This is a genomic window from Marinobacter sp. 1-3A (assembly GCF_016597775.1).
GTDB lineage: Bacteria > Pseudomonadota > Gammaproteobacteria > Pseudomonadales > Oleiphilaceae > Marinobacter > Marinobacter xiaoshiensis.
Genome location: NZ_VCGZ01000012.1, coordinates 1 through 115,343 on the forward strand (window position 1 = coordinate 1; position 115,343 = coordinate 115,343).

At 52.8% G+C, this 115,343-nt stretch carries 99 protein-coding genes and 4 tRNA genes (1 of these 103 running past the window's edge); 29 read left to right on the top strand and 74 right to left on the bottom strand.

Going from position 1 to position 115,343, the window contains the following annotated elements:
• Positions 1-168 precede the first annotated feature (168 nt).
• The 3 genes from FE848_RS16400 to FE848_RS16410 form a co-directional block, all read right to left on the bottom strand.
• On the bottom strand, positions 169-663 hold the full coding sequence (locus FE848_RS16400; protein WP_200204932.1) for a tyrosine-type recombinase/integrase: 495 nt from the start codon (positions 661-663) through the stop codon (positions 169-171).
• A 173-nt stretch (positions 664-836) separates the two neighbouring features.
• On the bottom strand, positions 837-2,132 hold the full coding sequence (locus FE848_RS16405) for a tyrosine-type recombinase/integrase (RefSeq protein WP_200204933.1): 1,296 nt from the start codon (positions 2,130-2,132) through the stop codon (positions 837-839).
• 95 nt (positions 2,133-2,227) lie between these two features.
• Positions 2,228-2,318, bottom strand: a tRNA-Ser gene (locus FE848_RS16410).
• 211 nt (positions 2,319-2,529) lie between these two features.
• Here FE848_RS16410 and FE848_RS16415 point away from each other — a divergent pair.
• Both FE848_RS16415 and FE848_RS16420 read left to right on the top strand, forming a co-directional pair.
• Entirely contained in the window at positions 2,530-3,060 is a 531-nt protein-coding gene (locus FE848_RS16415; protein WP_200204934.1) for a hydrolase, read from the top strand.
• 26 nt (positions 3,061-3,086) lie between these two features.
• Entirely contained in the window at positions 3,087-3,755 is a 669-nt protein-coding gene (locus FE848_RS16420; protein ID WP_200204935.1) for a cupin domain-containing protein, read from the top strand.
• Here FE848_RS16420 and FE848_RS16425 read toward each other — a convergent pair.
• From FE848_RS16425 to FE848_RS16435, 3 genes are read right to left on the bottom strand one after another with little or no spacing between them, the layout of a single operon-like run.
• The gene (locus FE848_RS16425) at positions 3,703-4,893 is read right to left on the bottom strand and encodes an MFS transporter (protein WP_200204936.1); all 1,191 of its coding nucleotides are present in this window, start codon (positions 4,891-4,893) and stop codon (positions 3,703-3,705) included. The genes FE848_RS16420 and FE848_RS16425 overlap by 53 nt on opposite strands.
• Positions 4,894-4,896: 3 nt before the next feature.
• Entirely contained in the window at positions 4,897-5,724 is an 828-nt protein-coding gene (locus FE848_RS16430; RefSeq protein ID WP_200204937.1) for a CheR family methyltransferase, read from the bottom strand.
• A 39-nt stretch (positions 5,725-5,763) separates the two neighbouring features.
• The gene (locus FE848_RS16435) at positions 5,764-6,693 is read right to left on the bottom strand and encodes a chemotaxis protein CheV (protein WP_200205023.1); all 930 of its coding nucleotides are present in this window, start codon (positions 6,691-6,693) and stop codon (positions 5,764-5,766) included.
• Positions 6,694-6,917: 224 nt separating this feature from the next.
• Here FE848_RS16435 and flgA point away from each other — a divergent pair, with 224 nt between their 5' ends.
• The 3 genes from flgA (at position 6,918) to FE848_RS16450 (ending at position 8,622) form a co-directional block, all read left to right on the top strand.
• Positions 6,918-7,619, top strand: coding sequence for a flagellar basal body P-ring formation chaperone FlgA (gene flgA / locus FE848_RS16440; RefSeq protein ID WP_200204938.1), 702 nt, complete (start codon positions 6,918-6,920; stop codon positions 7,617-7,619).
• 198 nt (positions 7,620-7,817) lie between these two features.
• On the top strand, positions 7,818-8,144 hold the full coding sequence (flgM, locus tag FE848_RS16445; RefSeq protein WP_200204939.1) for a flagellar biosynthesis anti-sigma factor FlgM: 327 nt from the start codon (positions 7,818-7,820) through the stop codon (positions 8,142-8,144).
• 7 nt (positions 8,145-8,151) lie between these two features.
• The gene (locus FE848_RS16450; protein ID WP_200204940.1) at positions 8,152-8,622 is read left to right on the top strand and encodes a flagella synthesis protein FlgN; all 471 of its coding nucleotides are present in this window, start codon (positions 8,152-8,154) and stop codon (positions 8,620-8,622) included.
• On the opposite strand, the gene FE848_RS16455 is transcribed toward FE848_RS16450, so the two are convergent.
• Positions 8,623-9,366: a pilus assembly protein PilB gene (locus FE848_RS16455; RefSeq protein ID WP_200204941.1), complete on the bottom strand. Its 744-nt coding sequence runs from the start codon at positions 9,364-9,366 to the stop codon at positions 8,623-8,625.
• A 216-nt stretch (positions 9,367-9,582) separates the two neighbouring features.
• Here FE848_RS16455 and FE848_RS16460 point away from each other — a divergent pair, with 216 nt between their 5' ends.
• The 3 genes from FE848_RS16460 (at position 9,583) to FE848_RS18925 (ending at position 12,800) form a co-directional block, all read left to right on the top strand.
• A complete protein-coding gene (locus FE848_RS16460; RefSeq protein WP_200204942.1) occupies positions 9,583-10,194 on the top strand; it encodes a peptidylprolyl isomerase in 612 nt (203 codons plus the stop codon).
• Positions 10,195-10,216: 22 nt separating this feature from the next.
• A complete protein-coding gene (mnmC, locus tag FE848_RS16465) occupies positions 10,217-12,091 on the top strand; it encodes an FAD-dependent 5-carboxymethylaminomethyl-2-thiouridine(34) oxidoreductase MnmC (RefSeq protein WP_200204943.1) in 1,875 nt (624 codons plus the stop codon).
• A gap of 76 nt (positions 12,092-12,167) precedes the next feature.
• Positions 12,168-12,800, top strand: a complete 633-nt coding sequence (locus FE848_RS18925) for a CBS domain-containing protein (protein WP_200204944.1) — start codon at positions 12,168-12,170, stop codon at positions 12,798-12,800.
• Between the two features lie 28 nt (positions 12,801-12,828).
• On the opposite strand, the gene FE848_RS16475 is transcribed toward FE848_RS18925, so the two are convergent.
• The 5 genes from FE848_RS16475 to FE848_RS16495 all read right to left on the bottom strand — a co-directional run bounded on the left by FE848_RS16475 (position 12,829) and on the right by FE848_RS16495 (position 23,210).
• The gene (locus FE848_RS16475) at positions 12,829-15,555 is read right to left on the bottom strand and encodes a hypothetical protein (protein WP_200204945.1); all 2,727 of its coding nucleotides are present in this window, start codon (positions 15,553-15,555) and stop codon (positions 12,829-12,831) included.
• Between the two features lie 191 nt (positions 15,556-15,746).
• The gene (ligA, locus tag FE848_RS16480) at positions 15,747-17,777 is read right to left on the bottom strand and encodes an NAD-dependent DNA ligase LigA (RefSeq protein ID WP_200204946.1); all 2,031 of its coding nucleotides are present in this window, start codon (positions 17,775-17,777) and stop codon (positions 15,747-15,749) included.
• 77 nt (positions 17,778-17,854) lie between these two features.
• On the bottom strand, positions 17,855-18,880 hold the full coding sequence (zipA, locus tag FE848_RS16485) for a cell division protein ZipA (RefSeq protein WP_200204947.1): 1,026 nt from the start codon (positions 18,878-18,880) through the stop codon (positions 17,855-17,857).
• Between the two features lie 147 nt (positions 18,881-19,027).
• The gene (smc, locus tag FE848_RS16490) at positions 19,028-22,522 is read right to left on the bottom strand and encodes a chromosome segregation protein SMC (RefSeq protein WP_200204948.1); all 3,495 of its coding nucleotides are present in this window, start codon (positions 22,520-22,522) and stop codon (positions 19,028-19,030) included.
• A gap of 1 nt (position 22,523) precedes the next feature.
• Complete coding sequence (locus FE848_RS16495; protein ID WP_200204949.1) at positions 22,524-23,210, bottom strand: GntR family transcriptional regulator; 687 nt, start codon at positions 23,208-23,210, stop codon at positions 22,524-22,526.
• 290 nt (positions 23,211-23,500) lie between these two features.
• Between FE848_RS16495 and FE848_RS18930 the strand changes: the two genes are divergently transcribed.
• Positions 23,501-24,427, top strand: coding sequence for a GGDEF domain-containing protein (locus tag FE848_RS18930; RefSeq protein ID WP_200204950.1), 927 nt, complete (start codon positions 23,501-23,503; stop codon positions 24,425-24,427).
• Positions 24,428-24,470: 43 nt separating this feature from the next.
• On the opposite strand, the gene rluB is transcribed toward FE848_RS18930, so the two are convergent.
• The 13 genes from rluB to sdhC form a co-directional block, all read right to left on the bottom strand.
• Positions 24,471-25,484: a 23S rRNA pseudouridine(2605) synthase RluB gene (gene rluB, locus FE848_RS16505; protein WP_200204951.1), complete on the bottom strand. Its 1,014-nt coding sequence runs from the start codon at positions 25,482-25,484 to the stop codon at positions 24,471-24,473.
• Between the two features lie 39 nt (positions 25,485-25,523).
• Entirely contained in the window at positions 25,524-26,165 is a 642-nt protein-coding gene (scpB, locus tag FE848_RS16510) for an SMC-Scp complex subunit ScpB (protein WP_200204952.1), read from the bottom strand.
• A 45-nt stretch (positions 26,166-26,210) separates the two neighbouring features.
• Positions 26,211-27,002, bottom strand: a complete 792-nt coding sequence (locus FE848_RS16515) for a segregation and condensation protein A (protein WP_200205024.1) — start codon at positions 27,000-27,002, stop codon at positions 26,211-26,213.
• Positions 26,995-28,209 (bottom strand): tryptophan--tRNA ligase, encoded by a 1,215-nt coding sequence (locus tag FE848_RS16520; RefSeq protein ID WP_200204953.1) that lies wholly within the window; start codon positions 28,207-28,209, stop codon positions 26,995-26,997. Before FE848_RS16520 ends, FE848_RS16515 begins: the two co-directional genes overlap by 8 nt.
• Before the next feature lie 119 nt (positions 28,210-28,328).
• Complete coding sequence (sucD, locus tag FE848_RS16525; protein WP_200204954.1) at positions 28,329-29,201, bottom strand: succinate--CoA ligase subunit alpha; 873 nt, start codon at positions 29,199-29,201, stop codon at positions 28,329-28,331.
• A complete protein-coding gene (sucC, locus tag FE848_RS16530) occupies positions 29,201-30,367 on the bottom strand; it encodes an ADP-forming succinate--CoA ligase subunit beta (RefSeq protein WP_200204955.1) in 1,167 nt (388 codons plus the stop codon). The genes sucD and sucC overlap by 1 nt, the downstream gene beginning before the upstream one ends.
• A 194-nt stretch (positions 30,368-30,561) precedes the next feature.
• Entirely contained in the window at positions 30,562-32,004 is a 1,443-nt protein-coding gene (gene lpdA, locus FE848_RS16535; protein ID WP_200204956.1) for a dihydrolipoyl dehydrogenase, read from the bottom strand.
• 35 nt (positions 32,005-32,039) lie between these two features.
• On the bottom strand, positions 32,040-33,269 hold the full coding sequence (odhB, locus tag FE848_RS16540) for a 2-oxoglutarate dehydrogenase complex dihydrolipoyllysine-residue succinyltransferase (RefSeq protein ID WP_200204957.1): 1,230 nt from the start codon (positions 33,267-33,269) through the stop codon (positions 32,040-32,042).
• A 25-nt stretch (positions 33,270-33,294) separates the two neighbouring features.
• On the bottom strand, positions 33,295-36,132 hold the full coding sequence (locus FE848_RS16545; RefSeq protein WP_200204958.1) for a 2-oxoglutarate dehydrogenase E1 component: 2,838 nt from the start codon (positions 36,130-36,132) through the stop codon (positions 33,295-33,297).
• 314 nt (positions 36,133-36,446) lie between these two features.
• Positions 36,447-37,151 carry a succinate dehydrogenase iron-sulfur subunit gene (locus FE848_RS16550; protein ID WP_200204959.1) on the bottom strand — a complete coding sequence of 235 codons (705 nt, stop codon included), beginning with the start codon at positions 37,149-37,151 and terminating at the stop codon, positions 36,447-36,449.
• Between the two features lie 14 nt (positions 37,152-37,165).
• On the bottom strand, positions 37,166-38,938 hold the full coding sequence (gene sdhA / locus FE848_RS16555) for a succinate dehydrogenase flavoprotein subunit (RefSeq protein ID WP_200204960.1): 1,773 nt from the start codon (positions 38,936-38,938) through the stop codon (positions 37,166-37,168).
• 3 nt (positions 38,939-38,941) lie between these two features.
• The gene (gene sdhD, locus FE848_RS16560) at positions 38,942-39,292 is read right to left on the bottom strand and encodes a succinate dehydrogenase, hydrophobic membrane anchor protein (protein ID WP_227715416.1); all 351 of its coding nucleotides are present in this window, start codon (positions 39,290-39,292) and stop codon (positions 38,942-38,944) included.
• Positions 39,283-39,660 carry a succinate dehydrogenase, cytochrome b556 subunit gene (gene sdhC / locus FE848_RS16565; RefSeq protein ID WP_200204961.1) on the bottom strand — a complete coding sequence of 126 codons (378 nt, stop codon included), beginning with the start codon at positions 39,658-39,660 and terminating at the stop codon, positions 39,283-39,285. Before sdhC ends, sdhD begins: the two co-directional genes overlap by 10 nt.
• A gap of 477 nt (positions 39,661-40,137) precedes the next feature.
• On the opposite strand from sdhC, the gene gltA reads away from it, so the two are divergent.
• Positions 40,138-41,412 carry a citrate synthase gene (gltA, locus tag FE848_RS16570; RefSeq protein WP_200204962.1) on the top strand — a complete coding sequence of 425 codons (1,275 nt, stop codon included), beginning with the start codon at positions 40,138-40,140 and terminating at the stop codon, positions 41,410-41,412.
• A 134-nt stretch (positions 41,413-41,546) separates the two neighbouring features.
• Positions 41,547-42,419, top strand: coding sequence for an NAD(P)-dependent oxidoreductase (locus FE848_RS16575; protein WP_200204963.1), 873 nt, complete (start codon positions 41,547-41,549; stop codon positions 42,417-42,419).
• Between the two features lie 89 nt (positions 42,420-42,508).
• On the opposite strand, the gene topA is transcribed toward FE848_RS16575, so the two are convergent.
• From topA to fadB, 3 genes are all read right to left on the bottom strand, one after another.
• Positions 42,509-45,148, bottom strand: coding sequence for a type I DNA topoisomerase (topA, locus tag FE848_RS16580; RefSeq protein WP_200204964.1), 2,640 nt, complete (start codon positions 45,146-45,148; stop codon positions 42,509-42,511).
• Between the two features lie 271 nt (positions 45,149-45,419).
• Complete coding sequence (gene fadA / locus FE848_RS16585) at positions 45,420-46,595, bottom strand: acetyl-CoA C-acyltransferase FadA (protein WP_200204965.1); 1,176 nt, start codon at positions 46,593-46,595, stop codon at positions 45,420-45,422.
• Between the two features lie 33 nt (positions 46,596-46,628).
• On the bottom strand, positions 46,629-48,776 hold the full coding sequence (gene fadB, locus FE848_RS16590) for a fatty acid oxidation complex subunit alpha FadB (protein ID WP_200204966.1): 2,148 nt from the start codon (positions 48,774-48,776) through the stop codon (positions 46,629-46,631).
• Between the two features lie 427 nt (positions 48,777-49,203).
• Here fadB and FE848_RS16595 point away from each other — a divergent pair, with 427 nt between their 5' ends.
• Together FE848_RS16595 and FE848_RS16600 are read left to right on the top strand one after the other, a co-directional pair.
• A complete protein-coding gene (locus FE848_RS16595; protein ID WP_200204967.1) occupies positions 49,204-50,022 on the top strand; it encodes a hypothetical protein in 819 nt (272 codons plus the stop codon).
• 74 nt (positions 50,023-50,096) lie between these two features.
• The gene (locus tag FE848_RS16600; protein WP_200204968.1) at positions 50,097-50,528 is read left to right on the top strand and encodes a universal stress protein; all 432 of its coding nucleotides are present in this window, start codon (positions 50,097-50,099) and stop codon (positions 50,526-50,528) included.
• 76 nt (positions 50,529-50,604) lie between these two features.
• Here FE848_RS16600 and FE848_RS16605 read toward each other — a convergent pair whose 3' ends face one another.
• From FE848_RS16605 to FE848_RS16620, 4 genes are all read right to left on the bottom strand, one after another.
• Positions 50,605-52,575 carry an ATP-binding cassette domain-containing protein gene (locus FE848_RS16605; protein WP_200204969.1) on the bottom strand — a complete coding sequence of 657 codons (1,971 nt, stop codon included), beginning with the start codon at positions 52,573-52,575 and terminating at the stop codon, positions 50,605-50,607.
• A gap of 8 nt (positions 52,576-52,583) precedes the next feature.
• Entirely contained in the window at positions 52,584-53,378 is a 795-nt protein-coding gene (locus FE848_RS16610; RefSeq protein WP_200204970.1) for an MOSC domain-containing protein, read from the bottom strand.
• Between the two features lie 95 nt (positions 53,379-53,473).
• Positions 53,474-53,549 (bottom strand) — tRNA-Gly (locus FE848_RS16615).
• A gap of 79 nt (positions 53,550-53,628) precedes the next feature.
• Positions 53,629-54,231 carry a DUF924 family protein gene (locus tag FE848_RS16620; protein ID WP_200204971.1) on the bottom strand — a complete coding sequence of 201 codons (603 nt, stop codon included), beginning with the start codon at positions 54,229-54,231 and terminating at the stop codon, positions 53,629-53,631.
• A gap of 101 nt (positions 54,232-54,332) precedes the next feature.
• Between FE848_RS16620 and FE848_RS16625 the strand changes: the two genes are divergently transcribed.
• The 3 genes from FE848_RS16625 to FE848_RS16635 all read left to right on the top strand — a co-directional run bounded on the left by FE848_RS16625 (position 54,333) and on the right by FE848_RS16635 (position 55,795).
• The gene (locus FE848_RS16625; protein ID WP_200204972.1) at positions 54,333-54,710 is read left to right on the top strand and encodes a sirohydrochlorin chelatase; all 378 of its coding nucleotides are present in this window, start codon (positions 54,333-54,335) and stop codon (positions 54,708-54,710) included.
• Between the two features lie 11 nt (positions 54,711-54,721).
• Positions 54,722-55,624: a TIGR01777 family oxidoreductase gene (locus FE848_RS16630; protein WP_200204973.1), complete on the top strand. Its 903-nt coding sequence runs from the start codon at positions 54,722-54,724 to the stop codon at positions 55,622-55,624.
• Positions 55,625-55,719: 95 nt separating this feature from the next.
• A tRNA-Glu gene (locus tag FE848_RS16635) sits at positions 55,720-55,795 on the top strand.
• Between the two features lie 65 nt (positions 55,796-55,860).
• Here the strand turns inward: FE848_RS16635 and ccoM are convergent.
• Positions 55,861-56,016 carry a cytochrome c oxidase subunit CcoM gene (gene ccoM / locus FE848_RS19060; RefSeq protein WP_200204974.1) on the bottom strand — a complete coding sequence of 52 codons (156 nt, stop codon included), beginning with the start codon at positions 56,014-56,016 and terminating at the stop codon, positions 55,861-55,863.
• A 243-nt stretch (positions 56,017-56,259) separates the two neighbouring features.
• Here ccoM and FE848_RS16645 point away from each other — a divergent pair, with 243 nt between their 5' ends.
• The 3 genes from FE848_RS16645 (at position 56,260) to pta (ending at position 62,125) form a co-directional block, all read left to right on the top strand.
• Positions 56,260-58,677 carry an EAL domain-containing protein gene (locus tag FE848_RS16645; RefSeq protein WP_200204975.1) on the top strand — a complete coding sequence of 806 codons (2,418 nt, stop codon included), beginning with the start codon at positions 56,260-56,262 and terminating at the stop codon, positions 58,675-58,677.
• A gap of 21 nt (positions 58,678-58,698) precedes the next feature.
• Positions 58,699-59,889, top strand: coding sequence for an acetate kinase (locus tag FE848_RS16650; protein WP_200204976.1), 1,191 nt, complete (start codon positions 58,699-58,701; stop codon positions 59,887-59,889).
• Positions 59,890-59,968: 79 nt separating this feature from the next.
• The gene (gene pta, locus FE848_RS16655) at positions 59,969-62,125 is read left to right on the top strand and encodes a phosphate acetyltransferase (RefSeq protein WP_200204977.1); all 2,157 of its coding nucleotides are present in this window, start codon (positions 59,969-59,971) and stop codon (positions 62,123-62,125) included.
• Between the two features lie 26 nt (positions 62,126-62,151).
• On the opposite strand, the gene der is transcribed toward pta, so the two are convergent.
• From der to trmJ, 13 genes are all read right to left on the bottom strand, one after another.
• Positions 62,152-63,573: a ribosome biogenesis GTPase Der gene (gene der / locus FE848_RS16660; protein WP_200204978.1), complete on the bottom strand. Its 1,422-nt coding sequence runs from the start codon at positions 63,571-63,573 to the stop codon at positions 62,152-62,154.
• A 17-nt stretch (positions 63,574-63,590) separates the two neighbouring features.
• Entirely contained in the window at positions 63,591-64,808 is a 1,218-nt protein-coding gene (gene bamB / locus FE848_RS16665) for an outer membrane protein assembly factor BamB (RefSeq protein ID WP_200204979.1), read from the bottom strand.
• Complete coding sequence (locus FE848_RS16670; protein ID WP_200204980.1) at positions 64,808-65,473, bottom strand: YfgM family protein; 666 nt, start codon at positions 65,471-65,473, stop codon at positions 64,808-64,810. The genes bamB and FE848_RS16670 overlap by 1 nt, the downstream gene beginning before the upstream one ends.
• A gap of 43 nt (positions 65,474-65,516) precedes the next feature.
• Positions 65,517-66,797, bottom strand: coding sequence for a histidine--tRNA ligase (gene hisS / locus FE848_RS16675; protein ID WP_200204981.1), 1,281 nt, complete (start codon positions 66,795-66,797; stop codon positions 65,517-65,519).
• A 41-nt stretch (positions 66,798-66,838) separates the two neighbouring features.
• Complete coding sequence (gene ispG, locus FE848_RS16680) at positions 66,839-67,957, bottom strand: flavodoxin-dependent (E)-4-hydroxy-3-methylbut-2-enyl-diphosphate synthase (protein WP_200204982.1); 1,119 nt, start codon at positions 67,955-67,957, stop codon at positions 66,839-66,841.
• Between the two features lie 37 nt (positions 67,958-67,994).
• Entirely contained in the window at positions 67,995-68,966 is a 972-nt protein-coding gene (locus FE848_RS16685) for a RodZ domain-containing protein (protein ID WP_200204983.1), read from the bottom strand.
• Positions 68,959-69,759 carry a type IV pilus biogenesis/stability protein PilW gene (gene pilW, locus FE848_RS16690; protein ID WP_200204984.1) on the bottom strand — a complete coding sequence of 267 codons (801 nt, stop codon included), beginning with the start codon at positions 69,757-69,759 and terminating at the stop codon, positions 68,959-68,961. The genes FE848_RS16685 and pilW overlap by 8 nt, the downstream gene beginning before the upstream one ends.
• 40 nt (positions 69,760-69,799) lie before the next feature.
• A complete protein-coding gene (gene rlmN / locus FE848_RS16695) occupies positions 69,800-70,912 on the bottom strand; it encodes a 23S rRNA (adenine(2503)-C(2))-methyltransferase RlmN (protein ID WP_200204985.1) in 1,113 nt (370 codons plus the stop codon).
• Positions 70,913-70,974: 62 nt separating this feature from the next.
• Positions 70,975-71,403, bottom strand: coding sequence for a nucleoside-diphosphate kinase (gene ndk / locus FE848_RS16700; protein WP_200204986.1), 429 nt, complete (start codon positions 71,401-71,403; stop codon positions 70,975-70,977).
• A gap of 81 nt (positions 71,404-71,484) precedes the next feature.
• Entirely contained in the window at positions 71,485-72,633 is a 1,149-nt protein-coding gene (locus FE848_RS16705; protein ID WP_200204987.1) for an IscS subfamily cysteine desulfurase, read from the bottom strand.
• 18 nt (positions 72,634-72,651) lie between these two features.
• Complete coding sequence (locus FE848_RS16710; RefSeq protein ID WP_200204988.1) at positions 72,652-73,149, bottom strand: Rrf2 family transcriptional regulator; 498 nt, start codon at positions 73,147-73,149, stop codon at positions 72,652-72,654.
• 77 nt (positions 73,150-73,226) lie between these two features.
• Positions 73,227-74,000: a serine O-acetyltransferase gene (gene cysE, locus FE848_RS16715; protein ID WP_200204989.1), complete on the bottom strand. Its 774-nt coding sequence runs from the start codon at positions 73,998-74,000 to the stop codon at positions 73,227-73,229.
• Positions 73,993-74,856, bottom strand: coding sequence for a tRNA (cytosine(32)/uridine(32)-2'-O)-methyltransferase TrmJ (gene trmJ / locus FE848_RS16720; RefSeq protein WP_200204990.1), 864 nt, complete (start codon positions 74,854-74,856; stop codon positions 73,993-73,995). The genes cysE and trmJ overlap by 8 nt, the downstream gene beginning before the upstream one ends.
• 183 nt (positions 74,857-75,039) lie before the next feature.
• On the opposite strand from trmJ, the gene FE848_RS16725 reads away from it, so the two are divergent.
• Positions 75,040-75,840, top strand: a complete 801-nt coding sequence (locus FE848_RS16725) for an inositol monophosphatase family protein (RefSeq protein ID WP_200204991.1) — start codon at positions 75,040-75,042, stop codon at positions 75,838-75,840.
• Positions 75,841-75,952: 112 nt separating this feature from the next.
• Here FE848_RS16725 and secF read toward each other — a convergent pair whose 3' ends face one another.
• The 19 genes from secF to FE848_RS16820 form a co-directional block, all read right to left on the bottom strand.
• Positions 75,953-76,906, bottom strand: coding sequence for a protein translocase subunit SecF (gene secF / locus FE848_RS16730; protein ID WP_200204992.1), 954 nt, complete (start codon positions 76,904-76,906; stop codon positions 75,953-75,955).
• Positions 76,899-78,773 (bottom strand): protein translocase subunit SecD, encoded by a 1,875-nt coding sequence (gene secD, locus FE848_RS16735; RefSeq protein WP_200204993.1) that lies wholly within the window; start codon positions 78,771-78,773, stop codon positions 76,899-76,901. Before secD ends, secF begins: the two co-directional genes overlap by 8 nt.
• A gap of 94 nt (positions 78,774-78,867) precedes the next feature.
• Positions 78,868-79,200 carry a preprotein translocase subunit YajC gene (gene yajC / locus FE848_RS16740; RefSeq protein ID WP_200205026.1) on the bottom strand — a complete coding sequence of 111 codons (333 nt, stop codon included), beginning with the start codon at positions 79,198-79,200 and terminating at the stop codon, positions 78,868-78,870.
• Between the two features lie 63 nt (positions 79,201-79,263).
• Positions 79,264-80,385, bottom strand: a complete 1,122-nt coding sequence (tgt, locus tag FE848_RS16745) for a tRNA guanosine(34) transglycosylase Tgt (RefSeq protein ID WP_200205027.1) — start codon at positions 80,383-80,385, stop codon at positions 79,264-79,266.
• A 14-nt stretch (positions 80,386-80,399) separates the two neighbouring features.
• A complete protein-coding gene (gene queA / locus FE848_RS16750; RefSeq protein WP_200204994.1) occupies positions 80,400-81,506 on the bottom strand; it encodes a tRNA preQ1(34) S-adenosylmethionine ribosyltransferase-isomerase QueA in 1,107 nt (368 codons plus the stop codon).
• A gap of 223 nt (positions 81,507-81,729) precedes the next feature.
• Complete coding sequence (locus tag FE848_RS16755) at positions 81,730-82,377, bottom strand: hypothetical protein (protein ID WP_200204995.1); 648 nt, start codon at positions 82,375-82,377, stop codon at positions 81,730-81,732.
• Between the two features lie 263 nt (positions 82,378-82,640).
• Positions 82,641-82,727: transfer RNA gene (locus FE848_RS16760), tRNA-Leu, on the bottom strand.
• Positions 82,728-82,808: 81 nt separating this feature from the next.
• Positions 82,809-84,050 carry a flagellar hook-associated protein FlgL gene (flgL, locus tag FE848_RS16765; protein ID WP_200204996.1) on the bottom strand — a complete coding sequence of 414 codons (1,242 nt, stop codon included), beginning with the start codon at positions 84,048-84,050 and terminating at the stop codon, positions 82,809-82,811.
• An 18-nt stretch (positions 84,051-84,068) separates the two neighbouring features.
• Positions 84,069-86,123, bottom strand: coding sequence for a flagellar hook-associated protein FlgK (gene flgK / locus FE848_RS16770; protein ID WP_200204997.1), 2,055 nt, complete (start codon positions 86,121-86,123; stop codon positions 84,069-84,071).
• A 3-nt stretch (positions 86,124-86,126) separates the two neighbouring features.
• Positions 86,127-87,110: a flagellar assembly peptidoglycan hydrolase FlgJ gene (gene flgJ / locus FE848_RS16775; protein WP_200204998.1), complete on the bottom strand. Its 984-nt coding sequence runs from the start codon at positions 87,108-87,110 to the stop codon at positions 86,127-86,129.
• Between the two features lie 8 nt (positions 87,111-87,118).
• On the bottom strand, positions 87,119-88,216 hold the full coding sequence (locus tag FE848_RS16780; RefSeq protein WP_200204999.1) for a flagellar basal body P-ring protein FlgI: 1,098 nt from the start codon (positions 88,214-88,216) through the stop codon (positions 87,119-87,121).
• Positions 88,213-88,914, bottom strand: a complete 702-nt coding sequence (flgH, locus tag FE848_RS16785; protein ID WP_200205000.1) for a flagellar basal body L-ring protein FlgH — start codon at positions 88,912-88,914, stop codon at positions 88,213-88,215. Before flgH ends, FE848_RS16780 begins: the two co-directional genes overlap by 4 nt.
• 28 nt (positions 88,915-88,942) lie before the next feature.
• Complete coding sequence (flgG, locus tag FE848_RS16790) at positions 88,943-89,731, bottom strand: flagellar basal-body rod protein FlgG (RefSeq protein WP_200205001.1); 789 nt, start codon at positions 89,729-89,731, stop codon at positions 88,943-88,945.
• Positions 89,732-89,812: 81 nt separating this feature from the next.
• Positions 89,813-90,565 carry a flagellar basal body rod protein FlgF gene (locus FE848_RS16795; RefSeq protein WP_200205002.1) on the bottom strand — a complete coding sequence of 251 codons (753 nt, stop codon included), beginning with the start codon at positions 90,563-90,565 and terminating at the stop codon, positions 89,813-89,815.
• Between the two features lie 88 nt (positions 90,566-90,653).
• Positions 90,654-92,582 carry a flagellar hook protein FlgE gene (locus tag FE848_RS16800; protein WP_200205003.1) on the bottom strand — a complete coding sequence of 643 codons (1,929 nt, stop codon included), beginning with the start codon at positions 92,580-92,582 and terminating at the stop codon, positions 90,654-90,656.
• 26 nt (positions 92,583-92,608) lie between these two features.
• Positions 92,609-93,286 carry a flagellar hook assembly protein FlgD gene (locus tag FE848_RS16805; RefSeq protein ID WP_200205004.1) on the bottom strand — a complete coding sequence of 226 codons (678 nt, stop codon included), beginning with the start codon at positions 93,284-93,286 and terminating at the stop codon, positions 92,609-92,611.
• A gap of 18 nt (positions 93,287-93,304) precedes the next feature.
• Positions 93,305-93,754, bottom strand: coding sequence for a flagellar basal body rod protein FlgC (gene flgC, locus FE848_RS16810; protein ID WP_200205005.1), 450 nt, complete (start codon positions 93,752-93,754; stop codon positions 93,305-93,307).
• 34 nt (positions 93,755-93,788) lie between these two features.
• Positions 93,789-94,187 carry a flagellar basal body rod protein FlgB gene (flgB, locus tag FE848_RS16815; RefSeq protein ID WP_200205006.1) on the bottom strand — a complete coding sequence of 133 codons (399 nt, stop codon included), beginning with the start codon at positions 94,185-94,187 and terminating at the stop codon, positions 93,789-93,791.
• Between the two features lie 227 nt (positions 94,188-94,414).
• A complete protein-coding gene (locus FE848_RS16820; protein ID WP_200205007.1) occupies positions 94,415-94,978 on the bottom strand; it encodes a nitroreductase in 564 nt (187 codons plus the stop codon).
• 178 nt (positions 94,979-95,156) lie between these two features.
• Between FE848_RS16820 and FE848_RS16825 the strand changes: the two genes are divergently transcribed.
• Positions 95,157-96,602, top strand: coding sequence for an adenylate/guanylate cyclase domain-containing protein (locus FE848_RS16825; protein ID WP_200205008.1), 1,446 nt, complete (start codon positions 95,157-95,159; stop codon positions 96,600-96,602).
• Here FE848_RS16825 and queF read toward each other — a convergent pair whose 3' ends face one another.
• The 3 genes from queF to FE848_RS16840 are packed head-to-tail and all read right to left on the bottom strand — an operon-like array spanning position 96,603 to position 99,184.
• A complete protein-coding gene (gene queF / locus FE848_RS16830; protein ID WP_200205009.1) occupies positions 96,603-97,421 on the bottom strand; it encodes an NADPH-dependent 7-cyano-7-deazaguanine reductase QueF in 819 nt (272 codons plus the stop codon).
• Between the two features lie 42 nt (positions 97,422-97,463).
• A complete protein-coding gene (locus tag FE848_RS16835) occupies positions 97,464-98,237 on the bottom strand; it encodes an ABC transporter permease (RefSeq protein ID WP_200205010.1) in 774 nt (257 codons plus the stop codon).
• Positions 98,234-99,184: an ABC transporter ATP-binding protein gene (locus FE848_RS16840; RefSeq protein ID WP_200205011.1), complete on the bottom strand. Its 951-nt coding sequence runs from the start codon at positions 99,182-99,184 to the stop codon at positions 98,234-98,236. The genes FE848_RS16835 and FE848_RS16840 overlap by 4 nt, the downstream gene beginning before the upstream one ends.
• A gap of 233 nt (positions 99,185-99,417) precedes the next feature.
• Here FE848_RS16840 and FE848_RS16845 point away from each other — a divergent pair, with 233 nt between their 5' ends.
• Positions 99,418-100,566, top strand: coding sequence for a hypothetical protein (locus FE848_RS16845; protein ID WP_227715417.1), 1,149 nt, complete (start codon positions 99,418-99,420; stop codon positions 100,564-100,566).
• 6 nt (positions 100,567-100,572) lie between these two features.
• Here the strand turns inward: FE848_RS16845 and FE848_RS16850 are convergent, their stop codons facing one another.
• The 3 genes from FE848_RS16850 to FE848_RS16860 all read right to left on the bottom strand — a co-directional run bounded on the left by FE848_RS16850 (position 100,573) and on the right by FE848_RS16860 (position 103,026).
• The gene (locus FE848_RS16850; protein ID WP_200205012.1) at positions 100,573-101,883 is read right to left on the bottom strand and encodes an HD-GYP domain-containing protein; all 1,311 of its coding nucleotides are present in this window, start codon (positions 101,881-101,883) and stop codon (positions 100,573-100,575) included.
• Positions 101,884-102,078: 195 nt separating this feature from the next.
• The gene (locus FE848_RS16855; protein WP_227715419.1) at positions 102,079-102,693 is read right to left on the bottom strand and encodes a hypothetical protein; all 615 of its coding nucleotides are present in this window, start codon (positions 102,691-102,693) and stop codon (positions 102,079-102,081) included.
• 54 nt (positions 102,694-102,747) lie between these two features.
• The gene (locus tag FE848_RS16860) at positions 102,748-103,026 is read right to left on the bottom strand and encodes a PilZ domain-containing protein (protein WP_200205013.1); all 279 of its coding nucleotides are present in this window, start codon (positions 103,024-103,026) and stop codon (positions 102,748-102,750) included.
• Positions 103,027-103,250: 224 nt separating this feature from the next.
• Between FE848_RS16860 and FE848_RS16865 the strand changes: the two genes are divergently transcribed.
• Together FE848_RS16865 and FE848_RS16870 are read left to right on the top strand one after the other, a co-directional pair.
• On the top strand, positions 103,251-104,267 hold the full coding sequence (locus FE848_RS16865; RefSeq protein WP_200205014.1) for a Fe(3+) ABC transporter substrate-binding protein: 1,017 nt from the start codon (positions 103,251-103,253) through the stop codon (positions 104,265-104,267).
• 159 nt (positions 104,268-104,426) lie between these two features.
• Positions 104,427-106,115 (top strand): ABC transporter permease, encoded by a 1,689-nt coding sequence (locus FE848_RS16870; protein ID WP_200205015.1) that lies wholly within the window; start codon positions 104,427-104,429, stop codon positions 106,113-106,115.
• 6 nt (positions 106,116-106,121) lie between these two features.
• Here the strand turns inward: FE848_RS16870 and FE848_RS16875 are convergent, their stop codons facing one another.
• Complete coding sequence (locus tag FE848_RS16875; RefSeq protein WP_200205016.1) at positions 106,122-106,613, bottom strand: thioesterase domain-containing protein; 492 nt, start codon at positions 106,611-106,613, stop codon at positions 106,122-106,124.
• Positions 106,614-106,741: 128 nt separating this feature from the next.
• Complete coding sequence (locus FE848_RS16880; protein WP_200205017.1) at positions 106,742-108,409, bottom strand: AMP-binding protein; 1,668 nt, start codon at positions 108,407-108,409, stop codon at positions 106,742-106,744.
• Between the two features lie 240 nt (positions 108,410-108,649).
• Here FE848_RS16880 and FE848_RS16885 point away from each other — a divergent pair, with 240 nt between their 5' ends.
• The 3 genes from FE848_RS16885 (at position 108,650) to FE848_RS16895 (ending at position 111,400) form a co-directional block, all read left to right on the top strand.
• Entirely contained in the window at positions 108,650-109,624 is a 975-nt protein-coding gene (locus FE848_RS16885; RefSeq protein ID WP_200205018.1) for an ABC transporter substrate-binding protein, read from the top strand.
• A 69-nt stretch (positions 109,625-109,693) separates the two neighbouring features.
• Complete coding sequence (locus FE848_RS16890) at positions 109,694-110,596, top strand: ABC transporter permease (protein ID WP_200205019.1); 903 nt, start codon at positions 109,694-109,696, stop codon at positions 110,594-110,596.
• A 9-nt stretch (positions 110,597-110,605) separates the two neighbouring features.
• Entirely contained in the window at positions 110,606-111,400 is a 795-nt protein-coding gene (locus tag FE848_RS16895; protein WP_200205020.1) for an ABC transporter ATP-binding protein, read from the top strand.
• A gap of 50 nt (positions 111,401-111,450) precedes the next feature.
• On the opposite strand, the gene FE848_RS16900 is transcribed toward FE848_RS16895, so the two are convergent.
• Complete coding sequence (locus FE848_RS16900) at positions 111,451-112,269, bottom strand: DUF6160 family protein (protein WP_200205021.1); 819 nt, start codon at positions 112,267-112,269, stop codon at positions 111,451-111,453.
• A 608-nt stretch (positions 112,270-112,877) separates the two neighbouring features.
• On the opposite strand from FE848_RS16900, the gene FE848_RS16905 reads away from it, so the two are divergent.
• Together FE848_RS16905 and FE848_RS16910 are read left to right on the top strand one after the other, a co-directional pair.
• Positions 112,878-115,022, top strand: a complete 2,145-nt coding sequence (locus FE848_RS16905; protein ID WP_227715420.1) for an adenosylcobalamin-dependent ribonucleoside-diphosphate reductase — start codon at positions 112,878-112,880, stop codon at positions 115,020-115,022.
• 29 nt (positions 115,023-115,051) lie between these two features.
• On the top strand, positions 115,052-115,343 hold the 5' portion of the coding sequence (locus FE848_RS16910; protein ID WP_200205022.1) for an NrdJb. Its footprint extends 404 nt past the window's final position; only the first 292 of its 696 coding nucleotides appear in the window; its start codon is at positions 115,052-115,054; the stop codon falls past the right edge of the window.

Here is a 115,343-nt window from a genome sequence, read left to right on the forward strand (position 1 = left end):
GCCTGAAATCTGAGTGGGTACCGGCCCTGGGATATCGGAATCTGCCTGAGGCCAAAAAAGATGTTGGTGGCTATCTGATGGACTACTACAACCGGCAAAGACCTCATACGTTCAACGGTGGCATTTCTCCCGTTGCAGCAGAGGAAAACCTTAAAATACTGTCCGGGATTAGTTGACCACTACACTGATACGAAGACCAGTAAACAGCCCTAGCTTAACAAGCGCCATTTCAGAGTCTGTAGCGTCATGAACAGAAAAGATCTTGAGCATTTCCGCTTGAGTATAAGGGTCCGGTTCACTTGAAGCAGTTCGATAGTTTTTAAACTTTCGAGTCGGATCCTGCTCGATCACTTCATACTCTAAGAGACGCCCACAAACACCCCTCAAAACGATGAGATACTCATTCACCGATTTGTTGCTGTATCCGCGACGGATCAGTTTCTCAAGAAACTCTCTCACGAACCTAGGCTTCAGGGCCGTGAGACCTTTTGTTTTAAAATGCTTATCGATCAACTTTGCCTTCGAGCGATACCCTCTCATCGTTGTAACCGAAAGTTCGAGGGATTTGCTCGCCAGCCACTCGTTGATGACCCGACCTAGCTCTGTGTCAGAAATGGCGTCACCACGCTTGAAATGTTGAAGACGTTTTGTCGTATGTTTCACTGAAATATCCTTTGGTTTCAGCAACCATCATAACGCTAGAGGCCGACTCGTCAACTTTTTTCTTTGTAAATCAAGGGCTTGTCAACTCTTTAGTTGACAAGCAGGAGCAAGGGGGATAGATAGCTTATTGATTTTTCGTTAACTATCTCTTCCCAAGAAATTTAAACCATGACTTAAAATAATTTCACGGAATTGATTACAGCAGCTTTTTTCTTGAGGCCAGAGGGCTTTCCGTATCGGCCGAATGTGATTGAGGTTTGGGAGTGACCGACGATTTCAGCAACGATATGCTCTGGAACATCTTTCTGTTTTAGTGCATCCACGAAAGTATGCCTTAGGCTATACGATCCAGGTCGATTGCCTGCCGCATATCCAAGCTTATTTAACAAGAAACGGTTGAAGCGATGAGTGAAATTGCGTGACCAATCTTCTTCTTTGCCAGTTGGGGAGCAATTGAACAACTGCACTCTTCTCGATTTTGTTCGACCCGCAACGTAGTTGAGAAAACCTCTTTCCAAAAGCTCTCGGTGCAGAGGCACCTGGCGTCTTGCGTTGGGCGTTTTTATTCTCTGCTTCCAGCCGTCGTCGCTCACATTGAAGTACCAGATTCCTGTCTTTTCGCATTTGCGCACGTCTTCGACGCGCAATTGACAGGCTTCGCTTGGACGAAGACCCGAATGCAACAAGATGAGCGGAACCCACATGTCATCGGCGCTACCTCTGTCTGAAAATCTTTTATGCGCAAACAAGTCCTGGAGCTGTGCTTTGGTCCAAATCTGTCGCTGTTCGTGCGCTGCTTTGCTTTCTGGAAGGATGACTTTCACGCCCACGAATGGGTTGCGTTTTAAGTACTCCATTTGGACGCACCACGCACAGAGTTGTCTGGCGACACTTAGGTATTCCTTTACTGTCTTCGGGCTCCAGCCATTACCGAGAAGATCATGCTGGTAATTGAGGCCATCGGTGAGCTTTAAGCTCCTCGGATTTCGATCGTTGAAGAAACCGATCAACGGTCTCAGACGTCCTTCGACTTGTTTCAAGTACTTGGGACTGACGCGAGTTCGGGACTTGTACTTGATGTACGAGCGAATCAGCCAAGCGAAGTCCCGGAAGGACCCTTCCTTTTTCACTTTTGAGGCAGAGGCTGTCGAGGAGCTCGAAAACAATAGGTTTTCAGGTGAGTTTGCATTGATTGGCAGGCTGGGAAGGGTTTCTTCAAAAAAACCGTGTAGACCGTTTCTTAGAGCCTCTGTGTCACGATCAAATACTTCTCTTGAACAGAACGTGGTTTCTCGGTCCAAAAATTCGAGCATCTGGCCGCAGACCAAAGCGTTCCGCTTGACCGCAGTTTTCCGGCACTTAGTTAAAAGCGAGATTCGAATCGAATGGGGAAACCCGTTTTCACGAGCAAATTTTGGGAGGGAAATTCGGGTGTAATAGACACCGAAACTGCTGCGCTGAATGTACATATTGTTCCACCTGATTGTTACACCAGACGGACATAAACTTCAGCTAACCTTTCTTCTCGGGAAGCCTTGCGCTGCAAGGCTTCCCGGAGAAAATATGGCGGAGAGAGAGGGATTCGAACCCTCGATACGCTATTAACGTATACACACTTTCCAGGCGTGCGCCTTCAGCCACTCGGCCACCTCTCCAATAACCTGTTTCAAATCAGCAATATCGTCGCTCATTTGAGGGCGCAAACTTTAATGGTTTTAGGGGCGCTTGGCAACTCCCTTGGGATAAATCCCGGCAAAATTTCCGGTTTGCACCAATAATAGGCAGTAAGGTGCTCGCTACTCGCGTTGGGAGTATCATGGCATTTCCAATCTGTTCAGTATGTTATCCAAGCCTGGGGGGCTATCCATGCTAATGAAACCCGACCAATCGATTCTTTTGCTGATAGACGTTCAGGAAAAGCTGATGCCAGCCATTGCCTATGGCCAGGACGTAGTCAGCCGATGCATAACCCTCGCAACAATTGCAGGACTTTTGGATATCCCCGTTGTGGCAACCGAGCAGCTGCCAGAAAAACTGGGGCCAAATGTAGAGGCGGTGAAGGAGCTTTGCCACCACACGCTTGCAAAGTACCACTTTGATGCCTGCCCCGACGGATTGGTGGAAAGCCTACCCGAAGGTCGGCAGCATATTATTATTGCCGGCTGCGAAACCCATGTTTGCATGATGCAAACGGCCCTCAGCCTGATTGATGCGGGTTACAAGGTATGGGTTGTTGCCGATGCTACAGGGTCCCGGAACGAGTTCGATCGGGATGTCGCCCTTGATCGGCTCAGCGCGAGCGGCGCCCGTATTGTCACAGTCGAAATGGCTGCCTTTGAATGGATGGGGCACTGCAAGCACCCCGCCTTCCGTGATATTCAGATGTTAATCAAGTAACTCGATAGTTCTCGAAGAGGCACATAATGCTGAACATGGATTTTGACCGCAGGGTGGTCATCCACACAAACGAACAGGAATGGCTTGCCAGCCCTGCCAGCGGCGTTGTCAGAAAGCCGTTAGCAAGGGAGGAAGCCGAGCGAGGCCATGCTACCAGCATTGTTCGCTATGAGCCTGGCGCCTCATTCAGCCGGCATGAACACCCTCTCGGCGAAGAAATCCTGGTGTTGGAAGGTGTATTTTCGGACGAAAATGGTGATTACCCTGCCGGCACCTACTTGAGAAACCCGCCCGGAAGCGGGCACGCCCCGTTCAGCAAGCCTGGCTGTACTTTACTGGTAAAGCTGCACCAGTTTGATGAACGAGACCTCAGCACCGTGCGAGTCGACACCAGCAATACCGACTGGTTACCCGGGATCGGTGGCCTTGAAGTAATGCCGCTGCATGAATTTGAGCACGAGCATGTAGCGCTGGTGAAATGGCCCGCCAATGAAATATTTCAGCCTCACCGACACTTCGGAGGCGAAGAAATATTCGTTCTTTCAGGTGAGTTTTGTGACGAGTACGGGCGCTATCCTGAAGGTACATGGATAAGGAGCCCGCACTTGAGCCAGCACCACCCGTTTGTGGAGCAAGAGACGGTTATCTGGGTAAAGACCGGCCACCTGCCCCTCGAGTTAACCAGAACACCATAAGCAGCCCGTGGATGACCAGGAAGGGTACAGCGACCATGACGAGCGCAGACCAGCCAACCCATGACAGTATTACCCCGGCCGACAAGGCCGCTGTGGCCTGGGAGCCGAACACGAACACATCGTTGAGGCCCTGAACCCTGAACCGTTCCGCATCTGTATAGCCACGCGGCAACAATGTGGTGCCGCCCACAAACAGAAAGTTCCAGCCAATACCCAGCAACACCAGCGCCGAAAGATAATGGTGAAATTCGATACCGCTGGCAGCCAGAACAATGCACCCAAGATAAGCAAGAAGCCCGGCCACCATCATAAGGGGTATACCGACAACCCGTGTAAGCCAGCCACTGATGAGCGATGGCAAATACATGGCCATGATGTGCAGCTGGATAACACGCTTGGCATCATCCAGATCATGCCCCGCCATTTCCGTCATGCTGAGTGGCGTTGCCGTCATGATAAAGCTCATCACGGCATAGCCGATCGCAGCGCCGCTGATGGCCACCCAGATCAGCGGGTTGGCGAGAATTTTTTTCATTGGCCGGCCGCCGCCGCTCGCGTGAGCAGCCCTTACCAACTCACTCTTCGCCCGATAACCCAGCCCCAGTATTACAAGCGCTGCAAACTGGACAGCCGCCAGCGCAAGCCAGCTTGTGAGAAACGGATGATCTGTTCCCGCCCCACTGCCTAGTGCCGCAATCTCAGGCCCAAGCCAGGCAGCAATGAGACCGCCAAGCAACACTCGCGAAGCAGCTGACCCAGCCATGCTGGGAGGCACTGATTCCATCGCAGCAAAGCGATACTGATGCACCACTGCCAGCCCGGTTCCACCAACCACTGCCGCCAGACAAAGCAATGGGAACAGGGCCAACCACGAAGCCAGGGCGCCAAGAATGCCCGCCAGCATCCCCATAGAGGTTCCAAACAGCATTACCTGCTTGCGCCCCAGCCGCTCCATCAACCAGGTAGCAGGCTTGATTGCAAGTACAGTGCCCACCACCACCAATCCGACAGGCAGCGTTGCGTATTCCGCGGCCGGCGCCAACAGACGCCCCTGGATGCTTCCTATAAACACAATAAAAGGCGCTGTGCACATGGCCAGCGCCTGGGCAGCTACCAGCACCCATACGTTGAAAGGCATTGCTTATTTTTTCCTGTAAATGATTCCGGGGTGACACTGAACCATTTCGTAAAGGTCCGGCAAGCCATTAAGCGACTCTGATGCGCCCAAAATCAGATAGCCTCCGGGATTGAGGGTGGCGTGGATACGGGTGAGAATATCCTTCTTGTGGGCTGCAGAGAAATAGATCAACACGTTGCGGCACATGACAATGTCGAACTTGCCCAGCATATAGCGCTCGAGGAGGTTAAGCTCCTTGAACTCCACCATGCTTTTGATTTCGGGCCGAATCTGCCAGCCGCCATTTGCAGAAGGTGTAAAAAATTCTCTCTGACGTTCAGGTGACAAGCCCCTGCCAATAGCGATCATCTCGTACTCACCTCGGCGGGCGACTTCAAGCACGCTTTTGGATATATCCGTCGCAGTTACCTTAACATTGCGTAGTTTGCCGGGCTTCTGGCGCCGAAACTCATCCACAATCATACCAACCGAGTATGGCTCCTGACCCGTCGAACAGGCAGCTGACCAAATTCGCAATGGGGTCGCAGGCGAGCGCTCGGCAAACTCAGGGAGCAGTTTTTCCTGGAGAATACGGAAAGGATGATTATCACGGAACCACAGGGTTTCGTTGGTGGTCATTGCATCGATCACCACCTCTCTGAGGCTTGCCCTGCCAGATTTTTTCAAAAGCCCAAGCAGATCACCCAGAGAATTCAGATCGTTTTCTTCCAATATCCGCCGCAAACGGCTTTTCACTAGGTACTGCTTGTTTTCGCCCAGCAAAATACCACACGCATCCTGCAGGAACGATTTGAAGGCTTCATATTCCTGTGGGGTAATTTCTGCTTTCATTGGATCTCAGTTCTGTATGAATTTCCTGCCGAAAAAGCGTCAGCTCTGGTCTAACACTTCCATGATCCGTTCAGCCAGCTCATCCGGACTGAACTTTGCCATAAAATCATCAGCACCGACTTTCTTCACCATCGCCTTGTTAAACACACCGCTCAGTGAAGTATGGAGCATAACAAACAGCCCACTGAGTGCGGGATCACTCTTGATTCGCGTGACCAGTGTATACCCGTCCATTTCGGGCATTTCCACATCCGAGATAATCAATGAAAAATGATCGGTTGCCTTTGAGCCATCCGCCGTCACTTCCTTGAGGTATTCGAGCGCCTGTTTCCCATCGTTCCGCAATATTACTTCCATGCCAATGGCTGTAAGACAGCGCTCTATTTGCCGGCGTGCAACCGAAGAGTCATCCACCACCAGAACTGGCAGATGCCCCGTCACTCTTTCCGCACTTTTACTCCGAACTGCTTCAGTCACATCATCGCTAATCGGAGAAACTTCGGAAAGAATCTTCTCTACATCTATGATTTCCGCCAACTTGTCATCAATTTTAGTGACAGCTGTAAGATAGATATCCTTACCCGCCCCCTTAGGAGGAGGAAGAATGTCTTCCCAATTCATATTCAGGATCCGATCGACGCCCGTAACCAAAAAACCCTGGGTCTTTCGGTTGTACTCAGTGATGATCACAAAACTATTGGGCAACTCCTCCTGAGGAATACCCGGCAGGCCAATAGCCATACTCAGATCAATAACCGGAATGGTTTCACCCCGAGTATGTGCCACACCACGAACCACCGCACGGCTGTTAGGCATGGAATACAGCTTGGGGCACTGCAGCACTTCCTTCACCTTAAAGACATTGATGCCGTATATCTGACGCCCACGTAAACGGAAAAGCAGGAGCTCAAGACGGTTTTGTCCGACCAGCTGCGTGCGCTGATTTACACTATCCAATACCCCTGCCATCGCAGTCTCCCCTGGCCAGTAATTAGCACCGGCATACATTTTGCTTTCTATCCAGTAATTAGCACCGGCATACATTTTGCTTTCTATTACGTTAAGTTGTCAGGACGACGCGATAACGTCGCCTGAAAGCGGTCAGGCCTGTTTAACGGCCAGAACGCCGCAATCCTTAGGTATTTTCAGTAGCATTTGCCGTATTACTGACAGCATAGGACAAACCAGCAGATATGCGCACCCAGCTTTTAGTATGGATCATGCTCGCAGCGACATTCGCCAACCAAGTGCAGGCAAGAACAACCGCCGACGAGATTCGCGAAGCAACAGCAGCATTCCTTGAGACCTTTGCCGCAACCCAGACCGAAAGAGGCTACAAAGTTGCCTTTGAGACCGGCAACATTGACAACAGGCTTGCATTAGCCGCCTGCTCTGACGATCTGGATATAGAGTTCACAGGTGATCCATGGAAAAGTGAACACCCGTCAGTTCAGATAGCTTGCGCCGGCGATCGCCCGTGGCGAATGTTTGTAACGACCACGGTATCCATCAGTGGCCCTGCCCTGGTCGCTGCCCGCCCGCTCGGAAGAGGTGAACGCGTAACAGGCAACATGCTTGAAACCCGCGATGTTGTGCTTAACGCCAGCCGACGGGGAATAATAACTGATTCACAGATGATTGAGGGCATGATTATACGCCGGCCCGTAAACGCCGGCTCGGTACTCACTCCTGATCTTCTGGACGCACCAATCGCTGTCAGCCGCGGCGATCATGTTATTATTACCGCCCGCCGGGGGCCCTTTTCAGTGCGCTCCCGCGGTAAGGCTCTGGCCAGTGCGTCGGTGGGTGAGCAAGTACTTGTGGAAAACCTTGGCTCAGCCCGCACGGTAAAGGCGAATGTAACCGCTCCCGGGCATGTTGAAGTGCCGATGTGACATGCTCACGGCAACCCCCTTCCGGCGGCAAAAACATGCCGGCGGAGCACCCCGCCCAAGGCGGGATCAGGTTTGTGACAAAATGTTAACAAGATTTGATAATTTGCCCCTAAAGTATGCCAGCCACTAGCCGTTAAGTGGATATAAACCAGAGTCAGCCCACAACATGTGTGGCGTCACCGTAAAGCAGGTATTGATATGTCAGTTGACTTAAATGGAATTGGCCAAGGCCAGGTCAACACCCAGAGAACCACGGCCGACAAGTCCGCTAATGCTCAGAGCGCCAAGCAAGCAGCCCCCGAGCAGGCAAATGCCAAGGCTCAGAGTGCCCGCGGCGAAAACGTAAACCTGAGCAGCCAGGCCCGAAACCTCAAGCAGCTGGAGCAAAAGCTGGGGGATTATCCTGAAATGGATGACGAGCGAATCGAGCAAATTCGTTCAGCCTTGGAAAACGGCACCTATAAAATTGATGCAGAAAAACTGGCCCAAAAAATGCTTGATATGGATGAAAGCATTTTTGGGTGAGTAAATCATGGCTGCAATTGATGATCTGAAGAATCTCCTTTCGCTGGATATCCGTCAGCTTGAAACCTTGGCGGATATCCTGAAGAACGAAAAAACTTGCCTGTCCGGCTCTGATACAAAAGCACTCGATACTCTGACGCGAGAAAAAAACGCGGTCTTGGGGGAAATTCGAGAACGTGCCAAGCAAAAAATCCGCACGCTTGTGGCAATGGGGTTTCGACCAGACTCTGGCGACCCCTCCCGCTTTATTCGCAGTGCCGGACTTGATGAGCTTTACGCCCTTTGGCAAGAAGCCGATTCAAAGCTTCGGGAATGCCATGTTCTCAATGAGAATAACGGGCGTATCATAAACCATCTTCAAAAACGCCTTACCCGGCTTACAGACATATTCCGGGGCGCCTCAGGCCAGCAAAAACTATATGGTGCAAAGGGCCAGCAAACAACCGTATCAAGCCGAACTGTGCTTGCCAGCGCCTGATTATCTCGTATAGATAGTCATTCTGGAATCGGGGTGAAAGCTGATGTCCTGAATACTGACGTTGCCCATGGATGGGCTACCCCCACCCCTGACCCGAATGTTGTCCATGCGGATCTCCTCAATTCGCTCAGGGAATGCCATGGATACCCGGCCATTCTCTGCCACCGTGTAACGTGGCTCCCCTTCACGATAATGAACTCCGGTGATCGTAAGGTCTGAATCCAGAACATTAAGTACCGGGAAAAACACATTGGCTGTGAGCTTCATGCCTTCTATGACATCCGGCTCCACTTGGCCGGCACCCTCGTCGGAACCAGAGCCGCCAGCCATACTGCTGACAATATCAACCCGATCAAACAAAGAGCTGTTGCCTTGTCCCGCAACTGCCGACAGCTCATCCTCTGTCAGCGGCGACATTCCAGCCGCATCAAATAGCTGACCGGCTTCTGCCACCTGAGCGGCATTGGCGTTATTACTCGCTGCAAATGTAACCAAAGGCTGAAATGGTAGTGTTGCCATGGTGACCATTGCGGCAGCGCTACGATAACGGGACTGGTGCTTCAACACACGGCCGAGTTCTTTCTCGGTTATCCAGCCTGCCGTGATGAACACCTCACCCAGCCGTATACCGCTCTCACGCTGTAGTCTGAGCCCCTCCTCAACCTGGCTCTCTGACAAATAACCACGATTAACCAGCAACCGCCCGAGTCGTGACTTTTCCTCAAACCCTTTATGGAATCTCACTAAGCCTCTCCCATTTCCCGCAGTGATTACCGTACAACCCGGCCCGGTGAGTAAGTTACTACTTAATTAGTACCAAAATATTAGCTGATAACCGCACATTCTGCTCAGACGTGTATCCCGTAAAATCAAACATATCTGTTAAGATCAGAGCACTGATTAACTTCCCTGATTATTACAGGAAATTCACTCACGACTACACTAAGCGAGATCCCGGTAATGACAAATTTGGTAAAACCCTTGAGCATTGTGATCCAGGTCGTACTTATGTTTCTTGGCCTGTCGCTGGTTACACTTAATGCAAGCGCCCAGACCAATGCAGATAGTGCAAACCAGGAATTGCCAAAAGTGCGCATCCTGACCAACCAGGGTGCTATCGAATTGCAACTTCGCCCAGACGTAGCTCCGGAAACCGTAGAAAATTTTCTGCAGTATGCCCGTGAAGGTTTTTTTGACGGCACAATTTTCCACCGGGTTATACCGGGATTCATGATTCAGGGCGGCGGGTTTACAAAAGACATGACCCGTAAGGACACCCATTCACCCATCAGAAACGAAGCCTCCCCAACACTGCCTAATCTACGTGGCACTGTTGCTATGGCAAGGACGAATGCTCCCGATTCTGCCACTTCCCAGTTTTTCGTTAACGTCGCAAACAACGATTTTCTGAATGCGGGTGTTCGGGGAGCCGGCTACGCAGTTTTTGGAAAGGTAACAGCCGGAATGGGCGTGGTAGACAATATTGCCGGAGTGAAAACTGCACGTGTGCGTGGAATGGCCGATGTGCCCGTAACCCCTGTAATCATTGAAAGCGTTACTCTGGTTGAGTAACGCAACACGGCCCGGCACCGCCATGAACCGCTCACCTGTTCCGCCCGCTATAACGCCAGGGGAAATGAGCTGGTTCGATGGCATGTCAGAATCCAGTCAGGCATACATCGAGCTCAATCAACTGCCCGCACGTTTTTCTGGGGTTCCGGAGGCAGGTCATTTTGTGGTTGCCGAAAACTGTTTCGGCTCGGGCCTTAATTTTCTTGCCACATGGCAGGCTTGGCAAGCTTTTGGTCCATCGCATTCAGCCACTCTGCATTTTGTCTCCGCTGTACCGTTTCCGCTAAGCCGTGAAGATCTTGAAAAAGTGCTTTCCCGGTGGCCAGAGCTGAACAACGTCTCAGCTGAACTGATTGCCAACTACCCGGCACTGATTCGTGGCACCCACCGCTTGGTATTGGCTGGTGGCAGTGTGCGCCTGACCCTTATATTCGGTGATACGCACAAAGCTTACGACACTCCATCTTTTATGGTCGACGCCTGGTTTCTTGACGACTGCTCGCACGCCGCAAGCGGGGAAGTAGACCCAAACAAGACCATCAAACACGTCTGCAAGCACAGCAAGCCCGGCACCACACTCGCTGCCGTAAAAGCTAACAAGGCATTCCAGTTCGCGCTCGAAGAAGCAGGATTTCACAAAATCTCCTGCGATAAACCCGACGTTCAGCCTGGTAGTTTCAGCGGAGTCTTTCAGCCCGAAGATCAGCCTTCTCTGACACACGGCAAGCCTGTGGAATCAGGCTTTTCTGTTGCAGTAATTGGCGCCGGCATTGCAGGCTGCCTGCTTGCAAACAACCTTGCGCAACGAGGCTATTCCGTCACGCTCGTTGACTCCGCAAACGACGCTGGTTCCGCCGCCTCCGGAAACCTGCAAGGAGCGATGTACGTCAAGCTAGGCGTGGAATTTAATCACCAGACCCAACTCGCACTCTCTGCGCTGACGTTCAGTCAGCGCTATTACAGGGTTCATGGAGGGCCATTTTGGCATCCTACTGGCCTGCTTCAACTAGCCTGGAATGACAACGAGCAGGATCGTCAGCGCCGGTTTATCGAGCGCAACCAATACCCGCAAGATGTCCTGCAACAAGTATCCCGGGAAAAAGCAGAAGTACTGACTGGCGCAACACTGGAGAGCGGTGGATTGTGGTTTCCGGGCAACGGGTGGCTTGAGCCAAGCAATCTCTGCAAGGCACTTACCGTGCACCCTCGCATACAAAAACTGTTTGGTTGCTCCATAAGGCAAATGGCTGCCTCCGGTGATGAATGGCTTCTGTTCACACCAAACACTGACAGCCCGAACATCACAGCGAACAGAGTTGTTATTTGTGCCGGGCACCTGAGCCCGCAACTGATTCCAGGCTCAGGTACGTTTCGCTTCAAGGCCATTCGGGGGCAGGTCACTCATCTACCTGAACCCCTTGCCACCCGCCACCGAGCAGTTATCTGTGGAGCTCGGTACCTCAACCCTGCCCACGGTCTTGAAGGTCAGCAGCAGGCGGTGATTGGCGCCACCTTTGATCTTCACAGCCATGAACTATATCCCACAACCGAAAGCCACCGTGAGAATATCCGGGCCCTTTCTGCCATGGCTCCGCAAATGATGCCACCCCACATGGCAAGCGAGGATCTGCCAGAGCAACTTGGTGGCCGTGTTGGGTTTCGGTGCACAACCCATGATTATCAACCGGTTGCAGGCCCCTTCTATGACGAAGACGGAGTCGTTGCGGCGGGGCTTTACCTTTTTACGGGCCTGGGTAGCAAGGGTCTTACCTATGCGCCCCTGCTTGCAGAATTTGTTGCAGATCAGGTTACCGGGCAACCAACTGCTCTGCCCGAGTCCCTGGCCAAAAAACTGGCTACTGGCCGTATGCACAGGCCAAATGTGGCGTCTTCGTAATCAATTTTAGCTAATGCTCCGCGCCAAGGCGCCGATACACATAACAGATAGGTCTGTTCTCCAGAGGGTAAGACAGGTGTCCATTTTTGTTAGCGAACCAGGTCGTCCAGTAGGGACAAGGTTGCCGGAAGTATTTCGGGGGCGACGCGTGGGTGATGTCAGCGAGCTGACAGAGAGCCAGGCCATCAATCCTGAGCGTGGCGAAGCTACGGATGCCGAGTTTCAGCTTGCTGCACGGTCGGGTCGACATCGTGCACTGGAAGAGTATGGCGCTGCCGCTTCAGGAGAGCGCAAAGACCAACGGCCCTATCTGCCGGTATCGTCCATCTGCTCACCTGTACTCTACTCATTACCCGCCTCTGCGACGGTAGCCGAAGCGATCACCATGCTGGACGAGCAAGGCGCCAATCATCTGGTGGTAACGGCAGATACGCACATTGCGGGGCTGGTAGCCCAGCAATGGCTTCTGGCATGGCTCCACGAACACCAAGCCGATGCAATGAATCAAAGCCTGACTCAAATAGAGTTGCCAGCATTCCTTACGGCCTCTCCTGAAACAGATGCTCACCAGCTAGCAAGACTGATGCTGGCACACCAACTTAATGCCGCCCTTGTGATTGATGCCAAAGGCGAACCCATGGGTGTTGTTACCAGCACTGACTACCTTCGCCTGTACGCCAGCGTGGGCGGACAGCAGGGTAGTGTTTGAATATCAAGAGCAGCAAACATTCTGCAGACTAGGGTGTCAGCAGCGCACCTTCAGGACTTAGCAGCAATATCGTCCAGTCCGCCCCAATACGTGCCAGAGCCACCACTTCGTCATCCCGGTAATTAGCCAGCCTTGTAACTTCCGAATTCACAGTATTCATCTGAAAGCGCCACTCGTTACGGTATGCCGGAGCTTCTGCACCCGGTTCGTCTTCGGGTACCAGAGACACCCGGGTAACGATCCCGGTTTGTGAGCCGCTGGTTAATGCTGAGCCGGTGAAATCACCATCAGTAACGCCTCCGGCAATCAAGTCTCCGAAAAAGCTGGTTAGTGCCGCAAACTGCTCGCCAGAAACGTCGCTTTCATCATTCATGTTAAAGGACCGAACAATCTCGCCGTCGATTGTATAGCCCAGTATGAAGCCACTCGGGCTGGAGCCTGATTGACTTGTCAGACTCAAATTGTCTTCGCCGTCCTGTACTACGGTGTATTGGTGGTCGCTGTTTCCTAGCAACCACAAAGTGGTTCCTTCTGCTACGCCATCAGTAACATGCTCATTTGCATCTGTGCCCCGCTGGCGCACGTTAAGTTCACCTTCTTTCGATACCGCACTGTAAAAATAGGCATCTTCGCCGCCCAACGAGGGCTCACCATTGACCATACCCGTGGCAGAGCCAAACAATATCGGACTTAGCCCCGAAGCCCTTGCGCCAGCAACACGGTCGTCTCCAATGGACCCCGCTTGGCGAGTCCAGGCTAATGTCGGAGCAAAGGTGTTCCCGTCAGGCAATGAATCTATACGCTGCAGGAAGCTGTCAAAACCGCCAGCAGATGTTTGATTCGGCCATACACCCTCGGTTTCGCCAGCCAGCACGACAAAACCGCTTGCAGGATTGATACCCGCCCAACGAACTATGTCGTCGGAATCTGTACCAGTGCGAGTTGTCCAGATTTCCACGTACTCACCAGCATTAGTTGCCTCGTCATACCAATACAACGAGGAAACAACATCCTTCCCGCCGATCCCGGTCGTACCACTGGCCGGGCCCTCCGCAGTGTATGCCACTACAAGTTCATAACGGATCGTACGGATATTATTTTGAACCACCTCACGTCTTGCCACGCCAACTACCGGATCCGGTGCTGCCAATTGGTCGCCGGGCTCCGAGACTGGAAGCTGCTGCAGCAAATCCCCTTTCTGGTCGTATATCTTCACGAATACACGGCCACTATCGCTGCTATCGTACCCACCTACGAACATTTTGCCCCCATGCCCTACCGCAACATCTGTTGCAACAAAGCCAGCGCTGGAGCCAACGGTCAATGGCCATCTCAGCTCATTAATGCTGACGCGAAGCATGTCTTCGCTTTCAGCTCGGGCGTAGCTCTCTCGGCCGAGCTGATAGAGCGTATCCAAACCAAGCAGTATAAAACGATCATCGGGACCGGCATTGAAGTAGGAAGCCGGGTTCTCAACAGTCACTGTGAAGCTAACTTCATCCGTGCCCTCGGGGAAAACCAACTCGTCGTTCAGAAGATTGGTTCTAAATTCGGTATTCAAGCGCGCTGACGAATCTTCCGTATGACCCAGCTTCGCACGAACCTCCCCATTCCGTTCACCGGTCAGGCGCGCCATATAGGTACGGGAATCGCCCACATTCAGCGCATCCCGTGCTCCACCTTTGGCCGTCTCAAGAGTTACCTTTGGTTCGTTGTCATCAATGACAAGGTTGGTGCGCGCACCCTCATTGGTCGGTCCAACCGCAGCAAGGCCAGAGCGCACTTCTGTCAGGTGTAACTGCGCAACTTCTGTAGGCTCGGCAAAACTATCATCCACAACTTCCAGTCGAATGTAGCATTCGGTAATGCCGGGTTCGAAGGTGATTACGCCACCTGTATATACACCGGGATAAGTCCCTGATGTGTCAGTTTCATATGTGAGGTAGGGGATGTTTTCGAGCAGAGCTCCACTACCACTGCCCAAGGCTACAATATCGGTACCGGGGATAGCATCGCCAGTGTTGGCACGGCTATGATCACAACGTTGATGCGGCGCGGAATAGTTCGGATCGCAATTTTGTGGGTCGTAGTCCGATTTCAACTCGAAAGCGACAGCCACGCGAGTTACTGATGGACGATCCAGCAGTACTTTTACGAAAACCGGCCGGGTGGGCAACGTAAGATCAAGGGGAGTTGCAGTAACTGCACCATTAGGATCATAGGTATTAACGGTAAAACTGTGTTCACCAGGAGTTTCCAGATCGGGCAACTCGCAGCGCTCCCGATTACTGTCTGGAATTGAGGGCGATTCACCTTCTGTAAACGTCTCGGCTTCGAGCGAAAGCACGTTGTATTTTACTTCAATATCGAAAGGCATTGAGCCTGCCATTCGCCCATCAGTGCTAACCAGATTGATATTCTTCAGCTTACCCAGATCTGCATCACCTCGGGCACCACCACTCAAGCCGGGCACACCACGCATGATAATGCCTTGTCGCGCTTTGTTACTGGTGTCTTCCAAAGCCAGCCAGGAAGGCGCATTGGTCAGCGAGTAATCAAGTATGTCCTCACCGCCATAAGCACCAAAGTTGTAATAATACTCAACGCCCAAGTAGGCAACCGCTGGTGGAATACCCAGAATAGTTGGTTGGTCAGGGTCCTTCTCGGTTTTACAGCCCGCAGCAATGAGCGTAAGCGACAGAACAATACTCACCTGCAAAGCGGTGACAGGGCGGGGAAACAACTCGGCGCGCATGGAAAAATCCGTTTCAGAACGTTGTTGTTATAGCAGTGCGTATACCCTGGCAGAAACCACCGATTTACACACAGTTACATAGTGACTCCATGTTAGCCAGTTTCGGAAACGGGGTATCTGCGCGAGTTCTCAGATTCACCGGCCAGCCAAACTTCGTTGCGGCAGTTGCCCAAAAACTGTGAAGCCAGTGCTTATAACAGCTGGTGTTCCTTAAGCATATCCACCAAAGCCGCTTCATCCATAACCTGAACGCCAAGTTGTTCGGCTTTTGTGAGTTTGGAGCCCGCGGCCTCGCCTGCCACCACACAGGAGGTTTTTTTCGACACGCTGCCAGCCACCTTCGCACCGAGGGATTCCAGCTTTGCCCGGGCCTCATCGCGAGTCAACCCGGATAAGGTGCCAGTCAGCACCCAGGTTTGCCCCTGGAGGGGCCTCTCGCCGGTGGTAATGTGTTCTTCCTGCCATTCCACACCCGCAGCGCGAAGAGCCTGGAGAGTTTCACGGTTATGTGGCTGTGCGAAAAAGCTCTTGATGTGGCCAGCGACAATTGGCCCAACATCGGGTACTGCAATGAGCGCATCTTCGCCTGCTTCTGCTATGGCTTCCAGAGTGCCGAAATGCGATGCAAGGGACTTTGCCGTTGCTTCACCCACCTCCCGAATCCCCAGCGCGTAAAGAAAGCGCCAGAGCACTGGCCGCCGGGAGCGATCAATGGCTTCAATCAGATTAGCCGCCGACTTTTCACCCATTCGCTCCAGGCGGGTCAAGTCTTTGGTAGTTAAAAGGTAGATATCTGCAACGGTCTTGACCATGTTCTGGTCAACCAGAATATCGATCCACTTATCGCCAAGCCCCTCGATATCCAGGGCTTTTCTGGAGGCAAAGTGGCGGATAGCTTCTTTTCTTTGGGCAGGACAAAACAGGCCACCAGAACAACGTGCGATTGCTTCGCCTTCAATCTGGATAACATCTGAGTCACAGACCGGACATTGTTTGGGTAGCTCAACCGACGGTGCGTGTGCCGGGCGCTTTTCCAGAACAACCTTCACAACTTTTGGAATAACGTCACCAGCTCTGCGGATAAATACCGTGTCGCCAATATGAACATCCAGACGGCGTATTTCATCCATGTTGTGGAGAGTGGCATTGCTCACCGTCACCCCCCCCACAAACACCGGTTTCAAGCGCGCAACCGGTGTAACAGCACCAGTGCGCCCTACCTGAAACTCAACATCTTCCACAACCGTCAACTCTTCCTGAGCGGGGAATTTCTGGGCAATAGCCCAGCGAGGTGCACGGGAAACAAACCCCAGGGCTTGCTGGTACTCCAAGCGGTTTACCTTGAATACGATGCCGTCTATTTCATAGGGCAGCTCACCGCGTTTTTGCAGTAGTTCTTCGTAAGCCTCCAGGCATTCCGCTGCGCCCACAGCCTTACGCATTTCAGGATTAATCCGGAATCCCCATCGCCGAACCTGCTGCAAACCCTCCCACTGTGTGTCCGGCAACAAGCTCTCATCTGTAACCGCAACACTGTATGCGCACATTTCCAGTGGCCGTCGTGCAGTGACCGTTGATTTCTTCTGCCGCAAGCTTCCGGCCGCTGCATTGCGAGGGTTTACAAAAGCTTTTTCGCCCTGGTTTTCCAGCCTCGAATTCAGCGCCTCAAAACCGGCAAGAGGCATGTAAACCTCACCTCTTACCTCCACAAGATCCGGAACATCACTGCCTCTGAGCCGCAATGGCACCGATGGGATAGTGCGAATATTAGCGGTGATATCTTCGCCGGCATAACCATCACCCCGGGTTGCCGCCCGCGTGAGGGAACCGTGTTCGTAATGCAGACTGACCGCCAGGCCATCCAGCTTGGGCTCACAAACATATTCAACGTCTTTATCTGTCCCCAACCTCTCCCGGACCCGACGGTCAAAGTCACGGAGTTCGTCTTCATTGAAAGCATTGTCGAGCGACAGCATGGGCAAGCGATGAACAACTTCCTCAAAGCTGGTTTCCGCACTGCTTCCTACCCGCTGAGTAGGCGAGTCCGCAGATTCCAGTTCCGGGTGCTCTGCCTCGAGGGCCTGAAGTTCCCGGAACAGGCGGTCATACTCTGCGTCCGGGATGCCGGGATCATCCAGCACGTAATACCGGTAATTGTGTTCATCAAGGGCAGAACGCAATTCCTCTACCCGTTTGATAGTTTCCGGTAACGGCTTGTTCATAGCTTGGTGCTCTTGGCTGTCAAAAAAATGCCCGGACAAGCCCGGGCATCGTTATTTCAATTCTGTTCCAGGCCGGCTCAGTGGCGTGGCGTTTGCTGCTTGCGCTCAAACTCACGTATGCGCTGCCGGCAATGCTCTATGGTTTGGGCTGTCATCACGCTGCGCCGCTCATCTTTAAGTTCACCACCAAGATTACGAACCACACACTGGGCGGTTTCATGCATAAAATCAAAGGCCTGAAGCGCATTGGTTGGCCCAGGCATACTCATAAAAAAGCTGATGCCGGGCGTTGTCATGGCCGCCACGTCATTCGGTTTGAACGTGCCCGGCTCTACGGCGTTTGCGACGCTGAATTGAACGGGGCTGGTGGTATCTTCTGCCTCATGCCGATGATAAATTTCCATATCTCCGTGAGCCAGGCCGCATGCTTCAAACAATTTCTGCAAAGCGCTTCCGCTGAATTCTTCCCCCTGACGAGCAAGCACGTTAATAACGATAACCTCACGGGCTTCCGGGCGATTGGCTCCTGCCAAAGGCTGATCTGTACCGGTTGTTTTCTGCGGTTCTCGACGGGCGGTATCTTCTTCAACATCAATAACCGGACTATCAGCAGGCTCGGAAACAGGCAAATCTTCCTCTGATGCCCCCCAACCGGTATCAGCAGTTACATCATCCAGTTCAGCAGACGACAACCTGACTTCATCGTGGCTTTCATCTGTGTTTTCCAGTTCCCAGTCATCTACATTATCTTCGAGGGACTTATGCTCCCATGAAGTGTCATCAGATGAAAACTCAGTTTCCGCAAAAGTTTCCCGAACAGGTCGTGTTGGCTTCTGTTGCTTTGTCTGAAAGCGCGATGGTTTTTCACGTCGCACGTAGCCACGTTCTTCCAAAGTATCTTTTGAAATCGCCCTCGCCCCACCGTTGGGAAGCTCAGGATTATGGAAGTCATCCAGCGGTGACTCTTTCAGGTCATCAACACCCATACCGGATGAAATCGCAATAGATTCTTTGCGGGCTCGACGCATTCGCCTTAATCCGTCGATAACAATGGCGATGATAACCAAGGTGCCGATGGCAATTAACCATTCCCTAAGTGACATAGTGCTGCTGTCCTGTTTGCAGATCAGATCCGGGGGCGAATAAAGGGCCCCGGTTGATACTCTAAAAAAAGCCTGTAATGAATACAACGCAAAGCCGCATCACATGGCCTTTTTGTCATTCTTGGCGGTTTTCTGGTCAACACGTTTTCAGGCTTCAGCCAGTGCGGCCGCCTCTTCCACATCTACAGTAACCAGGCGAGAACAGCCGGGTTCATGCATGGTAACCCCCATCAGCTGGTCCGCCATTTCCATAGCAATCTTGTTATGGGTTATGTATATAAATTGTACCTGTTTTGACATTTCCTTGACCAGGTTCGCATAACGCCCAACGTTTGCATCATCCAGGGGGGCGTCAACTTCATCCAACATACAGAATGGCGCCGGGTTAAGCTGAAAAATCGAGAATACCAACGCAATGGCCGTGAGCGCCTTCTCTCCACCTGAAAGCAAGTGGATGGTGCTGTTTTTCTTGCCTGGCGGGCGCGCCATGATCGCCACTCCCGTTTCCAGGAGGTCTTCACCTGTCAGTTCCAGATAAGCGTTGCCACCACCAAATACCTTCGGGAACAATGCCTGGAGGCCTGCATTCACTTGATCAAACGTTTCCTTGAAGCGCTGACGGGTTTCCCGATCGATTTTGCGAATCGCAGTATCGAGAATATCCAGTGCTTCGGTCAGATCGTCATGCTGGCTGTCGAGGTAGGTCTTACGCTCGCTCTGCACCTGATACTCATCAATCGCCGCAAGGTTAATGGCACCAAGCCGCTGAATACGATTACCAATTTTTTCCAGCTCTTCTGCCCATTCATCCTGGGTGGCGCCTTCCGGCAGTTGCGGCAATATTTCCTGCAACTTCACATCCAGCTCTTCAAGCTGCTCTATGTGATTACCCGCCCGGATCTCGAGAGCCTGAGATTCCATTTTCAGCTTTTCCAACCTGCTACGAACGTCCTGCACCCGGTGATCGGTGCCACTTCTGCCCTGCTCTTTTACCCGTACTTCGCGATCGATTTCTTCCAAGGCATCACGGGCCGCTCCAAGCTTTTCCTCTTCCGCAAGCCGTCGATCCAGCAGCCCTTCAAGCTGCATTTGCAGATCTTCCACGGGTTCTTCCGCGCTTTCCCGGGACTCTCTGAGCATTTCAAGCCGTTCTTCCAACCGTTCTTTCTGCAGCTGCATGCGGTCTATCGTCTGGCTCAATCCATCCCGCTGGCTGCTCAGGGTTTGCAGTTGTAATTGCAACTGATGGGCATGATCACGATCATGACGGGCTTCCTGGCGCAGTCCATCAAGCTTTTCTCTGAGCAAGTCGCGCTGCTCGAGAAGGCGTTCTTTTTCGTCATCACCGTCTTCGGCCTGCTCTAGCGCCTGCTGCCATTCTTCACGGGCAATGCCGAGATTTTCCTGCTGGCCTTCGAGGTTCAGCGCCACATCCGACGCATCCTCCTGAATTCGTGCAAGCCGAGCATCAATCTGCTCCGCACGGGCACGAAGACCACTGATTCTGGACACGACCAGGCTGAGCTCACGATCAGTTTCGCTTAGCTGCGCCTGAGCATCGTCTCTTGCAGCTTCTGCCCGCTCTGTCCGCTCCTGTAGCGCTTCATATCGAGCAAGCACCTCTTCCAAGGAGTGCTCTGCCTGAGCCAGTTGCTCCGTCAGCTCGTCAACTTTCTTTTGCCGCTCGATAACGCCAATCTGACTGACATCAGAATCAGGCATCAACACCCAATCCTTCGCCACCCACACACCTTCACGGGTAATGATGCTGCGCCCTTCAGCCAGCTCCAACCTCTGCGACAAGGCCTCCTCAAGAGTGTCGGCAACGTGGATGTCCGCCAGCATGACGGTTACCGCAGAGACCCCTTTCGCTTTAGCTGCAAGGCTATAAACGGGTGCATTGCCCCCAGTACCTGCCTCGATTAAAGCAAGGCCTTTTGGCGCACTCTGCAAGGCCGTTGAAACAGGCTTGATCTCTGGTACCAAAAGCCCCTGACTCAGGCGACCAATGGCCTGCTCTACCGCAAACTCCCAGCCATCATCTATTCGCAGCTCGGCCGCAACACGTGGCAGATCACTAAGCCTGTGCTCTGCCAGCCACGCCTGCAGCGTATCATTCTGCCCGCCCATTTGCTCATCCAGGAGCGACTGCTGGGATTCAAGTGCAGCCTGCAAACTTTGAACCCGCTGCCGGACTTCTGTCAGGCTTTGCTCAGTATCGCGCTGAGCCTGCCGGGCATGCTGCAACTCATCCTGTTCCGCCTCAATGCGCTCTGTCATTTCCTCCCGCTGCAGCGCCAGTGCTTCCTGCTGCTCCTGGAATTCCTGGAGTTCATCCCGATCAATCTGGCCGTCCAGCTGCGCCTGCTCTTCCTGAAGTTTGCGCTGACGGGCAAGAAGTTGATCTATAGCTTCCTCAAGGGATTTGATGCGTGACTGGGCAAGCTCTGCCTCACGGCGAGCATCGGCAGACCGTGAGCTGAACTCCTCCCATCGCTGCTGCCATTCGCTCATGGCATCTTCCGCCAGTTGAAGCTTCTCTCCCGATTCCTCCGAACGGATAGCGAGGGCTTCCTGCTCAGGCTCAATCATTTCCAGCTCTTCGCGGATAGCAGACAGTTTGTCTTCGTCCTGGCTCAGCTCGCGAGTGAGCTCACGCTGGTTGGCCATGGCCTGATCCAGTTCCATTGCTGTCTGCCGGCTGCGCTCCCGCTGATGTTCAAGGCTCTGCTCAATGCGGGCAATATCGGCGCCAGCCTCGTAATAGCGAGCCTGAGCACGATTAAAATGCTCTGTGCGCTCGTGGTGGCTGTCACGAAGGGACTCAAGGGACGTTTCAAGGTTGATGCGTTCAGTAAGCTGCTTTTCAAGCTCCAGCTCTGTGTCGCGGATTTTGCTACGCCAGGATTGAAGATCATTATCGAGGGCTTGCCAGCGCAGAACCGTAAGTTCGGCTTTTTTCTGGCGCTCCTCCTGCTTGTAGACTTTGTATTTTTCTGCAGCGGCAGCTTGTCGCTCAAGGTGCTGTAACTGCCGGCCCAGCTCTTCACGAAGATCGGTGAGGCGCTCAAGGTTTTCCTGGGTGCGCCGCATTCTGTTTTCCGTTTCGCGGCGCCGCTCCTTGTATTTTGAAATGCCTGCAGCTTCCTCGATATAAACTCGAAGCTCTTCCGGCTTGGCTTCAATCAGCCGTGAAATCATACCTTGTTCAATGATGGCATAGCTTCGAGGACCAAGGCCGGTGCCAAGGAACAGATCAGTAATATCGCGGCGTCGACATTTCGTGCCGTTCAGGAAATACTCAGACTGGCCTTCCCGGGACACTCTGCGCCGAACGGAAATCTCGTTAAAGCGCGCAAATTCGCCAGGTGCAGAGCCATCTGTGTTATCGAATACCAGTTCGATAGACGCCTGCCCAACCGGTTTACGGGAGCTGGAGCCATTAAAGATAACGTCAGTCATGGATTCGCCACGGAGGTACTTGGCGGAGCTCTCCCCCATTACCCACCGAACGGCGTCAATAATATTGGATTTACCACAGCCATTAGGCCCGACTACTGCAGTCAGGTTGGTAGGGAAAGGTACGGTAGTGGGATCAACGAATGACTTGAATCCCGCAAGCTTGATGGACTTCAGGCGCATGTCACGCGCTCTCCTCCTCCATGAGAATACTCAGGACCTGTTGGCGCTGGTGCTCGCCAAATGCCTGTATTGCAGACTCTAAACGGTCTGCATCACCACTCAGCGCGGCCTCGCCAAGCTGTTGAAAAAAGACGGCGGTTTGCCCTATCCCGCCCCGAAAGTTCTCAAGTGCAACAAAATAGGTGCGACTGATTGCCGGCCGAAAGTTCTCCAGAGTTTCTTCCAGAAACGGATTCTCTACCAGTCTGTAGGCATAAAGCATGACCTCAAAGCCCGCTTCAATCACCTTTTCCGCGGCATCTGGTCCTGTCGAGTTAACAGCTCGCGCTATGGCCTCAACCTCTCGCACCCGCCCCAGAATGCCACCCAACTCAGCGTTACCTGTCCAGCGTTCAACAAGTTTGCGCCCGAGCATGCAGAGCAGGTTAATGTAAATATCATAAAGGTTGTTGACACTGGACACTGTCAGGCTGGAGACGACTGCACCACGGCGTGGAAATATCTCAACCAGGTGCCTTCGCTCAAGAATCAACAAGGCTTCGCGCACAGACCCCCTACTGACGCTAAGATCGCTGGCAACCTTCAGCTCCTGAATGCGGCTACCAGGCTTCAGATCCCGTGTAACAATCCGTTGCCCTAAATGCTGGGCGATCTGTTCGGAAAGACTCTCTGGGGCCTGAAACGTCATACGAAATGGTGCTCACTTCTGAAAATGGGGCGTTCTTAAGCACGTGAGTTTACCACAGGGATTCTACATCCCCACCCCTCTTGAACAGGCATTTTATTCAGGCATGCGCTAGTGCAGGAAGAGGCTTGCCGTATTTTTGACGCTTCGCTATACCTCCACAAACCCAGCAACCAAACTGGCTTAAAGTTATCTCTTACGCCATTGTTTATAATGTATAAAAAACACTTGGGCACGAACAGTGCTTTAACCACCCCAAAGCATTGATACTCTTTGCCAGCGAGTGAGCCCAAGTGAAATACACACCGTCGATAAAACGAACCACCACGCAGCCCATAGACCTGGCTGCAATCAGGCAGGCGTTCCAGGGATGGTCAAACAGCCCCGATCCGCTCACAAAGCTGACGCGCCGTCTCTCTACCACTCTATCCCTGGAGACTCAGTTGGCAATTCTGGCCGAGGAGCTGGACAGTGTTATCCCGTTCGACGCCCTGAGCTATCGCCATAAAATCGCTCACCGTGACTTTGTGTTTGCCACTGGTATGGGTGGCCCGCACAGGTGCGAATATCGCCTTAATCTGGAAGGTGTATTTTATGGCACTCTGACGTTGAACCGCCGTAAGAAATTTTCAGATGATGAGCTTCAAGCCATCGAGATGATAATCAGTGCCGCTATATTTCCGCTTCGCAATGCCTGCCAATATATTGCAATCGAGCAAGCAGCCCTGACAGATGCACTCACATCAATTCCCAACAAGCGCGCGCTTGACGAACACCTTCAGCGTGCAAGCTTGCTATCCGACCGACATGGCGAAGAATACACGCTGATTCTTTGCGATCTGGATCATTTCAAAGCTGTAAACGACCAGCATGGCCACGTAGTTGGCGATCATCTGTTGAAACTGACTGCAGAAGCAATTGAAAACGCCATCAGAAACTCAGACAGCGTTTACCGGTTTGGTGGTGAAGAGTTTGCGATTTTGTTACCACACACAGGTGAGCAGGAAGCGCGAGATGTTGCCGACCGTGTACGAACGGCTGTCGCCAACATCACGATAGATTGTGGCGGCACAGATCTATCCGTAACCATCAGCTGCGGTGTAGCAAGACACCTGGCCGAAGAAGGCGCAAGCCAGTGGATAGCCCGCGCGGATGAAGCGCTTTACAGGGCGAAAGCCCAGGGCCGGAACTGTACCAGAGTGTTTGCAACCATTGGCTGAATAGTCTGGGCCGTGAGGCAACCAGACTATTCGACTTCAGGTCTTATTTGTCGGAATGGGATTTACGAGGTCTGCCAGTCCCTCTTTGCGGCTTTCCGGCACCGCCACGGGCCTTATCAGAGCCACCGCTGCGCGCAGGCTTGGTATCACTGACATCCCAGCGCCGAGTTCCGGGCTTCTTGCCACCGCCCCCAGGGCTTTTTCTTCTCTGCCGCTCATGCGCTGCCTGCTCATCCGGAGTTTTCTGAGGTATATCGACCGAGGCAAGCCCAACTGTCTTACTAAGGGTATCAACTGCCTTCTGGTCCAGCTCCTCCCACTTTCCGAGCGTTAGTCGGCTAGGCAGGAAAACAGGGCCATAGCGCACCCGCTTAAGCCGGCTTACCCGCACCCCCTGGGACTCCCATAAACGACGAACCTCACGGTTGCGACCTTCAAGAAGTGTAACGTGGAACCAGCGGTTTATCCCGCTTCCACCTGCCTGGCTGATATCGCTGAACTTTGCCATACCATCTTCGAGCAAAACGCCCGCCATCAGGCGCGCTATCATGTCGTCATCAACCTCACCGAACACCCTGACAGCGTATTCCCGATCAATCTGGCTAGAGGGGTGCATAAGGCGATTGGCCAACTCACCATCTGTGGTGAACAGCACCAGACCTGTGGTGTTGATATCCAAACGACCAATAGATATCCAGCGGTTATCCTTCAGCCTTGGCAGACGGTCAAAAACCGTTGGCCGCCCCTCAGGGTCCTTGCGGGTAGTTACCTCGCCCTCAGGCTTGTTATAAATAAGAACCCGGCGCACCGTAACAGCCGCTGCTGCAACATCCAGTCGTTTTCCATCCAGCTCAAAGCTATCACTTACTGTAGCTTTCTGGCCCGGCACTGCAGGCTCGCCATTCACAATAAGCCGCCCGGATTCCATCCAGCCTTCTATTTCGCGGCGTGAGCCCACACCAGCTCGAGCCAGCAGCTTTTGAATCCGCTCTGGCTCTTCATTAATAGCCGTATCTGCGGCCGGTTTTGCTTTTCTTCCGGGGCGTTCTGACGCCATGAACTTAATCCTTAATCGCTGACTGATACCCGAATGGTATCAGTGAAATGTCTGGTCTGGCGGGTTATCGCCAGCGGGCTGGGTTGATGTTGCATCAAACTCGATCTCAGCCTGTATATTCTTTTCAATTTCCCGTCCGATTTCTTCCAGATCCCGGATTTCAGACAAAGGTGGCAATTCACCCAGGCCGGAAAGATTGAAATAGTCGAGAAATTGACGGGTTGTCGCATACATGGCCGGTCGACCAGGAACATCCCGATGCCCAACAATACGGACCCACTCTCGCTCAAGTAAGGTACGAATGATATTGCTGCTTACCGCAACACCGCGGATATCTTCAATCTCACCGCGAGTTATTGGCTGGCGATAGGCAATCAGGGCGAGAGTTTCCAATAACGCACGGGAGTAGCGCTGGGGTTTCTCCTCAAAAAGGCGACTGACCCAAGGCGCGAATTCCTCACGAATCTGCAGGCGATAGCCGCTGGCGACCTTGCGCAGTTCGAAACCGCGGCCTTCACAGGCATTGCCCAAGAGCATCATAACGTGCTCCATAACCTGCCGGGCCGGACGCTCATCCTCTGCGAACAGCTCTCGTAGCTGGTCCAGAGTCAGAGGTTTGCCCGCGGCAAGCAACGCTGCCTCGGCTATCGCCTGAATTCTAGCGAGGTTTTCTTCATTCATGATGGCTATCCGTCTTCTCTGTACCGCTTTCCACTACGATACCTTCTAGCGTGCCGCTCGCGCCCGCACGTGAATCTGGCCCAGCACTTCTGCCTGAACCACTTCAATCAATTGCTCCTTCACCAGCTCCAGGGTTGCCAGAAATGTCACTACCACGCCTAACCGCCCTTCTTCGATGGTAAACAGGCTCTGGAAGGTAACAAACTGATCATCCCGCAACACCGACAAGATAGCCGACATTCGCTCGCGGGTGGACAGCCTTTCCCGTTCAACATGGTGACTGGTAAAAAGATCGGCCCGATTCAGCACTCCCTGCAAGGCAAGAAGCAGATCTCGCATATCAACATCCGGATGCGCCTGACTTGAGGGAAGCTTCGGCAAGGAGGCAGACACAGGAAACGTGTCGCGCTCCATGCGAGGCAAAGTATCAATATCTTCAGCCGCTTTTTTGAAACGCTCGTATTGTTGCAGTCGGCGAATGAGCTCCGCTCGGGGATCCAGTTCGTCGTCTTCCTCGGCCTCGTGCCGTGGTAACAGCATGCGGGACTTGATCTCCGCAAGCGTTGCCGCCATCACAAGATACTCTGCCGCCAGCTCGAAGCGCATGGCGTCAACGGCGCCAATATATTCCATGTACTGCCGGGTTATCTCGCTTACGTCTATGTCCAGAATGTCCATATTCTGGCGCCGTATGAGATAGAGCAATAGATCAAGAGGGCCTTCAAAAGCCTCAAGAAATACCGCAAGGGCATCCGGCGGGATATACAGATCACTGGGAAGGTCAACAACCTCCTTCCCCGATACCCGCGCTAATGGAGCCTGATCTGGCTTAGCGATAGCTCAATCCCATAGCTGCCCGGACTTCGTCCAGCGTGTCTCTTGCAGCGTCGCGCGCGTGCTCACGCCCTTCCTGCAAAATGGAGTGCACAAGATCAGGGCTGCTTTCGTATTCAAGGGCTCGCTCGCGTATGGGGCGCTGCTCTTCGACAATCGCATCAATCAGTGGCTTTTTGCAGTCCAGGCACCCTATGCCGGCACTGCGACAGCCCGTTTGAACCCACTCTTTGGTGGCTTCATCGGAATACACTTTGTGCAGGCCCCAAACCGGGCATTTTTCAGGTTCGCCCGGGTCAGTGCGACGCACTCGCTGGGGGTCGGTCTGCATGGTACGGATTTTCTGTGCCACGGTATCCGGATCTTCCCGCAGCCCAATGTAGTTGTTATAGGATTTGGACATTTTTTGGCCGTCGAGCCCCGGCATTTTCGAATCCGGTGTTAAAAGCGGCTGCGGCTCAGGCAATATGATCTTTCCGCCACCTTCGATAAAACCGTAAAGGCGCTCACGATCACCAAGGGAGATATTCTGCTGCTCCATGAGTAATGCACGGGCAGTTTCGAGAGCCTCCATGTCGCCCTCTTCCTGATACCGTTTCTTGAGGGTTCGGTAGAGCTTGGCGTTTTTCTTACCCATCTTCACGATGGCCGACTCGGCCTGGTCTTCAAAACCGGGTTCGCGGCCATAAAGATGATTAAACCGACGTGCAACTTCGCGGGTGATTTCCACATGGGACACCTGATCTGCACCTACAGGCACCTTGCCTGCGCGGTACATCAGAATGTCGGCGGTCTGCAGCAGCGGGTATCCCAGGAAACCATAGGTTGCCAGGTCTTTTTCCCGCAGCTTTTCCTGCTGATCCTTGTAGGTGGGAATACGCTCCAACCAGCCCAGCGGGGTAATCATGGACAACAGCAGGTGCAGTTCTGCGTGTTCAGGCACCTGAGACTGGATGAACATGGTGGATGAGCCGGGGTTTACCCCTGCCGCTAACCAGTCAACCACCATATCCCACACGCTTTGCTCTATGCCGGATGGATCATCGTATTGCGTTGTCAGGGCGTGCCAGTCGGCGATAAAGAAGAAGCACTCAAATTCGTGCTGGAGTTTCACCCAGTTTTTCAGAACACCATGGTAATGACCTAGATGAAGCTTGCCGGTCGGACGCATACCGGACAAAACCCGTTGCTGGGACTCTACTGAACTCAAAGCACAAACTCCTTCTTTTGAATGGGATTCGCCCATACTAGATCAGACGACCCGGCATTATAAATAAAAAACCCCCGCTCTGCAGAACAGAAACGGGGGTTTTCATGAAAGAAACCAACTTACCAGCCAGTTACTTCCTTCAGAGCCTTACCAATATCGGCCAAACTGCGCACAGTTTTCACACCGGCATCGTTCAAAGCCGCGAATTTCTCGTCTGCTGTGCCCTTACCACCAGAGATGATGGCACCGGCGTGGCCCATACGCTTGCCCGGAGGTGCTGTAACACCGGCAATGTAGGCAACCACTGGCTTAGTGACGTTTTCCTTGATGAAGGCAGCCGCTTCTTCTTCAGCAGTACCGCCAATTTCACCAATCATCACAATCGCTTCAGTCTGCGGGTCATTCTGCAGCAGTGCGAGGATATCGATGAAGTTGGAGCCTGGAATCGGGTCGCCACCAATGCCTACGCAGGTAGACTGGCCGTAGCCGAAGTCTGTGGTCTGCTTGACCGCTTCGTAAGTCAGGGTGCCGGAACGGGATACAATACCCACCTTGCCTGGCTTGTGAATATGGCCTGGCATAATACCGATCTTGCACTCACCCGGGGTGATAACACCTGGGCAGTTAGGACCGATCATGCGAACGCCTTTACGATCAACGTATTCTTTGGCGTAGAGCATGTCGATGGTCGGAATGCCTTCTGTGATGCAAACAATCAGCTCAATACCGGCATCTGCCGCTTCAATGATCGCATCCTTACAGAACGGAGCAGGAACGTAGATCACGGTAGCTTCGGCTCCGGTTTTTTCTACTGCTTCGCGAACAGTATTGAATACTGGCAAGCCCAAGTGCTCAGTACCGCCCTTACCCGGGCTAACGCCACCAACCATTTTGGTGCCGTACTCGATAGCCTGTTCAGAGTGAAAGGTACCCTGTGCGCCAGTAAAGCCCTGGCAGATAACCTTGGTGTCTTTATTGATCAGGATGCTCATTATTTACCCCCTGCGGCTTTAACAACTTGCTCTGCAGCATCCGCCAGACTGGTGGCGGCGATAATGTTCAGGCCACTTTCGGCAAGTACCTTGGTGCCTTTTTCAGCGTTGTTGCCTTCAAGGCGCACAACCACAGGAACCTTGACGCCCACTTCCTTGACCGCACCAATAATGCCTTCAGCGATCATGTCACAACGGACAATACCACCGAAAATGTTTACCAGAACGGCTTGTACTGCGTCGTCAGACAAGATGATCTTGAACGCTTCGGTAACGCGCTCTTTGGTTGCACCGCCGCCAACGTCAAGGAAGTTTGCCGGCTCACCACCAGACAATTTGATGATATCCATGGTGCCCATCGCCAGGCCCGCACCGTTAACCATGCAGCCGATGTTTCCATCCAGTGCTACATAGTTGAGCTCCCACTTAGCTGCTTCGGCTTCACGGGGATCTTCCTGGGAAGGATCGTGCATTTCCTGAATCTTTTTCTGGCGGTACAGTGCGTTGCCGTCAACACCAATCTTGGCATCCAGACAGTGCAAGTCACCGGCTGGAGTGATAACCAGCGGGTTGATTTCCAGAAGAGCCAGGTCACGGTCTTCAAACAATTTCGCCAGACCCATGAAAATCTTGGTGAACTGACCGATTTGCTTGCCTTCAAGCCCAAGTTTGAATGCCAACTCGCGGCCCTGGAATGGCTGTGCTCCAACCAGTGGATCGATCTCAGCTCTCAGGATTTTTTCCGGCGTTTCCTCTGCAACCGTCTCAATCTCGACTCCACCTTCAGTGGACGCCATGAACACAATACGACGGGATGCGCGATCGACAACCGCGCCCAGATAAAGCTCCTGATCAATATCAGTCAGGGATTCAACCAGAATTTTGCTGACTGGCTGGCCGTTTTCGTCTGTCTGGTAGGTTACCAGGTTCTTACCCAGCCACTTTTCAGCAAACTCGCGAATTTCGTCTTTGCTCTTGACCAGCTTTACGCCGCCAGCCTTACCACGGCCACCCGCGTGAACCTGGGCTTTGACCACCCACGCATTGCCGCCAATTTCATCTGCGGCTGCAACCGCATCTTTCGGAGTATCACAGGCAATGCCTTGGGATACGGGCAGGCCATATTCAGCGAAAAGCTGCTTGCCCTGATATTCATGCAAATTCATAGTTAGTGTCCCGCTTTTTGATGGAGGATAACCACGTACGGAAGTGAACTCGCCACTCCCCACAGGAGGAGCCTTAAACGCGAATTCTGTTCGATGAGCAGGGGATCACCTCAGCTCACCACGATCGCAAACGGAAATCTGTCTTTTTATAATAAAGGGGCGCCATTACGGACGCCCCTCCTTCCTGTTTTGCGTTACTTCTTTTTGCGACGGTTCGCGATGTGAATCGCACCACCGTTGACTGCCAGAGCTGCCTCATGCACAGACTCGGAAAGAGTCGGATGTGCAAAACAGGTCAGCGCCAGATCTTCTGCACTGGAACCGAATTCCATGGCGATAACGCCCTGGGCAACAATTTCAGATGCCTGTGGCCCCACAACGTGGAAACCAAGAATTCGATCAGTTTTCTCGTCGGCGATAATCTTCACCATACCAGAGGCGGCGTTTGCAGCCATTGCACGACCGTTCGCTGCAAATGGGAAAGTACCAACCTTGTAGGCTTCACCTTCAGTCTTGAGCTGCTCTTCCGTTTTACCAACCCAGGCCACTTCCGGCGAGGTGTAGATAACGTTAGGAATGCAGTCGTAATTTACCTGGGGCTTTTGACCAGCGATGCGCTCCGCAACCATTACACCCTCTTCCGAGGCTTTGTGTGCCAGCATCGGGCCGCGCACTACATCACCTACAGCCCAAACACCCGGCGCTTCGGTTTTGCACTTTTCATCAACAAAGATGAAGCCGCGCTCATCCATGTTTACGCCGGAATCTGCTGCCAGCAGATTGTCTGTAAAGGGTCGACGGCCAACGGCAACAATCAACTTGTCAACCTTCAGTTCCTGCTTACCCTTGCTGTCTTCGTAGCTCACGTTAACCAGCTTGCGCTTGACCTCGGCGCCGGTTACACGGCCACCCATGACGATATTCAGGCCCTGCTTGCGGAACTGTTTCAGCGCATCTTTTGCAATCTGCTGATCAACCGCTGGCAGGAAGGTGTCTTGAGCTTCCAGAACAGTGACTTCGGAGCCCAGACGTGCCCAAACGCTGCCCAACTCAAGCCCGATAACGCCAGCACCGATAATGCCCAAACGTTTTGGAACTTCATCGAACTCCAGGGCACCTTCAGAATCCACGATATACCCTTCCGTCATTGGAGCCGGTGGTATCTCGATGGGCTTGGAGCCGGTAGCAATAATAACGTTCTCAGCTTCGTAGGTTTTTGTCTTGCCGTCGCTATCCGTGACTTCGACCTGACGATTGGCCAGAAGCTTGCCGTGACCATGGATAGAGGTCACTCCGTTAGCCTTGAACAGCCCGGCGATACCGCCTGTTAGCTGCTTAACAATGCCGCTCTTGCGCTCCATCATCTTGGTGACGTCAATTTTGACATCTTTAGCGATGATGCCCTGCATTTCGTAGTCGTGGCTCGCTTCCTCAAACTTGTGAGAAATCTCAAGCAATGCCTTGGATGGAATACAACCTACGTTAAGGCAGGTTCCACCAAGCACCTGGCTCTTGCCATCACTGGAACTCCACGACTCTACACATGCGGTTTTGAGGCCTAGCTGAGCCGCTTTAATGGCAGCAACATAGCCACCAGGGCCCGCGCCAATAACAATTACGTCGTACTTATCAGACATAGTTAATCCTGTTTTCCGATTCGTTAGGTGTCAGCTCACACATCCAGCAGAATACGCGCCGGGTCCTCAAGCATGTCCTTGATCGCTACAAGGAACTGCACCGCTTCCTTGCCATCCACCATGCGGTGGTCGTAGGACAGCGCAAGGTACATCATCGGGCGGATTTTCACCTTGCCATTGACCGCCATCGGGCGCTCCTGAATTTTGTGCATACCCAAAATAGCGGTTTGGGGCGGGTTCAGGATCGGCGTAGACAACAGCGAGCCGAAGATGCCGCCGTTGGTGATGGTAAAGGTGCCACCGGTCATATCTTCAATTGCAAGCTTGCCATCTTTGGCCTTGGTGCCGTACTCGACGATTTTTTTCTCGATATCAGCCAGACCCAGCGCATCAACATCGCGAACAACAGGAACAACCAATCCACGCTCGGTAGATACAGCCACGCCAATATCCTGGTAGCCGTGGTAAACCATGTCGTTGCCGTCGATCGATGCGTTAACAGCGGGGAAACGCTTCAACGCTTCTGTGGCGGCCTTGGCGAAGAAGGACATAAAACCCAGCTTGATGTCATGACGCTTAACAAAGCTGTCCTGGTACGCCTTGCGCAGCTCCATGATCGGGCCCATATCGACCTCGTTGAAGGTCGTAAGCATAGCTGCTGTTTGCTGAGCATTAACCAGGCGCTTGGCAATACTGGCACGCAGGCGCGTCATCGGCACGCGCTTTTCAGGACGCTCACCAGCGGCCACGTTTACCTCAGGCACTGCAGACGGTGCAGCTGCTTTTGCAGAACCGCCAGAGGCCTTGGAAGTATCCACATGGTTCTGAACGTCTTCTTTCGTAACACGCCCGTCTTTTCCAGTTCCCTTTACGGTAGCCGGATCAACATTATTTTCGTCAGCCAACTTACGCGCGGCAGGGCTCAGAATCGCGTCACCTGAATCCTGACTTTGCTCAGTTTTGGCTTCATCTTTTTCAGAAGCGGCGCTGCTGGCTTTGCTATCCGACGAGCCAGAGTCACCCACAGCGCCCGCTTTGAATTTACCAATAACTTCACCGCTCTCGACGGTGTCGCCTTCACCTTTAAGAATTTCCTCGATTACGCCGTCTGCAGGTGCGACAACTTCGAGAACCACTTTGTCGGTTTCAATATCGACAATCAGGTCGTCACGCGAACAGGCTTCGCCAGGCTGTTTGTGCCAGGTCGCGACGGTACCCTCTGCGACCGACTCCGGGAATACGGGGGCTTTAATCTCAGTAGACATTACAGTTCCTTAGTTCGGTAGCTCGTCAGATTTCAAACGCGTCGTTAACAAGTTTTTTCTGTTCTTCAATATGCACAGACATGTGCCCTGCCGCCGGAGCAGCGGAAGCCTGTCGGCCGGCATACTGAAGGTACAGCTTCGGGTTCAGACGTTGCAGCGCATTTCGCATATGGTGCTGACTGCAATACCAGGCACCCTGGTTCATTGGCTCTTCCTGGCACCAGACAACATGCTTGAGCTTGGGATACTGCGCCAAAGTTTCATCCAGGTCTTCACCGGGGAACGGATAAAGCTGCTCAATGCGTACGAGGGCAACGTCGTCTCGCTCTTCGGTTTTCTTCTTCTCCAGCAAGTCATAATAGACCTTGCCACTGCAAAGAATAACTCGAGTAACCTTTTTTGCTTCAGGCAAATCTTTCTCAGGAAGTACCGTCTGGAAGGTTCCTGAGGTCAGATCTTCCAGATCCGAGGTGGCTTCCTTGTGGCGCAACAGGCTCTTGGGCGTGATTGCGATCAAGGGCTTGCGCAGCGGGCGCTTAACCTGACGGCGCAGCATGTGGAAGACCTGCGAAGGCGTTGTAGGCACGCATACCTGAATGTTGTGCTCTGCGGAAAGCTGGAGGAATCGCTCAAGGCGGGCAGAGCTATGCTCTGGCCCCTGCCCCTCATAGCCGTGAGGCAGCAACAGGGTTAGCCCGCACAGGCGACCCCACTTGTGCTCACCACTGGTAAGGAATTGGTCAATGACCACTTGTGCACCATTGGCGAAGTCACCAAACTGGGCTTCCCAGATCACCAGCGCATTAGGCGCAGTCGTCGCGTAGCCATATTCGAACGCCATCACTGCTTCTTCAGAAAGCAGGGAGTCATAAATTTCGAACTTGGGCTGGTCTTCAGAAAGCTGAGCCAGCGCAATATGCCGCGAGCCGTCTTTCTGGTTATGCAACACTGCATGGCGGTGCGAGAAGGTTCCACGGCCAACATCCTGTCCGGTCAAGCGGATTGGATGCCCTTCATTCAGCAAAGTCGCATAGGCCATGATCTCTGCATAACCCCAGTTCATGGGCAGGGCACCGGCCGTCATTTTGTCACGGTCAGTAACAATCTTGGATACCTGACGCTGAACGCTGAACCCTTCCGGTACTTGGGTTAATTTCTTACCCAGCTTCTGGATGGTTTTCAATGGCACACTGGATTTGCATTTGGCAGTCCATGCGTGGCCAAGATACGGAGCCCAATCAACATAGAGGTCTTTATTGGGTTCTTTTACCAGAGACTTGACCACGTGCTCGCCGTTATCCAGCGCATCACGGTACTCATTCTCCATCTGCTTGACTTCATCTTCTGTCACCACACCGGCAGCAACCAGCTTTTCTGCATAAATAGTGCGTGTGGTTTTCAGTTTGCGAATCTTTTGGTACATCATCGGCTGGGTTGCAGCAGGCTCATCCGCCTCGTTGTGCCCGCGGCGACGATAACAAACCAGATCGATAACCACGTCACCCTTGAACTCGTTACGATAGTCCATCGCCATTTGAGTCACAAAAACAACCGCGTCAGGATCATCGGCGTTCACATGCAGTATCGGCGCCTGAACCATCTTCGCGATGTCGGTGCAATACTCAGTAGAACGTGCGTCTTCCTGTTTGCTGGTGGTAAAGCCAACTTGGTTATTGATAACTATATGGATGGTGCCGCCCACCCCGAAACCACGGGTCTGGGACATCTGGAAGGTTTCCATTACCACGCCCTGGCCGGCAAACGCCGCATCACCGTGCATGATAACCGGAACAACCTGATTGCCTTCGGTATCGGAACGACGTGTCTGGCGGGCACGAACCGACCCCTCAACCACTGGAGATACTATTTCCAGGTGAGATGGGTTGAAGGCCATAGCCAGGTGCACTTCTCCACCTTCGGTCATAACGTTGGACGAAAAGCCCTGGTGATACTTAACATCGCCAGAACCGGAATCGGCCAGCCTTTTGCCTTCAAATTCGTCAAACAGCTCTTTGGGGTTTTTGCCCAAGGTGTTGACCAGAATGTTCAGCCGGCCACGGTGAGCCATACCCAGAACAATTTCCTTGGCACCGTAATGGCCGGCACGCTGGATAAGTTCGTCCATGCAGGGAATGAGGCTTTCACCACCCTCAAGACCAAAACGCTTAACGCCGGGATAGCGGGAGCCGAGATATTTCTCCAGGCCTTCAGCCGCTGTCAGGCGCTCAAGAATGTGGGTACGGGTAGCGGCTTCGAAACCGGGTTCAGAACGAACCGGCTCCATACGCTGCTGAAACCAGCGCTTGATGCGGGTATCAACAACATGCATGTATTCAGCGCCGATGCTTCCGCAGTATGTCTTGCGGAGACCATCGTAAATATCGCCAAGTTTCATGGTGTCAGAACCGAAGCTCAGGGAACCAGTCTGGAACTCCAGATCAAGGTCTGACTCGGACAAATCATGAAACGAAAGATCAAGATCTTCTACCTTGGGACGATTCCAAACGCCAAGCGGATCAAGCTTTGCTTCCTGGTGACCACGGAAACGGTATGCGTTGATTAGCTGAAGAACACGAATCTGCTTTTTATCAGCATCAGACGTAACGCCTGCTGGCACGCTGTTAGTCGTGAGGAAACGCTGATTGCGGGAGATGTGTTCAAACTGTTCCCGGATCGAAGAGTGAATAACGTCGCGGCCATGATTGCCATCAACGCTTGGAAGCTTGTCAAAATAGCTACGCCACTCTTCAGGAACGGCATTAGGGTCTGTCAGGTAGGTTTCAAAAAGCTGTTCAACATAGGCCAGATTTCCACCTTGCAAGTGGGACGTCTGCCATAACTGCTCCATCATGCTTTCTTGCATTTTGAATAGCTCACCTTGGGCTGGTGCGGGGGAGCCAAGTATGGTCGGCCAGGGGTAACTGTCAGTCAATACGGGTTTTTACGGGATCGACTGTGGCCACCACACCCAACATGGATGTTTTCCGTTCCCCAATGATTTTTATACTCTGCAACGCCGCAAGAAAACCTGGTGAGTTCCCGCCACGGCTTGCGTAGTGTGCACCCGGGTAAGACCTTTGACTATAAGCCTTTGGTTGAAGGCCCCGCAAAAATGCGAGGCCTTCCGGGGTTCCAACCTGTTCAGACCAGTATAGCGCCTGTCTGAAATCTTGCCGCTTATGTAGCTCTATGCAGCAAAAGATTCCGGATGTGGCCGATTGCCCTTGTGGGGTTGAGGCCTTTCGGACATACGCTGACACAGTTCATGATGCCCCTGCAACGGAACACGCTGAACGGGTCATCAAGGTCAGCAAGACGTTCAGCTTGCGCTGTGTCGCGGCTATCCGCCAGGAAGCGGTATGCCTGCAACAGCCCCGCCGGCCCAATAAACTTGTCCGGGTTCCACCAGAACGAAGGGCAGGATGTGGAACAGCATGCACAGAGAATACACTCGTACAAACCATCCAGCTTTTCCCGATCTTCTGGTGTCTGGAGACGCTCAATGGCAGGCACAGGCGTATCGTTCACAAGGTACGGCATTACTTTTTCGTACTGCTTGTAGAACAGGCTCATGTCTACAACCAGATCGCGGATAACCGGCAAGCCTGGCAGTGGGCGCAATACCAACTTGCCATTCTTTACGACCTGCGACATCGGGGTAATACATGCCAGGCCGTTCTTGCCGTTCATGTTCATGCCATCCGAGCCACACACACCTTCACGGCATGAGCGGCGATAGGCCATGGACGAATCCTTTTCCTTGATGAGATTAAGAACATCAAGAACCATCAGATCCTTTCCTGCCGGAAGCTCGACTTCGACGTCCTGCATGTAGGGGGCGTTATCAGTTTCCGGGTTATAACGGTAAAGGCTTACCAACATAGTGTACGTTCCCCTTAGTAAGTCCGGACTTTCGGCTGGAAAGACTCGACAGTTTTAGGCGCGAAGTTAACAGCGCGCTTGCCAATACGCTTGTCCAGCGGGAAGTAGAGAGAATGCGCCAACCAGTTCTCGTCATCACGCTCGGTGAAATCGTTACGAGCATGAGCGCCCCGACTTTCTTTACGCTCGTTTGCAGCGATTGCAGTCGCCAGGGCCACTTCGAAGAGGTTGTCCAGCTCAAGTGCTTCAATGCGCGCAGTGTTGAACGCATTACTGGTGTCCGTAAGCTTGGTGTTGCGAACACGCTCACCAATGGCCTCAAGCTTCTTCAAGCCTTCTTCCATGCTCTTGCCATCGCGGAATACACCAAAGTAGAGCTGCATACAATTCTGAAGATCCTTACGAACTTCAGCAACGCTCTCACCTTCAGAAGCACTGTTCAGGCGATCCAGACGGGCCATCGCACGCTTGATATCTTCATCAGTTGCGCCATCAGTTTCAAAACCACCGCGCAACTGCTCTTCGATATGCAGGCCTGCCGCACGACCGAAAACTACCAGATCCAGAAGCGAGTTACCGCCCAGGCGGTTTGCACCGTGAACGGAAACACAAGCAGCTTCACCACAGGCAAACAGACCTGGAATGGGCTGATCATTACCATTCTCGTCTTGAGTCAGCGCTTGGCCGCCTACGTTTGTAGGAACACCGCCCATCATATAGTGACAGGTAGGAACAACCGGAACTGGCTCTTTAACAGGGTCTACGTGAGCAAATGTGCGAGACAACTCACAGATACCCGGTAGTCGCAGGTTCAGTGTTTCTTCGCCCAGATGATCCAGCTTCAGCAACACGTGATCCTTCTCGGGGCCACAGCCGCGACCCTCAAGGATTTCGATAACCATGGAGCGCGCAACAACATCACGGCCCGCAAGGTCTTTCGCGTTCGGAGCGTAGCGCTCCATAAACCGCTCGCCTTCAGAGTTGATCAGGTAGCCACCCTCACCCCGGCAACCTTCCGTTACCAGCGTACCAGCACCGTATATTCCGGTTGGGTGGAACTGCCACATTTCCATGTCCTGCATCGGGAATCCCGCGCGCAGCGCCATGCCAATACCATCGCCCGTATTAATCAGCGCGTTGGTGGTCGAAGCGTAGATACGACCAGCGCCGCCAGTTGCCAGAACCGTTGCCTTGGACTTGATGTAAGCCACTTCGCCGGTTTCAATTTCAATGGCAACAACACCAACAACTTCGTTCTTGCTGTTTTTGACCAGATCAACGGCGTACCACTCGTTCAGGAAGGTAGTGCCGCCCTTCAGGTTTGCCTGATAAAGCGTGTGCAGCAGAGCATGGCCGGTGCGGTCAGCGGCTGCGCAAGTACGTGCTGCCTGAGTCGGGTTGTCCGGACCTTTGGACTGTCCACCAAATGGACGCTGATAAATGCGCCCCTGCTCAGTACGGGAGAAAGGCAGGCCCATATGCTCAAGCTCGAAAACAGCCTGAGGCCCAACAGAGCACATGTACTCAACTGCATCCTGGTCGGCAATGTAGTCAGACCCCTTAACAGTGTCATACATGTGCCAGCGCCAGTCGTCATTGGGGTCAGCGCTTGCGATCGCACAAGTAATACCGCCCTGGGCAGATACCGTGTGCGAACGAGTTGGAAATACTTTGGTAATACACGCGGTTTTAACGCCCGACTCAGTCAACTGCAGGGCCGCTCGCATGCCGGCACCGCCGCCGCCGATTACAATTGCGTCGTAAGAGATGGTCTTAATGTTAGACATCGATCAAAGCCCCCAAATAATCTGGATTCCCCAGACCACATACACAAAACTAACCAGAATGAATGCTGCTTGAAACAGAAAGCGCTGCATTGCTGACTTGATGTAGTCGGTAGACACGGTCCAAAGCCCGACCCACGCGTGAGCGCCGATTGAAAGCAAGGCCAACAATGAAAAGATCTTGAACCACGTCTGACTGAACAAAGCCGACCAGGTTTGGTAGTCCAGTTCAGTATTTATGGCAAAAAAACCAATCAAAAACAGCGTATAAAAAGCCAGAACGTATGCAGAAACCCGCTGGATAATCCAATCCTGGATACCGTTACGGCCAATGTTGGTCACACTATTCATGCCCATACGAAAACTCCCGCCAGAACGATGAGGATAACGGAGACTGCAATTGTGATTTTTGCAGCGGCTCGCCCGCTTTCCAGCTCTTCACCAATACCCATATCCATAAGCAGATGCTTGATACCCGCAACCAGGTGATAAAGCAGAGCAGACAGAATGCCCCAGGTAATCAGCTTGGCAAGGAAGCTGTTCAGCAGTTCACTGACCTGACTGAAGCCTTCTTCCCCTGAAAGGGAAAGCTGGAGTCCGTAGAGCATGAACGCAACACCAACAAAAATGATGATGCCGCTGATGCGGTGCAATATGGACGTAATGGCTGGCAGCGGAAAATGAAACGTGCCGAGATCGAGATTTACTGGTCGTTTGCTATTCACAGCGCTCTCACACTCTCTTTTGGTGCCGCAGAACCGGCAAGCCGGCGGCGGTTAGTTGGTATGTAACGATCGAATGTTGAATACGATATCGACAGACGATTGGTTCAGGAGGGTGAGCACCAACAAGGTAGCTTGCTACGCACAAGCATCCGTGAAGATGGATCCCCAATTCCGGGCTAGGGATTATAAGGAGACGCCCGTATAATTACAAACGCGCAACACACGCCTAAGCCGCGTGAGCACTGTAGCAGAGCAAGCTATTAAGCGTATTGACAAATGCTTTTTTCCATCCGAGGCCGCATTATTCGTGATATCCCTGATTTACAGCAAAGGGATGATCGTAATGTTTCCTTACTCTTTCATTGACAAAAAAAGCCAACGCCCTATATTTTGCCGCCAGTTTTGCGATAATACGCGCCTTCTCGCGCAACTATAAAGACAGCTAGCACTGTCAAAGCTGATAAACAGGAGAGCACTATGACCGACAGGAAAGCCACGCTCTCGGTGGGGAATGAGTCCATTGAGCTACCGATTTATTCCGGCACCGTTGGACCTGACGTTATCGACGTTAGAGGCCTAGTCCAGAATGGCGTTTTCACTTACGACCCGGGCTTTGTCTCTACGGCCGCCTGTGAGTCTGCTATCACTTACATCGATGGCGACGAAGGTGTTCTACTGCACCGGGGCTATCCAATCGAGCAGCTCGCAGAGCATTCAGATTACCTTGAGGTCTGCTACCTGCTGCTGAAAGGCGAACTGCCAACTGCCGAAGATAACAAGCAGTTCCACGAAACAATCAAAAAGCACACCATGCTGCATGACCAGATGCGCAATTTCTTCCATGGCTTCCGCCGTGATGCGCACCCTATGGCCATTATGTGTGGTGTAGTCGGCGCCCTGTCTGCGTTCTACCATGACCAGATGGATGTCACCGACCCAAAACAAAGGGAAATCACAGCCCATCGCCTGATTGCCAAGATGCCAACAATTGCGGCTTGGTGTTACAAATATTCCAAGGGCGAACCGTTCATGTATCCGCGCAATGACCTGTCATATGCAGAGAACTTTCTGCAGATGATGTTCGGCACGCCGTGCGAAGAATACAAGCCGAACCCGGTTCTTGGGAAAGCGATGGACAAGATATTCATTCTTCACGCTGACCATGAACAGAATGCCTCCACATCAACTGTGCGACTGGCAGGCTCTTCCGGCGCCAACCCTTACGCCTGTATCGCTTCAGGCATTGCGGCTCTCTGGGGCCCCGCGCACGGCGGCGCTAACGAGGCTGTTCTGGATATGCTTGCGGAAATTGGCGACGTATCCAACATCGATGCGTTTATTGCCAGAGCTAAAGACAAAGATGATCCTTTCCGACTGATGGGCTTTGGGCACAGGGTTTATAAAAACTTCGACCCGCGCGCCAAGGTTATGGCCGAAACTGCGCACGAAGTCTTGAGCGAGCTCGGGCTGGAAAACGACCCTCTTCTGAAGATCGCCCAGCGTCTTGAGCAAATCGCCCTGGAAGATGAATACTTCGTCAAGCGCAAGCTTTACCCGAACGTAGATTTCTATTCAGGCATCATTCTGAAGGCAATCGGGATCCCGACATCCATGTTTACGGTAATCTTTGCCATGGCGCGGACAATCGGCTGGTTCTCCCACTGGAACGAAATGGTCAGCGGTGACTATCGCATTGGCCGCCCACGCCAGCTGTACACTGGCTCTCCAGCACGGGACTACCCAAAAAAATAAGTCCTGCCTGTCGTAATGCCCAAAAGGCCGCTGATTCAGCGGCCTTTTTTATTCCTTTAATTAACGTGTCTTATCGCCTGCAATCTGTTGACGCTGTGCTAAGTTAAGCTCCAGAACTCTACAAGGAGAAACCAATGACAACCGCAACCTTTATCGGTCTTGGCGTTATGGGCTATCCCATGGCAGGCCATCTGGCCGAAGCCGGCATTACCGTTCGGGTATGGAATCGCTCAACGGACAAATCGGTTCAGTGGGCCAGGGATTACCCGGGAACCGCCTGTCAGACCATAGAAGAAGCCGTCAAAGACGCTGATTTTGTAATGACCTGTGTTGGTGCCGACAAGGACCTGATTACGGTTTATGAAGGCGAGAGTGGCATTCTGGCGCACGCAAAGCACGGTGCCGTGCTTGTGGACCACACCACTGCTTCTGCCGGCGTAGCTGAGACGCTTGCCGCGGCTGCAGGCAGGGTTGGTATGGGCTTTATCGACGCACCAGTGTCAGGAGGTCAACAGGGTGCCCAGAAGGGACAGCTTACCATTATGTGCGGCGGCTCAGATGAAGACTACTCGAAAGCTCAGCCGCTACTGCAGCACTACGCCAGAGCCCTGAATCTTATGGGCCCTGCAGGAAGCGGCCAAAAAACGAAAATGGTCAACCAGATTGCCATTGCCGGTTTGGTACAAGGACTATCGGAAGCTCTTCATTTTGCCGAACAGGCAAATCTGGATGTTAAAAAAGTCGTTGACGTCATTTCCAAGGGCGCCGCACAGTCCTGGCAAATGGAAAACCGCTCAGGAACCATGATTGACGGTGAATTTGATCATGGATTTGCAGTTGACTGGATGCGAAAAGATCTCGGCATATGCCTCGATGAAGCACGCAAGGTGAACGCCTCGCTACCGGTTACAGCCCTGGTAGACCAGTTTTATGGCGACGTTCAGGAGATGGGCGGTAAACGCTGGGATACGTCGTCACTTATTCAAAGATTGCGGAAATTCAGATAAGCCTAAAAAGAACTCAGCCAAATCAAAAAAGGCCAGAGCTTGCGCTCTGACCTTTTTTCTTATTGGCCTGACCAGCCTTGATTATCTTTTTACTTTTCCCGGGGCTGCCATTTTCCGTTCACATACCATGCAGACCAGCCCGTAGCCTTACCGTCTTTTTCCGTCATCACATACTGCTCTTTGGTTTTGCGACTATAACGGATGACAGTCGGATTGCCCTCAGGATCACGCTCTGGCGCCTCCATCAGATAATCGTGTTTCGGATCTATTTCCTCACGATGCGGCTTAATCTCCATAACCAGAGGTGGCCGAGTCTCACGGTTTTTCGGGAACTTGCTAGCCGCCAAAAACATTCCTGATGCGCCATCACGCAGCACATAGGTATCATCGACTTTCTGACACTTCAGCTCTGGCATTGGTACCGGGTCCATTTTGGGTGGCGCCGGCTCCCCACTCTTTAACAGTTTGCGGGTATTCTTACAGGTGTCGCTCATGCACCCGAAATACTTACCAAAGCGCCCGGTTTTGAGCTGCATCTCAGAACCGCACTTGTCACACTCAAGCGTGGGGCCGTCGTAGCCCTTAATCCGGAAAGTGCCCTCTTCCACTTCATACCCGGCACAGTCGGGATTATTACCGCAAACGTGGAGCTTACGGGTTTCATCCACCAGATAACTGTCCATGGCCGTTGCACAAATAGGGCAACGTCGTTTTTTACGCAGCAGCCGGGTCTCGCCCTCGCCCTCAACATCATCATCAGCACTAACAACTTCATCACCTGACACCAGGTTGATGGTTGTTTTACAGCGTTCTTTCGGCGGCAACGAATATCCGGAACAGCCCAGAAACACACCCGTACTTGCAACACGAATCTGCATATTACGCGCACAGGTTGGGCAGGGAATATTGGTTTCGGTCGGGTCGTTCGGGCGCATACCGCCTTCACCATCAGCCGTTTCAGCAGACTCCAGCTGCTGACGGAAGTTGGCATAGAAGTCGTTAAGAACCTTTTTCCATTCCACATCGCCTAAAGCAATGCGGTCAAGATCACCTTCCATCTTGGCGGTAAAATCGAAGTCCATGAGGTTGGAAAACGACTCGCACAGGCGATCCGTGACTATCTCACCCATTTTTTCAGCGTAGAAGCGACGGTTTTGCAGACGCACGTAGCCACGATCCTGAATGGTCGAGATGATCGATGCGTATGTGGATGGCCGACCAATACCCTGCTTTTCAAGCTCTTTAACCAGGCTTGCTTCCGTATAGCGAGGCGCTGGCTTGGTAAAGTGCTGGCTTGGCTCGAGCTTTTCGAGACTCAGAGACTCACCTACCTTGATGTCTGGCAGGGCAACGTCTTCTTCTTTCTTGGCCGACTGAGGGGCCACCTTCAGAAAACCTTCAAACTTGATAATGCGACCACGGGTACGCAGTTCGTAATCGCCGTTAGCCACTACGATAGAGGTGCTAAGGAATTCGGCCTCAGACATCTGGCAGGCAACAAACTGACGCCAGATGAGGTCATAGAGCTTCTCAGCGTCTTTTTCCAAGCCACTGATTGCCGCGGCCTTGCGAGACACCTCTGTAGGACGAATGGCCTCGTGCGCTTCCTGAGCCCCTTCTTTGCTGCCATAAACTTTGGGCTTCTCAGGCAAATAACGATTACCAAACTGATCCTTGATGAACTCCCGGCAGCTATTAATCGCGTCCTGACTCAAGTTGGTAGAGTCGGTACGCATATAGGTGATGTAACCTGCCTCATACAGCCGCTGTGCCAGCATCATGGTTTTCTTGACACTGAACCCAAGGCGGTTACTTGCAGCCTGCTGTAGCGTTGAGGTAATAAAAGGTGCGCCCGGGCGAGACCTGGTTGGTTTGTCTTCCCGCTTGGCCACCTCAAAGGCGCCAGCCTTCAGGCGCTCTACGTGCTCATTGCTTTGCTGCTCGTTAACCGGACGATAAGGCTTGCCGTCGTAGCGGGTAACCTCAAACCGAACCGGCTGCGCAGCGGCCTTGGCACCAAGCCCGGCAAACAACTGCCAATATTCCTCCGGTACAAACACCCGGATATCCCGCTCCCGCTCCGCAATCAAACGTACAGCCACTGACTGAACACGGCCTGCAGACAGCCCGCGGGCGAGTTTGGCCCACAATAGCGGCGACACCATGTAACCAACAACCCGGTCGAGAAAGCGACGAGCCTGCTGAGCGTTCACCTGATTCGTATCGAGACTTCCCGGGTTTTCAAATGCTTCCTGAATGGCACGCTTGGTGATCTCGTTAAACACCACACGGCGGTATTTTTCAGGCTCGCCACCAATGGCTTGCTTCAGGTGCCAGGCAATAGCCTCCCCTTCGCGGTCAAGATCCGTTGCGAGGTAAATGTGGTCGGCATTTTTTGCGAGACGCTTGAGCTCACTAACAACCTTTTCCTTGCCAGGAAGGACTTCGTATCGGGCACTCCAGTCATTGTCTGGATCAACCCCCATACGAGCAACCAATTGCTCCCGTGCCTTGCGCTTTTTATGCACAATCTTGTCTTCAGGGCTGAGCTTGCGCGTAAGCGCCGCCTGCCTGGCACGTTCTTTCGGATCAGACTGGGACCCACTGCCACTAACTGGCAGATCACGAATGTGCCCAACGCTGGACTTTACGATGAAGTCAGAACCCAGGTACTTGTTAATGGTCTTCGCTTTCGCTGGTGACTCGACAATTACGAGACTTTTACCCATATCGGAGATCTGTATCCTTGGCGATAAATCGGTCGACATACAAGCAGACCGTAAACTCGCTGTAAAATCAATCGGCTGGAAAAACTATAGAAGCCGCCATTATGTATAGGCTCACTGTTTTACAGTGTCAGGAATAGCAAGACAACCCATTCTTTGTTTCAGTCATGCATTTTTCAAGTTTTAGAGAAGCACTCTGCACCCACCCTGAAACAAGAAAGGCCCGGCGAATGCCGGGCCTCCCATGAAAGCGTTACTGAACCCGCTTAACGGATTACAGGCGCTCCCAGACCGTCGCAATACCCTGGCCTAGGCCGATACACATGGTGGATACACCAAGCTTACCGCCTTTAGCCTGCATTACGTTCAGCAGAGTGGTAGAGATACGGGCACCAGAGCAGCCCAGCGGATGCCCAAGAGCAATCGCGCCGCCGTTCAGGTTAACCTTCTCTTCCATCACACCCAGCAGTTTCAGGTCTTTCAACACTGGCAAAGACTGACCAGCAAAGGCTTCGTTCAGTTCCCAGAAGTCGATATCTTCAACTTTCAGGCCTGCACGCTTAAGTGCCTTTTTGGTTGCCGGTACAGGGCCATAGCCCATGATTGCGGGATCACATCCAGCAACGGCCATGCTGCGAATCTTCGCCATCGGCTTCAGACCCAGTGCTTCTGCACGCTCTGCAGACATCAGGACCATAGCAGAGGCACCGTCTGTCAGCTGAGAAGAAGTACCCGCCGTTACCGTACCGTTCTTTGGATCAAAAGCCGGTCTAAGCTGGCCCAGTGACTCCACGGTGGTGTCGGGACGAATAGTCTCGTCATGCTCAATCAGCACCTTAAAGCCATTCTCGTCGTGACCTTCAACAGGCACGATTTCGTTCTTGAAACGGCCTTCGAGGGTCGCTTCATGGGCTAGACGATGTGAGCGAGCACCAAACTCATCCTGCTGTTGGCGGGTAATGCCGTGCATTTTTGCCAGCATCTCTGCTGTCAGGCCCATCATGTTCGAGGCTTTAGCAGTGTATTTGGAAGCAGCCGGGTTATGGTCGAAACCTTCCGTCATGGGTACGTGGCCCATGTGCTCCACGCCACCAACCACAAACACATCACCGTTGCCGGTCATGATGGCTTGGGCTGCTGTATGGATTGCACTCATGGCAGAACCACACAGACGGTTAACAGTCTGGGCTGCAGACTCATGAGGGATACGGGTCAGCACAGAAATCTGCCGCGCCACGTTAAAGCCCTGCTCCTTGGTCTGGTTTACACAGCCCCAAATCACATCTTCAACTTCTTTCGGGTCGAGCTTCGGGTTACGCTCGAAAAGAGCATCGATCAGCGTAGCCGACAGGGTTTCCGCACGCACATGGCGGAAACAACCATTTTTGGCACGACCCATCGGAGTCCGCACGCAATCGACGACGACAACGTCTCTCGGATTAAGGCTCATAGATCTTTCTCCGTTCGGAAATCTCGTTCAGGGTTAACCAAAGAACTTTTTGCCAGTCTTGGCCATTTCACGCAGCTTATCGGTCGGATGGTACAAAGGACCAAGATCTGCATACTTGTCTGCCAGTTCAACGAACTTGTCGACACCCATGTCGTCGATATAACGCAGGGCGCCTCCACGGAACGGCGGGAAGCCGATACCGAAGATCAGACCCATATCGGCATCAGCCGGGTCTTCAACAATGCCATCTTCCAGGCAGCGAACGGTTTCAAGGCACAATGGAATCATCATGCGAGCAATGATGTCTTCATCGCTGAACTCGTTCTTACCCTGAACAACCGGCTCAAGCAGCTTGTAGGTCTCTTCATCGACAACCTTCTTCTGCTTGCCCTTGCGGTCCAGTTCGTACTTGTAGAAACCAACATCATTCTTCTGACCGTAACGGTTGTTTTCAAACATTACGTCAATTGCAGTGGTTTCTGCATGCTTCATACGATCCGGGAAGCCGTCAGCCATTACTTCACCAGCGTGCTTGCCGGTATCCATGCCAACAACGTCCAGCAGATATGCCGGGCCCATCGGCCAGCCGAACTTTTCCATAACCTTATCGACTTTCTGGAAGTCGGCGCCGTCGCGTACCAGACCAACAAAACCGCCAAAGTAAGGGAACAGAACGCGGTTAACCAGGAAGCCCGGGCAATCGTTTACAACGATTGGAGTCTTACCCATTGCCTTGGCGTAAGCCACAGTGGTTGCGATAGCGCGATCACTGGTCTTCTTACCACGGATAACCTCAACCAGCGGCATCATGTGTACCGGGTTGAAGAAGTGCATACCGCAGAAGTTTTCCGGACGCTTCAGGTTCTTGGCTAGTAGGTCGATGGAAATGGTCGAGGTGTTAGACGTCAGGATGGCGTCTTCACGAACCGCATCTTCTACTTCACGCAGAACTGCATCTTTAACTTTCGGATTTTCAACAACGGCTTCAACAACCAGATCTACGTTTTTGAAATCGCCGTAGTTAAGAGTTGGAGTGATGCTGTTGAGAACGTCAGCCATCTGACCTGCGTTCATGCGGCCTTTATCGACACGCTTGGTCAGCAGTTTCTTGGCTTCATTCAGACCCAGGGTAATACCGTCCTGGTTAATGTCCTTCATGATGATCGGCGTGCCTTTCAGTGCTGACTGATAAGCTACACCACCACCCATGATACCAGCGCCCAAAACAGCAGCCAGTTTCACATCAGACGCTTCTTTTTCCCACGCCTTGGCTTTCTTCTTCAGTTCCTGATCGTTCAGGAACAAGCCTACCAGGCAAGCTGCAACGTTGGTCTTCGCCATTTTGGCAAAGCCTTTCGCTTCAACTTCAATCGCCTTATCGCGAGTCATGCCGGCGTGCTTCTGCATCACCTTGATAGCTTCTACTGGTGCAGGGTAGTTTTTACCCGCTTTGCCACCAACAAACGCCTTGGAGATCTCAAATGCCATCATGCTTTCCATGGCATTCAACTTGATCTTGCCTTTTTTCTCTTCGCGACGCGCTTCGTGGTCAAGCTTGCCTTCGTTGCACTGGTTAATAATGGCAACAGCAGCCTCAACGAGCTTTTCTGGCTCAACGACGGCGTCAACAGCGCCTGTCTTCAAAGCCACGTCGGCACGGTTTTCTGCACCGCCACAAATCCACTCTACGGCGTTATCCACACCCACAAGGCGGGACAGGCGAACAGTACCGCCAAAGCCAGGGAAAATACCCAGCTTAACTTCTGGCAGGCCTACTTTTGCCTTGGGAGCCATAACCCGGAAGTCTGTAGCCAGGCACATTTCAAAACCGCCACCCAGCGCAATGCCGTTAATAGCTGTTACGGTCGGGAACGGCAGATCTTCTACCGCACTGAAAATGGCATTAGCCTTCAGGTTGTTGGCAACCAGATCCTCTTCGGAACCGGCAAACAGATCAGTAAACTCTGTAATGTCGGCACCAACAATGAAACTGTCTTTGGAACTGGTTACTACCAGGCCCTTGAGTTTCTTCTGTGCTTTAAGTGCATCAGTCGCGGCGTGGAGCTCTTCAATGGTAAGACGGTTGAACTTGTTTACCGACTCGCCTTGCAAGTCGAAGTCCAACTGAGCGATCCCGCCTTCGATCTCTTTAACCGTGATGGCTTTACCTTCGTAAATCATCAACTGATCTCCAGTCTGTGTTTGGAACTGCCTCCAACTCTGAACGGCCTCGCTTGAGGAGTCGTCAGAGCTGTTTGATGCAGCGAGATTTCTGTCACTGCCCGATCAAACGACTAAAAATTCATACAGTCGTTTGAATCGTGAGGGCACACGATGTGAAAAAACAGCACGTTTGTCAATTTGTTTCTTTGTGATCAGACGCAACATGCGGAAATAACACCTACATTACGAGCCAGTATGCTTATCTATCAAGGCTTTACAAGCCAGTACAGAGAATGCACCTGAACTTCGCGATGCAAATTTCAAAGATATTTACATTTCCCGAATCCCGGGCCCGCAAAACTGCTTGATTGGCCGGGAAACTTACTTTACCTTCGATCTACGACTTTCGTACACAATAATAAACGCTTTACGGAGAATCCGTCCGATGAAATCCACCTACCTGGGCGCTCGCGCCTCTATGGTTGCCTCACTGTTTCTGTTTTTGCTCACATCCATGAACGTAAAGGCACAGGAGTCTGACGACTTCCTCGCCCAGCTACATAACTTCCGCGTAAGCAATTATGTCGCGCTTGACGCCTACTACCGTTTTATCGGATCCGGCAGCACCAATACCTTGAACGAGATTGTGGCGGGTATCAACTCAGCCAACGACGCCATGAACCTCGTTACGAGCAACACAGGTGGCGGACTATCCAATGAGCAACTTGAAGAGCTCAACAGCCAGTTCGATAAATTCAAAAACCTGATGCGCGACAACATAAACGATGTCCGGACAACTGGTTATCCGGACTTGCGGCTAGTTTCAGACATGGCCAACCAGGCGCTGGAAATGAACAGCAAGGCATCCGAACTCTACCAGATTGCCCAGGAAACCTCGAAGACACAAACAAGTCCACGGGTAGAAGCAGCCCGGATGGGAGCAGTCGTCATCGCCCAGATGATGGCCAAGTACTCGGTTCGCACCAACTCTTCGGTTGCTCAAATATTTCAAGGCTCTGCCCTCGAAACGTCACTTGATGATCAGGCTAAAGAATTCGACATGCTGCTTGAAACAATGAGTACAGGCGAAAGCAAAGAAGAGCTGAGTGAACTTTTGAGCGATGTAAATGCAAAATGGCAGTTCATCCGGGGCTCTTATATCAACTACAACGAAAACAACGTGGGTTTTGTAATCGACCGGTATTCCAAACGCATTCTCGAAAGCCTGTCTTCCGTTATCTCTTTGCTCCAGCAAAACGCCTGAGCAGCACCGGAGCCCTTCCCCCGGTCGGGCTCGCGTATTATGCTGTAGGAAAGCCGATACAAAAGGAGTTAGGGATGTCTGCATACAAAAAGATGCTGGTTGCTATCGATCTTACCGAAGAAGCACCTCAGGTTCTGGAAAAAGCAAAGATCATGAGCGAAGCTCACGGTGCCAGCCTTGTTCTGGTGCACGTTGTGGAGCCAGTGGGGTATGCCTATGGCGGAGATATTCCAATGGACCTTACCGAGCTTCAAACTCAGCTCGATAAGGCCGCCCGGGAACAGCTTGCTGCATACGGTGCTCAGTATGGCGTTGATAAAACCAACCAGATTGTAACTGTGGGCCGGCCGGAATCGGAGATACACCGCTTGGTCAAAGAACAGGCTGCAGACCTGGTGATTGTGGGAAGCCACGGACGGAAGGGTTTCCAGCTGCTACTGGGCTCCACTGCAAATGGCGTTTTGCATGGCACAGAGTGCGACGTTTTAGCGATCAGAATTCGCTAAGTCGCCCTGCAACATCCAGCTTTAAAGAAAAGCCCGGGGCAATTCCTTGCCACCGGGCTTTTTGTATCTGAAATCCTTAACCAAGTGCCTGCTCTTCCAGCTCCATCCACCTCTCGATCACCTTCTCGAGCTTGAGCTCTTTCTGCTCCAGCTCTTCCAGAACCTCTGCAACCTCTTCAGCCGCCCCTGAATAGAAGTCAGCAGAAGAAATTCGTGCCTGAATGTTCGCAATATCCTGTTCCAAGGCCTCTATTTGCCCCGGCAACTGTTCAAGTTCGAGCTTTAACTTATAACTCAACTTGACTGGCTTGGGCTTACTGGTATCGCCATCTTGCGACCCCGCTGCGACCTGAACATCCTTCGCAACAGAATTAATATTGCCCTTGCCACTATTTTGCTTCCCTGACTTTGCCGCTTTGTCGTGCCGATCGGGTCGCGCGCCCGTTGCCTCAGCCGGGAAACGCCCCCCCTGTCGACGCCAGTCGCTGTATCCACCTACGTATTCCCGCACATGGCCAGAACCGTCCAGGAAAACCGTTTCCGTTACAACGTTATCGAGGAATTCACGGTCGTGGCTGATAACAATCACGGTACCGGCAAACTCGGAAAGCTGCTCTTCCAGCAACTCAAGGGTTTCCACGTCCAGATCGTTGGTTGGCTCATCGAGCACCAGAATGTTTGCCGGCTTACTGAACAGCTTGGCCAGCAACAGCCTTGCACGCTCACCCCCGGAGAATACCCGAACAGGGGATCTCGCCCGCTCAGGAGTAAAAAGAAACTCCTGCAAATAGCCGAGCACATGCTTGCTTTGGCCGTTGATATCAATAAATTCCCGACCTTCCGACAAGTTGTCGAGAGCATTCAGACTGAGGTCGAGTTCACCACGAAGCTGGTCAAAATAGGCAACCTCGAGATTTGTTCCCAGGCGGATGGTGCCCTGTGTTGGCTCAAGACTACCCAGTAACAAGCGTACCAGTGTTGTTTTACCAGTTCCGTTCTCCCCCACAAGGCCAATTTTGTCGCCCCGAAGCACAGTGAGGTTCATATCCCGAATAATGGCTGCCCCATCCGGGTACGCAAAGCCGGCACCCACTGCCTCAACCACCAGCTTGCCTGAGCGTGCCGCATCCTCCACTGCGAAGGTTGCTGTGCCACCCCTGACCCGACGCTGCCGATGCTCTTCCCGCATCGCTTTCAGCGCCCTGACCCGACCCATATTGCGAGTGCGACGAGCTTTAATGCCCTGGCGTATCCAGGCTTCTTCCTGTTTCAGCCTCTTGTCGAAAAGGGCATTTTCCCGTTCTTCCTCTTCAAGGGCCTTTTCTTTCAGATCAAGATATCGGTCATAAGAAGCTGCAAAACTAACCAGCTTGCCGCGATCCAGCTCCACAACCCGGGTAGCCATCCGCCTGATAAAAGCACGATCGTGGCTCACGAAAAGCATGGCGCCACGAAACGCACCAAGAGCCTCCTCAAGCCATGCAATGGCTGGCACATCAAGATGGTTGGTTGGCTCATCCAGCAAAAGAATATCGGGCTCTCCAACGAGTGCTTTTGCCAACAGAACACGGCGCTGCCATCCACCGGAAAGCGTATTAAGCCGCTGATCCGGATCAATACCATATTGCGCCAGAATGGCCGTAACCTTTTGATCAAGCCGCCACCCGTCAAGCGCTTCGATACGCTCCTGAACCTTCATCATACGATCAAGACTGGACTCGTCTGCGCTTTGTGTAAGCGTATGAAACTCTGCAAGAAGCTGACCCGCTTCAGGGAAGGCTCCCGACACAACTTCGTATGCCGTCCTGGTGTCGTCAGACGGCAGGTTCTGGGGCAAAACCGCCAACACCGCGCCATCGTCAAGGCGCACCTTGCCACCATCCGGAACAACCTCGCCGCTCACGATTTTCAGAAGAGTCGACTTACCCTCGCCATTCCTTCCTAACAGGCACACCCGCTCACCAGCTTCAATATTCAGTGAAGCCTGATCAAGCAGCGGGTGCATTCCGAAAGCCAGGGAAATCGAGTCCAGCGTTAACAGTGGCACGTTGTTTTCTACTCCGATTCGATAACAGTGACGGAATCATCCACATGGATCACTCCGGGGGATTCATGAATAGCATTCTGGCCGAAGATTACGCCATCTGGCGTTCTGCGGTAACCTGAGAGCGCCCTCAAGGGCTGCAGACCGGGATCTTTTAGGCCCGTATCCGGGTCAACGGTGGTCAGAACACAGCGGGAACTTGGCTTCACGATACTGAAGCGCTGCTCTCCCACCGAAATCTTACGCCAGTGGTCTTCCTGCCAGGGAGCCGGGCCCTCGATAACAATGTTGGGCCTAAACCTGCGCATATCTACGGGCGCGTCAAGACGCCCATTCAGCTCATCCAATGAAGCCAGATTGGTGATCAAAAAAGGAAAGCCATCAGCAAAGCCTACACGGCGATACTCACTTACATGCCCGGCATCGACCCGCCGAAACGAGGAATCGGGCATATAGACAAGACGCAGAGTCTTGCCGCAAAAGCGGCTCAGCGCTTCACTGGCAAACGACTCGCCCTCAAGAGCTTTAACCCAGTCGCGCCAGACCAGCACTCGTAGTTCCTGACCTGTCTGCTGCAATGTGAAATCGCCCTCACCCGGTATTCGGATACTGACACCCTCTGCAGACAGAGAGGCTGTTACCCTGGCCAACACCGGAAGCTCCCTCTGGGTAACAAAGCGGCGTTCCTCATCGACTATCATCCATCGCCGGTCGCCTTTAGGGCCGAAGTCATCCATTTCAAAACAGGAAACCTCAATACCAGCGAGGGACTTTACTGGGTAAACATGGAGTGAGTGAACTTTCAAGGCGCGTCTCCAGAGCCAAAATCAAGTGTGGGGAGGCGGCAAGTATAACCAAAAACAAAAAACCCGGCCTCTTTCGAGGCCGGGTTTCCGGAATCTGGAGCGGGAAACGAGATTCGAACTCGCGACCCCGACCTTGGCAAGGTCGTGCTCTACCAACTGAGCTATTCCCGCAATATTGACCAGCTTGCGCTGACAACGGATGTGTATTCTACGCATCCCGCCCCTTTCGTCAACCTCCTTTCCAAACTTTTTATTGCCCAAATCGATTAGCGGTACCCAAATAGTCCCTTTCCGCCTCACTAGAGGGTCTTCTGAGCGCCTGGTTTCGATGAGGAAACCGGCCAAAACGCTCAATGATTTCATGGTGGTCCTGCGCGGATCGTAGAAAGCTTTTCAAAAAATCCTGCAGCATCCCCGTAGTGGATGCGACCAATTGCTCATAACACTCAACCGACAGAGCCTGGTCATCGAGTCGCTCCGAGTGTTGCAACGGCATATACATAAATGCGCGCTGAATCGGCGGGAGCGCAACATCACACCCCTTACGCATAGACTCTTTACAAAGCTCCTTCGCCTGCTTGTCCTGCTCGAACGCAAGTGCGCCGCCCCGGAAAATATTTCTGGAAAACTGGTCGAGCAGGATAATCTCAGCTAACCGACCACCTGGTGTCTTACGCCAGTGATCTAGCCCTTGTTCCGACGCAAACAGAACCATGGAAAGAAACCGGCGACGTATCTCCTGGTCGAACTTCCGGCTTGAGCGAAACCAACGATTGCGGTGTTCGCTATCAGGCAATCCATTTTCATCAAATTCTCCGAACCAGAAATCCAGAATCTCTTTCCAATCGAACATTAAAGAACACCCTGTTATCTTGATTGACGGGACCAACAGAGAATACCGGCCCGCAACCAGATTTACGACAGACACCTTTGACAGATCATAGAGGAGCGCTGATGAGCAGTCGTCGCGTCATTTTGTTAGCCCACGGCAGCAGCGACAAACGCTGGTGCAACACATTCGAAACTCTCGCCGAGCCGACGCTAAAGGCTGTAACCAACTCCAGAATTGCCTATATGGAGCTGGCTGAACCATCCCTGGAGGCTGTCGTGCATGAAGGCGTGTCAGCCGGGAGCCTGGAATTCACCGTTGTTCCACTCTTTCTCGCCGCCGGACGTCACCTGCGCAAAGATGTGCCAGCCATGATCGAAGCTCTTGAAAATTCTACAGGGGCAAGCATTACGCTATCCCCTCCTATTGGAGAGAACCCCTTGCTGGGACAGGCAATCAAGGATGTAGTGACACAGCAGCTCGCCCATAACACCGACGATTAGGGAGCAACATCATGAACAAGTGCGTACTTATAACCGGTGGTACTGGCTTTATTGGCGGAGAACTTTGCAGAAAACTGCTTGATCGTGGCTACAAGCTTTCTGTTTTAAGCCGGCAGCCTGCCGATGTGGTACGCATGTTGTGTGGCCCGGTGGAGGTGATCCATAACCTTGAAAGCCTCCGCGGCCACCAGGGTTACGATGCCGTGATCAATCTTGCAGGGGAAGGCATCGCCGACAAGCGCTGGAGTGACAAGCGACTACAAGCACTTTCCGATAGTCGTATTGGCTTGACCAACACCCTGACAAAGGTCATTCAGAGCTGGGAACAAAAACCCAAGGCCATGGTTTCTGGCTCAGCCGTTGGCTTTTATGGTGATCAGGGTGACGCACGAGTAACCGAAGGTACTGCGCCTCACGATGAGTTTACTCACCAGATGTGCAGGGATTGGGAAAATGCAGCACTCAAGCTGCAGCCCCTTGGGGTACGCATATGCCTCTCCAGAACCGGCATTGTGGCAGGTCCTGAGGGAGGTTTTTTAAAACGCATGGTTTTACCGTTTAAACTTGGACTCGGCGGGCGACTCGGTTCCGGGCATCAATACATGCCCTGGATTCATCGTGAGGATGCAGTAGCGGCTCTTATCTGGATGCTGGAGTCGCCACAGGCCTCCGGAGCCTACAATGTAGTGAGTCCCAACCCTGTCACCAACCGTGAGTTTACGAGCTGCCTCGCTCACACTCTCAAGCGACCCGCCATTTTCCCGGTTCCGGCACAAGTGCTTAAGCTGGCGCTGGGAGACATGTCACGGCTCTTGTTAACAGGTCAAAAGGCGATTCCAGAAAGACTGATCGACGCCGGATTCGAGTTTCGCTATCCGATGCTCGCAGAAGCGCTCGAAGATGCCACCAAATAACTTATTCGTTTTTTTTACATCAAAAACGTTGACAGGGGTGAAAGGCTTACCTAATATACGCGCCACCTCGACGAGGCAAAGGTTTAAAGCGTTGCGTCCCCTTCGTCTAGTGGCCTAGGACTCCGCCCTTTCACGGCGGCAACAGGGGTTCGAACCCCCTAGGGGACGCCATTTTTACCTCTCAAAATACCCGAGAAGAAAAATGCGCTTATCTGCCGAAGTCAAGGCTCGCCCTTTCAGGCGGCCTTTCTATCCAGCTTGATATCCTTCTTTATTAGATTGGCAGCGTGAGATTTTTGGTCTCGCATCACGAATATGCCTACGCCAACAAAAAAAGCCACCATAAGTAATACAGTCGCAATTCCAGCGAAAACCACCACGTCCATATACATAATTCTTCTCCTGCCCTTATTCAAACTTGATTAAGCTCAGATTACGTCACTCCAGAATACAGATATTGATCTACATCAATGGCAGCATCACTGCTGTAACTCAAAAACACGCGAATACAAAAGTGAACATAATTCTCCCACGTTTTCGCGGATTTGCAGGGAATTTGGATAACAGGACTGTTATAGTCAGCCAATAATGGACTATCCGCTTATATCAACCGGACTGGGTGGCTGACGTACAAGATGCCGAAACTGCCGACACGCTTACAACGTTTTCGCTCGGGCTCTCCCCTGTCCTTCAGGCTGCTTGCTTGGATACTTCTATTCAGCTCGGTTTTCACGCTGATTGCATCGGCTATTCAAATCTATTCTGATTACCGCAAAGACCTTTCGCAGATTGACAGCCGCATGCATGTGGTTGAATCCGGATACGCATCCAGTCTGGCCCGAAGCCTTTGGGCCCTTGACCAAAAACTGCTCCAGACCCAAATGGAAGGGATTCTCAGCCTGCCAGACATTGTTCATCTGAGGCTGGGCATTGAGCCCGACTCTGAACTGGTTATGGGGGAGATCCCCCGAGGTTCCGATACCAAATCGCACCAATTTGACCTGGTTCACGAGGGCGAAGGGACATTCAAGCTGGGTGAACTCACGGTAACAGCCAATCTGGATCGTGTTTATGAGGACCTGAAAGTTAAGGTAGGCATTATTCTCGCCACTCAATTCCTTAAGACTTTTTTTGTATCGATACTAATCATCTGGGTTTTTCAGCATTTTGTTACCCGCCATCTGACAACTATGGCCAACTACGCCAAAGACATCTCCCTGAAGAACCTCGGCACCCCTCTAACTCTTGACCGTCCAGACACGCCGTCGCACCGCAACGATGAAATTGGTCGGGTAAGCGATGCAATAAATCAGATGCGCGAGCGTCTGAATGACGACATGGTGCGCCAGGAAAAAGATGCCGCCGAAATCCATAAATTTTCCATGGCAATTGAGCAAAGCCCTTCCTCCGTTGTTATTTGCGACCGTCAGTGGCGGGTCGAGTTTGCAAACCACAAGTTCACACAGCTTACGGGTTATAACGCAAAAGCGATTGTCGGCCGACACCCTGGCGCATTAAGCGACAACAGCATGGAAATCCGTGAAAACCGCCAACTATGGCAATCCATCCGCCTGCAGGTTCAGCGCGTTGGTGTGTGGCAGGGTGAAGTGAACAGTGCACGGCGCAATGGCGAGCGCTTTTGGGAGCAGTTGATCGTAACACCCATAAAGGACGGCACCGGTGAAGCAACGGGCTACCTTATTCTTGGTGAAGACATTAGCATCCGAAAACGCTACGAGCAGCAGTTATTGCGCCAGGCAAACTACGACATACTGACGGGTTTGCCTAACCGCATGCTCGCGCTGGACCGGCTCAAACTGGCACTGGCTCAAGCTCGCCGCGAGGGCTCCATGGTTGGGGTCATGTTTTTGGATCTTGATAACTTCAAGCACATCAACGACACCCTGGGCCACGATGCCGGCGATAATCTGCTGATTGAAGCTGCGAGGCGAATATCCAGCTGTCTGCGGGGAACAAGCACCGTTGCAAGACTTGGCGGCGACGAATTCCTTGTGATACTGCCAGGGCTAAATGGCTCTGAATCCGCGGCACAGGTAGCTGAGCGCATTCTTTCAAACTTTACTCCGGCCTATACCCTGAATGGCCAGGAAGTTTTTGTTACGACCAGCATCGGTATTGCAATTTTCCCGACCGATTCCGACAACAGCGGCACCCTTCTACAGCACGCGGATGCTGCCATGTATCAGGCAAAGCGTCAGGGCAAAAGCTCATACGCACACTTCACCCCCGAAATGTCTGAGGTATCCCATGAGCGGCTACAAATGGAATCCCGCATGCGGAGAGCATTGGAGCTGAACGAGTTCGAACTTTATTTTCAGCCAATTGTTAAGACCGCTACCGGCGAAGTGCACGCTGTAGAAGCGCTACTGCGATGGAACAACCCTGCTATGGGCATGATAATGCCGGATCGCTTTATTCCGCTGGCCGAGGAGACAGGTCTTATCATTGCCATTGGCGAATGGGTGCTTGAGCAAGCCTGCCTTGCAGCCACCGGTTGGAGGGCAATCACTGGCCGGGACATTGGAATTTCAGTCAACGTGTCACCAAGACAGTTCAGGGACTCCGGGTTTATCAACGCAGTGATGCGCGCGCTATCAAACAACGACCTGGCTCCGCAGTTGCTGGAACTGGAAATTACCGAACGCCTGCTGCTAGACAACTCAATCGAAACTGCCGAAATTCTCAGGGAACTGGATAGGGCTGGCATTCGCCTCTCCGTCGATGATTTCGGTACGGGTTACTCAGCTCTCAGTTACCTCAAGAGCTACCCGTTCGACACCCTGAAAATCGACCGCACCTTCATCAACGATGTGACCAAAACCCAAGGGGGAGGCTCCCTTGTGCGTGCGATAATCAACATGGCACACAGCCTGGGCCTGACTATCATAGCGGAAGGCGTTGAAGAGGAAGCACAGACCCTTTTCCTGAAGCAGGAAGGCTGTGATATGTCTCAAGGCTATTTCTACAGCCGCCCACTCCCTGCCGGGGAGTTCAATGAATGGCTCAATACCAATCACCAGACACAAACGTGACACTCAGGGAACCAGGGAAACATGACACAATCCATTCTTGTCGTTAACTGCGGCAGTTCGTCTCTGAAACTTGCGCTATTCGATGAAAATGAAAACAAATTGGCCTCTGCGATAGCAGAGAGACTGAACGGATCAGACGCATTTGCGCGAATCGATGGTGATGACCGCACTGTACCTCTGCCGCGCAATGCCAACCACAAACAGGCTTTGACGGCTTTGGTATTGGCGTTTCGCGAGCGTAAGTTAATGCCGGCAGCCCCCACGTCTGTAGGGCACCGCGTGGTGCACGGGGGCGAAACCTTCCGCGAAGCTGTTCTGATCAACGATGATGTGGTTGAAGCCATCAACGACTGCGCAGGCCTGGCTCCGCTTCATAACCCGGTCAATCTTGCCGGGATTGAAGCCACCCGGGAGCAATTTCCCGAAACACCGCAAGTCGCCGTGTTTGATACCGCTTACCACCAGACTCTTGCACCCCATGCATACCTATATGCACTGCCCGAATCCTTCTATCGGGACTGGAGCGTAAGGCGTTATGGATTCCACGGAACCAGCCATTTCTTCATGGCCAACGAAGCCGCTCGCCTACTCGACAAAACCCTTGCAACCACCTCGATCATTTCCGCCCACCTGGGCAATGGTTGCAGTATTACGGCAATCAAAGATGGTTTCAGTGTCGACACCAGCATGGGGCTGACACCGCTGGAAGGGCTGGTAATGGGAACCCGCTGCGGTGACATTGACCCAGGGCTCTTTGATTACCTGAGTTCCCGGGGTATGCAGTTAGCCGACGTTCATAAGGAGCTTAACAAGAACAGCGGGCTCCTTGGAATCTCTGGCAAAACCAACGATATGCGCACCCTGTGTGAATTGGCTGATCAAGGACACGAGCCTTCAGCTCTTGCCATCGACATATTCTGTTTCCGCTTGGCAAAGTACGTTGGCGCCATGATGGCATCACTGGACCACCTTGATGCACTGGTTTTCACTGGCGGTATTGGCGAAAACAGCAGTCGGGTCAGGCAAAAAACACTAGGGCATCTGAAGTTGCTCGGGTTTGAGCTGGATGCAGACAGGAATGAGCACAACGGTCGTCAAAGCGGTGGCAGAATAGAAAGTGCCGGTTCGCGATTCCCGGTCCTGGTCGTCCCGACTAATGAAGAGCTTGTAATCGCACGCGAGGCTTCGCGCCTGGCTGCCAGTTTTAGATAGATCTGCCGGGCTGTCTGCTTACTCTATCGCCAGAACCTGCCACCAGAACTTATTACCTGAACTACCGGAACCTCTTTCTATGGCTAAAAGTCTGTTTATTGCACCTACTTCAATGGATTCTGGGCTCACATCTGTTTGTCTGGGCTTGTTGCGCGCCATGGAGCGCGTTGGCATCAGCGTTGGATTCTACAAGCCTTTTTACCAGTCAGTAAACCAGGCCGAGTCGCGGCATAACGATGGTAAGGATTCATCCGTGACCTTTGTCCGTTCGCGGAGCCATCTGCAGCCCCCTGAACCGATTCCCCTGAAGAAGGCTCAGCACCTGCTTAACCGTGGCAAATCCGATCTGCTCATGGAGACAGTAGTAGGCGAATACCAGAAAGTCGCCAAAGATGTCGATGTTGTGATTATTGAAGGCCTTGTTCCCGACCGTCGCGAAGCCTACATAGCCCGTCTTAACGTGGAAGTGGCGCGTAATCTGGGTTCAGACGTGGTGTTGGTCAGCACACCGGGCAAGAGCAGCCCTCTCGAACTCGATGAGGAGCTGGATTTCGCTGCACGCCTGTTTTCCGATGTCTCGGCTCAGGATGTAATTGCCGTTATCCTCAACAAGCTTGGTGAACCCGAGCGCTCAGGAATGGAACCCTACAGCAATATCAGCCAGACCGAAGGTGAAACTCCAGACTACCGCAATAGCTGCAAGGTGTTCCGGGATGGGCGCTTCCGCTTGCTGGGCCAGATCCCGTGGCAGTCTGACTTATTAGCACCGCGTGTGTCTGATATTGCCCGGGAGCTAAATGTGCCGGTGCTGTATGAAGGCCAGATGCACACTCGCCGGGTGCAAAGGGTATCTGTCTGCGCACGCTCCATCCGCAATATGACGGAAACTCTGGGTCCAGGCACCCTGATGGTGACCCCCGGCGATCGCGAAGACATTATTGTGACAACGGCCGTTGCGGCGTTAAATGGCGTTCCCCTGGCGGGCCTCATGCTGACCGGCGGGCTTATGCCTGATCAACGGGTGATTGACCTGTGTTCGCGGGCCCTGCATACAGGCTTACCAGTACTGAGCTCACCTGCCAATACCTACGAAACCGCCCACATGCTGGCGAACCTCTCCAACGCGATTCCCACTGACGATCCCGACCGCGTTGAGAAAGCAATGGAAGCAGTAGCAACCAAGATTGATACAGACTGGCTGCAGGAACACCTGCGCGTTGAAGTTCAGAGCCGGCTGTCCCCTCCGGCATTCCGCTATCAGCTATCTGAGCGGGCGCGGGCAGCAAACAAGCGCATCGTACTGCCAGAAGGCAGCGAACCGCGCACGGTTCAGGCAGCAATCATTTGCCACCAACGCAAACTTGCACGCTGCGCCCTGATTGGCAACGAAGCAGAAATTCGAGATGTAGCAGCGTCGCAAGGCTTTGAGCTGCCCGAGGATATTGAAATCATTGATCCGATTGAGGTGCGAAAAAACTATATCGCTCCCATGGTCGAACTGCGCAAACACAAAGGGCTCGCGCCGGATATGGCCGAGGCGATGCTTGAAGACAACGTGGTTCTGGGCACCATGATGGTCGCTCTGGATGAGGCCGACGGACTTGTTTCCGGCGCTATCCACACCACCGCAAACACCGTGCGCCCTGCCCTGCAGCTAATCAAGACCCATGACCATGCAAAAGTAGTGTCTTCGGTTTTCTTCATGCTGCTTCCACAACAGGTATTGGTGTACGGTGACTGCGCCATCAACCCCGACCCCAATGCAGAGGATCTGGCCGATATCGCAATCCAGAGCGCTGAATCTGCAGAAGCGTTTGGTGTGGAGCCCGTCGTTGCCATGATCAGCTACAGCACTGGCGAGTCAGGCAGTGGGCACGATGTGGAGAAGGTGCGAGAAGCAACCAGAATAGCCCGTGAACGCAGGCCAGACCTGCTTATTGATGGCCCGCTGCAATACGACGCTGCAGCCATCGAAAGCGTAGCGCGGAGCAAAGCGCCGAATAGCAAGGTTGCGGGTAAGGCGACGGTGTTCATCTTCCCGGATCTCAACACCGGGAACACCACCTATAAGGCGGTTCAGCGTAGCGCTAATGTGGTGAGTATTGGCCCAATGCTTCAGGGCCTGAGGAAACCGGTTAACGATCTCTCGAGGGGGGCGTTAGTAGAGGATATTGTGTTTACCATTGCACTGACAGCGGTGCAGGCAAAACAGGTTGAGGATGCGGGGCTGGCCTGAGCCGCCCCGCTCAACAAACAGGCCTGTCAGCGTTTGGTGCTTTTCTGACGGGTCTTTTTCACATGACGACCTGCCTTCAGATCATTGTCCTGCTTAACCTTCTGGCGAGGCGTCTTCCGATCAACCTTGTTGGCGAACGGGTTCTCGGCGGAACGGAACTCAAAGCGGATTGGTGAACCAGTCACATTCAGCACTTTGCGAAACGTGTTTTCGAGATAGCGCTTGTATGAGCCAGGTAAGGCATCTGTCTGATTGCCATGGACAACAACTACCGGCGGGTTAGATCCCCCCTGATGTGCATAGCGCAACTTGATTCTGCGCCCGCGAACCATAGGCGGCTGATGCTGAGCAATAGCATCCTCCAGAATGGCTGTCAGTCGGTTGGTCTGCCATTTAGCCATAGCCGACTCATAACAGGCTTCCACTGACTCGTACAGAACCCCCACGCCAGAGCCATGGAGCGCAGAGATATAGTGCTTGTCGGCATAATCGAGAAAGTCCAGGCGGCGCTTCACCTGCTCCTTCACTTGAGCGCGGGCTTCAGGATCCATGCCATCCCACTTGTTGACCGCAATGACCAATGATCGGCCCGCATCAAGGACAAACCCGATCAGGTGCAAATCCTGATCAACAAGCCCTTCACGGGCATCAATAACCAGTATCACAACATGGGCGTCGTCGATGGCCTTTAATGTTTTGATAATGGAAAACTTCTCCACCGCTTCATTCACATTCTTGCGGCGACGAATACCTGCGGTATCGATAAGAGTATATTGTTTTTCGTGGCGCTCATAAGGGATATAAACACTATCCCGGGTCGTGCCAGGCATGTCATAAACGACCACCCGCTCCTCGCCCAGCATGCGGTTCACCAGTGTGGATTTACCCACGTTGGGACGACCAACAATGCCAATGCGAATACCCGGATAACGATCCGCCCGATCGGCTGCTTCACGCTCTTCTGCAGAAGGCAGGAGCATCTCGAGCATAGATCGTATGCCGCGGTTGTGGGATGCGGCAACCATAAACGTTGATGCAAACCCGAGGCTATAAAATTCAGCCGCAGCTACATCGGGATCCTGTCCGTCGGTCTTGTTAACCACAAGATGAGCCTGCTTGCCCGACCGACGCAGATGATCCGCTATCATTTCGTCCCCGGCAGTCAGGCCTGCACGTCCATCAACCAGGAAAAGAACTATGTCTGCCTCGTCTACGGCCTGCATGGACTGCCGGGCCATTTCGATATCCAGCCCCTCTTCTGTTCCTGTCAGGCCACCGGTATCAATAACGATAAAGCGCTGCTCTTCGTAAGTGCCCTCACCGTACTTGCGATCCCGGGTCAGGCCGGGAAAATCCGCCACCAGAGCATCGCGGGAACGCGTCATCTGGTTGAATAATGTCGACTTGCCAACATTTGGCCGGCCAACAAGGGCAATTACTGGGGTCATAATGGTTCGCTATACAGTTAATTTAGGCCCGGCCTTTGGCCAGAGCGTTGAGGAAGCGCAGATCCGTTCCGATCCCTCAGTGTGAATACAGACAATTTACCGCTGTTTCCGAGAACCATCAGATTACCATTGGCCAGGCGCTGCAATGGAACCCGGAGGCCATCACTATCATAGCGCGTCTGACCAACAAGGCGTCCATCATCTGCAGACAGTACATGCAGATAACCCTCGTAATCGCCAACAACCAGATAGTTGTCGTAAACAGCCGGCTGAGTCAGCTGGCGCCAGGACAATCCTTCCTGAAGCCATACCTCTCTGCGATCAGAGCCACGGTAGGCAACAACATCGCCGTTAGCAGATGACATATATATATTGCCACCGCCAATCATTGGGGCTTGCAAGCTGGATGCCTTACGGCTCCATATTTCCTGACCGGTACGTATATCGACCAGAGCAAGTTTTCCCTGGTATCCAGAGACCATTATCGCACTATCAAGCACCAACGGCTGACCCGCAATATCTACCAGCCGTTCCAGCTCCGTGCGTCCCTGAGGCTGCCCAACTTCGTACTGCCACAAAGGCTGGCCCGATTCGGCAGCCAAGGCCATGAGCTTTCCGTTGGAGAACGACGCAATCACCACATCGCCGCCTACCAATGGCGCGGCAGCGGCCCTCAGCGACAGAGCTGGCACCACCCCATCGTACTGCCAGACTATTTCGCCATCAGTTGTATTAAAGGCCAGAACCCTGCCATCCGTTGTCTGGGTTACCACGAGAGATCCGTTTGATTGAGGTGCTGCCAAAGCTTCTGTGGGCAAGGCCTTGCGCCACAGTTCGCGCCCGTCTTCACGGGAGACCGCAATCAGATCTGCTTCACGAGTGACCAGATAGAGTTGGTCCAGATCCCCGCCAACACCCGCAAATATGCGATCTTCAAGCTCCCGCTTCCACAGCAACTTCCCGGTTTCCGAATTCACAGCAACCAGCGCACCGTCAGCGGAGGCTGCATACACAACCTCTCCAGCGTTCAATGGTGCCAGATACAGAAAATCGTCATCATGCCCGTCGCCGACCGACATTTTCCAGACAGTTTTAAACGTAACGGTAGTGTCCACTTCAGGAACCGGCACCGGTTGTTCAAAGGTATCGGTTGTGCTGCACCCCGCCAGACCCAGCCCTGCTATAAGGACAGAAAAAACACCCGCCCGAAACAGCCTGCTGCCAGCAAACCTCATCAGGCCTCCTCTCCAACGCCAAGATCAGAAAGCTTGAGCTCCAAAATACCGCTGCGGCCTTGCTGGCTTTGTTCACGGGCCGCCAGATAAGCGTCAAGCGCACCTTTCTTGTCACCCTTTGCCAAAAGAATATCTCCACGCAATTCAGAGAAAATTGCAGCAAAAGCATCGGCACTTTCCGCATTCCCTGCGCCATCAATGGTCGCCAGCGCATCATCATAACGCTCGGCAGAGAACTGAGCGCGAGCCAGGCGATTGCGAACCACAAGCGCCAGTGCTTTATGGTCACCGGCTTTTTCCAGAGCCCACTCAAGAGACGCAACGGCTGCTTCTGCATCCTGGTCTTCAACCAGTTGCTGACGAGCCAGAATCAGGTTGCCATATACGGCATACGCGCTTCCGGCATGATCTTCGCGCAATGTGTTAGCCACAAACGCAACGGTTTCACTGGCAGTCTCATCCGCCTGATTACCGAACGCGTTCAACAGTGTGGCGAACTGGTTGGCAGCTTCGGCTCGCTGTTGTTCCTGATGGTTCTGCCAAGCCTGCCAGCCGAACACAATCGCAAGGGCGGCACCGATACCAATGAGCAGAGAACTGCCATTTTTCTTCCACCAGTCCTTGATCGCCTGAACCTGTTCTTCTTCGGTGCGCAATTCCGCCATGATGACTCCTGTAATGGTTTATTACTTTTATATTGGTACGAATTCAGTTCGCCAAGGCTTTCGCCAGCACCGCTGCAAGATCACTCTGTGCCACACTGCTTTGTTCTTCATCGGAACGCAGCGGCTTGAGACCTGCCGTTGCATTCTCAATTTCATTGTCGCCCAGAATCACTGCATACCGAGCGCCACTTTTGTCTGCTTTTTTCATCTGGCTTTTGAAGCTGCCACCGCCACAATGACTGATTACAACCCGGCCATCGAGTTGATTGCGCAGGGTTTCTGCCAGCGCCATCGCAGGTGCTATTGCTGCATCACCCATAGCAGTTACATACACATCTGCATTGCTGTTTGCCTCTTCGGGTACAAGCCCCAGGGTATCCAGCAGCAGAATGAGACGTTCCAGCCCCATGGCGAAACCGACAGCAGTCGTCGGCTTGCCGCCAAGCTGCTCTACCAGGCCATCGTACCGACCGCCTGCACAGATAGTTCCCTGGGCACCAAGGCTCTCGGTAACCCACTCAAAAACAGTTTTCCCGTAATAATCGAGCCCACGAACCAGGGCTGGATTAACGGTGTAGGCGATGTCAGCAGCATCCAATAGCTCTTTTAGCCGCCCGAAATGCTCACGTGATTCTGCATCAAGGTAGTCTTCCAGACGCGGTGCATCGGCAAGCAACTTGCGGGTGCCCGGGTCTTTGGTGTCCAGAATGCGCAGCGGATTTGTATCGAGCCGTCGCTGGCTGTCCTCATCAAGCTCTGATTTGTATTGCGTGAGGTACTCAACCAATGCCCCACGAAACTCTTTGCGAGCAGCAGATGACCCGATTGAGTTAATTTCCAGACGAGCATGATCTGTAAGACCCAGTTCCTGCCAGAGCCTGGCAGTAAGAATCAACAGTTCTGCATCAATGTCCGGCCCCTGAATACCGAAGCACTCAACGCCAATCTGATGGAACTGGCGATAGCGTCCTTTTTGTGGCCGCTCATGCCGGAACATCGGCCCGGTATACCACAACCGGCGGGTCTGGTTGAACAACAGACCGTGCTCTTCAGCAGCGCGAACACACCCAGCTGTTCCTTCAGGTCGAAGCGTCAGGCTATCGCCGTTACGGTCCTCAAAGGTGTACATCTCCTTTTCGACGATATCGGTCACTTCGCCAATGGAGCGTTTAAACAGATCTGTCTGCTCGACAATGGGCATCCGGATTTCCTGATACCCATATTGCCGGAGCACTTTGCGCGCGGTGGACTCAACGAACTGCCAGATGGGTGTCTGTTCTGGCAGGATATCATTCATCCCGCGTATTGCCTGAATCTTAGCCAATGTAAACCCTTAATTCCTGCTGGAAAATCGTGCCCGCTCGATCACTTGCCCGTGCGCGCAATAATGGCATCTTCCTGTTCCTTCTTCCGGGCGATTTCTTCACGAATCAGCCGTTCAAGATCGTCAGTAAGATTGGCATTATCAAGCTTCTGGTTTGGCTTTCCCGCCCTATAAAACAGGTTTTTGGGGCTACCTCCCGTCAAACCGATATCCGCCACTTTGGCTTCACCGGGGCCGTTAACAATGCAGCCGATGATGGCGACATCCAGGGATTCATTTACGTCTTCGAGGCGTACTTCGAGATCGTTCATGGTCTGAATAACGTCGAAGTTCTGGCGGGAGCAGCTTGGGCATGCAATAAAGTTAATGCCCCGGCTACGCAAGCGAAGACTTTTGAGAATATCGAAACCGACTTTGATTTCCTGGACCGGGTCTGCGGCCAGCGACACCCTGATAGTATCGCCTATGCCATCCATCAACAGCATGCCAAGGCCGATAGATGATTTAACCGTGCCAGACCGGAGCCCACCTGCCTCGGTGATGCCGAGGTGAAGCGGCTGATCGATCTGGGTCGCGATCTTGCGGTAGGCTTCCACCGTCATGAACACTTCCGAGGCTTTCAGGCTCACTTTGAAGTTCTGGAAATCATGCCGGTCAAGAATATCGATATGGCGCATGGCCGACTCAACCAAGGCGTCCGCCGTGGGTTCGCCGTATTTGCGCTGAAGTTCTTTTTCAAGTGACCCGGCATTAACGCCGATACGCATAGGTATGTTGCGATCACGGCAGGCACTGATGACAGCACTCACCCGGTCGTCACGACCAATATTGCCAGGATTGATACGCAAGCAATCCACACCAAGCTCGGCAACCCGCAGCGCTATTTTATGATCAAAATGGATATCTGCAACCAACGGCAGGGACACCCGCTCGCGAATCTTTCCGAAGGCATCGGCAGCCTCCATTGAGGGCACAGATACCCGGACAATGTCGGCACCTGCATCCTGCAGCGCAGTAATCTGACCCACCGTTGCGTCAACATCGCAGGTATTGGTGTTGGTCATGCTCTGGACGGCTATGGGTGCATCGCCACCAACGGGTACGTCCCCAACCATGATTTGGCGGGATTTGCGTCTTTTGATCGGGGATTCGTGTTTCATGTGCTTACGACCGATATAGATAAGTGCAAAAAGATGTTCAGATAGTCAGCGTGAACTCAGAACGGTTGTTCACTACTGGAAAGTCCCTTATGTCTACAGTCTCTCCCTGGAAGCGAATGCTATCGACGGTGCTGACAGCGCCAATAACAACCTTCAAAGGGGCTTTGCCAGACACCTGCAGTGTATCGCCCGCTCGCTGAAGGGAACTCGCCAAACGGTTTCCACTGGCATCACGTACCTGCACCCAGCAATCACCCGTGAACGCAATTTCCAGCATCCCCGACACAGGACCAGTTTCATCGCTGACCGGCACCTGTACCAGAGCAGGTTCTATGGTTTGAGCCACAGCGGGTATCTGGCCCGTCACTTCAGGCTCGACAACCTGCTCAGCCTGACTATCGAAGACCTCCGGTCCTTCCGCATTGGCTTCGTCGAGATAGCCAGAATCCGTCACGCCTTCTCCACTGCCAGCATCATCACCGCTGGGCTCGACAGGCAGGCTGACCTCATCTTCCGGCACCGCGTCATCAGGCTGGGCCATAATATCAGTTGAAGCAGGAAGCTCCGCGTCTGCTTGGCCAGCAGTAAACTTCGGCACAACAAATGTAACGATCAGGGCACCCATTGCCACGATTGCCACAATCAGCAAGAAAAGCTTGGCGATGCGGCGCTTTCTCCGCCTCCGGCGCTCAATATCAATTAACGGGTTGGCTTCCATTTCCCGTGCCTTTTGGATTCGTGCCGGCTCAAGCTCAACATTGAGGTCTGCAATAATGGCGTCAGCGTCCAGGCCCACCTGCTTCGCATAGGCCCGAACATAACCCTTAAGGAACAACTCACTGTCGATTTGCGCATAGTCGCCGTTCTCAATAGCCTGAACAACGCCATTCCTCAAATGCTGGGCGTCGGCAATTTGGGCAATGCTCAGCCCCTGCTTTTCCCGAGCCCGCTTCAGTTGCTGGCCAACGGCTTCTTTCGCTGCATTTTGTTGGGAGTCATCACTAGTCATTTGCAATCAATGCCTTGTATTGTTGGTACTCTACCGACTCCGGGTATTTGTTCTTTAACTGCAAAGCCAGGCTGGCTTCCTGATTACGATCCCCGGAATAACGCGCAATACGAATACCCGTAAAAAGACTCTCGGGCGAATGCTGCAAATTCAGGTTGCGCTGCATGATCAACAAAAGGCGGTCGTAATAGCGCTTGGCCCCGGCCACATCGCCCGATTCAACCATCACCCGGGAGAGCGAAAGCAACGAGCGGGCGTCGCCACGGGTAAGCTCCGACGCGCGACGATAGGAAACGATTGCATCGTCCTGCTCTCCAAGGCGCTCCTGTGTCATGCCCAGGTTGTAAAAAACAGACCCACGATCTTTGTAACTCGTATCTCTGGACGCTGCACTAAACTGATCGCGCGCCTCAGCAAACCGCTGCTTGGAGTACAGAAAGGCGCCATAATACACTCTTGCGCGCGTGTACCCTGAGTCCTTGGAGATTGCTTTTTTGAAGTTCTCTTCGGCCAACTCTGACTCGCCATCAGCATTATAAATCAATCCTAGAGCGGCAAGGGCCTGAGGGCTATTCGGTTCTATTTCGAGAGCACGATCCAGGTGATGTCGCGCACGCTCGATATTACCTTGGCCAATATAGGCTGAAGCAAGCTCAACATAATTATCAACAGCTTTTTGACGATCCGCTTCTCGGGAAAAACGGTTATCGGTTGTGGTGACACATCCGGTGACTAACAGAGCAACCAACAAGGCTGCTACAGAACAACGTCCATTTAGCAATTTTTTAGCCATAGAATGCGTTCCTCGCGGGTTAAGCACTGCAAGCGTCCTTTCAGGAATTCACCTGCTGAACATTGATGTATCGTTGGCTTCTACGGGTACGATCTTCTACCTGCCCGACAAGCTGACCACATGCAGCATCAATATCATCGCCGCGAGTTGTTCTGATGGTTGCGATGTAGCCTGCCTCGTTAAGAACAGCCTGAAAACGCCGGGTAGCGTTCATGCTAGGCCGACGGAAGTCGCTTTCCGGGAACGGGTTAAAGGGAATAAGGTTGATCTTACAGGGAATATCCCGCAGCAACTCCGCCAGTTCGTGAGCATGCTCTGGCTTATCATTCATGCCTTCAATAACCGTGTATTCAATGGTGGCTTTGCGCTTGTCAGGAAGACGGCTGAAATACCTTTTAGTGGCCGCCAGAAGTTCCGCAATCGGGTACTTCTTGTTAAGCGGGACCAGTTTATTTCTCAGTTCATCATTGGGCGCATGCAGGGAAATGGCCAGTGAAACATCGGTAACTTCCGCCAGTTTATCAATGCCCGGAACCACACCAGAAGTACTCAGGGTAACCCGACGCTTGGAGATTCCATAAGCGAGATCCTCCATCATCAGATTCATTGCATCCACCACGTTGTCGAAATTCATCAGGGGCTCCCCCATCCCCATCATGACAACGTTGGTAATTGGCCGATCCGGACCTGGCTCAAACGGCATGAAAGCTTTGCGCGCCACCCACACCTGCCCGATAATCTCGGCAGCCGTCAGGTTTCTGTTAAAACCCCGCTTGCCCGTTGAGCAAAAGGTGCAATCAAGGGTGCAGCCGATTTGCGAAGACACACACAAGGTGCCTCTTTCGCCGTCGGGTATGAGAACAGTTTCTACACTGTTGCCGTTATCCATACGCATGACCCACTTGCGGGTGCCGTCTTTCGACGTTTCGTCGTAGACAACTTCCGGGCCGCGAATCACAGCTATTTCCTTGAGCTTTTCCCGCAGGGATTTGCTCACATTGGTCATTTGATCGAAGTCATCCACACCCCGCTGATGCATCCACTGGAGCATTTGAGTAGCGCGAAAACGCTTCTCCCCCAGGGATTCAAAGAAAGCTTCAAGCTTGGCTTTCGGCATTCCCAGCAAATTGGTCTTTTCAGCAGCAGCTGTCATTCTATAACCTCGATCAGATAATCAATGCGGGGGCCACCAATGGCAGCCCCCGACCAACAAAATCAGCCGCGCGGGCAGATTTCGTTGTCACTGAAGAAGTAAGCGATTTCACGCTCTGCAGAAGCTGCAGAATCGGAACCGTGAACCGCATTCGCATCAATAGATGTAGCGAAGTCAGCGCGGATCGTACCGGCGTCGGCTTCTTTAGGGTTAGTTGCACCCATCAGGTCGCGGTTCTTCAGGATGGCGCCTTCGCCTTCCAGAGCCTGAACCACAACAGGACCAGAAGTCATGAACGCAACCAGATCATTGAAGAAAGGACGCTCTTTGTGCTCAGCGTAAAAGCCTTCAGCCTGCTCCTGGGTAAGGTGCATCATGCGTGACGCTACGATGCTCAGGCCGGCTTTTTCAAAACGGCTGTAGATTTCACCGATCACATTTTTTGCAACTGCATCGGGCTTGATGATGGAAAGCGTGCGCTCATTAGCCATGGTACTTCTCCTATAGGGATTGGGTTATGGAATACGGGTGAATTTCAGGCCTGCGATTATACGCAGTCAGAGGCCCACTGCCTACCGCACTGCGCGCAAGCGGGTAACAACATCAACAATTTGTGCGCTGGCAAAGGCAATTTCCTCTGACGTGGTAAAGCGCCCGATGGAAAACCTTAGTGCGCGATGGGCCAACTCTTCACTCAACCCTATACCGCGAAGCACATAAGAAGGCTCGATGGTGGCAGACGCGCACGCCGATCCGGATGAAACAGCCAGTTGCCTAAGGCCGAGCATCAGAGACTCTGCATCTACGCCTTCAAAAGAAAGATTCATTATTCCCGGCACACGGCACGTCTCTGAGCCATTGAGCGACACCCCCGACAAGCCTTCAAGACCACCAAGAAACTCAGCACGCAAGGCTTCCAGCTTGCGGATCTCATCCACAAGACCCAACTCAGAGATTGCAAATGCTTTGCCCATGCCCACAACCTGGTGCGTTGGCAAGGTTCCCGAACGCATACCCCGCTCATGGCCACCACCATGAATCTGAGCCTCAATGCGAACATCCGGCGAGCGCCTCACATAAAGTGCGCCCACACCTTTGGGGCCGTATACCTTGTGCCCCGAGAGAGACATAAGATCGACAGGCATAGTGGCAACATCAACAGCGATCTTACCAGCAGCTTGGGCCGCGTCGACGTGAAACAGAACACCGCGGGCTCGCAGCTCGGCCCCAATCGTGCTGATATCTGTTACACACCCCAGTTCATTGTTCACAAGCATCAGGCTAACCAGAATGGTTTCTGGCTTAAGCGCATCAAACACTTGCTGTGGCTGAATCACACCGTCACTTCCTGGTTCCAGCCAGGTAACTTCAACACCACGGGCTTCAAGCCACTTACAGGTATCAACAACGGCCTTGTGCTCAATCACAGATGTAATAATGTGCGCTTTGTCGCGGCCCGCTACCGCACCTTTAATTGCAAGGTTGTCCGATTCAGTTGCTCCGGAAGTCCAGACAATTTCGCGAGGGTCAGCATGAATCAGGCTAGCCACCTGACCTCGGGCAGTCTCAACGGCCGCCTCAGCCTGCCAGCCAAAACCGTGGGAACGGGAAGCCGGGTTACCAAAAAAACCATCCGGCGTCAGGTATTTGATCATTTCTTCCGCAACAGCGGGATCAACGGGCGTTGTTGCCGCGTAGTCGAGGTAAACAGGCTTTTTCATAAAATACAGAGGCTTGATTCAGGCGGGCGCCTGATCTATCAGACGCTCGGTATTAATTGTGTCGGAATCGCCTTCGGCTTGACGGCGATTCTGCCGGTCCGCTACCTGGCGGATTTCATGTCGTTGCATCAGATCCCCGAGACTGATCCCGCTAAGAAACTGATGAATCTGATCACTCAAGTCAGACCACAGATGGTGCGTCAGGCATTTTTCACCATTCTGACAGTCGCCCTTATTACCACAACGGGTCGTATCCAGGGACTCACTGACCGCATCAACTACTTCGGCAATGTAAATACTGGCCGCCCCGCGGCTAAGGTGATAGCCACCGCCGGGCCCACGTATACTCACCACCAGTTCCCGGCGGCGAAGACGTGAGAACAGCTGCTCCAGATAGGAAAGCGATATTTCCTGACGGGCTGAAATATCCGCTAGAGTTACCGGCCCCTGCCCCCCGTGGAGAGCAAGATCCAGCATTGCCGTAACGGCGTAGCGGCCTTTAGTAGTCAACTTCATGGCATCAGCCCCATGATGGGAATGAATCTCAGTTTGCGAGACTGAGTATGAATTGACCAAGTAATTCAGTCAAGTATTCAGCCGCGCTCCTCGCTTTCATCACGCACGCAATCAAAGTCACCCTCATCAAGTACCGGAAGCTCTCCGTTCTGGTACTCGCTGTTCACTTTGCGCAGCGCCTTGCACATGATCTCAATGCGATCATCCACTGCATGCATGTGATCCAATAGAGCTCGCATGGAGCGAGCCACCGGGTCCGGCATCTCCTCGGTTACGCCATAGGCATCGAACCCCATGCGCTCTTCCATAACCTTACGGCGAGCATCGTCTTCCGTTTTTTGCTTCACGATAATTCGCCCGGGAATTCCAACAACAGTCGCACCAGCCGGAACTGCCTTGGTGACCACCGAGTTAGACCCAACCTTGGCGCCCTCGCCTACTTCAAAGGGCCCCAGTATCTTGGCTCCTGCACCAACAACCACACCATTGCCAATTGTGGGATGCCGCTTACCCTTATTCCAGCTTGTTCCGCCGAGAGTAACCCCTTGGTACAGAGTTACATCGTCGCCAATAATTGTTGTTTCTCCTATTACCACACCCATGCCATGGTCAATGAAGAAGCGCCGGCCAATGGTTGCGCCGGGATGTATCTCTATACCCGTAAACCATCGAGCCAAGGTCGATATTGTACGAGCCAGCCATTTTAGCCCGGCATTCCACAACCAATGAGAGAACCGGTGAATTAGCAGAGCATGAAGCCCCGGGTAATTAGTGAGCACCTCAAAGGTGTTCCTGGCGGCAGGATCCCGATGAAAAACACTGTTTATATCTTCTCGCAAATGCCTAAACATGGCCATTATCCTGCCCGGTCAGCTCTGTACTGGCCTTGGTTGAATTGGAATTTCCGGATACGCCTGCCGCTTTTTGAACGGCACTCAAAATGCCCCGGAGAATGTTGATTTCCATCTGATCGAGTTTTGCCCGCTGGAACAATCGGCGCAAGCGAGACATCAATTGCCGGGGATTGTCGCGACGATGGAAATCCACATCATGCAACGTCTGCTCAAGATGACCAAAAAAACCTTCCACATCACCCACCTTGGCAGGCGGCACATCCCACCCAGCATCGCCTGGCGCCAACATCGGCTTTAAGTATGGGCTGTCTTTGCCATCTTCAAGATTACGCAAGAAAAGCATACGCAATTCGTAGCACATAATCTGAACCGCCATAGACAGGTTCAACGAGCTGTAATCCGGGTTTGTAGGAATATGAATATGGTAATGACACAGGTGGAGCTCATCGTTGCTCAGTCCATGGTTCTCACGCCCAAACACCAGCGCCACGGGGCCTGACAAGCTTTTCTCTGCAGCAATCTCAGCGGCTTCTGGTGGCGGCAATACTGGCCAGGGAATTTTCCGACCCCTGGCGCTGGTACCCATCACAACAATGCAGTCTTCAAGTGCTTTGTCCAGGGTTGGCACCACCTGGGCTCTGTCGAGTATGTCAGACGCACCGGCCGCTCGAGCGTATGAGGCTTCATCAGGAAAAGAGTTGGGATTAACCAGCCAAAGATTGGCCAACCCCATGTTTTTCATGGCCCGCGCGACGGCCCCGATGTTCCCGGAATGAGAGGTCTCGACCAGGACAATTCGGATTTTATCCTGAAACGCGTCTGGCCCTTCCAGAGGCGGAGATGGCTTATGCATTGGTGACTAGCCCGAGGTTAAAATTTAAGGGCGGCAATGATAGCAGAAACCAGATACCTTCTGCGCTCCGGATATTCCCTGACAAAGCAGCATCCGTGCTTTTCCTGAGTCAAAAAACATACAACGAAGGGGATCTTTTGCTATCATACCCGGCCTTCACACTCCCGGATAACGATCACACAGATGCAACCAGCTATTAAAATGGCCCTGCGCGTCGCGCGTCAAGGGTCGGATTACCTGAAAGCCCACTTCGAGCGCCAGGAGCCTACCGGAAAAGACGACGATGAGCGTCGCTTCCAGTTGGACCGGGTTGAGCAATCCATTTATGACAACTTTGCAGAGCAACTCGAAAAGGCCTACAAAGATCACACCATTGCGCCTCTGAATGAATCAGATGCCGGAACCAGCGAGCGAAGCTGGCATATTTTCCCGGTTTTGGGACGCGAAAACTTCCTTCGTGGCATCCCTGAGTTCGCTCTGGCATTGGCCCAAAAGAAGAACAACCGTACGGAAAACCTTCTTTTGGTTAATCCTGTCACCGGCGAAGAATACTCTGCCAGCCGTGGCCGAGGCGCCGCACTGAACAGCCGCCGAGTTCGGGTATCTGACGTCAAGCATGCTGAAAAAGCTGCGCTTGCAACCAACCTGCTTGACCAGGCGCGCAATAGCGAGAACCCGCTGTTGTGGGGCGAGATGGCCGCAGTATTGGCCCAGAATTCCTCTATGTTCCGCACGTCTGGCTGCGTTGTTCTTGATATAGCGCGGGTTTCGGCCGGCCTTCTTGATGCTGCCGTTATCTTCCGCCCTGATGCAGCAGATCTCGACCTTGGCGTAGCCTTGGCAATGGAGTCCGGTGCTCTTACCGCAGATTTTTCAGGCAACCCCTCAACAGACAAGGCGCGACAACTCGTAGTTGCCAACCCGAAGCTGTTCCGGGAGGTTCTCAAGGTATTGCACCCGTTCCGTGGTCGCCTACCCGCCTGAGCTGAATACGCTTAACCCCTGAACTAAGCCAAACCCAGGTTCAGGGCACAAAAAAACCGCCAACTAATTGTGGCGGTTTTTTTGTGCCCGGGTTATTAACCCGGAACCTGAACTACATACGGTCGAGCCACTCCGGTGGCTGCTCCTCTTCTTCACCCTCTCCCGTGCCCTCTTTTGCAGGCACCATGAGGTCTTCGCGAGAAACACCCATCACCATCAGCAAGTTGGCAGAGACATAGATAGATGAATAGGTACCCACCACCACACCTATAATCAATGCCAAAGCGAATTTGTTAATGGCTTCGCCTCCGAAGAAATACAGGGCCAGAAGAACCACCAACGTGGTGCCAGAGGTGTTTATGGTACGAGCAATAGTCTGATGGATAGACTCATTGATAATGTCCCAGGATTCACCCACCCGCATTTTCCGGAAATTCTCACGGATACGGTCTGCCACAACAATAGTGTCGTTCAGCGAGTAACCGATAATCGCAAGCAGAGCTGCAAGAACTGTGAGGTCAAACGTCCACTGGAACAGCGCGAAGATGCCAAGAACGATAATAACGTCGTGGGCCAAAGGCACCACCGACGCAATACCAAACTTGAACTGGAAGCGCATACCCACATAGATGAGTACCACCGCAAGCGCTATGAGAAGCGCAAGACCGCTGTTCTCCTTGAGTTCGTCGCCCACTTGCGACCCCACAAATTCGGAGCCTATCAGCTTCAGATCGCCACCATTTTGAGTCAAAACGCTGACGATCTCCTGAGCTAACTGATCATTACCGGATTCGTTAAGGCGCACAAGAACGATGGTATCAGCGCCGAAGTTCTGCACGACAAACTGCTCGTAACCAGCTTCGGTAAGCGTTGACCGAACCTCATCCAGTTGCGGTGCCTGCGCATATTCCAGCTCTACCGACGTACCACCGGTAAAATCCATGCCAAAGTTAAGGCCACGGATTCCAAGCAGCACAATAGACGCAACCACCAAGATAATGGAGATTACGGAAGCAAACTTCCGAAACCCCATAAAATCAAATTTTTGCTTCTGATCATCAGACATTGGCGTTTTTTCCTCCGATCGACAGTTTCTCGACCCTGCGGCCGCCATAAACCATATTGACGATACTGCGGCTGACCATCAGCCCTGAGAACATGGACGTCATAATCCCGATACACAGCGTCACTGCGAAACCTTTTACCGGGCCCGAGCCCATTGCGAAGAGGATAACTGCAACTAGCAATGTGGTTATGTTGGCATCGAAAATAGACACAAACGCACGTGAATAGCCGGCGTTAATGGAAAGTTGCGGCGACACCCCTGACCTCAACTCTTCCTTTATGCGCTCAAATATCAATACGTTAGCATCTACTGCCATACCCACTGTCAAAACGATACCGGCAATACCAGGCAGCGTTAGCGTAGCGGAGAGAATGGACATGCAAGCTATCAGAAGCATCAGGTTAATGGTCAGAGCGATATTTGCTACAACCCCAAACCCACGGTAATAGACCAGCATATACAGCAGCACAAGAATGAAACCCAGAGCTACCGACATCATACCCGCGTCAATATTCTTCTGCCCCAAGCTAGGCCCAATGGTACGCTCCTGTACAAAGTACATAGGCGCCGCCAACGCACCTGCGCGCAGAAGCAGCGCAAGCTCGGATGCTTCAGGTATGGAATCCAACCCGGTGATACGGAAACTGCTACCCAGAGCAGACTGAACGGTCGCGAGGCTGATAATTCCTTTCTCTACGATACGCTTGTCGACTTCAACAGGTTCGCCATCCACCATTCTGGTTTCAGTTTCGGTGCGGAATTCGATGAACAACACTGCCATGCGCCGCCCTATGGCATTCCGCGTAGCGCGATTCATTAAATCGCCACCGATAGAATCCATAGTGATGCTTACCTGAGGCTGGCCATTTTCATCAAAAGCCTGCTGGGCGTTTGCCACATTATTGCCAGTAGCAATCGTGTCCCGCTCCAGGCGGGCAGTGCGTTGGCGCTCATTGCGGAAACTGAACTGCTCTGTTTCGCCAGCGGGAGCATCCGGGCGGGCTTCCATGCGGAATTCCAGGTTTGCCGTAGCACCGAGAACCCGTTTGGCCTGAGCAGTATCCTGCACACCTGGGAGCTCAACAATAATCCTGTCAGCGCCCTGTTGCTGAACCAAAGGCTCGGCAACACCCAACTCGTTCACCCGGTTGCGAATGGTAGTCAGGTTTTGCTCAAGGGCATACTTTCGAATTGCGTTTACTTCGCTTTCAGAAAGCGTAAGAACAATCTGGAACTCATCACCAACGGTTTTCTCATCTAACAAAAACTCGTTGTACTGACGCTTGATCAGGTTAAAGGCTTCGGTGCGCGACGCTTCGTCACGGAAGCTCAAAACGATATCACGGGTACCTTTAACATCCCCCCCGCGGTAGCGTATGCGCTCTTCGCGAAGCTCTCGCTTGATCTGCCCTGAAACCGCCTCCAATCTCTGACCAACAGCGGTATCCATATCAACTTCAAGCAAAAAGTGGACGCCGCCACGCAGATCAAGGCCAAGTTTCATCGGCCCTGCACCCAGACTTTTCAGCCAGGCTGGCGTGGACGGTGCCATATTCAACGCGACGAGATAGTCTCTGCCAAGAGCGGCCTGAACGGCAGGGCGAGCACGCAACTGGTCATCGGAACTGGTTAACCGTATAAGGGCATCCCGATCCTCAAGCGTGCTGCTTTTAACCTCAATGCCATCCGATTCCAGTGCTTTTACGGCTCTTTCCAGAACAGCGGAGTTTACTTCGGTGCTACTGCGAGCACCCGTGATCTGTACAGCGTAATCATCGGGAAACAGGTTAGGTAAAGCGTAGATAAACCCGATCACGATCGCGACCAGGATAATCAGGTTTTTCCAAAGCGGGTACTTGTTCAGCATGGGATCCCTTGTAGCCGGCCTAAAAGCCGGCCTTGGTGTTTCAGCCAGGAAGGTTCAGGCCGGCAGGTATCAGGGCCGACCAGAGAGTCCTTGCTCAGATGTCTTTGAGCGTACCTTTAGGCAGTGCGGCGGCTACAGCCACTTTCTGTACCTTTACTTCAACATTGTCGGCAATCTCAACAACGATGAAGTCGTCAGCAACTTTGGTGATCTTTCCGGCAATGCCGCCAGAGGTAATCACTTCATCACCCTTGTTCAAGCCGGACATAAGTGACTTGTGCTCTTTCGCACGCTTGGACTGTGGGCGCCAGATCAGGAAATAGAAAATAAGAATAAAGCCGGCAAAAAAGATAACCTGACCCATAACACCCATGCCACCTGGAGCAGGGGCCGCCTGGGCCATTGCCAATGCTGGCATCATTGCCATAAGGCCGGCCAAAAACAACTTGACTGATTTCATCAAAATTCTCCGTTGATTAAGCAAAAGGATTTACTCATTACCCATGGCAGGCACTGTCTCGCCGCGCAGAGCATAGAAGTCATTTATAAAGCTCGACAATGTACCTGCTTCAATGGCCCCGCGCAATCCGGCCATAAGGTTCTGGTAGTAGCGCAGATTGTGGATTGTATTCAGCTGCGAACCGAGCATTTCTCCACATTTATCCAGATGATGCAGATAGCTTCTCGAAAAATTCTTGCAGGTATAGCAATCACACCGCTCATCCAAAGGACCAGTATCATGGCGATGTCTGGCATTTCGGATTTTTACGATTCCAGTGGATGTGAACAAGTAGCCGTTGCGGGCATTTCTTGTAGGCATGACACAATCAAACATGTCGACGCCACGGCGTACTGCCTCCACCAGATCCTCTGGCCGACCAACACCCATAAGATACCGTGGTTTGTCCGCCGGCATCCTGGTTGGCAAATGGTCGAGTATTCGGATCATGTCCTCTTTGGGCTCTCCAACAGAAAGCCCCCCAATGGCGTAGCCATCGAATCCTATATCTGTAAGGCCTTCAAGGGAACGATCGCGCAGGGATTCATACATCCCGCCCTGAACAATACCGAACAGCGCAGAAGGACTGTCTCCATGGGCGTCCTTGCTGCGCTTTGCCCAGCGTAGCGAAAGCTCCATGGACTCCTTTGCCTGCTTCTCTGTTGCAGGATAAGGCGTACACTCGTCAAAAATCATGACGATATCAGAGCCCAGATCGCGCTGTACCTGAATCGCGATTTCTGGTGACAACTCCACCGGCGATCCATCTACCGGCGAACGAAACGTCACCTTTTCTTCCGTGATCTTTCGCATCTCACCCAGACTGAACACCTGAAAGCCGCCGGAATCTGTAAGAATCGGCCCTTTCCACTGCGTAAAATCATGGAGGTCACCATGAGCCTTGATCACTTCCGTGCCAGGGCGCAACATCAGGTGAAATGTATTACCGAGAATAATTTCTGCGCCGGTTTCGTGGATATCCCGGGGCAACATTCCCTTTACCGTGCCGTAGGTACCTACCGGCATAAACGCTGGCGTTTCGACAGTTCCACGGGGGAATGTCAGCCTGCCACGCCGGGCCAGGCCATCTTCCCCCAGTTTTTCAAAGGTCATAAAACAGGACTGGCTCACGACTTATCTCCGGTATTGAATGTTGATGGGCTAGCCGCAGGCTCATCGTGCGCGCCAAGCAGCATACCCCTGCTCGGCTCCTGCCCGGTAATAAACATGGCATCGCCGTAGCTGAAAAAGCGGTACTTTTCGCTAATCGCTTCATGGTACGCCCGCATTACATGCGCATACCCCGCAAATGCGCTGACGAGCATGATGAGCGTGGATTCTGGCAAATGAAAGTTAGTCACCAGTGCGTCTACGGTCTGGAACCGATAGCCGGGGTAGATAAATATATCGGTTTCGCCCTGAAAGGGTTCAAGGCGACCGCTCCGACTGGCAGACTCCAGCGATCGCACAGACGTTGTACCAACAGCAATTACTCGCCCACCCCGGGCTCGGGTTCGCTTGACCGCATCCACCGCATCTTGAGACACATGCACTATTTCACTGTGCATAATATGTTCATCTACATTCTCTACCCGCACAGGCTGAAAAGTACCCGCCCCCACATGAAGGGTAACAAACGTACTTTCAATACCCCGGACCTTCAAAACATCCAAAATTTCCGAATCAAAGTGCAAGCCTGCTGTCGGCGCAGCAACCGCACCGGATTCTTTCGCGTAAACGGTTTGATACCGCTCGCGATCGGTTGATTCATCAGGACGATCAACATACGGCGGCAGCGGCATGTGCCCAATCCGCTCCAGCAGATCCAGCACCGGCTCACTTGCCTCACTTTCAAGATGGAACAAGGCATCGTTTCGCCCCGTCATACGCAGCGCGCTGCCATCTTCAAGGATTACCCTCTGCCCTTCCTTTAATGCTTTCGAGGCACGAACATGCGCAACAAGACTATGTTCTCCGGTAACTCGCTCAACCAATACTTCAACCTGGCCACCGGTTTCTTTTTTGCCGAACAGCCGGGCCGGTATAACACGTGTGTTATTAAAAACGAGCAGGTCGCCTGATTGGAGTAAATCCGGTAGATCGGTAAAAGCCCGGTGTGCGGTGTCGCCGGTACTGCCATCAAGACATAGCATACGGGAAGCACTGCGTTCCCTGAGGGGGTACCGGGCGATGAGCTCATCCGGGAGATCAAAATGAAAATCGGAGACGTTCATGGACCAGACTATTCAAGGCGCCGCATTACTGCGACTTGATTGGGGTAGCTGCAGATGCCAGTTCCGGATCGCTGCTGGTTAATTTCCGTAAGTGACTGATTTAGCAGGATTCACCCACTTACGGAGGCGGCATAGTATCGCACGCCCACCAGCCTGGTTACAACCGCGCAGCGCTAGTAACCCACGCTGCAGCACAGTGTAACCGACCAGGGCCTGAACACCCTTATTTGCCCTTCTTTACGTGGGGCAAGGTTTTTTCAAGCGCTTTAACAATAACCGCTCCAAAGTCTTTGGCAGCAGAATCTATGGATGTTGGATCAACGGTGCTGGAATAAAGTTGCCAAACGGGCTTGGCGGAGTCGGTATCAAACAACGTCGATTTCAACGCGTAGGTCGTTGTTTCTTCGTAATCAGCTGGCGCTACCGTTGTCTGCATGTAAGTAGATGCAGCGAGAGGCCCAAAGGATGTAACGATTGGCTGGTAGTTCACTTGCTCCGGCACATACCGTGATTCGCGCTGCTTGCTCACAAGCGAAACCACCAGAACACCATCGTAATTTCCGGCTCTGGCATCTTCTGCAACGAGGTTCTGCAGCCTGGTAGGATCGCCCCAGGGGATGTCAGAATTCGACATTGCAAATCGACTGGCCTTGAAGTCACTCTTGTTCAATTCAGCTACAAGCTCGGCTTCAATCGCTGAGCGGTTGTGCTCTTTTTCCGTTACCGCAAACACCATTACGCGCTTATAGTCTTTATCAACCTCTGAAACCGCATCAATTCGCTCAACCTTCGTACCGGAGCTAGCGCACCCGGCCAAAAGTGCAACAATAAAAAACCAGACATATTTCATCATCGCCGTAGATCCTTTCATACTCTCCCTCTTGATCCTCTGGGCCCCATGATCGGACCTTTTCTTATTTTTCAGCTCGATACTTCGATTCGGTTCGCAAGCATTATAGTTCAGCAGCTCCCGGGCAACCTATCAATCGCCCGCAAAAATTCTCAAATTAGTGAACTGCGTACGCATGCTCCCCCGCCTTTCCCGAAAACCTGAAAAACAAGCAGGCACAAAAAAACCAGCCTTGAAGCTGGTTCTTTGTTTCTCTTCGGTGTTAAAAACCTTCGCAAGTTTTTTGGTAGCGGCGGGCGGACTCGAACCGCCACACTATTTCTAGCAACGGATTTTGAATCCGTCGTGTCTACCAATTCCACCACGCCGCCAACGAAGAGAGGGGGAATTATACTGAGCCTGCCCGTGAAATCAATACACAGAGACAGGAGTTTTCCCGCTGGCCCGAATATTTATAAACGATCGAACAGCGATAGCTGCGAAACCCTGGCAAACGACTGCTGTGCGGCCTGCAGTACAAAACTCTGGAAACTCAAGTTACTGATTGCTTCTGCATAATCAACATCCTGCAGCTGCGAGCGGATTTCATTGGTATACACCGAAGAATCTGCCAAAAAGCTTTTAGTGGATTCAACCGCGTTCATGCGCCCGCCGAGCTCTGTTTGCTTGAGGATAAAACTCTCCTGAGCGTTATCGAGATTCACCAGAGATTGCGCGATCAAGTCGTCATATTCAGCCAGGCCTTCCGGAGTGCCTTTATTGATTGAGTCCAGGCCGGCAATCAGGTTCTCGATGGTGCCGAAGACAGATTGCTTCTCACCCACCTTCAACGTGAACGTATCCGTCGTGGCTACGGTCACGCCGGTAATGCTTGCCTCGATCCCGGCAACAACAAACACACCTCCATCCTCGTAATCCGGCGGGGTAACAGTCAACGTCCGCGGTGGAGTGCTGTTATTATCAGTGGCCAACACCTGGGGGGTAGGCCCGCTGTAATCTACCTCAAGCGTTATGTCGTTGGGGAAGCCGCCCGGAAACGCACCAGCCAAATCAGCCTCGTTAACCACCTTAACGCCTGAAATAGACTCTCCGACAGGGGTTGTACCATCAAACTGCCCTGTCACCGCTGCAGGCACATTCACAAAAATGCCCTTGCCATTATCACTGATCGGCACGGTTACGCCGTCATCAATCTCCAGAACGCGCTGGCCTTCATCGCCATTATATTCGTACTTGCCTTGGTCATTTACCTGAAAGGCCTGCACCGACCCCTGGAACCCGCTAAAAATGTACTCACCTGACGCATCCCGGGTGTTCCCGATATTCGCCAGTTGCCCTAACCGCTCTTTCATTTCAGAAGAGATCGACTTGCGGTCGTTCGGTGACAAAGCCCCGTTGCCCGCCTGCACAGTTAACTCGCGGATGCGCTGAATAACGTCCACCGCGCTGGTTAGCGCACTTTCTTCCTGCTTGAGCCGGTTATCCGCTAAATCCACATTGCGCTCGTAGGTCTTGACCCGTGAAAGCTCCTGATCCAGCTTGAGAATACGGGCCGCAGCCACCGGATCGTCCGACGGCTTATTCACCCGCTTACCCGTGGATATCTGTTGTTGCGTGTTGTTCAGGTTACTGTTCAACTCCTGCAACCGGTTAATACCGCTTGAGAACACCTGTTGTGATGAAATTCTGATCATGTCACATCACCTCGTCTGCTACCGGAACGTCTGCAACAGCGTATTGAATAGATCCTGGGCCACTGAAATCACCTGTGCCGAGGCGTTATAAGCGGCCTGGTACTGAATCAGCCTGCCGGCTTCCTCATCAAGGTTTACCCCTGAAACAGACTCCCGCTGGGCCGTGGATTGCTCCAGCAGTGTTTTTCCTGCAGAAAGATCAAACTGGCTCTGGCGTGTTTTTACACCAATATCTTCAACCAAACCGGCGTAGCCTTCAGTGAAGCTCTGGCTTTTGCCGTTCAGTGTATTAGCGGTGCCCAATGCAGCCAGTAGCTCAGCGTTGCGGTTGTCTGACACGCCGTTGCTGTTGTAGTTAATCTCGAAGGTATCACCTACCGCTGGCTGCCCTGTCAGCTTGAACTGAAAGCCCTGATAATCCGCTCCCGCAGCAGGGTCGCTGCTAAAGACCAGATTGATATTGCCGCCAGTGTATTCCCTTGGAGAGCCGATAGTAGGTGCACTCGAAGGATCACCAGGCACAGCCTCCGGACCCTTTACAACGTACCTTATGCCCGTAGAGCCACCCGCCTCAAACATGATCGTTAAAGGCCCATTCGCCAACTCACCGGCAGTCTGAAAACCCGGCAACAACGAACCCGTAAATGGGCTGCGCACGTCCAGCATGGTGCCCTGGTCAATCTTGCCGGTGCCTACGTTCTGCTCACCGGTAGTGGCCCTTATCGGGCTGGCAAATGCCAGGTCTTCTTCCCGGTTTACTTGCAAGCCCATGGACTGCGCAGCGTTTCGGCTGGGCTGAATCAGGTACTTGTCACCCGCATTGAACGTGCCGCCCTCAATACGAATATTAAATCCGGGCATGGAAATTTCAGACTGCACAGGGTTCGGCAGTCGGCCCTGATTAACAACCTTCCCGGTGGCTTTGTCGATAAGTTCAAAGCTACTGCCATCGCCACTGAACTGAAGTGTCCAGCTACCCGCCGGCAGTTTTGTGCTGTCGGTAATCTCAACTGCCAATCGTCCATCTTTCGGCAACTGATTGTTGGCGTTGGCCACTACACGGCTTCGCTGCACAGCCAGGTCATTTATGTCGTTAAAAAACAGCCCGCCAAGATCACCCTCAAGATCCATCCCGATTTCGTGCTGATGGTTCACGCTGGCAGCAAGCCCGATAGCAATCCGCCCCAATTCATCAAATGCGGGTTTCAGTGCCTCATTATCAAAACGCCGCAAACCACCAAGTTTTCCACCGGTAATCTGTTCGTCAATATTGAGAGTGCGGCCACCGGTACTGAGCGTAAATTCCAGGCGGGTAAGATCTTCGGCATTATTCCGGGTACCAAGCTGAGCAGCATTGTTTCCAACAACAAGAGACAGACCGTTGGATAGAGAAACGTTTACCTGGCTACCTTCTGTTTCTGTTACCCGTATGTTCACCAGTTCAGAGAGTTGGCGCAGTTTTTCGTCACGCTGGTCCAATAACTCGTTGGGCATTCTGCCCTGGGCCAGCCCCGGAGATTCAGAAATAGCCAGGTTCAGATCGGCAATACTGTTAAGCAGGGTATTGGCATCCTTGGCACCCTGTTGCATCTGAGTCTTCACCGATTCCCGCTGCTGAATGAACTCCTGGCTCAGGGCTTGAAACCGATTAACCACCTGCTGCGCCTCGCTCAGAACCAGTTGGCGCTGCGGCAACGAGGCAGGATCTTCTGCAGCATTCTGCAGGCTTGCAAAGAAGTTGTTCAGGGCATTGTTCAGCCCCGTGGTCTCACCGCCCAGCAAGTTATCAAGCCGGCTCAGTTCGGAATTCAGAGTTTGCTGTTCGCCGGCCAGAGTACTGTCTTCACGAACCTGCTGCACAAGGAACTCATTCGCCAGCCTGCGAATGTCTACAATGCTAACGCCCTTACCGATTGTACCGGCACCGGTGCGTTGTCCCTGCTGGGTTTCAAACACCACTTCCTGCCGACTGTAGCCAGGCGTATTTGCGTTGGTAATGTTATTGCCCGTGGTATTCAGAGCACTCTGGTGGCCAAGGATACCGGACAGGCCAATCCCAATCAGTCCCGCCATAATTTACTCCCCGGCTCCATTGCCCATTGAAAGTGTCATCAGAGAATCACGGTTCATTATCCGGTTGATCTTGTCCCCATACTGCGGATCAGTAGCGTAGCCGGCTTCCTGCAGCTTTCTGGCAAACACGTCTGGCTGATCGGCGCTGGCCAATACATCACGGTAACGGGGGTTCGATTCCAGGAAGGCCACATAGTCACGGAAGCTGGATTCGTAATCCGGATACGCGCGGAAATCAGCACGCTCTTTCATCGGCACACCCTCACGGAACTCAGTGGTGGTTATAGTCACCGCATCACCCTGCCAACGTTTGTCTGCCTTGATACCAAAGAGGTTAAAACTGGGCTGGTTTCCGTCGCCACGAATCATGTGCCGACCCCAACCGGTTTCCAGAGCCGCTTGAGCAACCATCAGTTTGGGGCTAATTCCGGTATCCGCAGCAATCGTTTCCGCCACTGGCAGCAATGTACTTACAAAGTGCTCAGGCGAGTCAAACTGTTCAGGCAACATAGCTGTTGGGGCGACCGGGTTTGCATTTGATTTCTGCGCAACCTCTGCCACTTCATCCACTCTTTCTGGCAAACGATGTGAAATGACCGGCAGGCTGCGTTCATAGTCCGTCAGCACCTTCTTTTGAGCAGCCAAGGGGCTACCCTGTTTATCCATTCCAGGAATGCTTTTGCTCAGCTGTCGCACAAGAGCATCTGCAAGCCCGGTGCCCTGCCCGCCAGCCATGGTGAGGCTGAGCTGGCTGTCGAACATGTCACGATACATCTCAGATTGATTGCTATTGAGGTAGTTGCCCTCAGCAAACACATCTCCCGCTTTGCGCATGGACTTCAGCATTTCAGACAGAAAAAGACTCTCAAACTGGCGCGCCACTTCCTCCAGCGCCGCCTGTTTGTCATCCCCGGCGCTGTGCTTCAGTGCATTCAGACCACTAAAATCTGTGTATACCCTGGCTTGTTGAAGCTGATAGTCCTGCATCACATCACCTAGATAACAATAAGCTCAGCGCGCAATGCGCCAGCCTGTTTGAGGGCTTCCAACACAGCCATTACATCGCCAGGAGCCGCACCTACCTGGTTTACAGCCTGCACAATTTCATTAAGCGTAACCGCCGGCCCAAACTTGAACATACGGGCGGGGTCTTCAGTAATAGCAATCTGGCTATCCAACTCGATCGCCGTAGTGCCACCAGAAAATGGCAAAGGCTGCTGAACCGCCGGGTTTTCCTGGATGGTCACCGTAAGGTTGCCGTGAGTAACGGCCGCAGGGCTCACTTTCACATTTTGCCCAACAACAATGGTGCCAGTGCGGCTGTTTATGACGACTTTTGCAGATTCCTCCGCCGGCTCTACTTCGAGATTTTCGAGAATGGACAAAAAGCTCACACGCTGCGACGGGTCGCGCGGGGCGCGGACCGAGATAGCAGTCGCATCATGGGCATAAGCCATATCAGGGCCCAGAAACTCGTTAACCACCTCCACCACGCGCCTGGCCGTAGTGAAATCCGGGCGCATCAGGTTAAAGGTAATCGTGTCACCACGAGTAAATGGCGAGACAATTTCACGCTCAATGGTCGCGCCATTGGGAATTCGGCCAACACTGGGTACGTTTACTGTAATGCGTGAACCGTCCTGCCCCTGAGCGCCAAAACCGCCCACCACAAGACTGCCTTGAGCCATAGCATAAACATTACCATCAGCGCCTTTCAGGGGCGCCATTAGCAGGGTACCGCCACGCAAGCTGTCGGCATTACCGATGGATGAAACGGTTATATCCATTTCCTGCCCCATCTTGGCAAACGGCGGCAAGGTTGCACTGACAGTCACCGCAGCCACGTTCGCCAGGTTCGGGTTTACCCCCTCGGGCAAAGTGATACCAAACTGGTTCATCATGTTTCTAAACGTCTGATTGGTGAATGGTGCTTTATCACCTGTACCATCCAAACCAACCACCAAGCCATAACCCACGAGCTGGTTGTTACGTACTCCTTTGATCCGTGCCAGGTCCTTCAGCCGGTCAGCCATTACAGGCCCTGCCATTACGGCAAGCATCAGTGAGAGAACCACGCACCGGCGAAATGTCATAGGGGCCACCACTCACTGTTGAAGAACCGGGCCAGCCAGCCCATCTGATTCGCCTGATCGAAGTCTCCGGTGCCACCGTATGCAATGCGGGCATCAGCTATACGGCTGGATGCAACTATGTTGCCCGGATCGATATCCTGTGGCCGCACAAGCCCCGTCAGACGCACATATTCATCGCCATTGGTCAGCGAGATCCACTTCTCGCCCCGCACCTTGAGTACGCCATTTGGCAAAACTTCTGTAACCGTTACCGTAATGCTGCCCGCCAGACTGTTGCTCTGATCTGCCTCGGCTTTGCCATTAAAGTCTCTTTCATTCTTGATGGATGTTGCGATACCAAAATCATTCCTGCCCAGAATATTGGGCTCTGGCAGTGAAATATCACTGTCCTTGTTGATCTTGGTTTCCGCATTCTTGCTGGCTCTTGTGGACTCTTTAAGCGTAACTGTCAGCACGTCTCCCACATTCAGCGCAACCGTATCACCATAGAAATTGTAGTTACGGGAACTCTGGTAAATGGCGCCCGACTCCGGATCGCGCTGCATCATGGCTTGAGCACGTACTGGTGCGTAAGCGGGATCATTCGGCTCGGCCCGGGGCCGACTCATGGCCGTACATCCCTGCAACAGGATCAACAGCCAAACCAACAGGAGAGTTCCTGCTGGCCGGGTTATCCAGGTTGATGTAATCGGTTTCATGAGCACACTCCTCACTTCTTTCAGCTTATTAACCAATATTGTTGGTAATGAACTGGAGCATCTGATCGGTAGTAGAAACAACTTTTGAGTTCATCTCGTAAGCGCGTTGGGTGGTAATCATGTTCACCAACTCCTCGACAACTTCCACGTTGGATGACTCGATTACGCCCTGCTCCAAGGTGCCCAGCCCGGCCAGGCCCGGTTCGCCCTCTGTGGGGTCGCCACTGGAATTGGTTTCTTTGAACAGGTTGTTACCAATAGCCTGCAAGCCCTGCGGGTTAATGAAATTCACCAGAGTGATCTGACCAAGGTTCACGGGTGCCGCCTGGTCATCGGTAATGACAGACACAGTGCCATCCTTTCCGATGGTTATGGTGGTCGCGTCTTCAGGTACGTTTATATTGGGCTGGAGCGCATAACCCTCGGGCGTAACCACATCGCCATCGGCATTAAGCTGAAACTGACCATCCCTTGTGTAAGCGGTTTGGCCATCCGGCATTTCAATCTGTAAGAAACCACGGCCATTAACCGCCAGATCAAGAGGCTGCTCGGTAATCTGGAGGTTGCCTTGGCTAAATTGCTTTGCCGTGCCAACAACCCGCACACCCGTACCCAGCTGCAAACCTGATGGCAACTCAGAGTTCTGCGTGTTCATGCCCCCAGGCTGCCGGTTGATCTGATACAGCAAATCCTGGAATACCGCCCGATCTCGCTTGAAGCCCGTGGTGTTCACGTTGGCCAGGTTGTTGGAGATGGTGGACATATTGGTGTCCTGAGCGCTAAGCCCTGTTTTACTAACCCAAAGAGCTGGATGCATTTTTATTACTCCTTGCCGGTGTCTGGTCTGCGGCTAAGATTTGCCGCTTCCGGGCCAGACGGGCGTTGTTTTCAATAGCTATCAAAGATTCTGCAACAGTCGTGCCGCTGCTTCGGAATTCTCGTTTGCAGTGCGCATAACCTTTACCTGCATTTCGTATTGCCGGGAGAGCTGAAGATTGGAAATCATCTCTTCCACAGCATTTACGTTAGAGCTTTCAAGAAACCCGGAGGCCACTCGCATTGCTGCGTCAACAGGCTCACCACCGTCAATTTCCTGCCCCGCCTGGCGCCGGATAAAACCATCCAGCCCCTTCTCAAGGGTATCTGATGGCGGGTTTACCAGCTTTAGCCGGTCAACTTCCACCAACTGATCTGGTGGCCCACCCACCGGGACAATAGAGATAGTGCCATCAGCACCTATCTGAACGTTGTCAAAAGGAGGCAGCGCCACGGGTCCGCCATTACCCAACACCATTTCGCCGGAACCAAGACGTACTAATCCGTTAACATCAATCTGCAAGCTGCCGGAACGGGTAAAAACTTCCTCACCCAGATTGTTCTGAATGGCGAGCCAACCTTCGCCCTCAATCGCGACGTCCAGCTTGCGGCCGGTTTGCATGAGTGCACCTGCAGACAGATCGGTACCGGGACGTTCAGCCATAGCGTATGCACGGGTAGGATGATGCCCCCCAAATACGGGCATACTTCTCGCCTGGGCAAAGTCCTTCTTGAAGCCTGTGGTGCTTACGTTTGCCAGGTTGTTGGCATGGGCACGCTGGGAAAGCATATTCTGCTTGGCGCCAGACATACCTAGATAAAGTGCTTTGTCCATGGGCAAACTCCTGCCGGAATTTTGACTGTTTTCAGTGTTCTTACAGTCGTTCCTGCAGGAGTCATGCCATGTTCATATCAAAGCCGGTTTAGCGGAGGTTGATGATGGTCTGGGTGACCGCATCGGAGGTTTCAATGGTTTTGGCGTTTGCCTGATAGTTGCGCTGGGCAATGATCAGGTTCACCAGTTCGGCAGAAAGATCCACGTTGGACTCTTCCACCGAACTGGCCTTGATGCCACCCAATGTTCCGGTATCAGGCTGGCCAATAACTGGCTGGCCAGATTCGAAGGTTTCAACCCAACTGGTGTCTCCCACAGGTGACAGCCCATCAGTATTGTTAAAACTAGCCAGTGCTACCTGGCCCAAAGCTTTGGATTGACCATTGGTGTAGCGGGCAAACAGCACACCCTGCTTGGATACATCAAGACCAGACAGCCGGCCCGTGGTGTAACCATTTTGGCGCTGGTCATCCACCCCAAAGGACGCACCGTACTGGGTGGTTTCTGCAAGACTCAACACAAAAGCCGACGACGTTGGTGGCTCCGGAATGGGAGTAATCACAGGGGTGCCCGGTGCAGGAGGGCCATCGGCACCGTTAGGCAATCCCTGGCTATCCTTTGGAATCCAGTCTGTGATCAGAATTTCACCACTGACATCCCCGTCAATGGATTGCAGTACACCATCCTGATCAAACCTTGCTGTGTAGGGAGTAACATCTGTGCCCGCTACCATTTCGCCGTCAATCTGCAGATACACGGACCACTCACTCACACCTACACCGTTCCCGGGGGCAGGCTCTTTAACGAAGAACTGCGTCAGCTCATGAGAGTTCCCCAAACTGTCGAAAATTGAGGTGGATGTGGCGTGGTTATAGGTACGCTGATCCTGCGGGTTAAACTCATTGGTAATGCGGATCGGAGATGTCCCATAACTCGTAACAAAGTTACTGGTTGGGCCGCCAGTAGCCGTGAGGCCCAAAATGGTTCGGTCGCCTACGGCATTAACGTCACCAAATACAGTTACAGGACTGGCAGGGTCTATGGATTGAGCAGGATTGCCATTGCCGTAACTGAATTGAATATTCTCGCCCTGGTTATGAACAACATTCAACACACCCGTTGTGCCATCGATTGTGGCGAAGATTGCGCTATCGTTTGTTCGGTTAATTGCGTCACGAAGGTCCGCCAGCGAGTTCACAGAGCTGGTATCTATAGGAATAGGCGCATTGTTAACGCTGAGATTGAATGAAAAAGTCCCCGCCGTTGAAATATAAGTATCGTTGAGCATCGAGCCGGCGGGGGCTGGTGTGGTTGGGTGCTGAATTGGCGCAGTAGTTGTCGCGGAAGCGCTCAGTCCGGGCGCACTGGATATTTGATCGGCCATCGCACGGGCGGTGGGCAATCCCCCCAAGTCTACTGAATAGGAAGGAGTACCATCGGTGTAGCTGACATCGAACATTTCGCCAAGAATGTCATTATAAGACAAGGGCACCACATCCCGCACTCGGGATTCCAGCACGGGTTGGCGGGAATCCAGGTTCACGTCAGTACGCAAACTGGTAGTACGGCGCGGCGCCAGGTTATCGGTGGCAATTTCAAGATTGCCACGAATGCCTGACAGATTACCGTCATCATCGGCCGTATAGCCTTGCACTTTCATAGACTGGTTGTTAACCACAAAACCGTCTTTATCAATAGTGAACTGCCCTGCCCGCGTGTAACGGGTTTCGCCACCGGCATTCAGGATAAAAAAGCCATCACCACTAATGGCCATATCCAAACCGCTATCGGTAAAGCTGATGTTGCCCTGGCTAAAAGACTGTTTGATGTCCTGAACGTTTACGCCGTCACCAATGGGATTGGAACCACCGCTCAAAAAGCCACTGGCATACAGGTCGCCAAACTGAACCTTGCTCCCTTTGAATCCCACAGTACTGGCGTTGGCAATATTGTTGCCGGTCACGTCCAGATCTACCGCCGCAGCCCGCAGGCCACTGAGCCCCGTATTAAAAGCCATAATTCACCCCTGGTCTGACACCGGTATTAATTGATTTGTTGAACATCTGACAGCGCGATGGAACCCATGCCGGCCAGATTGAGAGTAACGGACCCGCCCTGCCCCAAAGACACGCTGTCTACGTTAGCGCTGACAAGGGTTGGAAGCTGCAAGCTGCCCTGCGGATACGATGCTTCAGCCACAATTCGATAAGGGCCTGGCGGCAAGCTATTGCCGTTACCATCCTTGCCGTCCCAGCTGAACGCTTTAACTCCGGCGGAACTGCTGCCAAGATCAATCTGACGAACAAGTTCACCGTTGGGGCTCTGGATAGACAGGCGGACGCCACCGGTGGATGCAGGCACCTGAATATTGCCGGAGATTTCACCCTCCGCACCAAGAATGCCGACTTCTGATGGCGCCAGTACCGTCTTTCCAACCATTGCAGAGGCTTGCAGTGCCTGTGTGGAGCGGAACTGTCCCACTACATCCTGAACCGTGCCGGACAGCTTCTGCATTTCTTCCAGTGAACTGAACTGGGCAAGCTGGGAAATAAACTCACCATTGTCTTGAGGCTCTAGCGGATTCTGGTTTTTCAGCTGTGCCAGCATCAGCTCCATGAACTCGTTTTTGCCGAGGTCGCCTTTGCCGCTGGTACCGCTCTGTGGCTGGCTTCTGTAATTCGCCAGTACATCTGAGGCTTCTGTTGCGTTAATTGCACTCATGATTCAATCCCCGCCCCGTTACTGCTGACCAAGTGTCAGGATGCGCTGCATCATGGATTTAGCCGTGTTCATAATGTCCACGTTCATTTGAAAGCTTCTTGAGGAAGACATCATGTCTGCCATTTCTTCCACCACGTTCACGTTGGGATAAAACACATAGCCGTCTTCATTAGCGGCCGGGTGGTGGGGCTCGTATCGCATTTGCAACTCTGCATCGCTTTCAACAATGCCTTCCACGCGAACGCCCGCACCAGCATCCTCTCCTGCCTGAACCCCAAAACCTTGCTGGCCCGGATTCATCATGGATTGCTGGATCGCCGAGAAAACCGGCTTGCGCGCACGATAGGTAGTATCCGTGCTGGAACTCGCCGTCTCTGCGTTAGCAATGTTTGAAGCGGTAGTATTCAGCCTCAGCGATTGCGCTGTCATACCGGAACCGGCGATATCAAATATGTTGCCCAGTGACATGGTGATACTCCTTCACAAATCGTGGAACTGCGGATTACTCGCCTTTCAGGGCTTTGGTCAGGCCGGTAAATTTACTGTTCAAAAACTGGAAACTCGCCTGGTAATCCATCGCATTACGCATGAACCGGGTCTGTTCTGCCTGGGCGTCCACCGTGTTGCCGTCTACCGAGGGCTGATCTGGTACCCGATACAGCAAATCTGAATCACCCCCACCCGCTGCGGTATCCATATGACCTGCATGGGTTTTCTCCATGCTGATGCCGCTCAAACTGTCCTGGGCTTTCTGCATCATGGCCTGAAAGTCCACATCGCGAGCCTTGAAGCCCGGCGTATCGGCGTTGGCAAGATTGTTCGCCAGGATTTCAGCACGCTGAACCCTCGCCTGCAGCGCATGCTGGTGAATACCAAGAGCTCTATCAAAAGTGATTGCCATACAACCTCCGAAATACTGTCACCAGCCATGTTGAGCTTTGCCGGTTTCGTTCTATGGCAGAACTAAAGCAATGCTGATGCCAGATTTTGGAAGCACACTGAATTCGGGCACTTTAAGGGGATTAAAGAGAGGAGAAGAGCAATAATGCAGATAAAGAAACGGCAAAGCCTGATAAAAGCGGCAAGGTGTTTCCCCCGCTGAATCAGCAGGGGAGGCTGACCTGGCCACTACCCAGGCCAGCGCGCAACAAATTCCGACAACTCAGGTCTGGGAACTGCAGGCTTATTCGAGGATACAGTGCCGGTGTAGAGAAAGCCGATTATTGACTCCCCCTCTTCAAGGCCAAGCCCCTCCAGAACCAGCCGGTTGTATACCAGCTCACCTGTACGCCACATAACCCCATAGCCGGCATCCTGAAGGGAAAGCCCCAGATAACTCATACTGGCACCGGCCGAGAGTATCTGTTCAACTTCCGGAACTTTCGGGTGGGGTTTGGGGGACGCAATTCCCACAATGATCATGGGGGATCTGTGAGCCTTATTGCGTATAATATCGAGCTTCTTATCATCGGTTTTACCTCTTAAATCGGAGTAGCCAACCGCGAGTACCTCACCCAGCGCATCCAGATCTTCACCTTCAATTACCAGATAACGCCATGGGCGCAGCAGCGCATGGTCGGGCGCTCGGGCTGCACACCTGAATGCCCGATCAAGAGTTGCGGCATCAGGAGCTGGCGCTTCCAGCCGTGGCTCAGATGCCCTGTTGAGCAAAAAGTCAGTGACTGAACTCATATCAATAGTTTTCCAATAACTGAATCCGGCCCGGTTTGCCTTCAAACCGTGCCGGTGAATTGTGGGTTATACGTAATACTGCTAACCTTTAGTCGTACTTCCAATCTGTGCTCTCAAAGATGCCTTACAAACTACAAACCAACTTGAATGGTTCCAGCACCATGAGTGATCAGCTTACATGATGAGTGCTCCGGCAGATCTGCGCAATGCCAGCAATAGCTTGGGGAAATCTCTCGCATCCGAGGCTCAGAACAGACCGGTAGCCATCCCCCCTATGCCCGACTATAGCGGGCGAGTATTGGCATATACGGCAACCGCCATCATCATTGTAATGGGGGTCTGGGAAGAAGTATTCCAGACCTGGCACTTGTGGCTGGTTGCCGGCGCCCTGGTCTGGCCCCATGTTGCGCACCTGTTAAGCCGCCGCACGTTTTTGAAAAACTCCCCCCGCATTCGTCAGAAAATGCTGACGGTTGATTGCGTAATTGGAGGTGGCTTTATCGGCTGTATTGGGCTGGTAGCCATTCCATCTGCTTCGGCCGGGCTCATGATGATGTTCAGCGCGCTGATCATAGGAGGCATCAGGCAATGGCTTATTGGCTGCGTGTTCATGGTTGTATCCGCCCTGGCCTTTTTAGCTGTTTTGGGTACTGCAGATTCATTTCAATCACCTCTGCTCACCAGCCTGTCCTCTATACTGGCCACGGGCTTTTACATCTGTGTAACAGCCTTTTACTCGCACCAGCAGGCCCGTGCCCTCATGCTGGCAAAAACCCAGATTCAAAACCAGCGGGAGCAGTCCATAGCGCTCTCCCACAAGCTGTCCAAATACCTCTCTCCCCAGGTATGGCAATCCATTTTTACCGGGGAAAGGGACGTGCGCCTTGAAACCCAACGTAAAAAGCTGGCCGTATTTTTCTCCGACATAAAAGGCTTTACCGAACTGTCGGAAGAAATGGAGCCAGAAGCGCTTACTGAATTGCTCAACCACTACTTCAACGGTATGTCTGAAGTGGCCCTCAGGTATGGTGGCACCATCGACAAGTTCGTGGGCGACTCCATCATGATTTTCTTTGGCGATCCCACAAGCCGCGGCCAGCGGGAAGACGCCTTTGCCTGCGTGTCCATGGCTATTGATATGCGCAAGCACATGAAAATCATGCGTCAAAAATGGCGCAGCCAAGGCATAAAATCTCCCCTTGAAATTCGCATGGGCATCAGCACCGGCTACACAACCGTAGGCAACTTTGGCGCTGAAAACCGTATGGACTACACCATTATTGGCAAGGAGGTGAACCTGGCCAGCCGGTTGGAATCTCTCGCAGAGCCAGGGGAAATTCTCGTTTCCTACGAGACCTTCTCACTGATTAAAGACCGGATCATGTGCCGTGATAAAGGCGAAATCACCGTGAAGGGCTTCGGCCGCCCTGTGCCCATCTACGAAGTTGTAGACTTCCGCAGGGACATGGGACCAAATCGCAGCTTCATGGAGCATGAACACAGCGGCTTTGCCATGTACCTGGATTCGGAAAAAATCACCGGCAAAGAACGGCAGAGTATCCTCAATGCTCTGGAAGATGCCGCAGAGCGATTGCGGCATGAAGAAGACAGCGCCCGGGACTGATTACTGACGAATCAGCCTGGGGCCAACCTGCTCTTCCGGCTCCGTACTGCGCCAGGGGTTGATATCCAATCCACCCCGGCGAGTATAGCGGGCACAGACTGTCAGGCTCTCAGGCTTGCAGCGACTCAACAAATCCGTAAACAAGGTTTCCACACAATGCTCGTGGAAGTCCTGCTTCTGCCGAAAACTCACGATGTAGCGCAACAACCCCGCACGATCGATGGCAGAGCCGGTATAGCTTATCAGCACCGTGCCCCAATCCGGCTGCCCGGTAACGGGGCAGTTACTCTTCAACAGGTGTGAGCACAACTTCTCGGTAACCACCGGCCCGCTGGCTGCAAGCGACTCCGGTGCATACTCATACACCACATCCTCAACCTTTTCGTTATCAATCAACTGGTATCCCGAGGGGCGCCCGGTGGCGGTATCTGACTCATCCACACTCAAAAGCCGGACATTCACTGCCGCACCGCACACGCTGGAAAGGTCTGCAGTGACCGTTTCCTCAACCTGATTACCGGATGAGAACACGGTTTGATTCAGGGAGTTCAGATAGAGCTTGAGCGACTTGGACTCAACAAGCGACGGAGACGCTGCCGGAAACCGGATCTCTGCCCAGGCAACTGTGGGAATACCGCCGGGGCGTAACCAGGAGATTTCCCAAGCCTGCCACAAATCGCCCCCAAACCAGGGCCAGCGCCCATCCTCAAGACCGATTCGTCGGCGATTTTCATCCCGTGCTACCGGGAAAAGAAGGGATGGATCGTACCGATCCGGGTAGTCGCTGGTTTTGCCAAGCGGGGCATTATCAAGAGCCATAAAACGTCCTAAACATAACAGTTGCCAGAAGTTGGATTGGCATCAATGCCTGATACCCTTGCCCCGCGCCAGCAGTTTGAGCGCGATAAAGGAAAGCACAAAGATGAACACCAGAATCATCCCAAGAGACACAAACGGGTTTACATCAGAAACGCCGAGTATGCCAAACCGGAAGCCGTTTACCATATACAGAATCGGGTTCGCCATAGACACGCCCTGCCAGAAGTCCGGTAGCAGGTCGATGCTGTAAAACACCCCTCCCAGGTAGGTTAACGGTGTCAAAACAAAGGTGGGCACGATGGAAACATCGTCAAACTTCGTCGCCAGCAGCGCGTTAATAAAGCCGCCCACCGCAAACAGTGCCGATGTCAGAAACACCGTCACCACAACCATGGGTAAGTTGTGTATCTTCAGCTGCGTAAAGGCAAGAGACAGCACGGTGACAATCACACCAATTCCCAGCCCACGCGCCATGCCTCCCGTCACGTAGCCCGCAAGTATCACCCAGTTAGGCACAGGTGAAACAAGCAGTTCTTCAACACTGCGCTGAAACTTCATGGAAAAAAACGATGACACCACGTTGGCGTAGGAGTTGGTGATAACCGCCATCATGATGAGCCCGGGCACAATAAACGACATATAGTCGAAACCACCCATCTCACCGATTCTGGAGCCAATCAGGTTGCCAAATATAATAAAGTAGAGCGTCATAGTGACTGCAGGCGGCAGCAGCGTCTGGGGCCAGATACGGGTAAACCGACGAATTTCCCGCAGCACAATGGTGCTGTACGCGGTGAACAGAGCCTGAGCATTCATGCCCTGCCCTCCGTTATGCTTTCGCCTTCGGGAGCATTGGATTCCACCATGCGAATAAACAACTCTTCAAGCCTGTTTGCCTTGGTGCGCATACTGATAACTTTAATACCCTGCTGCCCCAACTGCATGAATACATCGTTCAGCGCTTGCCCCTTGTGTACGTCCACTTCCAGAACACCCTCATCGTCTAGCCGGCAGGTAAAACCCTCCAGCTCGGGCGTCTTATCCAACGACACCTCGGTATCAAGCAGAAAGGTCTCAAGGCTCAGCTGCTGTAACAACTCCCGCTTGCTGGTATTCCGAACAATACGACCATGATCAATAATGGCGATGTTCCGGCACAACGCCTCCGCCTCTTCCAGATAATGGGTCGTGAGAATGATGGTGGTGCCCTGCCGGTTCATTTCCTCAAGAAATGACCACATGGAACGCCGAAGTTCGATATCTACGCCCGCTGTAGGTTCATCAAGAATCAGCAATTTGGGTTCATGCACCAAGGCACGGGCAATCATCAGCCTGCGCTTCATGCCACCAGAGAGCATACGTGCCGGAGTATTTCGCTTATCCCACAGACCGAGTTTTTTCAGGTACTTTTCTGCGGAAACAGCCGCTTTTTTCAGTGGGATTCCGTAATAGCCCGCCTGAATGGTGACAATATCAAACACCTTTTCAAACTGGTTAAAATTGAACTCTTGTGGCACCACACCAAGATGCATTTTTGCTGCAGAAAGATGGGTATCAATATCGTAGCCAAATACGCTTACCTTGCCGGCACTTTTGGTAACCAGTGAGCACACAATGCCCAACGTGGTAGATTTACCAGCGCCATTTGGGCCCAGCAGGGCAAAGAAATCGCCTTGTGTCACCTTCAGGTCAATTCCCTTAAGCGCTTCAAACCCACTACCGTAGGTTTTGGTAAGCCCCTCGATTTCCAGAGCGTTGGTCATAAAAGGTTCCGATTAAAATAAGCAGTGTTCAGGGAACACTCTTTTATTGAGGCTTATCACGTTTTTTCAAGTCGCGCACGCGCTCACTCGGGCCCCGTGAAATCTGCAAACTGCGACAGGTATCCCGATATACCCTGATTGGGCTCCCTATAATGCGGTTACAACAATTTACAGAAGGCCGTCCATGACTGCTCAGCTGGCACGGCCCAACTTCAGGGAATGTACAACGAACCATGGCTGCCGTTCACCTTGCTCGCCCACTCTTTACTCTGCCCCGCGCGTTCATTGCTGCGCTGATTGTCGTACCTCTTCTTTCTGGCTGTCTGGACAGTGACAGCAACAATAATAATGATGGCCCGAGCACAGGGACCATAAACGCACTGGGTGTGAGCGGGCTAAGCTATCAAACCGCCAGCCAATCCAATAAAACCGATACCAAAGGCCAATTCCTGTATTACCCGGGTGAGACACTCCGCCTCAAAGTTGGCAATCTGCTTCTGGCGGAGGACGTACCTGCACAGGAATGGGTCACGTTGCTTGAGTTTTTACCGGAAGTGCGCAGCCAACTGACAACACCCGCCGTCGATGCTGAAGGTCTCAGCACTCACAAAATTACCGAACAGCAGCTCATTACAAACGTATCATTGACCAACCTCACCCGCTTTCTCATGTCACTCAACTGGTCTGAGAACCTGCGGGAAGGCAAAGGCATCGATATCCGTGACCGCGTAATACAACAGCTGAACGCAGCCCTGCCCGATCTCAGCAGCCCAATTGATTTTCGCGTAAGTGAAGCCGAATTTAATGCAACAGGTGCCTCGCCGTCTCCCGCTAATCAACTGCTGACCAGCATCTGTTTTTACCCGCCAGATGATGAACTGTGTAAAGCGCCCCCGACTGACGAAGAGATAGACATGGCCCCTGAACGCCCGGAAGACGAAGCGCTCTGGGACCCGAATGTTGAGTACAAGGAAGATCTGCGCAACAAAAGACAACGCATTCTTGACTCGGTTCGCTCCATGGAGGATGTCGATGCTGAAGATGCCAGGCTCTATTTAACCCGGGAGCTGGATAGCATTTCGACCACAATTGGGAACCGATATTATCTGGAAAATCACGTAGCCAAGCACTCGGCTAGCGACACTGGAATAAAGCGGTTTGAAATACGTCGTATTGGCGGCAGTGCTGAGCTTGCCGATATTGAAGCCATTACAACCCGACCACAAGATGTGGGCGTGCACTCTTTTAGTTGGCAAACGGCAGATGTGGAATATTTTGTAGACGGACCTGCCGGTGGCGAGTCCGAGCTTGTGACCAGCTTCTTGCCAGAATCTACTTACCGGTGGGTACGGAAGACTCTGCGAGTTGTTATTACACCGTAAAAACGGTTATCGACTGATTAACCGGCTCACACTCCAACGGGATTCTGAGCCGGTAACATCGTAACCAGCCGGATTCAGGCCCTCGGTTCCGTGAGCAAGGCACTCCCTGATAGCCAGAACCTGGGCTGCTGAACGGTTCTCGTTATATTTCGCAAGATCAACAACCTTGGCCGCTTTCAGAGGCGAATGGTTACTATCTGACATCACCATCACCTTCGGCCATAAACGGCGCTCGGGAGAATGCGACACCACAATGCCGCGCTGCCCATCGGTCAATTCCACAAGGCTGCCCGTTGGGTAAATGCCTATAGCACGTATAAACCCTTCAACAAGCTCATCCTGAAACTCTATGTTGCGCATATCATAAAGTAGCGTTACGGCTCTTGCAGGCGTCATCGGTTCACCCAAACCTTCCCTGGGCTCAATGAGCGATTCGAAGAACTCTGCAATCCCGGCAATCTTGGCCAGCAAGGGAATTCTGTCGCCCCGAATACCTTCAGGAAAACCCGAACCGTTATGGCGCTCACGGTGGCCCTGCACAACACTGAGAACCGCACGGGAAAGCCCGCTATCCTCCAGCATTGCCATACCTTTTTCGACATAGCTCCGGTACAACGCAAATTCTTCCGGACCCAACTGCCCCTCCCGACTGAGCAGATCTTGAGGTAGCTGGGTTTTACCTACTTGAGACAACAGACAACCCAATCCAAGATGACTCAGCAAGCCTTCATTCAAACCAAGCTGACGGCCGCAAACCAGCGCCCAAACGCAAGTGTTGAGAGCATGCCGGTACATATGGTTATCATGCTGCTGAATACGGCTCAGCCATAACAGCGCATCTGGCTGGCGAATAACGCTACGCACCATTTTATTGATCACGGCAGCAACCGGGCGCAGGTCACGGGTTTCCTGAGTATTTATAGCGGAGTAAAGCCGCTCAAGGGCAGTGCCAGCGTCTTCAAGCAGGTGTTTGGAGGTTTTCATTTCACGCTTCAGCGTGGTACTTGCCTGATACTTTACCGGCTCACGTATGCTGAGCGGCGGCAGCTGGAGCTGTTCACGGCCATCATTCTTCTGCTGGCCCCTTCTTCCAAAAGGCGACCGCGAAATTCGCGTAAGCTCAACGGAATCTCGTGATTCTGCAACGTCGATGGACACCCATTTACAATGGGAGACAAGCGCGCGAATATCGTCTTCGGAACGGATGTGGAAACCCTGAATAGGGAACGGAGTCTGATGCCACGGCCGATCAAGGTCAGACACAAACATGCCCACCTCAAGATCATGCACCGCTACTTTTTTCTGACAGACACCCACCGCATCACTCCTTGAGCAAAATACTTCTTCGATTGCTACTATTTTCAATCGACGAAAGGGAATAGTCCATTACATTTTGGTAGCTTAAAGTAACAGCGGGAACACAAACAGTAACGACTATATTCAGCCGGAAACCGAGTGTAGCAGCGTGACAGACATCACAATGTTTACCTTAGCCAGGTCACTAAATACCAATCACTCGGCTTCACATACCGAACGCTCAAACTTTGGAGGGCGAGCATTGAGAGAGCCCCTTGGCGCCTTGCGAGAGTAAACAGCATAAGGCACCGTTGACGCCCGAATATAGTCAACACTCACCGCCTCTTTACCTACGCCCTGCACAGGAGAAACCGGCTCACAGGCAACCAGAAGCTCCAAACGGCCGGGGATGTCTGCAATTCTCGCTTCCGGATCAGCAGAATTCACCGACATACACAGACTACCCGCATCTGCCGGCTGTCCACTTTGTGCCAGCTGATCTTGCCCGCTCTGCCCGCAGGCACGGATCCCTTCACCACAGCCTCCTGCCTCAGCATGGCTGTCATCATAAAGCTTCCAGACTCGCTCACTGCACTGGGTTTCAAGAGTTAAAGGCGTGGCGCGGTCGGATAAAACCCACCAACCAGGGTATTCGGCGGTGTCCCAGGACAGACGCACAGTGCGTGGCTCTCCCTTCGAGTTTTCAGCGGGGAACATAGCGTAGTGGGAGTAATAGGTTGCACAGCCCGCTTGAGTCACCAACAACCCGGCGATAACCAGCAGACGCGCGAAACCATTGCTAAAAGAGGCATTAAATCGGGAAGCAGTCATGATACCTAATCTATTCATGGGGAATATGTGGGCAATGCCGTTTGCCAAGGTGTCCTAGTTTACGCTTTCATCAAATTGCAAACCGTATCCATCGATGGTTTTGCGAACAACAACCATATCCAGCACGGGTGCCGGAATGGGAAGGCCTTGCACCTGCACACTCACTCTGTCACCCATTTCCGGAACGAACGGCTCATTCTCTACCACTATAAACACGCCGCCATCCGATATGTCCCGGGTACAAAACAGAAACTCCCCCAGTCGTTCGTGGGTTACTTTTACCTTGGCACTCATCGCGGTGCGACAGTGTATTCTGCGGTCATCTACAGGCATCAACAAGGTTCCACTGCTCAACTACGGTACATTGTAGATTATTATGTGTTTATACGAATTATATCGTGTGCGCATCAATGCAAAGAATAACACCATTTTGAAGAAGTACACCAAAGGGAATATTGACAACACTTGTAATAGAAATGAGAATGGTTGGCGTTTACAGGTCACAGCGCATCTTAAACACTGATGCGAACCCAAACAGACTCATTAAAGGATGCACTATGCGCATGAAACTCGCTGCAACTGCGGCAATCGCCCTCACCGCTCTTCCCCTTGCCGCCTCCGCAGACGGCGAAGTGAATATCTACTCGTACCGCCAGGCGTATCTTCTTGAGCCTCTGTTAAACGCTTTTGAAAAAGAGACCGGCATCAAGAGCAATGTTGTGTTTGCAAAGCAAGGTCTGGCCGAGCGCCTGGAGCGTGAGGGTCGCAACAGCCCAGCCGACGTTGTGATGACCGTAGACATCTCTCGCCTTAACGAACTGGTAGAGCGCGATCTGGTACAAGGCCTGGATAACGACGTACTGGAGAAAAACATACCGGAAAACCTTCGCCATCCTGAAGGCAAGTGGTTTGGCCTCACTACCCGTGCGCGCCTGATTTTCACTTCCAAAGAGCGCGTTGAAGAAGGTGAAATCACAACCTACGAGCAACTGGCTGACCCCAAGTGGGATAACCGCATCTGTACCCGCAGCGGCAAGCACCCTTATAACATTGCTCTGATCTCATCCATGATTTCCCACCACGGCGAAGCCGAGACGGAAACCTGGCTCAAGGGCCTTAAAGACAACCTCGCCCGCAAGCCACAGGGCGGCGACCGCGACCAGATTAAAGCCATAGCGGAAGGCGTGTGTGATGTGTCTATCGGCAACAGCTACTACTACGGCAATATGCTGCAGGATGAGAGCCAGCGCCCAACGGCAGAAGCCGTTCGACTGGTGTTCCCCAACGCCGACGGCCGTGGAACTCACATCAACATCAGTGGCATCTCCCTGACCAAGAGCACCCCGAACCGGGACAACGCAATCAAGCTGATGGAATTCCTGTCTTCACCGGAAGCTCAGGGCATTTACGCTGAGGCGAACACTGAATATCCTGCAAACCCGAACGTAACACCGACTGGCCTGGTAGCAGAATGGGGCAAAATCCAGCCAGACAGCCTTTCCCTCCAGGAAATTGCAGACAAGCGCAACGCAGCTGTGAAACTGGTTGACCGCGTAGATTACGACGGCGAGTAAAAATGCTTTGGCGAGGGTGGCACAAACAACCACCCTCGCTTTACCTTTAAATCGACCAGCCAAATGACACCAATCATTGCAGCGGCTATTTGAGCTGACTACAATCCCTACCCTTCAACGTTAAACCCTATTCCATCTTTATTTGTTAACAGGAACCCTATGAGCGAGGTTGCGACCAGCGTTAACCCCGGGCTTACCCAGCCCCTGCTGGCAAAGCGCACTTCACGCCGCTGGTTGTTCAGCGCCGCACTCACCACAGCCATCGTCGCACTACCGGTTCTCTCTGTTATATTCCTGGCCTTCTTCCCTGAAGAGAATATTTGGCCACACCTGCTGGACACCACACTCCCCCGCTATCTTGTAACAACAATTAAACTCATGGCCGGAGTAGGTGCCATTACTCTGGTCATCGGCCTTTCAACCGCCTGGGCCGTCACCATGTGCGAATTCCCGGGGCGCAAGTTCTTTGAATGGGCCATGCTGCTGCCGTTTGCCGTGCCTGCGTACGTTATTGCCTATGTTTACACCAGCCTTCTGGATTATGCTGGCCCCGTACAAGGTGCTCTGAGAGATATCTTTGGCTGGACCAACGCCGCGGATTACTGGTTCCCGGAAATCCGCAGTCTGGAAGGGGCCACGTTAATGATCGGCCTTGTGCTTTACCCATACGTTTACCTTCTTGCCCGCGCCGCCTTTCTGGAACAGTCGCCCTCCTTGTTTGCTGTTAGCCGCAGCCTTGGCCACTCAGCGCTGAGCACGTTTTTCAAAGTGGTATTACCCATCGCCCGCCCTGCCGTTGCTGTTGGCCTGTCACTGGTATTGATGGAAACACTGAACGATTTTGGCACCGTCGACTTCTTTGCGGTTCAAACACTGACAGCAGGCCTGTTTGACACCTGGATGAACCTGGGCAACCTGGGCGGTGCCGCGCAGATAGCCACCACCATGCTCATCTTTGTTGTGATCCTGGTCACCCTTGAACGCTATTCCCGCCGGCGCCAGCAACAGTTCGCAGCGCGAGACAACCGCGACCCTATCCGCCGTTTCACCATGTCATTCCCCCGACAACTGATATGCGTAGCCGTTTGCGCTGTGCCAGTAGTGCTCGGCTTTGTCATTCCCGGGGTCACACTTGGCGTTTATGCCTGGGAGTATTTTGGTGAAAGCTGGAACCCGGATTTTGTACGCAACACCTTTAACAGCCTATTCCTTTCTGGAACCGCGGCCCTGACCACCCTTTTGATCGGCGTAACCCTTGCGTACAGCCGCAGGCTCCACAACACCCGTGGCATGCAGGTGCTCATGCGCCTCTCAAGCCTGGGATACGCCATGCCGGGGGCGGTACTGGCAGTAGGTGTGATTGTGCCCCTGGCGGGCTTTGACAACTGGCTGGACAGCCTGATGCGGGATTACTTCGGTGTGAGCACCGGCCTGCTGCTGAGCGGCTCAGCCTTCGCTATTGTGTTTGCGTATACCGTGCGCTTCCTGGCGGTGTCTGCCGGCAGTGTGGAAAGTGCTCTGCAGAAGATTACCCCGAGCATGGACATGGCCTCGCGGTCACTGGGCAACAGCCCAGGCAAAACATTGGTAAAAGTGCACCTGCCCATGCTACGCGGAACCCTTATAACCGCTGCACTGGTGGTGTTTGTGGACTGCATGAAAGAGTTACCGGCCACCCTGATACTCCGGCCATTTAACTTTGAAACACTGGCTACTTACGTGTATCAGTTTGCCTCTGATGAACGCCTGTACCACAGCGCCCTACCTGCCCTGATTATTGTATTGGCCGGCATTATTCCAATCATTCTGATGAGCCGGTCCATCTCCAATACCCGCTCTATGGCCTGATACACCTCAAAGCTGCGGTGTTACTTTTGAGCGGGCATCCTGAACCACAAACCTGCCCTGAAACACCGCCACCGGATCACCCTTGGGCAAAGGGTTCGGTTTGCCGCAGAACACTTCTGTGGTCAAATCCAGACGCCCCTTACCATGCCTTGCCAGACTCCTCCTGAAACGCTCGGGAATTTCATCCCCTGGCAAGCGACAAATGGCGTAGAAATCAGTGGTCACTGGCTCAAGGTAATCAATACTTCCTGTCTGCACCACCACATTTCCCTTCAACCCAAGATCGGCCAGCGCAAGCTCCGTGAGGCTCCAGGCTGCCGTTACGGCCACCGAATAAACACTACCGCCAAAACCGGTACCCTGGTGATTGATGTTAGGTGCAAGCGGTGCACTGAGAAGCAACGAACTGCCATCCCATGAATGCAGTTCAATGCCCAGGGCGCGGGAAAGTGGAATTTCCTCATGGATGCGCCGTTGGAATGCGGAAAGCTGAGCCATAACCCCCTCCTGATGTGAGTTAATTCTATGCCCGCCATTCGCCTTTCCCAATGCGACCAATGTCGGTTCCAAAACGCATCAGGCCCAGCGCGAGCCGGGCCTGATTTGAAAACAAAACGGATTATGCGTTACTGCCAAACTACCTTCTTCTTTTGCGCATACCATTCGTTTACTTTGCCTTCGTAAGTGTCTTCCACCACGTTCCGCTTCAGCTTCAGCGTTGGTGTCAGGAAGCTGTTTTCGATACTCCACTCATCGCTAACAATAATAACGAAGGCCAATTGCTCATGGGGATCCACAGTTTTGTTCACCCTTTCAACCAGCTCCGTTAATTCTTCCTCAAGCTCCTTACGCACGCTCGGATCGCCAAGCTTGGGCCTGATGCCTTCGGCCAACTGAATCATGGCAAAGGGCTGGGTCTGGTTGGCACCAGACACACAAACCAATTCGATAGACTGATTTGCCATCAACTTGTTTTCAATAGGCGCAGGGGCGATGTACTTACCCTTACTGGTCTTGAAGATTTCCTTCATCCGGCCAGTGATTTTCAGGCGGCCCATCTCGTCGATTTCGCCCTTATCGCCGGTTTTCAGGTAGCCGTCTTCGGTAAAGACACCTTTGGTTTGTTCCTCATCCTTGTAGTAGCCCATCATAGTTGCCGGGCTTTTGATCAGGATTTCACCCGCGGGGCTAATCTTGGTGTCTACTCCTGGCATGGACTCGCCCACATAACCGGTACGGGAACGCCCTGGCTTGTTGATATGGGAATAGGCAAAGTTCTCCGACATGCCGTAGCCCTCGAGCAACTCCAGGCCGAGGTTGCGATACCAATCCAGCACATCACCGGCCAGCGGAGCAGACCCACTACCAGCCAGCTTGACTTTATCGAGGCCCAGCCCCTTGAGAACTTTCTTTTTGATCAGCTTGCTTACCACAGGAATCTTCAGCAGCTTGTTAAGCTTCTTCTGCGGGAGCTTCTGCAGAACACCTTGCTGGAACCGCACCCACAGCCGTGGCACTGAAAGGAACAGTGTTGGCTGCGCCCGCTTCATGTCGTCAACAAAGGTGTCGAGAGATTCTGCAAAAAACAGATGAAAGCCTGCGTACAACGACGCCAGCTCCACAAACGTACGTTCAAACACGTGCGCCAGCGGCAAGTAAGACAACATGCGCTCATTGGCACCAACCTGCAGAACCTCCATGCCACCTTCGGCTGCAAATGCCATATTACGGAAGCTCAACATCACGCCTTTAGGCTTTCCGGTGCTGCCCGAGGTGTAAACAATGGTTGCCAGCTCGTCTGCATCGCGCTGAACCTTCTCTTCAAGAGGCGGATACTTGGCAACAATGTCATCCCAGGTTTCAAAGTCGTTGGGGGGGCTCAGGGGGAAAGAAATACAGCGAACAGATTCAGGAACGCCCGGTTTCATCATATCCCAGTCGTCCAGTTTGCCTACGAACAGAACATCGCATTCGGCGTGGTTCAGTACGTAGTTGACTGTGTCTGCGTTGAGCGTTGGATACAAAGGCACGGAAATGTGGCCAGCCATCCAGATCGCCCAATCGGTCATAATCCAGTGCGCGCAGTTTTTGGAAATCAGGCCTACGCGGCTTTTCTCTGGCAGGTTCAGAGATTTCAGATAAGACGCCATGCGACGCGCTTCATCAACGGCCCTCCCCCATGTGTACTCCACCACCTTGCCATCACCGATGGGCTGAGTCATATAAAGGGAATTCGACTTGGCAGCCTCCCAGTGATAGACCATATCCAGCGGAAGCTTATTTTTTGTTTGCATGGATTTTCCTTGCTTTCGTTATTTGATTTATAAGGGCATTATTTAGACTTTAGTAGGGTATTTCAACACATTATGGCCCGGCAAAGCGTGACTCAAGCCAACTAGAGAGAAACTCACCCGAGTATATCTGACCAAGCCAACACCACGTTAACATGCTCTGGTGTCCCTCTGGTGGGGCTGTGTTAAACTCCCGCACCTCAATAACCGCATATAACGCAAAAATACCTTGGAGATGGGCATATGGCCAAGAAAACACTGCGCACCCTGCTGGGCGCGTCATTAATGGCACTGGCAAGTTTTTCACTGGCTGCCGAGCCACGTGTTGTCGCTATTACGCAAATTGTAGAGCACCCTGCTCTCGATGCCGTTCACCAGGGTGTTAAAGATGAACTGGCTGCACAGGGTTTTATTGAAGGTGAAAACCTGAAACTCATGCACGAAAGCGCCCAAGGTAACTCCGCTATCGCCTCCCAGATTGCCCGTAAATTTGTGGGCGATAACACCGACGTGATTGTGGCCATCGCAACACCCTCCGCACAAACCGTTGCAGCAGCTGCCCGCAATATTCCGGTAGTGTTTGCAGCCGTAACAGACCCGGTAGGCGCTAAACTCGTAAAAACTGTTGAAGAACCCGGCGCGAACATAACCGGCGTAAGCGACATGTTGCCGATCGACAAGCACATCGACATGCTGCTGCGCATGGTTCCGAATGCCAAGCGCATCGGCACCGTATATAACCCCGGTGAAGCCAACGCAGTATCTCTTATTGAACTGCTTGAAGAGCGCCTTGAAGCCCGCGGCCTGACTCTGGTTAAAGGTGCTGCCACCAAGACCTCCGAAGTACTCGGTGCAGCGCGCTCCCTGGTAGGCAAAGCCGATGCTATTTACCTGACCACAGACAACACTGTGATCAGCGCTGCTGAGGCAGTTATCTCAGTAGGCGAACGCGCCAAGATTCCTGTATTTGCAGCCGATACAGCCACCGTTGCCCGTGGCGCTGTTGCCGCACTGGGTTTTGATTACTACGACCACGGTCGTCAGGCCGGCGTTATGGTTGTGCGCATCCTTAACGGTGAAAAGCCAGCTGGCATGCCGGTAGAAACCATGGAAAAGCTCAACCTGTTTGTAAACCCCGAAGCTGGTGAGCGCATGGGCATCACCCTGCCAGACGACGTACTCGCAGAAGCTGCTGAAGTGATTAGTAGTGGCAAGTAACACCTGACTTACACGGGCGGGTTCTGTATAAAGGGCCCGCCCGTTTTTCTTCCACAGTGAATCTTTCCCATGCTCAGTGAAATTGCATTTTACGGCGCAGTCGAAACTGGCCTTATTTATGGTCTGGTTGCGTTCGGTATCTACCTCTCTTTTCGTGTACTCGATTTCCCGGATCTGACCGTTGACGGCAGTTTCCCCCTTGGCGCAGCTGTTGCAGCCGTCCTTATTATGGAAGGCTGGAACCCGTGGCTGGCAACCGGTTCTGCGGTTCTTGCCGGCATGGCCGCCGGCGCGGTCACTGCGATACTCAACGTAAAACTGAACATCCTGAACCTGCTGGCATCCATCCTCACAATGATTGCCCTCTACTCCATTAACCTGCGGGTAATGGGGCGGCCAAACATAGCGCTGCTAGGTGAAGAAACCGTACTCACCCCATGGTACTCGCTGGACATCGCTTACCATCAGGTGCCGGTATTGCTGTTTGCGATCGTGATTGTTGTCGCCCTTATTCTGCTCTGGCGCTTCATGAAATCTGAAACCGGCCTGGCCATGCGCGCCACCGGAGCTAACCCCAGAATGGCCCGTGCCCAAGGCATTGCCACAGGCGCCATGATCATTCTCGGCGTTGCCGTTTCCAACGGCCTGGTTGGCCTGGCGGGTGCCCTGTTTGCCCAGAGCCAGGGCGCAGCAGATGTAACCATGGGCGTTGGTGTAATTGTTATTGGCCTGGCCTCGCTGATTGGTGGTGAAGCGGTTATCACCCCATCAACCGTTGTACGCGCCCTGATTGCCTGCGTAGTTGGCGCCATCATCTACCGCCTGGCCATTGCCTTTGCCCTGAACGCCGACTTCCTTGGCCTGCAGGCGCAAGATTTGAACCTGATTACCGCTGTGCTGGTTACCTTGGCGATTGTGCTGCCTGGGGTTCGCACTTCTCTGGTAAACAAACTCACCAGCAAAAAGGCCTGAGGAGGCACTATGATCAGCGCAACCGATCTCCGGCTTACCTTTGGCAAGGGCACTCCATTGGAGAACCCCGCACTGCGAGGCATGAGCCTGACCGTGAATCAGGGTGAATTTGTTACCGTGATTGGCAGCAACGGCGCCGGTAAGTCCACCTTCCTGAACGCTCTGGCAGGTGAAACTCTGGTCGATAGCGGCACTATCGTGGTCGACAACGTAAATGTTACCAAACTGCCAACCCATAAACGGGCGGGCCGGGTAGCACGAGTATTTCAGGATCCACTCGCAGGCACCTGCGAAGGCCTTAGCATTGAAGAAAACCTCTCGCTTGCCATAAAGCGTGGCCAGCGCCGCGGCTTGAGTACCGCCGTTAAACGGCAGTACATGGACAAATTCCGGGAAAGCCTCTCCTCTTTGAACCTTGGGCTGGAAAACCGCCTTGGCGACAAAATGGGCCTGCTCTCCGGTGGCCAACGCCAGGCCGTAAGCCTGTTGATGGCAAGTCTTACTCCATCCGCCATTCTGTTGCTGGATGAGCACACCGCAGCACTGGACCCGAAAACCGCTGCTTTTGTACTGGAACTCACTACCAAGATCATCAACGAGCAAAAGCTGACAGCTCTGATGGTCACCCACAGCATGAAGCAGGCGCTGGAAGTGGGCACCCGCACAGTCATGCTGCATCAGGGCCAGGTGGTGTTTGATATTGCAGGCAAAGACCGGGAAGGCCTGGAAGTGAAGGATCTTCTGGAACTGTTTGAAAAGCAGCGAGGCCTAACGGTAGACGACGACAGTTTACTGCTCGGCTAACAAAAAAGCGGGAGCCTTGAGCTCCCGCTTTTTTGTTACTGCACCAACCCTTAGTGACCGTAGATACGCATCGACGTATTGGTAATCGCAAGGTCATCCACAAAAATACTGCCTATGGACTGCTGGCCAACAATCAGTTCATCTATCCCGATATCGGCCCGGAACGACGGCATCTCAATCGCCAAAGACGACCAACCGTTAGAGAACCGAGCGCCTTCGTAGATATAAAGATCCACCTCAGCAAACAGATCCAACGGACTGGGGAAAGAGCGATCGTAATCGGCACCGGTGATTTGCATGCCACGCACACCAATCGCCAGGAATGGCACATCAAACTCCATGGTCTCAATCGCGAAAGCTGTTCTGAAGCGCATCACATCGGTTGCTGTATCAATGTGAATAGAGCCACGCCCCATCAAGCCCTCCGCAAAAAAGTTGCCAATCAGATCGGTGGAATTATTACTTCCGTCTGTGGCAGCCAGATACCAGGCACCTGTGGTGATACGAAAATCCACCGCAGCAAAGTTTGTTGGCACGATATTAATCGCCGCATCGCCATCCGCAAGCACATCAATATCAATCCGGATATTGTCCAACCGATCTGTACCGGTTGGCCCGGCAATCCCGCCAAACCCGAAGAAATCCGTGCGCTCGGCACCGCCAATACTGATGTTTTCGATAGCCAGCGCACCTTCATCGAAATAAAGGAAGCGGCCGATATCGATTTTCGTTTCAAGTTCAATACTTACGCCCGCCTGCCCCGTGATGTTACCCATCATGGAATCATCCAGGCGCTGTATGTCAGCCATGGCTGCAGGTGTAACCCCCGCAATACACAGCGCTAGCAATGTAGGTTTCAGGCCTTTCATTGTTCTTTTCCTTTTTATAGTCGTTATCACATCCTGTGGGCCACTACGGTTTTCGACGCCACATCGCTACTTTAGCGACACATACAATCTGAATACGTGCAGGAGTCACAAACAGTGTGTAATTACTAAGTAAAACAACCGCTCTAGAGCATTTTTTGATCACAACATGTAGTAATTTCGATTTTTAGAGCCCAAGCGACGGATTTACTGAACTTTTATTTCTTGCAAGCCATTTCCCATTGATTTTCTTTGCGAGAAGTCACATCTCAATAGCCCCACTTAAATTCACAAACCACTATATCCTGTTATACTCACCCCACAACAAGCCCATATATAGGGCCAACTACTTCACACCAAACCTGCGCAAAAGCAAGCGTACTAGCGGCCAAAGCCCCTAAAGCAGCCGCTTCCCGGGTGTAGTTATCAGGTACCGGTGCACTATTGCAGGCTCTCCCGAGCACCACATATAGTGTTTTAGCGGCAAAACATAAATGCCGCGCAAAAATCAAGAGCACAAGCGCAGGTTTAGCAAGGTTTTACAGGGATATGGCACCGCCGAAAGGGTGTCATCGACAGTCAACAGACATTATTAAAGATCGAGGGTGGCAATGAACGCTAAGGCTAAGGCAGAGGCAGTGGTTACAACGATTCCGATGCAGGAAACGTCGCTAGACATCTGGAGCAGCAAGTACCAGCTTAAAACCAAAACCGGCGAACCTGTAGACAAGGACATCGACGCCACATACCACCGCGTTGCAGTTGCTCTGTCTCAGGTAGAGAACAAAAATGTTCGCGCCGAGCAAATGAAAAACTTCGCCTGGGCCCTAAAGAACGGCGCCATACCTGCAGGCCGGATTACCTCCAACGCCGGTGCTGAAGCGCACAAGCCTGCCACCTCCACCATCAACTGCACCGTATCTGGTTCCGTTCAGGATTCCATGAACGACATCCTGGAGAAAAACCACGAAGCAGGCCTCACCCTCAAGGCTGGCTGTGGTATCGGTTACGAATTCTCTACCCTGCGCCCCAAAGGTGCTTACGTTGCCGGCGCCGGTGCGACCACATCCGGCCCGTTGTCGTTCATGGATATCTTCGACCGCATGTGCTTCACCGTGTCTTCTGCCGGTGGCCGTCGCGGCGCGCAAATGGCAACCTTCGACGTTCACCACCCGGACGTAATCGATTTCATCCAGGCCAAGCGGGAAGATGGCCGCCTGCGCCAGTTCAACCTGTCCCTGCTTATCACTGAAGACTTCATTGAAGCGGTTCGCAACGACAGCGACTGGCACCTCTCATTCCCGGTAACCGAGAAAGAAGTAGCAGAAGAAGGCCTGGACCTGACCGACCCAAGCCAGTTCGTATACCGCGACTTCCCGATACTGGATGGCTATGTGGTTAACGATGAAGGCAAGGTAGCGTGCCGCATTTACCGCACCCTGAAAGCCCAGTTCATCTGGGACACCATCATGACCTCCACCTACGATTATGCAGAACCCGGCTTCATCCTGATCGACAAGGTCAATCAGATGAACAACAACTGGTTCTGCGAAGACATCCGCGCCACCAACCCATGCGGCGAACAGCCCCTGCCCCCTTATGGCAGCTGCCTGCTGGGTTCTGTGAACCTGACCAAGTTTGTGGACTACCCGTTCACCGAAAAGGCCAGCTTCAACTATGAAAAGTACCGCAAGGTTGTGGGCATTTTCACCCGCATGCTTGACAACGTAGTAGAAATCAACGGCCTGCCCCTACCTGAGCAGCGCCACGAAATCACCTACAAGCGCCGCCACGGCATGGGCATTCTGGGCCTGGGCTCAACCCTTGCCATGCTGCGCATGCCGTACGGCTCTGATGAATCCGTACAGTTCACAGAAGACGTTGTGCGTGAAATGGCCGTAGAAGGCTGGCGTCAGTCGCTGGCACTGGCCGAAGAGAAAGGCGCTGCGCCAATCATGGACGACGACTTTGAAATTACCCCGAAAATGATGGGTAAAAACCCGCAACTGGCCAAAGATGGCCACAAAATCGGCGACAAGCTTAAAGGCCGCGTACTGCACGCCAAGTACAGCCGCTACATGCAGGAAATCGCCAAGGTTGAGCCAGAGCTGGTTGAAAAGCTGGCTGAGAAAGGTGGCCGCTTTACCCATCACACCTCCATTGCACCTACTGGCACCATCAGCCTGTCCCTGGCCAACAACGCCAGTAACGGCATTGAGCCAAGCTTCTCGCACCATTACGCCCGTAACGTAATCCGCGAAGGCCGTAAGACCAAAGAGAAAGTCGACGTATTCTCCTTCGAGCTGCTGGCCTACCGCCACCTGGTAAACCCCGGTGCCATGCCCTTCTCAGACGAAGAAGACAAAAAACTGCCCAGCTACTTCACCACGGCAGATGATGTAAGCCCGGCACAGCACGTAGACATCCAGGCCGCCGCACAGAAGTGGGTAGATTCGTCGATCTCCAAAACCGCGAACGTGCCGACCGACTTTGAATATCAGGAATTCAAAAACATTTACCTCTACGCCTACGACATGGGCCTGAAAGGTTGCACCACCTTCCGCTTTAACCCGGAAGCCTTCCAGGGCGTACTGGTAAAAGAGAAAGACCTTGAAAACACCCTCTACGAGTTCACCCTCGACGACGGTAGTAAAGTAGAGCTGAAAGGCAACGAACAGGTAGAGTACGATGGCGAAATGCACACCGCCGCCAACCTGTTTGACGCACTCAAAGAAGGCACCTACGGAAAATATTGATCCGGAATACCGACACAGGACATAGAGACATGACAGTTAAAATCAGCAACAAAATCGTCGGCTACCGGGTAAAGAAAGCCGACACAGATTCAGCGAGCGAACAGCCGGCAGCGCAGCCGGAAACCTCACTGGTAAAAATGAACGAATACATCGAGCGGCCAGAGTTTCTGGTAGGCACCACCTACAAGATCAAACCGCCGGTGGCCGAGCACGCTATGTACATCACCATTAACGACATAGTGCTCAACGAAGACACAGACCACGAAAGCCGTCAGCCGTACGAAGTGTTCATCAACTCCAAATCCATGGAGCACTTCCAGT

Coding starts and splice junctions, on each gene's coding strand:
- FE848_RS16405 (WP_200204933.1), bottom strand. CDS start 2,132: ATGTACATTCAGCGCAGCAGTTTCGGTGTCTATTACACCCGAATTTCC.
- FE848_RS16415 (WP_200204934.1), top strand. CDS start 2,530: ATGCTAATGAAACCCGACCAATCGATTCTTTTGCTGATAGACGTTCAG.
- FE848_RS16420 (WP_200204935.1), top strand. CDS start 3,087: ATGCTGAACATGGATTTTGACCGCAGGGTGGTCATCCACACAAACGAA.
- FE848_RS16425 (WP_200204936.1), bottom strand. CDS start 4,893: ATGCCTTTCAACGTATGGGTGCTGGTAGCTGCCCAGGCGCTGGCCATG.
- FE848_RS16430 (WP_200204937.1), bottom strand. CDS start 5,724: ATGAAAGCAGAAATTACCCCACAGGAATATGAAGCCTTCAAATCGTTC.
- FE848_RS16435 (WP_200205023.1), bottom strand. CDS start 6,693: ATGGCAGGGGTATTGGATAGTGTAAATCAGCGCACGCAGCTGGTCGGA.
- flgA (WP_200204938.1), top strand. CDS start 6,918: ATGCGCACCCAGCTTTTAGTATGGATCATGCTCGCAGCGACATTCGCC.
- flgM (WP_200204939.1), top strand. CDS start 7,818: ATGTCAGTTGACTTAAATGGAATTGGCCAAGGCCAGGTCAACACCCAG.
- FE848_RS16450 (WP_200204940.1), top strand. CDS start 8,152: ATGGCTGCAATTGATGATCTGAAGAATCTCCTTTCGCTGGATATCCGT.
- FE848_RS16460 (WP_200204942.1), top strand. CDS start 9,583: ATGACAAATTTGGTAAAACCCTTGAGCATTGTGATCCAGGTCGTACTT.
- mnmC (WP_200204943.1), top strand. CDS start 10,217: ATGAACCGCTCACCTGTTCCGCCCGCTATAACGCCAGGGGAAATGAGC.
- FE848_RS16475 (WP_200204945.1), bottom strand. CDS start 15,555: ATGCGCGCCGAGTTGTTTCCCCGCCCTGTCACCGCTTTGCAGGTGAGT.
- ligA (WP_200204946.1), bottom strand. CDS start 17,777: ATGAACAAGCCGTTACCGGAAACTATCAAACGGGTAGAGGAATTGCGT.
- zipA (WP_200204947.1), bottom strand. CDS start 18,880: ATGTCACTTAGGGAATGGTTAATTGCCATCGGCACCTTGGTTATCATC.
- smc (WP_200204948.1), bottom strand. CDS start 22,522: ATGCGCCTGAAGTCCATCAAGCTTGCGGGATTCAAGTCATTCGTTGAT.
- FE848_RS16495 (WP_200204949.1), bottom strand. CDS start 23,210: ATGACGTTTCAGGCCCCAGAGAGTCTTTCCGAACAGATCGCCCAGCAT.
- rluB (WP_200204951.1), bottom strand. CDS start 25,484: ATGGCGTCAGAACGCCCCGGAAGAAAAGCAAAACCGGCCGCAGATACG.
- scpB (WP_200204952.1), bottom strand. CDS start 26,165: ATGAATGAAGAAAACCTCGCTAGAATTCAGGCGATAGCCGAGGCAGCG.
- sucD (WP_200204954.1), bottom strand. CDS start 29,201: ATGAGCATCCTGATCAATAAAGACACCAAGGTTATCTGCCAGGGCTTT.
- sucC (WP_200204955.1), bottom strand. CDS start 30,367: ATGAATTTGCATGAATATCAGGGCAAGCAGCTTTTCGCTGAATATGGC.
- lpdA (WP_200204956.1), bottom strand. CDS start 32,004: ATGTCTGATAAGTACGACGTAATTGTTATTGGCGCGGGCCCTGGTGGC.
- odhB (WP_200204957.1), bottom strand. CDS start 33,269: ATGTCTACTGAGATTAAAGCCCCCGTATTCCCGGAGTCGGTCGCAGAG.
- FE848_RS16545 (WP_200204958.1), bottom strand. CDS start 36,132: ATGCAAGAAAGCATGATGGAGCAGTTATGGCAGACGTCCCACTTGCAA.
- FE848_RS16550 (WP_200204959.1), bottom strand. CDS start 37,151: ATGTTGGTAAGCCTTTACCGTTATAACCCGGAAACTGATAACGCCCCC.
- sdhA (WP_200204960.1), bottom strand. CDS start 38,938: ATGTCTAACATTAAGACCATCTCTTACGACGCAATTGTAATCGGCGGC.
- sdhD (WP_227715416.1), bottom strand. CDS start 39,292: ATGGGCATGAATAGTGTGACCAACATTGGCCGTAACGGTATCCAGGAT.
- gltA (WP_200204962.1), top strand. CDS start 40,138: ATGACCGACAGGAAAGCCACGCTCTCGGTGGGGAATGAGTCCATTGAG.
- FE848_RS16575 (WP_200204963.1), top strand. CDS start 41,547: ATGACAACCGCAACCTTTATCGGTCTTGGCGTTATGGGCTATCCCATG.
- topA (WP_200204964.1), bottom strand. CDS start 45,148: ATGGGTAAAAGTCTCGTAATTGTCGAGTCACCAGCGAAAGCGAAGACC.
- fadA (WP_200204965.1), bottom strand. CDS start 46,595: ATGAGCCTTAATCCGAGAGACGTTGTCGTCGTCGATTGCGTGCGGACT.
- fadB (WP_200204966.1), bottom strand. CDS start 48,776: ATGATTTACGAAGGTAAAGCCATCACGGTTAAAGAGATCGAAGGCGGG.
- FE848_RS16595 (WP_200204967.1), top strand. CDS start 49,204: ATGAAATCCACCTACCTGGGCGCTCGCGCCTCTATGGTTGCCTCACTG.
- FE848_RS16600 (WP_200204968.1), top strand. CDS start 50,097: ATGTCTGCATACAAAAAGATGCTGGTTGCTATCGATCTTACCGAAGAA.
- FE848_RS16620 (WP_200204971.1), bottom strand. CDS start 54,231: ATGTTCGATTGGAAAGAGATTCTGGATTTCTGGTTCGGAGAATTTGAT.
- FE848_RS16625 (WP_200204972.1), top strand. CDS start 54,333: ATGAGCAGTCGTCGCGTCATTTTGTTAGCCCACGGCAGCAGCGACAAA.
- FE848_RS16630 (WP_200204973.1), top strand. CDS start 54,722: ATGAACAAGTGCGTACTTATAACCGGTGGTACTGGCTTTATTGGCGGA.
- ccoM (WP_200204974.1), bottom strand. CDS start 56,016: ATGTATATGGACGTGGTGGTTTTCGCTGGAATTGCGACTGTATTACTT.
- FE848_RS16645 (WP_200204975.1), top strand. CDS start 56,260: ATGCCGAAACTGCCGACACGCTTACAACGTTTTCGCTCGGGCTCTCCC.
- FE848_RS16650 (WP_200204976.1), top strand. CDS start 58,699: ATGACACAATCCATTCTTGTCGTTAACTGCGGCAGTTCGTCTCTGAAA.
- pta (WP_200204977.1), top strand. CDS start 59,969: ATGGCTAAAAGTCTGTTTATTGCACCTACTTCAATGGATTCTGGGCTC.
- der (WP_200204978.1), bottom strand. CDS start 63,573: ATGACCCCAGTAATTGCCCTTGTTGGCCGGCCAAATGTTGGCAAGTCG.
- bamB (WP_200204979.1), bottom strand. CDS start 64,808: ATGAGGTTTGCTGGCAGCAGGCTGTTTCGGGCGGGTGTTTTTTCTGTC.
- FE848_RS16670 (WP_200204980.1), bottom strand. CDS start 65,473: ATGGCGGAATTGCGCACCGAAGAAGAACAGGTTCAGGCGATCAAGGAC.
- ispG (WP_200204982.1), bottom strand. CDS start 67,957: ATGAAACACGAATCCCCGATCAAAAGACGCAAATCCCGCCAAATCATG.
- FE848_RS16685 (WP_200204983.1), bottom strand. CDS start 68,966: ATGACTAGTGATGACTCCCAACAAAATGCAGCGAAAGAAGCCGTTGGC.
- pilW (WP_200204984.1), bottom strand. CDS start 69,759: ATGGCTAAAAAATTGCTAAATGGACGTTGTTCTGTAGCAGCCTTGTTG.
- rlmN (WP_200204985.1), bottom strand. CDS start 70,912: ATGACAGCTGCTGCTGAAAAGACCAATTTGCTGGGAATGCCGAAAGCC.
- ndk (WP_200204986.1), bottom strand. CDS start 71,403: ATGGCTAATGAGCGCACGCTTTCCATCATCAAGCCCGATGCAGTTGCA.
- FE848_RS16705 (WP_200204987.1), bottom strand. CDS start 72,633: ATGAAAAAGCCTGTTTACCTCGACTACGCGGCAACAACGCCCGTTGAT.
- FE848_RS16710 (WP_200204988.1), bottom strand. CDS start 73,149: ATGAAGTTGACTACTAAAGGCCGCTACGCCGTTACGGCAATGCTGGAT.
- cysE (WP_200204989.1), bottom strand. CDS start 74,000: ATGTTTAGGCATTTGCGAGAAGATATAAACAGTGTTTTTCATCGGGAT.
- trmJ (WP_200204990.1), bottom strand. CDS start 74,856: ATGCATAAGCCATCTCCGCCTCTGGAAGGGCCAGACGCGTTTCAGGAT.
- FE848_RS16725 (WP_200204991.1), top strand. CDS start 75,040: ATGCAACCAGCTATTAAAATGGCCCTGCGCGTCGCGCGTCAAGGGTCG.
- secF (WP_200204992.1), bottom strand. CDS start 76,906: ATGTCTGATGATCAGAAGCAAAAATTTGATTTTATGGGGTTTCGGAAG.
- secD (WP_200204993.1), bottom strand. CDS start 78,773: ATGCTGAACAAGTACCCGCTTTGGAAAAACCTGATTATCCTGGTCGCG.
- yajC (WP_200205026.1), bottom strand. CDS start 79,200: ATGGCAATGATGCCAGCATTGGCAATGGCCCAGGCGGCCCCTGCTCCA.
- tgt (WP_200205027.1), bottom strand. CDS start 80,385: ATGACCTTTGAAAAACTGGGGGAAGATGGCCTGGCCCGGCGTGGCAGG.
- queA (WP_200204994.1), bottom strand. CDS start 81,506: ATGAACGTCTCCGATTTTCATTTTGATCTCCCGGATGAGCTCATCGCC.
- FE848_RS16755 (WP_200204995.1), bottom strand. CDS start 82,377: ATGAAAGGATCTACGGCGATGATGAAATATGTCTGGTTTTTTATTGTT.
- flgL (WP_200204996.1), bottom strand. CDS start 84,050: ATGATCAGAATTTCATCACAACAGGTGTTCTCAAGCGGTATTAACCGG.
- flgK (WP_200204997.1), bottom strand. CDS start 86,123: ATGGCGGGACTGATTGGGATTGGCCTGTCCGGTATCCTTGGCCACCAG.
- flgJ (WP_200204998.1), bottom strand. CDS start 87,110: ATGCAGGACTATCAGCTTCAACAAGCCAGGGTATACACAGATTTTAGT.
- FE848_RS16780 (WP_200204999.1), bottom strand. CDS start 88,216: ATGACATTTCGCCGGTGCGTGGTTCTCTCACTGATGCTTGCCGTAATG.
- flgH (WP_200205000.1), bottom strand. CDS start 88,914: ATGAAACCGATTACATCAACCTGGATAACCCGGCCAGCAGGAACTCTC.
- flgG (WP_200205001.1), bottom strand. CDS start 89,731: ATGCATCCAGCTCTTTGGGTTAGTAAAACAGGGCTTAGCGCTCAGGAC.
- FE848_RS16795 (WP_200205002.1), bottom strand. CDS start 90,565: ATGGACAAAGCACTTTATCTAGGTATGTCTGGCGCCAAGCAGAATATG.
- FE848_RS16800 (WP_200205003.1), bottom strand. CDS start 92,582: ATGGCTTTTAATACGGGGCTCAGTGGCCTGCGGGCTGCGGCGGTAGAT.
- FE848_RS16805 (WP_200205004.1), bottom strand. CDS start 93,286: ATGAGTGCAATTAACGCAACAGAAGCCTCAGATGTACTGGCGAATTAC.
- flgC (WP_200205005.1), bottom strand. CDS start 93,754: ATGTCACTGGGCAACATATTTGATATCGCCGGTTCCGGTATGACAGCG.
- flgB (WP_200205006.1), bottom strand. CDS start 94,187: ATGGCAATCACTTTTGATAGAGCTCTTGGTATTCACCAGCATGCGCTG.
- FE848_RS16820 (WP_200205007.1), bottom strand. CDS start 94,978: ATGAGTTCAGTCACTGACTTTTTGCTCAACAGGGCATCTGAGCCACGG.
- FE848_RS16825 (WP_200205008.1), top strand. CDS start 95,157: ATGATGAGTGCTCCGGCAGATCTGCGCAATGCCAGCAATAGCTTGGGG.
- queF (WP_200205009.1), bottom strand. CDS start 97,421: ATGGCTCTTGATAATGCCCCGCTTGGCAAAACCAGCGACTACCCGGAT.
- FE848_RS16835 (WP_200205010.1), bottom strand. CDS start 98,237: ATGAATGCTCAGGCTCTGTTCACCGCGTACAGCACCATTGTGCTGCGG.
- FE848_RS16840 (WP_200205011.1), bottom strand. CDS start 99,184: ATGACCAACGCTCTGGAAATCGAGGGGCTTACCAAAACCTACGGTAGT.
- FE848_RS16845 (WP_227715417.1), top strand. CDS start 99,418: ATGGCTGCCGTTCACCTTGCTCGCCCACTCTTTACTCTGCCCCGCGCG.
- FE848_RS16855 (WP_227715419.1), bottom strand. CDS start 102,693: ATGACTGCTTCCCGATTTAATGCCTCTTTTAGCAATGGTTTCGCGCGT.
- FE848_RS16860 (WP_200205013.1), bottom strand. CDS start 103,026: ATGCCTGTAGATGACCGCAGAATACACTGTCGCACCGCGATGAGTGCC.
- FE848_RS16865 (WP_200205014.1), top strand. CDS start 103,251: ATGCGCATGAAACTCGCTGCAACTGCGGCAATCGCCCTCACCGCTCTT.
- FE848_RS16870 (WP_200205015.1), top strand. CDS start 104,427: ATGAGCGAGGTTGCGACCAGCGTTAACCCCGGGCTTACCCAGCCCCTG.
- FE848_RS16875 (WP_200205016.1), bottom strand. CDS start 106,613: ATGGCTCAGCTTTCCGCATTCCAACGGCGCATCCATGAGGAAATTCCA.
- FE848_RS16880 (WP_200205017.1), bottom strand. CDS start 108,409: ATGCAAACAAAAAATAAGCTTCCGCTGGATATGGTCTATCACTGGGAG.
- FE848_RS16885 (WP_200205018.1), top strand. CDS start 108,650: ATGGCCAAGAAAACACTGCGCACCCTGCTGGGCGCGTCATTAATGGCA.
- FE848_RS16890 (WP_200205019.1), top strand. CDS start 109,694: ATGCTCAGTGAAATTGCATTTTACGGCGCAGTCGAAACTGGCCTTATT.
- FE848_RS16895 (WP_200205020.1), top strand. CDS start 110,606: ATGATCAGCGCAACCGATCTCCGGCTTACCTTTGGCAAGGGCACTCCA.
- FE848_RS16900 (WP_200205021.1), bottom strand. CDS start 112,269: ATGAAAGGCCTGAAACCTACATTGCTAGCGCTGTGTATTGCGGGGGTT.
- FE848_RS16905 (WP_227715420.1), top strand. CDS start 112,878: ATGAACGCTAAGGCTAAGGCAGAGGCAGTGGTTACAACGATTCCGATG.